Genomic DNA, 99361 nt, shown 5'->3' with positions numbered 1-99361 from the left:
TAGATAGGCCGGGCGTGTAAGCACAGCAATGTGTTTAGCGGACCGGTACTAATAGGTCGAGGGCTTGACCTGATGAAGGCGACAGGTAAGCTACCTTGCTTAAAAAAGCGCTGTGCAGTTTTGAAGGAACGATAAGTTAACAAAAAGGTGCCAGGCACCTGAAAGTTAACTTAAATATAACGTCCAATAAGTTTTCCGGTGACCATAGCGGAGAGGATACACCCGTTCCCATCCCGAACACGGAAGTTAAGCTCTCCAGCGCCGATGGTACTTGGGCTTGTCCCTGGGAGAGCAGGTCGTTGCCGGAACTATTTTTAAAAGAACCCTTGGAGTTAATCCAAGGGTTCTTTTTAAACCTTTTATTTAACCTTTAAATTTGGCTATACTAAGAAATATATGATAAGATTATTATGGTGTTTAAGGATTGGAGGGATAGATACCTTGGTAGAAAACCTGGCTAGGAAAACTGAACAGTGGTTATTAACCCAAAAGGAACAAAGAGGTGCCAGGGGTTTTGTCGTAGGGTTAAGTGGCGGGATAGATTCGGCTGTTACAGCAACTTTGTGCAGAAACGTATGTCCCGACAATACCCTGGGTATAATTATGCCTTGTTTTAGCAATAAGCTGGATGCGGAGCATGCGGAGTTGCTGGCAAAAACAATTGGCATAGAATATAAGACAGTAATCCTGGACAAAGTGTTTTCGCAAATGGTTAAATTGCTTACCGGTAATGAATATGATCCAGGCAAAAAGGATTTAACAATTGCTAATATCAAACCCAGGTTAAGAATGACAACTCTTTATTACTATGCGGCCAAAACTCAAAGCCTGGTGGTTGGAACGGGAAACCGTTGTGAATTAACTGTAGGGTACTTTACAAAATACGGTGACGGTGGTGTGGATATACTTCCTATTGCTAATTTTGTAAAAGGTGAGGTTAAGGAACTGGCAAAGTATTTGGGAGTGCCGGAACCGATTATCAGCAAGCCACCTTCCGCGGGATTGTGGATGGGACAAAACGATGAAATTGAAATGGGAATAACATATGAGGAGCTTGATGATTACATTCTAAATGGCCGGGCTGATGAAAGAGTTAAGAAAATAGTAGATGACCTGGCGCGAAAAAGTATGCATAAAAGACAGCTGCCGGCAACTCCTCCTTTATGATTTTGACTACCGGTGTGATTTTATGATTTATTGGTACGAAAGGAGATGACTAAAATGTCCGGGCACTCTAAATGGTCAACTATAAAGAGAAAAAAGTCCAAAATTGATGCGCAAAGAGGTAAGGTATTCACCAAACTGGCCAAAGAGATAATATCAGCTGCGCGTAGGGGCGGCGGTGACCCAGAAGCAAATATAGCACTTAAAAATGCTATTGCCAGGGCAAAAGAGGCGAATCTACCAAATGATAATATCCAGCGCGCTATCAAAAGAGGTTCCGGGGAACTAGGCGCGGATAGCTACGAAGAAATTATTTATGAGGGTTATGGTCCGGGCGGAACTGCTGTTATGATTGAAGCCATGACCGATAACAGAAACCGTACTGCCGGGGAAATAAGACATTTCTTTTCAAAATACGGTGGCAACCTTGGTGAAACAGGCTGTGTATCCTGGATGTTTGATGCCAGGGGGCTACTAATTATAGAAAAAAGCAATCTGGAAATGGATGCGGACGAATTTACGTTAACGGCGCTGGATGCGGGTGCGGTTGATATAAAAGAAGAAGAGGATAGTTTTGAGGTTTTGACGGAGACCTCGGATTTAAATAAAGTAAGCGAAGTGCTGGAAGTTGAAGGTATCAAGATCAGCCACGCTGAAATTGCCATGCTGCCAAAAACAACTGTTACCCTGGACGGTAAAAACGAGGAATTAATGGATAAGCTGCTCGAAATGTTAGAAGATCACGATGATGTTCAAAATGTTTATACCAATTATGAGCCCTCGGAAGAAGAATAGGTTGCTGATTAAGCAACCTATTCTTATTTTTTGGCTGCTAAGTGGCAATACTCTAATTAAAAGATTAAGGGGTATGATCATGTTAAAGTTAGCCAAAAATTTCATTGGAGCAATCCTTTTTGTTGCCGCTGTTGCCACAGGTGTATACCTGGTAATGGATTCGATTACATCTCCACAGATGAAACCCATATCGACTGTACTGGAAACAATTACAGGACAGTATGGCAGTCCGGTTGTAAGGTCCAGCACACTGCTGCTTAAATACAATGAATACTCCTGTGGTGATGTAGAACTGCTTTATCGCGGAGGTGCGCCCAGGGAATTGATAGGGCTTGATTACAATAGACTAAGGATCAAGTATCCTGAGAACCAGGGCTGGAAGATAACTTTTCGTGATAGTGAATTGGATATTACCAGGAAGGTTGAGGGGTTTTGCGGTATGCATAAGGAGTACAGGCACCTGGGGTTGTATGAAGGAAAACTGGCAGTGTTTCAGGGACCGCTTGGCTACAACGATATCGTGTTATCTGTTGTAAACATTGATTTTAATTTACTGCCTGGTGACATTAAAGATAAAATAAGCCGGGCCGATCGTTATAACGAATTACCTGCAGCGGAACAGGTGGAGCTGCAGAATACAATTGAGTTTCCCAGTGAAACGGAAATTAATTCTGCACTTGAAAACTTTGATGAGTTGGAAAGAAATTAGAGCTATAACCGAACAGATGTTGCATGCCAGGTGTTGATTATGTTACGATCTTAGGGGGAGTGACGCGGATGAGAATATTAGGGGTGGATCCCGGACTGGCTATTACAGGTTATGGTATAGTTGATTACAGGGGAAATTCTTTTTTCCCGGTAACATATGGGTGTTTACGAAGCTTTACGGGTGAGCTCCTATACCAGAGATTAAAGTCACTATATGATCAATTAACCAATCTTCTAGCAGATTATCGTCCTGATTGTATGGCCATAGAGGAGCTTTTTTTTAACCGTAATGTTCGAACTGCCATAGCAGTTGGACAGGCCAGAGGAGTATTATTATTGGCGGCTGCCCAGGCTGGAATCAAGGTTTTTGAATATACACCACTACAGGTAAAACAAGCTGTGGCAGGTTTTGGAAGAGCAGAAAAACAGCAAGTTCAGTACATGGTCAAGGTTATTATGAACCTTCCGGAAGTGCCCAGACCGGATGACGTAGCTGATGCGCTGGCTGTTTCTATATGCCATGCCAATAACCACAGCAGTTTGGGGGCGTTTTTGTGATTGCATTTCTGAAGGGCAAGGTATGCAAAGTGGAACAAGACACCGTGATAATTGACGTTAACGGAGTCGGCTACAGGGTTAATGTTACCGCAAATTGCGCTGCCAGCCTGCAAGTTAACGACAGAGAAGTGTTGATACATACCCATATGATCGTGCGGGAAGATGATATGCAGCTGTACGGTTTCCAAACTCCGGAAGAAATATCTGTTTTTATGCTGCTGCTGGGGGTTAACGGCGTTGGCCCCAGGGCTGCTTTATCTATATTATCGCATATGAAGCCGGATGGAATCGGCAGGGCTTTAGCCTTGGAGGATATGGCATCTTTTACGCGAATACCAGGCATAGGCAAAAAAACTGCCCAGCGCATAATTCTTGAACTAAAAGATAAATTCCAAAAGATAAATATTGCTGTAAATGAAACTGATGAGGTCAATGCGGGCGAAGCCGGTGCCGGTCTGTTTAGCGATACCGTAGAAGCGTTAATGATGCTAGGTTATGGGGCGGCGGAGGCAAGGGAGGCCGCCGGTAAAACATGTGTTGACAGAACACTGGTTGTTGCCGATGCAGTTAAACTCTCTTTACGTTATTTGGATAATAAAGGAAAAAATAAATAAAGGGGGTAGGCTCCGGCTATATGCGGGATTCGGAACAAAATAGGATTATCTCCGCTGTTTTAAAGGAGGAAGACCTTGATAGCGAGGTTAATCTTAGACCGCGTAAGTTAAGCGAATATATTGGCCAGAATAAAGTTAAAGAAACTATTGAAGTATTTATCCGGGCAGCGCTGCAGCGCGGGGAGCCGCTGGACCATGTGCTTTTGTTCGGGCCGCCGGGGTTGGGGAAAACTACGCTGGCCAATATTATTTCCAATGAAATGGGAGTTAATATACGGACTACCTCAGGACCGGCTATTGAGCGTCCCGGAGACCTGGCTTCCATTCTGACCGGACTGCAGCACGGTGACGTCCTCTTTATAGATGAGGTGCACAGACTCAGCAGGACAGTGGAGGAAGTGCTTTACCCGGCAATGGAGGATTTTGCGCTGGATATAATTATTGGTAAGGGTCCCGGGGCCCGCTCCATTAGAATAGAGTTGCCCCGGTTTACGCTTATCGGGGCAACCACCAGGGCAGGTCTGATGACCTCGCCGCTGCGCGACCGGTTTGGCGTAATCAGCAGGCTGGATTATTACCGGGTAGAGGATCTTTTAACTATAGTGGCCCGGGCAGCCGGCATACTGCAAGTGGAAATAGAACATGATGGAGCTGAAGAAATAGCCCGTCGTTCCCGTGGTACGCCAAGGATTGCCAATCGCCTGTTAAAGCGGGTGCGTGATTTTGCCCAAGTTAGGGCACAGGGGATTATAACCCGGGAGGTGGCAAGTAAGGCCCTGGAATTCTTGGAGGTGGACCCTTTAGGTTTAGACCAGCTGGACCGCAGGCTTTTAACCGCAATAATCAAGAATTTCGGAGGTGGGCCGGTGGGGCTGGAAACAATTGCAGCCTCCATTGGCGAAGAAGCTGGTACAATCGAAGATGTTTATGAACCCTTTTTACTTCAACTGGGCATGCTGGCCCGGACCCAGCGCGGGCGAGTGGCTACGGCTGCGGCATATCAACACCTGGGGATTAAGATGCCGGGGGAGAGACAATTAACTTTGTGGTAGACCACCATGCTGTCAGCCGACACCAGTAGAGGTTGAAATATGGTTAGTCTGTCATTGCGCGGAGCGAAGCGACGTAGCAATCTCATTTATAAGAAAGGGGACACACCTCCCCTTTAGGGTCATAGCTTTAGGGTTGGAGGTATGTCCCCAAACAATGTTTTGCCATTGAGATTGCTTCGCTGCGCTCGCAATGACAATAAGTGAACGCTCGCAATGACAGTAAGGGAAATTGCGCAGCGCGCGAAGGGAACCATCTGCGTACCAGATACAAGTAACGTGAAATTTTTTTGAGTAGTAAGGAAGGCTTGATAAATGAAAATTTTATTGCATACTTGTTGCGGGCCTTGTACCATTTATCCGTTGCATAAGCTGCGGGAAGAACGCCACCAGGTTCAGGGCTACTTTTATAATCCCAATATCCATCCGTATACGGAATGGCAGCAAAGAAAGGAAACGCTGCTGCAGTATGCCGGTGCTAATGATTTTAAAGTCATAGTTGACGATGACTATGACCTGGAAGGTTACCTCAGAGGGGTTGTACACCGGGAATCCATGCGGTGTATGTACTGTTACGGCATGCGATTAAGCAAAACCGCCCGGATTGCCAAGCATGGAAAGTTTGATGCCTTCAGCACAACTCTTTTGGTTAGTCCCTATCAGAAACATGACCTGATTAAGGATATAGGCAATGCCATCAGCATAGAGGTAGGGATTCCTTTTTATTATCAGGATTTCAGGCCGGGCTACAGTGAGGCCACTGATATATCACGCAGGTTGGGCATGTACAGGCAGCAATATTGCGGCTGCATTTACAGTGAAAAAGAAAGATATTACCGCAAAAAAAAGGAGGGGTCAAATGAATTCCCTTGATGTTATTGGTAAAATGTTGATTTTTTTCGGGCTTTTTATGGTCGTTGCCGGCGCTGTCATGGTGGCCGCAGGTAAAATCGGCGGAATTGGCCGGCTGCCCGGCGATATTTTTATTCAAAGAGGCAATTTCACCTTTTATTTTCCTGTGGTAACAATGATTATTATAAGTGTAATCCTATCTTTGGTACTTAATATATTTTTTAAAAGATGATCAAGAGTGACAAAAAAGAGAGGAAAATTTAAACTTTTGTCGAACTATCCCACGGTATTGGAAGCATAAGGGAGGTTCTTTTTTTATGCCGGTTAACAGGTGGCTGCTTAATCTTTTGTTTGCTTTAATGCTTTTGTTATGCCCGGCGGGATTCGCCGCCGGTGAAGTTAAAGTATACCCGGAAACGATTCGCGTGGGCATTTTGCAGGACATGCCCAGTATAAACTTTGATTTGTCGGGTAGGTACAGGCTGGTGGATGGTAACTCGGGAAAGGTTATTGCTGAAGATGCGGGTGACAGCAGTTGGACCGCGGAAGTTGGGCAAAATGGAATTGTTTTAATGCAAAACGGCAGCTTGTATGGCGAATATGTCGGCCCGGTAAAGGCTGAAGAAAAAAATTTTAAGGTTGGAATTGAAACCGGCGATGGTAGCGTTATTCAACAGGATAATTTACTGGGTTTTGCTGTTGCATCGGGAAGTGAGGGAAAATCAAGCTTCCTGGGAAAAGACCCGGGGACCCAATATTATGTTGACGGCAGCGGGAAAGTCAAAAGGCTTGCTACTTCAGACAGTATAAATTTGGTCAGTATTTATAAAAACAATCAGCAAAGGTCTTACCGGGGTAGTTTTGAAATCAGGAGGATTGGAAATCTAATTACAGCAATAAACGAACTACCCATAGAAGAGTACCTGTATGGAGTGGTTCCGGCTGAAATGCCTGTTATGTTTCCATCAGAGGCGCTAAAGGCGCAGGCGGTGGCAGCCCGTAGCTATGTCATCAGCCAGCTGGGTAGCTACGCAAGTTACGGGTTCGACGTGTTAGACAACCAGAGCAACCATGTTTATGGGGGTTTTAATAAGGAAAATCCTGTGGCCGCCAAGGCCGTTGATGAAACCAGAGGACTGGTGCTGGTATACCGGGGGCAACCCGTAGCTGCATTTTACCACTCATCCAGCGGGGGATTTACGGACAACAGTGAGGATGTATGGACGAACTTCCTGGGGTATATCAGGGCTAAACCAGACCCGGCAGACGCTAATGACAAGTATTATAACTGGTCGGTTACCTATTCAGCCAGCCAATTAACTCAAATGATTAACGGTCAGTTAAAAAAATATTGGCCCAAAATGAATAATTACAGTTCTGTAACAGACTTGCAGGTAATTGAACATACTGCCGGGGGAAGGGTAAAGAAGCTTTTAATACTGGGCACGGACATCAATGGCAGTCCGCAGCAGGTGGTGGTGTTTAATGCAGATAGGGTTAGAATAATACTAGGTTTGAAAAGCGCATTGTTTAATTTTTCCAAAACAAGCGATCAGGATGGAAACCTTAGTTCTGTAGCCATAACCGGCAGCGGCTGGGGACACGGGCTTGGCATGTCCCAGTGGGGTGCTGCCGGGCTGGCTGGCCAAGGTTATAGTTTCCAGGATATTTTGCAATACTATTATACAGGCGTTGACTTGGTAACATATTATGGCAAGTGATTATCTAAAGGATGTCTACATGAAAATTACCGATTTTGACTATTACCTTCCAGAAGAGCTAATTGCACAGGACCCGGCCCCCAGGAGAGACGAATCGCGGCTGATGGTGCTGCGCAAAAATGGCGGGGCGCCCGAACACAGGTCGTTTAAGGATATTGTTGATTATATCGACCCCCGCGACGTGCTGGTAATCAATAATACTAAGGTGATTCCAGCTAGATTATGGGGTAAAAAAGATGGTACGGGCACAGTAATCGAAGTACTGCTGTTAAATCAAATTAACAGTAATACCTGGGAGACGCTGGTAAGGCCAGGGCGCCGTGTTCCCCCGGGGACAAAAGTAATTTTTGGAGAAGAACTACAGGGAACAGTCGAAGCAGTCTTGGAAGGCGGCTGCCGTAAAATAAGCTTTGATTATGTGGGGCAGTTTGAGCCTATTTTGGACAAGTTGGGTTCGGTGCCTCTGCCACCATACATTAAAAAACAACCGGCGGACCCGCAGCGCTATCAAACGGTTTACGCCCGTCATCCCGGGTCGGCAGCTGCGCCGACCGCAGGGCTGCATTTTACTCCTGAACTATTAGATAAAATAAAAAGCAGGGGTACTGCTGTAGCTTCTGTAATTCTTCATGTGGGGTTAGGGACATTCCGCCCGGTAAAAGTAGAAGACATAACCGAACATAAAATGCATTCGGAATATTACGAGATTCCTGCAAACACCGAGACTATTATTAATAACAGACAGGCCGGGGGCAGGACAATTGCTGTCGGCACAACAACCACCAGGTGCCTGGAAACATCAGGAGTGCCGGGCGGCAAAGTGCGCGCGGGCACAGGCTGGACGGATATTTTTATTTACCCGGGCTATAATTTTAAAGTTGTTGATGGCTTAATTACCAATTTTCACCTGCCGCGCAGTACATTGCTGATGATGGTAAGCGCACTGGTGGGGCGGGAAAGATTGCTTAGCGCATATGATGAGGCGGTCCGTATGCGCTACCGGTTTTTTAGCTTTGGTGATGCAATGTTGATTATTTGAAATTTGGCGGAGGAGTTTATGACCATAAGTTTTGAAGTAACAGGCAATGATAACCGAAGCGGGGCTAGGCTGGGTTTACTTTCCACGCCGCACGGAACGATAAAAACGCCGGTGTTTATGCCGGTGGGCACCCAGGCCAGTGTTAAGACGATGACACCCGAGGAAGTGCGGGAAGTTGGCGGTACGATGATACTCGGCAATACCTATCACCTTTATTTGCGGCCGGGTCATGAAATAGTGGCCGAGGCCGGGGGATTGCATAACTTTATGAACTGGCACAGTCCAATACTCACGGACAGTGGTGGATTTCAAGTCTTCAGCCTGGGGCCGCTGCGGAAAATAACCGATCAGGGCGTGACTTTTCGCAGCCATATTGATGGTTCGGAACATTATTTTAGCCCGGAAAAGTCTATGGAAATACAGATGGCTCTGGGAGCCGATGTAGCTATGGCCTTTGATGAGTGCGCACCTTACCCCTGCAGCTATGAAGATGCTCGGAAAGCTATGGAGCGCACTTCCCGGTGGGCTGAACGCTGTCTAAACCGGCACGACCCCAAGGACCAGGCTCTGTTTGGCATTATTCAAGGCGGGGTTTACCGGGATTTGCGGTTAACAAGCGCAAAGGAAATAACTTCCCTGGGGTTTCCGGGGTTTGGGATCGGAGGCTTAAGTGTTGGTGAGCCGAAGCCGGTCATGTACGAGGTTTTGGATTACCTGATGCCGGAAATGCCGTGGAATAAGCCCCGTTATTTAATGGGTGTGGGTTCACCTGACTGCTTGTTGGAAGGTGTTGCCCGCGGGGTGGATATGTTTGACTGCGTTTTGCCGACACGTATCGCCCGCAACGGAACAGTGTTTACCCGGGACGGCAAGCTGGTGGTGCGCAATGCGGAATATGCCAAAGACTTCAGGCCGCTGGATCCCGACTGTGATTGTTATACCTGTAAAAATTATTCCAGGGCGTACATCAGACATTTAATAAAAGCCAATGAGGTTCTAGGGATTAGATTAACGACGCTGCACAATCTTCGTTTTGTATTAAAGCTTATGGAGGATATTCGGGCCGCCATAGCCAGTGGAGATTTCGTCGAATACAAAGAGCAATTCTTGCGGCGCTTTAAGGCTGAATAATAGCAAATATTTACATCAATTTTACATTTGCTAAATAAAAAAAGGGAAATCTCCGGCGATACAGAATTATTAATATGTTTTGATTCTACAAAGGAGGGGGGTATGTGTTTTGAAAGAATCCTGGCTGGGAATTCTATATATAGTCGGCTTATTTGCTATATTATGGTTTCTAATGATCAGACCCCAGCAGCAAAGGCAGAAAAAACACGCCGAAATGGTAAGAAATTTAAAGGTCAACAACAAAATTATCACCATTGGCGGCATATACGGAACCATAGTAAAGGTCAAGGAAGATTCACTTGTTGTCAAAGTAGCAGATAACGTAAGAATTACAATTTTAAAAAATGCTGTTTCGCAAGTTTTGCCGGATAGTGATGGGGAAAGTGACAAGGATTAATCTTGAGTAGGCACCCTGGTCTACTCTTTTTTCTGTGAATTTTATCCATAACACGGGAGGTTTGCCATTGGTTACTCTTGATGATGTTAAAAAAAACCCGGTTATTGATAGCTTTATAAGAAAAGGGAATGAATATCTCGGTGTTATGGGTTTTACGGAACACAGTTACCGGCACGTCAACCTGGTATCCAGCATAGCCAAAAACATATTGATTAAACTTGGCTATAAGCATCGTGAAGCAGAGTTAGCGGCCATTGCAGGTTATATGCACGATATCGGCAATGTGGTCAGCCGGAATGAACACGGTATTTCCGGTGCTACCATAAGCTGTCCAATATTATTGCAAATGGGCATGCACCCGGATGAAGTGGCAACTGTCATATCGGCGATAGCCAACCATGAAGAGCAGTACGGTCAGCCAGTGAACACCGTTGCGGCTGCTCTAATCATGGCTGATAAGTCCGATGTTCACCGGTCAAGGGTCCGCAACCAGGATTTTGCTACTTTTGATATTCACGACAGGGTCAATTATGCTGTGGAACATTCCTTTCTATGGGTTGATGAAAAAAAACGCACTATTACTATGGAATTGGAAACAAATATTGAAATAGTACCTGTGATGGAATACTTTGAAATATTTCTAACCAGAATGATGTTGTGCCGAAAGGCTGCGGTTTTCTTGAACTGTAAATTTGAGCTGGTAATAAATGGAGCACGATTATTGTAAATGTTGTAGGGGGGAGAACGGATGAGATGGAGTAAAATATTAACCCTGGTTATCATTGTGCTGGTTGTTATATCCGTGGGTTTAACTGCAGCGGCGCCTCTTTCCATCTTTAAAAATATTAAATGGCTGCCCTGGGGAAAGGATATTGTTCTTGGATTGGATTTGCGCGGCGGTGTGCATGTGGTGCTTGAAGCCAAGGATACGGCAACTTCCAAGGTTACCGAGGATACCATGAAGAAGGCTGTGGCCGTGCTGGAAAACAGGATTAACCAAACCGGTGTGACTGAACCCGTTATCCAGCGCCAGGGCGATCGCCGGATCATTGTGGAATTGGCGGGCATCAAGGACCCTGATAAAGCTGTAATTGATATGATCAAGCCCGCCTTCCTGGAGTTTAAGACCCAGGACGGCCAAACGATAGTAACGGGAGCCGATTTAAAGGACGCCATTGAAGGCCGAGACCCTACTTCCGGGCAGGTGGAAGTCAACCTGACCTTTACCGCCGAAGGCACCCGTAAGTTTGCCCAGGCGACGACAGCCAACGTGCACAAGCCAATAGGCATTTATTTGGACAAGCAGTTACTGCAAAACCCGGTGGTGGAGGAACCCATAACCAATGGAAAGGCAAGAATAACCGGATATACGGATCTGGAAGAAGCCCACAAAGTTGCCATTCTTTTAAGGTCCGGCGCGCTGCCGGTTCAGCTTGACGTCATGGAGAAAAGAACGGTGGGCCCGCAGCTTGGCCAGGACTCGCTGGATAGATCAATTAATGCCGGTATAGTCGGAATTATAGCCATACTGGTATTTATGCTTGTTTATTACAGAGTTCCCGGCGCTGTTGCCGACCTGGCCCTGATTATCTACGCGCTAATAGTGTTTGCCATATTTATCGGAATTCATGCCACTATGACATTGCCGGGCATAGCAGGTTTCCTGCTGTCGCTGGGTATAGCGGTGGACGCAAACGTGGTTATTTTTGAGCGGGTCAAAGAGGAGTTGCGTTTTGGCAAGAGCATTCGCTCAGCCATTGACGCAGGCTTTAAGCGTGGATTTATTGCGGTTTTCGACTCCAATGTGACTACTTTGATCGCCGCAGTTGTTCTTTATTATTTTGGGACAAGTCTGATTCGCGGCTTTGCGGTTACATTGAGCATCGGTATTTTGGCCTCAATGTTTACCGCCATCACCATGACCAGGTGGATGCTGCACTTGGTGGCGGGCACTAACCTGTTTAAATCTGCTAAAAACTACGGGGCGTAAGGGGGTTGGAGCATTTGTTTAACTTCGTAAAGCATAGGAAGATTTGGTATATTATTTCGCTGCTGGTAATTTTGCCCGGTCTCTACTCCCTTATAACGCGGGGTTTAAATTTAGGCATTGATTTTACGGGCGGTAATATGATTGAATTGAAATTGGGCCCTGATATCACAATCCAGCAAGTTAGGGAGACAGTGAATGAACTTGGTTACGGCTCTTCACGCATTCAACAGAGCGGCAATGGCACATACTTAATTAGAACCAAGGAATTGCAAGAAGATGAAAGCGCAAAGTTTATTTCAAATCTTCAAGCGAAGCTGCATGACGTTAAGTTGCTGAGAAATGAGAGGGTTGGTCCCGTTATCGGCAGGGAGCTGACTATGAATGCCATTATGGCATTGCTTATTGCGTCTGTATTGATGCTGATATACATTACATTCCGCTTTGAATTTAAGCAGGGTGTTGCGGCTATTATAGCCTTGCTGCACGATGTGTTAGTGGTAATAGGTGTTTTTTCATTGTTCCAGATAGAGATAGACAGTGCTTTTGTGGCTGCCGTTCTAACGATTATAGGTTATTCTATTAATGATACGATCATTATCTTTGACCGGATCAGAGAAAATATGAAAACCCGTAAAAAGGGGGAAATATTGGAGGATTTGGTCAATATCAGCTTGTGGCAAACCTTGGCGCGGTCCATCAATACAGTACTGACGGTGATATTTGTGCTGCTGGCCCTGTTTTTCCTTGGCGGTACCACGATCAAGACATTCGTTCTGGCAATGTTGATCGGGGTTAGCAGTGGTGCCTATTCTTCAATATTTAATGCAAGTCCCGTTTGGGTTGATTTAAAGTTAATGGAAAAGGCAAATAGATAGCATGCAAGGATAACTATTAGTATTTTATCAATATTCATGGCTGTTACTTAGCCTGATAAACGGGGATAATCCCCGTTTATTTTTTTAACCAATAAGGGGTAAATTAAAAAAAGATTTTGGAGGTTGCCGTTATGCATGACCAGGAAAATCTTTTAAAGTCCCTTGAGGATAGGATCAGGGAACTAAGCCTGAACATGGAAAAAATGAAATTAGCTGAGTATGTGAATCTGCTGCAAAACCCGCTAAGATTGATTTATGTAAATTTTATCAGTGGGATTGCGAGGGGTTTGGGAATTGCTGTTGGATTTGCTATCTTGGGAGCGATCATGGTTATTATACTGCAAAAATTGGTTTCTCTGAATCTGCCTTTGATTGGAGGCTTTATTGCCGAACTGGTAAAAATAGTTCAAATGCAGCTGGGAAAACAGTAAGTGGAGGTGTTTGCTTGCAAAAAGAACAATTAAAACACTTTGAGCAGAAAATAAAAAAAGAGCAAGACAGGTATAACAGTATGATCAGCGGTTTCGATGAGGGTCTGGATGCTTCCTTGTCTGAATCTGTGGAGGAACTTTCCACATACGACCAGCACCCTGCTGATGTGGCTACTGAAGTTTTTGAGCGAAGTAAAGATTTTGCCCTGCGTGAGGATGCGCTGCTGAAACTACAGGCAATCAATCATGCCCTGCAAAGGATAAAGGATGGAACATACGGAATATGCGAGGCGTGCGGCAAGCCAATTCCTGTTGAGCGCCTGGAAGCGGTGCCTTATACAACTCAATGCGTCGATTGCCGCGCGGAAACTGAAGAGGCAGTGCCACGTATCAATGTCCGCCCGGTGGAGGAAGACGTTCTGGAACCGCCATTTGCCCGTTATTATAACGATGCAACCGGTAAAAATGAATATGACGCCGAGGATGCCTGGCAGGACCTGGCGAAATGGCAGGAGCATGCCCCGCATGCCGGAGCCGGAGCTTATTACGGAAGCGGGGATGGTGACGAAGAGCCTATCGGTTACACTGAACTGGTGGACCACATACCCTATGTTGTTGGAGATGACGGAATTTTTTACGAAAGCACAAAAGGTATAGATGATGAATCTCCGCAGGCTGAACAGATCGATGTCGGGCTTGATAACCAGAATTCAAAACTATAGCTTTCTTCAAACATCAAATAACATTGTTTATGTTTATTGCATATGATATATTATTATTACAGTCAGGCCATAAGAGGCCGGGCCGTTTTGGCAGCGGTTAAGCCCGCGGGACTTCATCTTTAAATAGGGATGAGGGCCTTCGGGCTTTAATTTTGAGGGATTTGGGGGATTTGGGTTGGATAAAGAAGAAAAGACTAAAATAGCCAAGTTGTCCATCTTTTCCAACACAATGTTGACTGTGGGTAAACTTACGGCCGGGGTTATAATGGGCTCAATCAGCGTGATCTCTGAAGCCATTCATTCGGGATTGGATCTCATCGCAGCAGTTATAGCTTTCGCATCTGTTAGGGAGTCCAACAAACCGGCTGATGACGGGCACCGGTATGGACATGGTAAATTTGAAAATCTGGCTGCAATTACGGAAGCGATTTTGATTCTTGTGGCGGCGGGTTTGATAATCAAGGAATCCGTACCCAAATTGCTGCATGGAGCAACAGAGGTTAGATCGCTTGGCGCGGGTGCGGTGATCATGGGTATTTCCGCACTGGTTAATATGTATGTTTCCAGCCGGCTGATGCGGGTGGCGAAAAAAACGGATTCACCGGCCCTGGCGGCAGACGCCTGGCATTTGCGAACCGACGTTTTAACCTCATTTGGCGTTTTGGTGGGAATAGTTCTGATCAAGCTGACAGGTTTTTATTTAATTGACCCGTTGATTGCCATTGGGGTGACTATATTAATTCTTAAAGCTGCTTATGATTTGGTTCATGAATCTCTGGCCAGTATTTTGGATGCGCGCCTGCCTGACCATGAAGAGAATATCATTAAAGAAGTACTGCAATCTTATAACGGCAGTTACGTGGTATATAGAAGACTCCGTACCCGCAAGGCAGGATCACAAAGGCATATTGATTTTAGTTTAGTAGTTCCGCGAGGTGAGCAAATTATCTCGGCTCACTCTTTATGCGACAGCATTGAACAAGATCTCAGGCGAAAAATGCCCGGTGTGGAAGTTGTTATTCATGCTGAACCGTGTCAGCCTGGAAAAGGCGACTGTGATATTTGCAATGTTAAATTGCAATATTGCCTGACCGGTGACAGAGTTAAGTGCGAAAATTGTGACGAAAGTTGTGCCGGTGAAAATATTAAAAAGCAGACATAAGGTACCTCAATACAGGATGGCGGCATCGTATTGTATAATATAGAATCTTATGATATGGAAGGCGGTGCTTGATACAGGGGGAGTGTGATGCAGTGCTTCTGGGGGATGAATTTGAGTCCCATATCGCGGCAATAAAAGACGGCGATGAATCATCCAGGGAAATATTGATTAATGAGGCCAAACCTTTTATTGCCGGGGTGACCGGCCGCTTGTGCGGGAGAAGTTTAAGTTGGGGTTCTGATGATGAACTGAGTATCGGACTAATAGCATTTAACGAAGCTATCGACCGGTTTAAAGCCGGCCAGGGAGTGCCGTTTACAGCATTTGCACGCCTTGTTATCAGAAGCAGGGTTACAGATTACCTACGCAGAGAGTCCAGGTGGAATAAGGTAGACCTTGCCAGCCAAGAGCCTGCCGGTAATTTGGATAGAAGTGCGGAATTAACTGCTTCCTGGGATCAATATGTTTCTGAAATTGTTGATCGGGAAAGAAAAGAAGAAATAATAATTTTTAGTAACAGATTAAACCGGTTTGGCATTTCTTTTACAGATTTGGTTAACGTGTCTCCGAAGCATAAAGATACAAGAAAAACTTTAATTACTGCAGCGCAATTTATTGTTGAAAATAATCTTTACCCGGAATTACTCAGTAGCAATAGGTTGCCTTTAAAGGAAATATCAGCAGCAACCGGAATTAGCCGCAAGGTTCTCGAGCGGGGAAGAAAATATATAATGGCTGTTTCGACTCTGTTGTATTACCGGGATGAGTTTATCTATTTGAGGGCCTATATTAAAGAAGCGCAAGGGGGTGATTAAAGTGGCGCCTGGCCGTGGGTTGGTTATAGAAATTAAGGGAAAATGTTGCATTGTTTTGACTAACGACGGCAGGTTTTTAAAAGTCCCTGTGCCGCGGGAAGGGACTGTCGTTGGCCGGGAAATAACGGTTCGCAGGCCATCAATTACAAGTTTCAAACAACTAATGGCTGTGGCGTCGCTATTGGTCGCCGCCTTTGCCTGGTTTGTTTTTCAAATGATGACGCCTGTAGCTGCGGCATATGTAGCCATTGACATTAATCCGAGCATTGAACTTGGCGTGGATAAAAAGGACGTGGTTATAAGTGCCAGGGGCTTAAATAAAGACGGTGAATTATTGCTTAAAAAAATTAACCTGAATAAAAAGCCCTTGGAAGAAGACCTGGAAAGAATTATTGCCCAGGCTATCCAATCGCGGTACCTGAGCACCGAAAAAGATAATTTAATTTTGGCCACGGTAACTCAGACAAACCGGCTGTGGGGAGGCAAGGCTAATATTAATGTAAATGAAATCTATGACACCATGCGGCAGCCGCTAAATGAGTGCGGGTTGGAAGCTGAATTAATTGTTAGCGAAGCGGCGCCCAAGGTTTTAAAAGAAGCGCAAAAGATAGGCATCACCCCTGGTAGATACCTGATTCAGCAGGGAGCAGGTAAAAAAGGTATTAAAATCAATAATCAAGAGCTGCGAGAAAGAAAAATTAGTGAATTGGAAACTTCAAAGAATATTAAAGCAGCGGAATGCATTAAAAATGCCAACCCCGGTGCTATTACCGGAAAAACTAACTGGACCAATGCTAAGTTACCTGGTGTAAAGAAAAATTTCCAGCTACAGGTTAATAAAAATCCCGGTGGACTACAAAAAAACGGCGTAGATAAACCTAACAAAGCCGGGCGCATGATTAACCAAACGACCGCTCTGCCGGAAGAAAATGATGTGCAGGTTAAAAAGGCTCCGGATACAAAACAACAAGTAAGACAAGTGGTTCCTAAACCTGATAAGAATGGTTCTTTGATAGATAATATAGATAATAATCGTGGCAGATTTGAAGAAATAGGCCCGGGTAGGGCGGAAATGAAAAATTTAAATCAAGGAAAATCCCAAGACCAGCCCTGCGGTAATTATCGTAGGGGAAATAAAGGCAAAAGTAGTGATAATGACACTAAAAAAAATAATGAAATAAACGCTTCCAGCACCCGTGAAGATTAATCCACACCCGGTGGTTTTTTATCTTTGTTTTTGTGTTTTAATGGTGGAGATAGCGCGCTCTAAGAAACTAATTTGAGCGTGCTTTTTTATATACTTTAAGGTAGTCCCTCCCGAAAAAACATTTATTTGAGGGCCGGTGTTCCCCGCTGCGTTCAGAACTTTAGCGCTGGTAGCATCTGTTTTAACCGCTCGTTTTAATGAATAATATTTTGGGTGTAATGAAAAAACTAGGTAAGAAAGAGTGTGTGAAATGTATGTCTATTTATTTGGTACTAATGGAGGAATAATTATAAAATCTGCCGTATTCTATTTGTATATTTTTGTTGTGAGAGGGTGTTATCTTGAATACTAGTAAAACAAGTGAACGAGCAATTTGGCTTGAGCCAATTCATCTTCATTTTCATCATGGTGATTCAATTGAGGTCAAGCTGGCCTGGGGCCACGCAATGAAGAGCATGCGGGCAGGCGAACCCAAAAATCTAAAGGCCGTTGTTATTAATCCATCGGGGCAGGAAAGTGCCGCTAAAATTATTCGGGATAACGAAAATTTATATTTCAGGCTGGTGGCGGAAAGCGGTCCGGAAGGAATTTATACTGTACAGGCGGAGAATTATGGTCTTCATTCTAATCAGGAGCGCAACTGCCAGTGGGCGCAGATGCTGGTGCCCGTTGGCCATCATGTTCATGGCACGGGGCGGGCAGCTAACCGGGGAATGGAAATAGTTCCAGGGGAGTATCATGATTTTCATCCCGGAGATGAAATTGAACTAACCGTAATGCTGGACGGCAAACCAGTGCCGGGAGTGCAGGTACAGGCTACCTACCACTTATATGAAGGTGAAGGCTTTTTACATAACTTTAGTACCGATGAGAAAGGAAAAGCTAGGTTTACTTTTGACGCCCGGGGCCATTGGCTGTTCCAGGTATGCAAAAAAGAAAATAATACGTCTAATACTGCCACACTGGTGATTCCCGGTGTAAGGTGACTTTTTATTAAGTATAAGTAGATTTCAATTTATGTATGCCACGCTGTACAGCGTGGCTTATGATTGCTAAATTAGCAGGTAGGAGATGGTCCAATTGCTTTCTGTGTTTCAGATTATTGTGCCAACACCATATGCTGTCGGGCCGGTAAATGTTTACTTAATAAAGAGCGATCCGCTGACGCTTATAGATGCCGGTCCCAACAATGCCAAGGCAGCAAAGGTATTGGAAGGGATGCTGACATCCCTCGGCATCAATGTCAAGGATATCAAGAGGGTTGTCATTACACACGCCCACCCGGACCATAGCGGCCTGGCGTCAGATATAGCCCGGAAATCAGGGGCAACCGTCCTAATACATCCCTGGGAATTAAAAAAGATGGACAAAGCTGCCGACTTGATGATGGAAAGACTGCCGTATGCTATAGAGGCTGGCGTCCCCCAAACCGTTATTGCTGAAATGTATGGTGAAAGGGATAAACTTCCCCGCCCGAATGTAGATAATTGTAAAGTTGAAGAATTAACAGATGATGATAAGATTGAATTTGCCGGCGGCCAGCTTCAGGTATTACACCTTCCCGGTCACAGCCCCGGTCATACATGTCTGTATGATCCCGAACAAAAAACTTTTTTTTCCGGGGACTTTTTACTTCCACATATCACTCCCAACCCGGTTATTGAGCCTGACCCGGAAAACCCGGGTAAGCGCTTGCCAACTTTGAAACAATATTTAAACGGATTGAAAAAAGTTGATGATTTAAAAATTAGCATGGTATGCCCGGGGCACGGCGGGGTGTTTAATGATTACAGGGGGGCCGTTAACGTGGCGAGGTGCCACCACGATTCGCAGTTTAAGATCATTCTCAATAAGTTAAATGGGAAAGAATTAAGCTCTTATGAATTAAGCAAGGAGGTTTATCCGAACCTTCACGGGTGGGATATTTTCCTGGGATTGTCTGAAATTCAGGCTCACCTAGACTTACTGGTTGAGTGGGGATCAGTCAGTTTTTCCAAGAAAAACGGCGTAAACTATTACCATAGAGACCCCCATGCCGCTAAAGTAGCACCATCAGATCAATGAAAACGTATGGGGGAGGGATGGTTGTTCCCCGCAAGCGATGTACGAAAGCGCCGGTAACAGCACCCGGCGATGCCCCGTAAGCGAAACCGGACGAGCGGGCGTGATGCCCGCGAGAGCCCGAACTGAGCCAGGAAGGTGAATTGAGGGCGGTCCGGTTTCGCCAGGGGCGAGCCGCTGGTGCTGTCGGCACTGAAGTTTTGAGCCCGGCGGGGAACAACCGTCCCTCAAGTAAAAGTTTTTCAGGATAGCGAGGTCAACAATGATATTTAGATTTTTATTAGCGCTGTGGTTGGCTAAAATTGCCATGGTTATGAGTAAGCTGACTGGAAAAGGACGGGGATCCTCCCTTCCGGGAATGCTGGCTTTACGCATTTGTCCGGATATTTTAAAGCACTACAGCAGCCAAACCGGCCGTGGCGCAATTATGATAACCGGTACCAACGGCAAGACCACAACCAGTAATATGCTTGCCGGCGCCCTTGAACACGCAGGATATAAAGTGATAAACAACCGGGAAGGGGCAAACCTTCTGACAGGGATTGTTACATCTTTTATTAAAATCAGTTCTTTTACCGGCAAGGTCAGTTGTGATTATGCTGTCCTGGAAGTGGACGAGGCTGCATTCCCTGTGGTGATTAAATGGATTCAGCCCCGGATGGTAACTATTACAAATTTTTTTCGAGACCAGTTGGACAGGTATGGAGAGCTTGATACCACAATATCGAAGGTTGTAGGAGCACTTAAAAAGCTTTCGGCTGATACACAATTGGTACTGAACTCAGATGATCCACTGGTTGCCAAAATAGCGGCGGAGACCGGCTACCAAACCACATATTACGGGATACGGCCGGCCGCAGAAATATCCGGCAGGGCATCTTACAGCAGGGAAGCCAAGTTCTGCCCTTTTTGTAGCGAGGCTCTCACTTATGCCGTATATATTTACAGCCAACTTGGTGATTATAAGTGTCCAAATTGCGGCTTTACCCGCCCGGTGCCGGATATTGAGGCAGCTTCCGTTCGGCATCGCCAGGCAAAGACGGTGGGCGCGGTCATAAGGAGCGGAAGTTCAGAGTGGAGGCTGGAATTACCTGTTCAGGGCCTTTATAACCTCTACAACGCCCTGGCTGCTTTTACAGCTTCCATCAAGCTCGGGTTAAAGCCCGAAGTAGTAATAGCGAGTTTAAATCGATATTTACCGGTAACGGGGCGGATGGAAACCTTTAAGTATAAGAATAAAAAAGTAATTTTAGCTCTGGTTAAAAACCCCACGGGATTTAACCAGGCCCTGGACGGATTACTGGTAGGGGATGAAGAACAGGACCTGTTGATTGCAATTAACGACAACGATGCTGACGGCAGGGATGTTTCGTGGCTGTGGGATGTTGATTTTGAAATCCTCTTGGAGCGGCAGGAAAGGTTCAAGCGTTTTATTTGTACCGGTCAAAGGGCGGAAGACATGGCAGTGAGGCTAAAATATGCAGGGGTTTCTGTTGCTCAAATTAGCATTGAAAAAGACTATAATCTGGCCATTCAGGCAGCTTTAAGCGGAGAATGTCAGGTTATCAGTATGCTGGCCACGTATACGGCTGTGTGGCCGGTGGAGAAGATTTTAAGCGGAATGTCCGAGAGGGTGAAATTTAGTGAAGATCACGGTATGTCATCTGTATCCTGACCTTTTAAACCTTTACGGTGATCGGGGAAATGTGCTGGCTTTTGTGCAGCGGTGTCGCTGGCGTGGGTGGCAGGTTGAAGTTATGGAAGTAAATCTGGGCGACCCGGTTAATTTTGCAGACGTGGATTTTTTATTTATTGGCGGGGGGTCTGACCGGGAACAAAACCTGATTGCTGCAGATATGGGCAAGCGCGTGGAGAACCTTAATCGGGCAATAGAAAATAAACTGGTGGTACTGGCCATTTGCGGGGGATATCAACTGCTGGGGAAATATTACCGCACCCCCGAAGGTAAAGAGATACCAGGACTGGGCCTGTTGGATATATACACGGTTGCCGGAGATACCCGCCTCATAGGCAACGTTGCCGTTGAAGCTGAACTGGATAGTAAGAAAACGATGCTGGTTGGGTTTGAAAACCACGGGGGTAAAACCTTCATCAACGACACAATGCCGCTGGGCAAGGTGGTTAGCGGTAATGGTAACAATGGCGTTGACGGCACAGAAGGGGCGCGCTACAAAAATGTATTTTGCTCTTACCTACACGGCCCCCTGCTGCCCAAAAATCCGGCACTAACGGATTATTTAATTTCGCTGGCCCTTGAACGTAGGGGGTATGACTTGGAATTAACCGAGCTTGATGACTCCTTTGAAGAGAGTGCCAATAAGGCAATGGTAAAAAGATTGATCGGGTGAAAAAATACTTGCAGCCCAGGGTGTTTTTTGTTAAGATCTTGTAAAGACTTTGTATACAATGTACTGTACCCGGGGGTGATTATAGTGACCTATCTGGCATCATGGGTTGAAGGTAATGAGGTTATCTATAAGCTGGTTAATGAAAAAGAGTTAATTAAGCTATGGGAGCCCGAAAAGAATTTTATCGTGGTTAAGTTGCATTAAATAAACAGCAACCATTGGGACATGTTAAACGTCGCTTAAAGCGGCGTTTTTTATTTTTCCCTTGTTTTATTAAAAATTATTTTCCTTGTTTAAAACCCATTTTTCTTATTTAATCTGTCGGTTTTACGCGATAGGCGTATTTTCGTCGGGTGTTGTAGGATACTTATTTTTACATCTTTGCATATAAATATACTATTACTTCTTGGCAATCTGTTGAGGTAATAATAAAACGTCTATAGGGGAGTGTGAAAAGGTGGATTTCGTTAAGCGGTTGGAAAAATTCCGCTCTCTTGAAAAACAACAAGCATGGGAAGGTACATTTATAGATTACCTGCAAATTGTAAAAGAGAGGCCCTGGGTAACCCAATTAGCACATGCCAGGATTTATAACATGATCAAAGACGCAGGAACGGAAACCCTGGAGAGCGGAGGAAAAAGATATAAGTTTTTTAGTCATGAACTGTTTGGTCTGGATAAAACTTTGGAAACACTTGTGGAAGAATATTTCCATCCGGCTGCCCGGAGACTGGATGTGCGCAAGCGCATACTGCTGTTGATGGGACCTGTCAGCGGAGGAAAATCAACACTGGTGGCAATGCTCAAAAAGGGTTTGGAACAGTACAGCAAGACGGAGCGGGGCGCTCTTTACGGCATAAAACGCTGCCCCATGCACGAGGAACCTTTACACCTGATACCCAAAGAATTAAGAAGTGAATTTGAAGCTCAATACGGGGTGCACATAGAAGGGGAGTTATGCCCGTCTTGCAGGATGATGCTGGAACAGGAGTACGGAGGAAACATAGAAAATGTCCAGGTGGAGAGAGTTATCCTGTCCGAAGATAAAAGGGTAGGGATTGGAACTTTCACGCCTTCCGACCCTAAGTCACAGGATATTGCTGACTTAACCGGCAGTATAGATTTCAGCACAATTGCGGAGTATGGCTCTGAATCAGACCCGCGGGCTTACAGATTTGACGGTGAACTAAACATTGCCAACCGGGGAGTTATGGAATTCCAAGAAATGCTTAAATGTGATGAAAAATTCTTATGGAACCTGCTCAGCCTTTCCCAGGAAGGCAATTTTAAAGCAGGCCGTTTTGCCCTGATTTATGCAGATGAAATGATTGTAGCCCATACAAATGAAAATGAGTATAAAGCTTTTATCAGTAACAAGAAAAATGAAGCTTTGCAGTCCAGGATTATTGTAATGAAAATCCCCTACAACTTAAAAGTAAGCGAAGAAGTTAAAATATATGACAAGTTAATTAAGCAAAGCGATCTTAGAGATATCCATATAGCACCTCATGCCTTAAAGGTAGCCAGTATATTCTCAGTATTGAGCCGGCTGAAGGAAAGTAAGAAGCAGGGCATGGACATTGTTAAAAAAATGAAATTGTATGATGGCGAAGATGTGGAAGGGTTTAAACAAAAAGATCTTTCAGAGCTGCAGGCGGAGCATCTTGACGAAGGCATGAGCGGCGTTGATCCTCGTTATGTAATTAATCGTTTAAGCTCCTCATTGATCAGGACATCTACCAAGTGCATTAACCCGCTCGACGTGCTGCGGGGAATTAAAGACGGGCTCGAACAGCATCCATCAATTACCAAGGAAGAGCGGGAACGTTTACTTAACTTTATTTCAATTGCCAGGAAAGAATATGATGAGTTGGCCAAGAAAGAGGTACAGAAGGCTTTTGTTTACTCCTATGAGGAGTCTGCACGGATATTGTTTGATAACTATTTGGATAACGTTGAAGCTTACTGCAACGGCGTAAAATTAAAAGACCCAATTACTGACGAGGAAATGGATCCAGATGAGAAATTAATGCGTTCCATTGAAGAGCAAATAGGAGTGACCGAAAGCGCCAAAAAGACCTTCCGAGAGGAAATTTTAATCAGGCTTTCAACCTATGCAAGAAAGAATAAACGCTTTGATTACAGGTCCCATGAGCGGCTGCGGGAAGCGGTTGAGAAAAAACTGTTTGCAGATTTAAAAGATGTAGTCAAGATAACTACTTCAACCAAAACTCCAGATGCCGAACAACTTAAGCGGATTAATGAAGTAAGTGCAAAATTAATTGACGAATACGGTTACTGCATTATTTGTGCCAATGAGCTGCTAAAGTATGTGGGTAGCCTGCTGAATAGGTAGGAGGGTTTAAAATGTCCGGTAAATATACGGTCTCCCGGGAAGACTGGTCCTTGCACCGCAAGGGCGAGATCGACCGGGAGCGCCACCGGGAAAAAGTCAGAGAGGCGATTAAAAAAAACCTGGCCGATGTAGTCAGTGAGGAATCAATTATTTTATCGGATGGACGCAAGGTTGTAAAAGTACCTATCCGCTCACTGGAAGAATATCATTTTCGTTTTGATACGGGTAAGAATAAGCACGCAGGCCAGGGAGAAGGCGGAACAAAAGAAGGAGATTTGCTGGGAAGCGAGCAGAAAAAAGGTACCGGAAAAGGACAGGGCGCGGGTGAAGAGCCCGGTGTCGACTACTACGAGGCCGAGGTTACGATTGAAGAACTTGCCCAGCTTATCTTTGAAGACCTGGGATTACCCAATTTGCAGCAAAAGAAGAAGCCCGAACTTGCTTCGGAAGCGTTGGAGTTTAAGGATGTTAGGAAAAAGGGTCTAAGCAGTAATATTGACAGAAAAAGAACAATTTTAGAAGCAATAAAGCGCAATGCCTTAAAGGGCAAAAAGGGCTTTGAAAACATCTCACGGGATGATTTGCGGTTTAAAACCTGGGACCTAACCTTCAAATATGAAAGCAGTGCTGTAGTTTTGGCAATGATGGATACTTCGGGCTCAATGGGGCCATACGAAAAATACATTGCCAGAAGCTTTTTCTTCTGGATGGTGCGGTTTTTAAGAACCAAATATCAAAACGTAAAGATAGTTTTTTTGGCTCACCATGTTGAAGCCAAGGAAACCACAGAAGAAGAATTTTTCACCAAGGGCGCCAGTGGGGGGACCCGGTGTTCTTCAGTATATAAACTAGCGCTTGATATTATTGAACAAAGATACAATCCGCAGGATTATAATATCTATGCTTTTCATTTTTCCGACGGCGATAATTTATCATCAGACAATGATAAGTGTATAAATTATGTTAGTGAATTGCTAAAAGTATGTAACCTGGTGGGCTATGGCGAAATTGAAGGTCCGTATTACATTTCAAGTACATTAAGGAGCGCCTTTAAAAAAATTATCGATCCCAAGTTCACCTGTGTAGGCATTAAAGATAAGGCTGATGTTTACCCAGCTTTGAAAAAATTTTTTAATCCTAATCCGCAGACTGGGTTGTAACGGGGGGTGTTTCTTGTTTGCATCCAATGGAAGAGAAAAAGTTACTTGAGGAATCAATTGATCAAATAATCGCGATAGCAAAAAATTTTAATCTTGATTTTTACGATATGTATTTTGAAATTTGCCCCGCTGAAATAATTTATTCCTTTGGCGCTTACGGAATGCCCACCAGGTTTTCGCATTGGACTTTCGGCAAAGCATATCATAAAATGAAGACTCAGTACGATTATAATCTCAGTAGGATATATGAAATGGTGATAAACTCTGACCCCTGTTACGCTTTTTTATTGGAAGGTAACAGTCTGGTTCAAAACAAAATGGTCATTGCGCATGTTCTAGGTCACTGTGACTTTTTTAAAAACAATTATTATTTCAAAAAGACCTCCAGGAATATGGTTGAGACCATGTCCACGGCTGCACAAAGGATTCGGGGTTACGAATTTAAATACGGCAGGAACAAGGTAGAAGCATTTATTGATTCAGTTATATCACTGCAGGAGAATGTGGACCCTCAGCGTTACATCGCCGGCGATGTAACGCTGACGCCCGGTACTAAATACGGGTCCTCATGTGGGGGACACGGATGTGGCGGTGGAAATAGCTGCAGCGGGAACAAATGCTGTGGGGGAAGCTGCAAAGACAAGGATCACGACAGCCACAGCAAAAGCCAGCAAAATGCAACTCCTTATGACGATCTGTGGGATTTGGATAAGAAAAAAGATGAAGGGGATAAAGATCAGGAAAACAGTGTGAAAAAGTTTCCTGAAAAGCCGGAGAAGGATTTGCTGATGTTTATGATGAACCATGCCCGGGATCTTGAGGAATGGCAGCGGGATATAATATCTATCATCCGAAATGAGATGCTCTATTTTTGGCCTCAAATGCAGACAAAAATTATGAATGAAGGTTGGGCGTCTTATTGGCATATGCGTATAATCAGGGAACTGGATCTGGATGAGGAAGAAGCACTGGAATTTGCAAAAATGCATGCCGGTGTTATTCAAACTTCAAAGTACAGGATTAACCCATATCACCTTGGTTTGAAAATTTTTGAGGATATTGAAAAAAGATGGGATAACCCGACCGATGAAGAAAAGAGGAAGTATAGGCGAGTAGACGGCCAGGGGAGACAAAAGATTTTTGAAGTCAGAGAAACTGAAAACGATATATCCTTTATTCGCAATTACTTAACTGAACAACTGGTTGAAGATTTAGATTTATATTTATATAAAAAAGTGGGCTACGACTGGAAAGTTACCGATAAAGACTGGGAAAAAGTAAGAGATGGGCTGGTGAGAAGCCTTTACAACTGTGGAATACCGTATATTGTGGTTGAAGACGGCGACTTTGGCAAGCGGGGTGAACTTTACTTAAAACACCTGCACGAAGGGATCGACCTGGACATTTATTACCTGGAAAGAACTCTGCCTCATGTATATAAGATATGGGGCCGGGGAGTACATTTGGAAACAGTGGTAGACAACAAGAAAGTACTCTTTAGTTTTGCCGGGGAAAAACCGACTAAAAAGTATCTATAGAAGAATAAACAATAAATTTTCTTTGGTGTTGCTGGATCAATGAATTAGGCTGCCGGTTTTTTGCCGGCAGCCTAACCAAAAAAAGCCCCGCCCTCTTAAATTATTAAAGTTTTCCCTTTTCTTTAGCGATTCTTAAAAATTTTTCTTTGATATTTTTCGGGGGTACATGCAGTATTGAGCGTTGGGACATGTTTATCGCGCCGCTGGGACATTTGGAAGCGCAGGCGCCACAGCCGATGCAAAGGTTCTTGTTCACAGCCGGTACTTCTGTTCCATTTCCGTTATCCTGCAAGCTAATGGCGTTAATGTGACAGCTATCGGCGCAAGTACCGCATCCTACACAGGATTCAGTATCTATCGTTGGGATAAAATTACTTGGGTGCGTGCTGAATTTCCCAAATTCATTAATTCCGCGTAAAACCTGACAGCAGCAACCACAGCAGTGGCATATGTAAGTAGGTTTATTTAATACGTTATCACACTGGTGGACCAAGCCAAGTTTTTCTGTTTTCTCAAGTACCCGCAATAATTCGTCTACCGTAGCCGGCTTGCCGAGACCTCTTCGCACTATCCATTCTGCGGCGCCACCCAGGGAGGTGCAGACTTCCAGCGGCGCGCCGCATGATTTGCCCAGGTGGAGTGCCTTATGACGACAAGCGCAGATGGATATAGACCCTCCGCCGGATTGCCGGATGATTTCAGAAGCCCTTTCATAGTCCAAAACTTCAGTTTCCACAGCTACCGGTATCAGACTCTCGTATACCAGGGTCCGCATTTCCATTGTTTCCACTCCGGAAAACTCTTCTCTTACTTCACTGGATTGAAAATAAGTTTCAAACAGCTCTGCTAATTCTTTCATATCAATATCATCTCTAGCCCGCATGAAGGTATATTCAAAAAATCCCACCACTACCGGGGCAAGCATGTAATAAAAAGTGTCCTTGCGGGGAATGTCCAGAACCAATCCCTTGTCTGCCATGCCATCCAGAATTGTTTTTAATTGATCTTCTTTAGTACCTGTAATTCCGGCAATTTGCTCTAGCGTCATGGGCACCAGTGGGAATTTACTGCCCACCATAGCCTCACTTTCAGTATAAAGACGATGCAGTATGGCCATGAGGGTTTCGTTAATCGGAGCTCCTACCGGGTTTTTGTTCAGGCGTTCAGCTAAAGCGCGGTAAACTTGGTCTTTAGCATTAACTATGTGTCCCATATATATCTCCCCTGCTAATTAGTTGTTAAGCTTAATCTTATCTCAATCCTGTTTAAACTTTTTTTAAGCAGCAGTCGTCATTGATTACATTCATTTCACCTCCTTTATGTGTACATCAATTATTTATATAAAAATAATTTGCATACAAATAATTGAATTATAAATTATTTTTCTTTAATAAGTCTATCAAGCACTCTTTCAAAAATATCAAATTCTTGATCCGAAAAATCTTTTTTTATTTCCAGGTTTAGTTGTTCAGCAAGGCCTATTATTTCTTGTTGTCTAACCTTAGCTTTTTCCTTCAAGAAGATCAGTAAAGAACGGCGGTCTTCCGGGTCATCTCTTCTTTCCACATAATCCATACGTTCCAACCTGTCCAATATGCCGGTCAAAGTGGAGCCATCCATATCCAGACTTTTGGCTAAATCTTTAAACTTAACACCGTCATTTACCCATAACGCGCTTAATACATAAAACTGTACCGGGGTAATGCCAAAAGAGTTCAAGGAACTTTCATAATAGCGCTGGATCTTTCTCATTACTCTGCTTAATTTAAAGCAAATATATTTTGAAGGTCCCTCGGGTTTTTTGCTCATTTATAAACACCTGAAATATTTTTATTTGTAATAAAATTAATTGTACACAAACATTTTTTTAAATTGTAACAGTTTTTTAAAAGTTGTCAATAAATTTTTTTTGTCCTGATAAGCTAAAGCGAGTTTAATGCATTTATAATATGTACAGCCGAAGCAATTCTATTGATTAATTTACTTCCAAGATAACTATAATATCAAATAATTTATATGGTAAAATATTAATAATCTTAACTAATTATAGACTGTGCAATGCTTGGAGTGGCTTAACCTTCTTTGGACAGGTTGAGCTTACTGGAATTGGAACTTTGGTTGGAGTTGATGTTGAATGATAAGGCTATTCAGTTTTTTAAAACCCCATCGCTTTTCTGTAGTTTTGGTTTTGTTGCTTATTTTTTTGCAGTCTCTTGCGGAATTATATCTTCCAACCTTGATGTCTGACATTGTGGATATTGGGATTATTAAAGGGGATATACCTTATATTTTAAAAACCGGCGGTTTGATGCTGTTTGTTGCTGCTGGAGGCATGACTTGCGCTTTCATGGCAAGTTTCTCGTCAGCTAAAGTTTCTGCAGGTTTTGGGCAAATTCTTCGCGGCCAGGTTTTTTCCCATGTTGAAAATTTTTCGTTTCAAGAGTTTGACAAAATCGGCACAGCGTCACTTATTACCAGGACGACCAATGATATTACACAAGTTCAGCAGGTAGTTACGATGATGCTGCGCATGATGGTCCGTGCTCCCATGATGTGTATCGGCGGAATCATTATGGCAGTATCCAAGGATGCTAAACTTTCATTGGTTATTATCGTGGTTATACCTATACTTGTCGCTGCGATCTTTGCTGTTATCAGCAGGAGTTTGCCCCTTTTTAAAGTTATGCAGCTAAAGCTTGACAGATTAAATCTTGTCCTGCGCGAAAGCCTCACCGGTATACGTGTTATCAGGGCTTTTAATCGTATTGAATATGAGCAACGGCGTTTTGACACGGCTAACTTGGACCTTACCGGCACTGCCATCAAAGTAAATAAGGTTATGGCTGCTTTAATGCCGGTGATGATGTTAATCCTTAATTTTTCAATAATAGGAGTTATATGGTTTGGCAGCATCCGAATTGACACCGAGGGTATTCAAGTTGGCGATTTAATGGCTTTTATTCAATATGCCACGCAGATTTTGTTTTCTCTGATAATGTTTTCTATGTTGATTGTAATGATTCCCCGTGCTTCAGTATCCGCGGCTAGAATTAACGAGGTGCTTGATATGACACCGGAGATAAAGGATATAACACGGGTTAAGCATACTGGCACCCAAAGTGGATATGTTGAGTTTAAAAATGTAACTTTTAGTTACCCCGATGCTGAAAAGCCTGTGCTTGCCGGTATTTCATTCGAGGCAAGACCAGGTGAAATAACCGCTATAATAGGCGGCACCGGGTCGGGTAAATCTACTTTGATTAATTTGATTCCCCGGTTCTACGACATTGACAGCGGCAGTATTCTGGTTGGCGGTGTGGATGTTCGTGAATTACCCCAGGATGGCCTGAGGTTAAAAATTGGTTTGATTCCGCAAAAGGCTGTTTTATTCACGGGCACCATAGCGGATAATATTCGTTATGGTAAAGAAGATGCTTCGGATGAAGAAGTGCGTCATGCTGCTGAAATTGCCCAGGCCATTGACTTTATTTCAGGTATGCAAGATGGTTTTAATGCGGTGATTGCCCAGGGGGGCATGAACCTTTCAGGTGGTCAGAAACAGCGTCTGGCCATAGCACGTGCCCTGGTGCGCAAACCCGAAATTTATCTTTTTGACGACAGCTTTTCAGCGCTTGACTATAAGACCGATGCTAAACTGCGGGCTGCCCTGAAAAAAGAAACCATTGATGCCACGGTAATCATCGTTACCCAAAGAGTCAGTACAGCCATTTATGCAGACAAAATAATCGTACTAGATCAGGGGCGGATCGCAGGAATCGGCAATCATCGAGAATTGATGGGTTCATGTAAGGTGTATCGTGAAATTGTATCCTCGCAACTATTAGAGGAGGAAATTGCATGAATGGACAACGCGCCAGTCAGAGAATAAGCGGCAGGCAGGGCAGAGGTCAAGGGTTTGGACCTCCTATGGTTATACCGGTACAAAAAGCAAAGGATTTTAAAGGCACGATTAAACGGCTTATGGGTTATTTGAGATCTCGTAGATACCAATTGCTGGTTGTTTTTTTAACGGCGTTACTCAGTACCATTTTCAGTATTGTAAGCCCGAAAATTATGGGCATGGCTATTACCAGATTATTTGAAAACGTAATGGCAAAATACAAGGGTCTACCAGGGGCCGGGATTGATTTTAATTATATCCTGCATATATTGCTGATTTTGGGCGGGCTTTATATTTTTAGTTCATCATTCAGTTTTCTTCAACATTATATTATGGCCGGAGTGGCGCAAAAAGTCGTTTACGACCTGCGTAAAGAAGTTCATCAAAAACTTTCACGGCTGCCCCTGAAATTTTTCGATTCCCGTGCCTACGGGGAGATTTTAAGCCGTGTTATCAATGACATCGATAACATTAGCAGCACTATGCAGCATAGTTTAACGCAATTAATTACTTCTATAGTTACCCTGTTAGGCGTAATAGTTATGATGCTTTCAATTAGCCCTTTAATGACATTGATGCTTATATTGATACTGCCGCTTAGTTTTATTATTACCAGAATAATAACAGCCCGGTCACAAAATTATTTTTTGGGGCAGCAAAAGGCATTGGGGGAATTAAACGGCCATGTGGAGGAAATGTATTCGGGGCATTTGGTCATAAAAGCATTCGGGCACGAAGACAGATCAATAGCAAAATTTGACGATATCAACGAAAAGCTGTACCAGTCGGGCTGGAGGGCACTTTTTATTTCGGGGATCATAATGCCGCTGATGAATTTTATAAATAACATTGGCTATGTACTGGTCTGTGTTGTTGGCGGTGTGCTGGTTACGCGAAGGGCTATTCAAATTGGTGATGTTCAGGCATTTATAACATATGCTAGACAGTTCTCCCAACCGATTAACCAGGCAGCAAATATTGCCAATATTATTCAATCTACGATTGCATCTGCCGAGCGTGTTTTTGAACTCCTGGATGAACAAGAAGAAGTTCCGGAGGATCCTGCCGCAAAGATTATTCTTTCACCCAAAGGGGAAATTACATTTGAGAATGTAAAATTTAGTTATAATAAAGAATCAAAGTTGATTGAAAATATGAATATCGATGTCAAGCAAGGTCAGACTATTGCAATTGTAGGCCCGACAGGCGCAGGCAAAACCACACTGGTTAACCTGCTGATGCGTTTTTATGAGATAGACGGCGGGACAATAACCATTGACGGTGTTAGCATTTCAAAATTAAAGCGCGGTAACCTGCGCAGCTTGTTCGGCATGGTTCTTCAGGATACTTGGCTTTTTAGCGGCACAATAAGGGACAATATCGCTTATGGCCGGGAGGGCTCAACTGAAGAAGAAATAATTAAGGCGGCAAAAGCAGCGTACGCCGATTATTTCATTAGAACGCTTCCGAATGGTTATGACACCATATTGAATGAAGAAGCCTCTAATATCTCACAAGGGCAAAAGCAGCTGCTGACAATCGCCCGAGCCATACTGGCTGATCCGGCCATTCTTATTCTTGATGAAGCAACAAGCAGTGTTGATACAAGAACAGAGGTTTGTATTCAAAAGGCAATGAACGAGTTGCGAAAAGGAAGAACCAGTTTTGTGATTGCCCATAGACTATCCACCGTTCGGGACGCTGATTTGATACTTGTTATGAATCACGGCCAAGTGATAGAGAAGGGTAGTCATAATGAGCTGCTTGCTAAGGGTGGTTTTTACGCCGATCTTTATAACAGCCAATTTACGGCAGGAGATATCAGAACGCTGGATAAGATCTGCTGATAAGCATTGCACTGGCCATGCCGTATTTTAACTTAAAATGCTGGTATTTTACACAAATTGCCTCCAAATGGAAATTTATAAGTGCTTCATCTTTATCATTGGCTAACAAAGCTTCCATACTTTTTGTACAGTTTAGTTATGATTATTGGGCAAAATAAAAGTTAGTACGGTAAAAGTAACTTATACTGTGCAAAATAGTGGGAAGGGAGGTGTAACTGTGAAGAAAAAAATTACGCTTTTAACTGTTACACTGGCTTTTATTTTTAGTATCTTCCAAGTATCTGCAGCTTTGGGCATGGGTTGGTGTGACGGAGGACCGCGCTTGAATGGCAAATATGAGGCTTTAAATCTTACAGAACAGCAAAAGTCAAAAATGCGGGAAATAGATCAAAACACGTACTCACAAACCCGCGACCTGCGAATTAAACTTATGGATAGCATGCACGATTTAAAACAACTTCAGCTGCAGCCAAAACCGGATAATGCCAAAATAGAAGCCAAGATCAATGAAGTCAATGACTTGAGGGGTAAAATCCACAGCGTTGTCCAACAGAGCAGGCAGCAGTGCTGGTCTGTGCTAACCCCTGAACAGCAGGGCCAGATAAAACAATTCAGAGGTCAAAATGGCAGCGGTATTAAAGGCAACTGGAACAGGTAACCACTAATAATTGCAGCAGCAAAAAGAGAGGCGTCCACCTCTCTTTTTGTCCCCATACTGCTAAAAGCGGCAAAGTTTTTCTAAATAATGCGTGTATAATGGTAATGAGATTATTGGCACTACTGGTTAATTTTTTGATCAAAAGTATGTAGAAGAGGAATGATTATCTATGTTTCCAATGTATTTAATTAAACAGTCATATGATTGTCAGATGATAACCAATATAGAGGAGCACGTTCGCGGCGAATTGGAGCGGATCGGGGCGCGGGAAAAAGTATTTCCCGGTATGAATTTATGCTTGCCCTATGGCTCACGGGGATTTCCCTATGGCCTGCGGGTTATTCAAACATTGGCGGAAATATTTAAATCCTGGGGTGCAGAACCTTTTATTGTCCCGGCAATGGGAAGCCACGGTGGTGGGAACGATAAGGGCCAAGCGGAAGTTCTGGAAAAAATGGGCATCACCGAACAGGTTTTAAAAGTGCCTATTAAATCCTGCGCTCAAGGGGTTTATCTAGGTCGGACCAGTCAGGGTGTTCCTGTTTACTGTGATAAATACGCTTTGGAAGCAGATGGAGTTTTTTTGTTCAACCGTGTAAAACCGCACACGGCATTCAGGGCTCCGATAGAAAGCGGCCTGACTAAGATGCTGACGGTAGGTTTGGGTAAGCCGGAAGGTGCCCAGGCGGCACACCGCGCCGGGTTGGGAAGGCATATTGTTGAAATGGCCGAAATCGTTGAAAGAAACATTAAACTCATAGGCGGTATAGCAGCAGTTGATAATTTCCGCGGCGATGCTCTGATCTTAAAAGGGGTAAGGCCTAAAGAACGCCAAAAGGCCGACATGGAGCTGCTCCAAACGGCCTGGTGCCACTTGCCCAGATTGCCGTTTGAACACCTGCACGTTCTGGTAATAGATCAAATGGGTAAAAATATTAGCGGCACTGGTATGGACATAAATGTTATCGGCCTACACCGCCGTTTTGGAGGAAACCCGGATAAAAACTACCAAACGATTGTTGTTTTGGAATTGACCTCTGAAACGAAAGGCAACGCCCATGGAATTGGGTACGCCGATATAACGACGCGTCAACTTGTTGATCGGATAGATTGGCAGACTATGTACAAAAATGCTATTACCACAGGTATTTTAAGTTCAGTAAAAATTCCATGCACTTTACCTTCTGAGCGTGAGGCCATTGAAACGGCTTGCCGTATATATGGCCTCAACGGTTGCAGGGTGGCCCGGATAAAGGACACCAAGCATTTGGAGTATTTTTGGGTATCAGAACCATTGCTTAATGAGTTGGAAGATATCGAAATAATTAAAAAAGTGGATGATATATTTAAAACCGTCAGTTATAGTTAATGGACTAATGTTTTAAACATTATGTGCCTAAGCTTTAACCAAATTATCCAATGTTTTAAATGTATAACCCTGTGCCTTAATATCTTTTATAATTTTGTCCAGTGCTTCGGTATCATCCTTCGATATTGCGTGCAATAAAATTACTGCGCCGTTATGAAGCTTACTCATAACGCCTTGATAGGCTTGCTCCGGCCCATTTGGCATAGGTACCCAATCGACAAGGGCAATGCTCCAAAAAATATTATGATAACCAAGTTTATTGGTTAGCGCAAGGGTCCGTTCGCTGTATTCTCCTTTGGGCGGACGCAGATATGCCATGCCTTTATTGCCGGTAATAGCTTGATATTCTTTTTCCACTGTCTGCAATTCTTTTTTAATCTGATCGTCAGAAATATCCGGCATACTGGGGTGGCTATCGGTATGATTTCCCACAATATGCCCTTCATTTACCATTCTTTTAACCAGGTCCGGTTGAGTTTTTAAGTAATGTCCAGTTACAAAAAAAGCTGCATTAACGTTATTTGACTTTAAAATATCTAAAATTTTTGGTGTATAACCATTTTCATAACCCTCATCAAAAGTTAGATAAACAAACTTATCATTGGGGTTTCCTATCCAGAAGGCGTTGTATTTTTTTAACAAGCTGTTAATACTTGATGGTATTTCGGGCTGGCGGTGCTCATTGTTTATTTTTAAACCCCACCCATATTTATTGTTTGAAAGCGCAGTTGCAGAATCTTTCTGCTGATTTACCTGCTTAGTTGCCGGTTTGGTTATGGTGTCGCCAGCAACAGGTATATTGTTGGAATCGTCCTTAGAATTTTTTAAAGGTGGAGATTCCTTGGTAATTGATGCGGTTTGATCCGGAGCGGTTACCTCTTGACCAGTTGAATCAGGTTTCGTTTCTTGCATTGCCAAAAAATTACTTTTTAAAGCTAATCCGGATAATAATAGAATTAAAACAAGTAAAACAGTAATATAAAATTTTTTATTATTAGACCATTTCAATGAATATCACCTCAAAATTATGTCATAACCCTATGATTAACTAAATTTAGAATTAATAATCATAATTTAAACATCAATTGTAACTTTTTTTATTGTTTAAGGCGATTTTATCATGCCAAACGATCTAATCCAACAAAATATGCAAAAAACATTTTTCTTGATTGTCTTTTTTAAAAGGAGTATTATTTTTTTTTAAGTGTGGAACTGTTTTCCCAAACCGGTGTGAAGCGCTTTCTTTTAGGAAGAGGGAATAATAATGCAAAAAGAAAACCGTAAATACCTTGTTTTTTCAATAACATCATTATCATTATTGGTCTCATCGTCAAATTCCACTATTGTGGCCACTGCGCTGCCAACCATTCAACGCAGTTTAAAAGCGGACCTAAGTTGGACGGCGTGGATTATTACCGCTTACCAGTTAATGACTCTGATTATGCTGCCTGTGATGGGACGAATTAGTGATCAGTGGGGGAGAAAGCGCGTATTTATGGTCTGCATTACCATATTTACAGCCAGTTCACTGCTTTGTGCTTTCTCGGCCAACATTTACTGGTTGATACTTTTCCGTTTTTTGCAGGCGCTTGGGGGCAGTGGCTTCATGCCCACTTCAATGGGAATTGTTGGTGACTATTTTAAAGAAAACCGGGCCAGGGCAATCGGGCTGTTTACTACCATATTCCCGCTGGGAGGCATTATCGGGCCGGCTTTGGGCGGTTTGATTTTAGATTATGCGCCTTGGCAGGCTATTTTCTTAATCAACTTACCTTTTGGGGTAGCGGTGTTGGCCTTGTCATATCTACTTTTAGAGCCTGATGCCAAGTTGAACCATATCCGGTTGGATTTGGTTGGTATCTGTTTCCTGGCCGCAATCATGTTATGTTTGATGTTTTTTTTAACCAGAGTAAGTGAAAATCCCTTTTTAGTACATTCATGGCTAACGTGGATGGTTTTATTGTTCAGTATTATACTGCTATGGTTTTTTCTGCGCTGGGAGAGCGCTACTCCATCTCCGGTACTTGATCTGGAATTGCTAAAGAATCGTACATTTTTAATTATAAACGGTCTTAACCTGTTATATGGTGCTTGTGTATTCGGACTAATGGCTTTTATACCATACTATGGACAGGTAGCTTATGGCCTGTCTAACTTGGCTAGTGGTGGTATGCTTACTGCACGGGCTCTTGGCATGATGGGTATGTCCGCATTTACCAGCATGCTGCTAAACCGTTTGGGTTATAGAATTCCAATGGCGTTGGGGTTTTCAATTTTAGCAGTAAGTGTTATGGCATTGGCTGTGTTACCTCAGCATCTGGTTATATTAGGATTTGTAATCCCTCATTATTGGTGGCTAACACTAATGATTTTCGTTTCCGGAATGGGGGTGGGCATGGCGAGCCCTTCTTCCAACAATGCTGCTATTGAATTAATGCCAAATAAAATTGCGGAAATTTCCGGTTTGCGAGGTATGTTTCGCCAAACGGGCGGGGTAATTGGTACATCATTAATTGTACTTATCCTTTCTAGATTCCATAATCAATTAGATGGTTTTCATTTTATTTTTGGAGCCATGTCTTTGCTCCTGGTTGCGGCCATTCCCTTTATCAGGGGTGTGCCAGATGGACGTAAGACTGCTGCATAAAAACTAAAAGAGAGGCCTGCAGGCCTCTCAAAAAAAACCTATGATCATTGGGATTAAGCTTAATCTGTTATCATTTTAAATGATTGTGGGTTGCTTTTGAATGCATTTGAAATTTTTCCTTATTTAACTTAATTTTCTCCGTTACTTTAAAGTGTTGCAGCAGAGTAACAACACCAATTAATAAAAAAATGACGCCTGTTGCTCTGTTAATTATAGCGGGACCAATATGCTTTGCCAGTGTAACCCCCACTGTTACCTCTATTAGCACGCAAAGAGTAAGTGCTAAGGCGCTGGCTACAAAAATAAGCCATTTCTTATTGGGATTGTTACTTGTAAATAAAAGCACGGCGACCTGAGTCTTATCACCCAATTCAGCTAAAATAATTATTATATAAGTAGTCAACCAGGTTAATAGCTTCATACTCATAATTTTTGTCTCCTATACATCTAGTTTAATGTTGCCCATTACTCCAAAGACAAGTAGCAAACCCAATAAAAGAAAGGTTATTCCTGATAACAGTTGTATTGTAGAAGGTTTTGTGAATCGGGCAATGAGCTGGGAACCAATGATAACTTCAATAAAAGAGGTGCAAATCAGTGCCATTGCAGAACCCAGCCCTACCCAGAGAACGTAAGCGGGTTTTGCGCCTGCCAGGAGCATTGTAGTGATCTGTGTTTTGTCTCCCATTTCGGATAAAAAAACTACAACAAGAGCTGATAAAAACAATCTCAAGCAAAACATGCCAGTTATTTTACCCAGATTGTCTCACTCCTTTCATTTGATCGATTATATGTTAGTAGATTCTAACAAAAGGCCGAAATTAAAGTCCACTGTGAACCTGGTTTCACCTGCGAATTAGCTTGATTTAATATAGTCAGGTTTAACTAACATTTTCCTGAAAATTTATTTTTATAATTTTTTGTGACAGTTTATAATATTCTTCTACAATAAACGGTGTCACTTGATTTTTACTGGAAAATTATTCTTATAAAATTAAAAAGAATGCCACCTTTCGTTAAGGAATAGCATTCTTTATAACATCAGTTTGGAATTTTCGCCTTAAATCCTTAGTTACCACTTTTCAATACTTATATGTAAAGCACCATACCTTCTTTAGCTGCAATACAATCAGGATATTTTGCTTGCGCTTTGATTTCAATTTGATCTAACTCAGCATCTGTCCTGTGGGTGGCATGATGAAATAAAACCAGTTTCTTGGCCCCTGCTTCCTGCACCAGTTTTATCCCTTCCTGCCATGTGGAATGCCCCCATCCCGTTTTGGGGTCAAAACCGCTGTAACCATTATATTCTTCGTCGGTAAAGTTGGCATCATAAATTACTATATCTGAGCCTTTGATAAACTTTGACAAATGGTGATCTATTACGGAGTAATGTTCAGTGTCGGTTACATAGCAGCATGATCTACCTGCATGTTCAATTCTATAAGAAAGACATTCGCCGGGGTGATTATTGTGTGCTGTTTTGAGCAGAATTTCATCCCCCAGATTATATGTCATACAACTTTCAATTTCTCGGAATTCAATGTGGGATCCCATTTTTTCAAGGGATACCGGAAAATGGGGGAATAGCATTTGGCCGCGCATGAGCGTAGAAAAGTTGAAATTCATTTTGCCTTGACCGTATAATGTAAATTTATTGCCATTTATAAATGCAGGTGTAAAAAAAAGGAAAACCCTGGATGTGGTCCCAATGAGTATGGGTAATGAAAATATCACCAACCATTTTTTCCCTTTTTTTGACCAACTCCTGACCTAAATTGCATATACCTGTACCTGCGTCAAAAATAAAAAGTCTTTCACCAATTTCTATAGATACACAGGATGTGTTGCCCCCATATTTTAATGTATGGTATCCAGGAACAGGCCTGGACCCCCTAACTCCCCAAAAAGTTACCTTAAATTGATTATTTGTCAACTTTTCAACCTCCTAAGGCCAAAACGCTATAGATTCATAATTTAGCTTCATGTCAATTAAATCCTTCTATAATAAACTTTTTTATGTGAGATACAATTTTAACAGAATTAACCCTGTGCCAGGGGTTATTTTTTTATCCCCTCGAACAAATTAATAACATCAATTAATGTTGCAGGGGGTTAAATTGTGAGACCACTTTGGAAAGGAGCAATAACATTCGGGTTAATATTTGTTCCGGTTAAACTATTCGCTGCTACCGAAAAAAAAGATATAAAGTTTAATTACCTGCATGAAAAGTGCGGCACTCCTGTTCGTTACAAACGTTATTGCCCTTATTGCGACACCGAGGTGCAAATGGAAGATATTGTGCGAGGCTACGAATATGAAAAGGGTAAATATATAACAATGAGTGAGGAAGAACTGGATTTACCAACCGGAGACAAAAACAGAAATGTGGAAATTTTAGATTTTGTTGATTTAAATCAAATTGATCCGGTCTATTATGACCGATCCTATTATTTGGGACCAGGCGAAGGGGGGCAAAAAGTTTACGAATTACTGAGACGCTCCATGGATCAAACCAAAAGGGCGGCGATAGCCCATGTTACCTTAAGAAGCAGGGAATCGATGGCGGTAATCCGTCCGGTAGAAAAGGCATTAATTTTGGAGACAATGTTCTATGCTGATGAAATCCGGCCCTCAACCCGAATTGAAGGTATCGGCGGCGAGATAAATCTTCATGATAATGAAATCAAAATGGCTGTCAACCTTATTAATAACCTTTCTGCCGAATTTGAACCGGAAAAGTATGTGAGCGGCTACAGGGAAACGCTGCATGAGAGAATTCAAGCCAAAATTGCCGGTGAAGCGGTGGTCGAAAAACCGGTTATTCAAGAGACCGGAAACGTTGTGGATTTAATGGCAGCGCTAAAGGCCAGCATCGATCTGGCCAGAGAACAACGCGGTCAAAAACGCGCCGGTCCCAAGACCGCAAAAACCGCCAAGGCCAAGCGCGAACGCAAAGTCGCTGAGTAAAGCAGGTGTTGATATGCAGTTGCCGCTGCTAAAGCCAATGCTGGCCGTCAAGGCCAAACCATTTAACCACCCGGACTTTTTCTTTGAAGTTAAGTGGGACGGGTATCGATGTCTTGCATATCTGGAAAAAGGGGTAACACGCCTTTTGTCACGTAACCAAAAGGACCTGACCAGTGCATTTCCCGACTTGTCTGATATGCACTCAATTTTGGGTAATCTGCCCCTGGTGCTGGACGGAGAAATCGTTGTCCTAGCCGGTGGAAGACCATCCTTTGAAAAACTGCAGTCCAGAGCTGGGCTAAAGGATAAATTTCAGATTAACCAGGCTATGCAAAGGCTGCCCGCAGTATTTATGGTTTTCGATATTTTGTATTACCAAGGGCAGTCCATGGTTAATCTTCCTCTGTACCGGCGCCGGGAGGTGCTGGAAGCTGTGGTGAAATCCCACGGCAAGATTGCAGTTTCCGAAACTATTAGAGGGGACGGTGTGGATCTTTATCATGCCTGTGTGGAACAAGGCCTTGAAGGAGTCATGGCCAAAAAGATTAACAGCAGGTACCTGCCGGGTAACCGATCGCCCCTTTGGAAAAAGATCCGTCATACTTTAGAAGCAGACTTGGTTATCTGCGGTTACCGGGCAGGCAACGGAAGTCGAATCCTGGGCTCCCTGGTTCTGGGAGCATGGAACGGAAAAAATTTCATCTACCAGGGAATGGTGGGAACGGGCCTAAACAGAGCCCAGGAGAGTAATTTGCTGGAGAAACTGCAGCTTTTAAAGACGGAAACGCCGCTGTTTACAGGCACCTGTATACATACACAATCCTTGTTCTGGGTTCGGCCAGAACTTGTCTGCAAAGTAGAATACCTGGCCTTGACCAGAGAAGGGTATCTTCGCCATCCTGTATACAGAGGATTGCGTCCGGATATAGACCCCACTGAATGCGCGCCTTTAAAAAACGGATAGGAGGGTTGCCAATTGGGCAAGGAATTAAGCGAGATGGTAGAAATAGATGGCCATGTTCTAAAATTATCGAATTTGGATAAGGTTTTCTGGCCCAAAGAACAAATTACCAAGGCCCAGTTGATCAAATACTACCTGGATATGGCTCCGGTTATTTTGCCCGTAATCAAAAACCGGCCGCTGGTAATGAAAAGATATCCGGATGGTATTGGAGGGTCCTTTTTTTACCAGAAAGAATGCCCGTCTTATGCACCCAAATGGGTGGAGACATTTCCTGTAAAACACAGCCATAAGGTAATTAATTATCTCGTTTGCAATAATACTGCCACGCTAATTTGGATGGCCAATCAGGGCTGCTTGGAAATCCACGGCTGGTTAAGCAGGGTGGACAACATAGAGTCCCCGGACCTGGCAGTTATAGATCTTGACCCGGCCGAAGGCGCTTCATTTAACGATGTGCTTAAGGCAGCCTTAATTATTCGTGAAGCATTGAGAGCTTTTAATATTAAAGGTTTTCCCAAAACCTCCGGTTCTTCGGGACTGCACATTTTTATTCCACTAAGCAGTGGGTACACTTTTGAAGAAATAACCGAGGCTGTAAAATGCCTGGCCGAGATTATTGTTAACACTTACCCGCACGGGGTTACAATTGAGAGAACCAAATCAAAACGCACCGGCAAGGTTTATCTGGATTATCTTCAAAACGGAAGAGGAAAAACTATGGCTTTTCCCTACAGTTTAAGGCCGCTGCCTGGTGCGCCTGTTTCCATGCCCGTTTCCTGGGAGGAAGTTAAGCAAATGAAAATTGCAGCAGGCGGGTTTAGCTTGTTAAACGCCAGTTCTAGGGTGGTTATAAGCGAAAAGTTAACCAAAGGACTATTGGATGAAAAGCAAAACATAGATGAATTGTTAAACCTCTGCCCATTTAAGACAACAACTGGTAGTATGAAAATAAATCATTTTGATTTGCACCCAAGTTAATGAATTTAGTTGGAACAAGCAGGAAATTATTTTTTTTTATTGAACAAAACCTTATTGTTAAAATTGCCAGATTGGTGAGTTAAATGGAAGAGAGAGTATTCTGGCTTGCCTGGCATTATATTTTAGCCGGTCAGGCGCAAAGGTTTTGGGAAATAATTAATTATTTCGAAAGCCCCAAGGAAGCCTGGTTCGCTGCAGAAAAGGATTTTATGTTTTTAAAGGGGATGCACCGCCGCGACGCATCAAACCTGCTCCTGCGCCGGCAGCAAACCGATTTGTCGGAAGTGGCGTCCTGGTTGATGGATAGTAGATTTGGTGTCTTATTATTTAATGACAGCCAGTATCCTGAGCAGTTAAAGAATATATATGATCCACCGCCAGCTTTATATGTGCGTGGAGATTCAGAACTACTGGCCAAAATTTCCGTTGCGATGGTAGGTTCCAGAAGGGCTACCCATTATGGCTTGAACGTTGCCGAAAAATTAGCCCGGGAATTGGCCAAAGCGGAAATTACTGTTATAAGCGGTATGGCCAGAGGAGTGGATACAGCGGCTCACCGGGGTGCGATTAACTCGGGCGGCGCCACCATAGCGGTGCTCGGCTGTGGTGTAGATGTTGTTTACCCGCGGGAAAATGAAAAATTAATGTATAGTATAATAGATAACGGCGCCGTGGTAAGTGAATTTCCGCCGGGCTCACCCCCGGAGGCATGGCACTTTCCCGTGCGCAACCGGATAATCAGCGGTCTCAGTAAAGCCGTGGTTGTTGTGGAGGCCGCCGAAAGAAGCGGTGCCTTGATTACAGCCCACGTGGCCTTGGATCAGGGTCGCGAGGTTATGGCCGTACCAGGAAATATTACCAATAAATATAGTAAAGGCCCCAATAACTTAATTAAGCAGGGTGCAGCTCCTGTTACTGGCGCGGGCGATATTCTGGAGGGGCTGGGGGTGGGATTGCTCTTTACTCCTGATGCCGGTGGGGTTGAAAAAAGTTTGTCGTTATCTGCAAACGAAAGTAAAATTTTTAGTTTAATTGAATATGAACCCGTTTCTTTGGAGATTCTGGTTCAAAAATCAGGTTTGCCTCCGGGTGAGGTTATGACGGGTTTAATGTTTTTAGAAATTAAGGGTTGCGTCAAGCAAATGCCGGGTAAGCTTTATTATCGTACCGGTCGATGATGTTCTAAAAAAGACTATTATAGAAATAAATTAAAAGAAAACGGTAAGCTCCGAATAGCAGAGGTGAAATAGCGTGGCTAATACCCTGGTAATAGTTGAATCACCGGCTAAAGCCAAGAGTTTGGGAAAGTTTCTAGGTAGAAGATTTATTGTCAAGGCCTCGATGGGACACGTAAGAGATTTACCCAAAAGTCAGTTAGGCGTGGATATTCAGGAATCATTTAAGCCCAAATATATTACGATTCGTGGAAAGGGCGACATTATCAAGGAATTAAAAGCTGCTACTAAAAAAGCAGATAAAATACTACTGGCGTCCGACCCTGACAGAGAAGGTGAAGCAATAGCATGGCATTTGGCCAATGTGCTTGCCATTGATGAGAAATCACCATGCCGGATTGAATTTAATGAAATCACCAAGCAAGCGGTGCAAAAGGCTGTAAAGCAGCCGCGCCCCATAGACCTGCAGAGGGTTGAAGCCCAGCAGGCCAGACGTATTTTAGACAGGTTGGTAGGTTATAACTTAAGCCCGCTGTTGTGGCGAAAAGTAAAAAAAGGATTAAGCGCGGGCCGGGTACAGTCTGTGGCAATGCGCTTAATTTGTGATCGTGAGGAAGAAATCCAGTCTTTTGTTCCTGAAGAGTATTGGTCGTTGCTGGCAAAGTTGCTAAAAGGCAAGGGCAGTCACTTTGAAGCCAAGCTGCATAAGATAAACGGGGAAAAAGCTCATATCCCTGATGAAAAGACCGTTAAAAATATCATCAGTGACCTGCAGGGTGCAGATTACCGGGTTACCAGCGTTACTAAGAAAGAGAAAAAGAGACAACCTGCCCCTCCTTTTACCACAAGCAGTATGCAGCAGGAAGCATATAGAAAACTGAATTTTATTGCACGCAAGACCATGATGGTGGCGCAGCAGCTATACGAAGGTTTGGATCTGGGCAAAGAAGGGCCGGTTGGTTTGGTAACCTATATACGTACTGACTCAACGAGAATTTCGGAAACTGCTGAACAAGAAAGCAGGGAATACATAGCGGGGAAATACGGCAGGGAATACATCCCAGGGGTAGTTCGAAGGGTTGCGCCCAAAGGGCGCGCCCAGGACGCCCACGAAGCTATTCGCCCAACTGACGTTACCAGGGAACCGGACAGCATTAAAGATTTTTTGACCAGGGACCAGTATAAATTATATAAATTAATTTGGCTGAGGTTTGTTGCCAGCCAGATGAGTCCCGCCCTAATCGATACCACCAGCGTTGACATAGAGGCCGGGAATTACGTTTTCAGAGCAACAGGCTCCATCATAAAGTTCCCTGGTTTTATGCAGGTATATATTGAGGGGCAGGATGAGGGAGATGACAACCAGGACAATGACTCACCTGATGAAAATTTGTTGCCGGAGCTGAAGGAAGGAGAAAAAGTAAAGGTTGTATCTCTGGTTCCCAAACAACATTTTACACAGCCGCCGCCGCGGTATACCGATGCTACATTAATCAGAACCCTTGAAGAAAAGGGAATTGGCCGCCCAAGCACTTACGCTCCCATTGTCGACACGATTATCAAACGTGGTTATGTGATTAGAGAGAAGAAGAACTTTTATCCAACGGAATTGGGGCAGGTAGTTGTAGATTTGCTCAAACAATATTTCCCGAGCATTATTGATGTAGAATTCACCGCAGATCTTGAAAGAAAGCTTGATGATGTGGAAGAGGGAGACATAGATTGGGCCAAGGTGCTTGAAGATTTTTATTATCCATTTAAGGAAACCTTAACCATTGCTGAAAAGGAAATTGAACATATTCAAGTGGAAGACGAGGTAACAGACGAAATTTGCGAGCAATGCGGGCGCAACCTGGTTGTCAAGATGGGTAAATTTGGTAAATTCCTGGCCTGTCCCGGGTTCCCGGAATGTCGAAACACCAAGCCGCTCCTAGAGCCGACAGGAGTTTCCTGCCCGAAATGCGCCGGTGAACTGGTATTGCGCAGAAGCAAAAAAGGCAGGAAGTTTTACGGGTGCAGCAATTACCCCGACTGTGACTTTGTGGTCTGGGACCAGCCGACGAACCAAAAGTGTCCCAATTGCGGAAGCCTGATGGTACAAAAAGAAAGCAAGGGTAATATCATATATCGCTGCAGCAACAAGGAATGTAAAAATGAGATCAAAGACGTTTATCAGGAGAATACAAACCAGAACAGCAATGAAATCAGCATTAGTGCTGACTAACAGGGGTTGTGGCTATTGTCTAAACCAGTAACAATAATTGGCGCCGGGCTGGCCGGGTCGGAAGCTGCCTGGCAGGTTGCCCGAAGAGGTGTTCCGGTCAGGCTTTATGAAATGAGGCCGGAAAAGTGCACTCCAGCGCACCATACTGGATTATTTGCTGAGCTTGTATGCAGCAATTCACTGCGTGCCCGGGCGCTGGAAAATGCCGTGGGATTACTAAAAGAAGAAATGCGCCGGCTTGATTCCATCATCATGCATTGCGCAGATAAACACAGTGTTCCTGCCGGTGGCGCCCTGGCCGTGGACAGGGCGCAGTTTGCCGCTTGTGTTACACAACTTCTTGAAGAACACCCGCTGGTGGAGATTAAAAGAGAAGAATGTCTGCAGTTACAATGCGACAATGGGATTGTTATTGTGGCCTCCGGGCCCCTTACTTCGTCTGGCCTATCAGACAAAATCAAGGAATTTACCGGGTATGATTATTTTTACTTTTACGATGCGGTGGCACCCATAGTTACTTTGGAATCTATTGATATGAACAAGGCTTTTTGGTCTTCACGTTACGGCAAGGGTGGTGAAGATTATCTTAATTGCCCCATGAATGAAGAGGAATATGAAAAGTTCTGGAGGGAACTTGTAGCAGCTGAACGTGCTCCACGCAAAGAGTTTGAGAACGAAAAAAATTTTGAAGGCTGCCTTCCCATTGAAATTATAGCCAAGCGCGGGCGGGATACTATGCGTTATGGCCCGATGAAACCAGTTGGATTGGTTGATCCAGGCGCGGGAAAACGTCCGCATGCGGTGGTCCAGCTTCGAAAAGACAATGCCGCCGGATCTTTACTGAATATAGTGGGATTTCAAACCCACTTGAAATGGAGCGAACAAAAAAGAGTATTCAGGATGATACCTGGCTTGGAAAATGCTGAATTTGTACGTTACGGGGTTATGCACCGAAATACATATATTAATTCGCCAAAATTATTGTTTCCTACATATCAAACCAGGGAAAATTTAAATTTGTTTTTTTCAGGGCAGATTACCGGTGTCGAGGGCTATGTGGAATCAGCGGCTTCCGGCCTTGTGGCCGGGTTAAACGCGTACTTGACGGCAAAAGGCATGAAGACGGAGACACTGCCACCCGAAACCGCTCACGGAGCTCTGGCCCATTACATAACTTCTGCAGATCCAGGCAATTTTCAGCCCATGAATATAACATTCGGCTTGTTTCCACCCCTGAGTGTTCGAATCAAGGATAAAAAAATGCGCTATGCTGCCTATGCCGCCAGGGCTCTGGAAAAGCTTGAACAGTGGAAAGCAACTTCAAGTTGCTTTAGTTAAGAGGTTGCTATGTATAATTATATAGACGGTTTTTTGATCTATCTCCAAACTGAAAAAAATGCCTCCCGGTATACAATAAAAAGTTACCAAAACGATTTATTTGAGGGATTGTCTTTTTTTTCGGATATATTAAAAAAGGATGATTATAGCATCCAACCCGTGGACGTAAATACAATACTATTCCGCAGTTACCTGGCTTTGATGCGGCAAAAAGAAATGTCTGCCGCCACCATTGCCAGAAGAATATCAGCCTGGCGTTCTTTGTTTAAATATCTCTGCCGTGAGGGTATAATTGAAGATAACCCGCTGCAAAGAATAAGCATACCGAGGCGGGACAGAAAACTGCCCCGCTTTTTAACTGAAAACGAGGTCAAAGAATTGGTCGAATTTCCTGACGCTGAACAAGTTTTGGGGTGTCGGGATTTGGCTGTGCTGGAAACCCTGTATGGTACGGGTATCCGCGTCGGTGAGCTGGTTGGAGCTAATACCGGGGACTTAAATTTAAAAGAGGCATATTTAAAAGTTACAGGCAAAGGCAACCGGGAAAGGATAGTCCCGCTGGGCGCTTATGCTGTTGATGCTTTAAACACATACATCAAGCTGGCGCGTCCTATTCTGTTAAACAAAAGCGCGGCTGTCTCGGATGCATTGTTTTTAAACAATAAGGGTGGACGTCTTACCGACCGTGGTGTCCGCTGGCTGCTGAAACGTTATGCTTTGCAAATGAAATTTAATAAAAAAACAAACCCCCATGCTTTTAGACATTCATTTGCTACTCACATGCTGGATAACGGGGCTGATTTGCGGGCGGTCCAGGACTTGCTCGGGCATGCACGGTTATCTACTACACAGATATATACTCATTTAAGCAAAGAGCGGATTAAGCAAATTTATGAAAAGAGTCATCCACGTGCTTAATAATTATAAAAATCTTGATTTTAGGAAGGATATGGGAAAATGTTTCACGCGACAACCATAGTGGCTGTGAAAAAGCGGCAAGAGGTGGCAATGGCCGGTGACGGTCAGGTTACTTTTGGGCAAAATACAATATTAAAACATAATGCCCGTAAACTGCGGCGTCTGCACGGAGGCAAGGTGCTGGCCGGGTTTGCCGGATCGGTTGCTGATGCTATTACATTGTTTGAAAAATTTGAGAGCAAGCTTGAATCATTTCAGGGCAATCTAAAACGCGCTGCAGTGGAGTTGGCCAAGGAATGGCGCACCGATAAATTTTTACGCCGGCTTGAAGCACTGCTTGTGGTGGCGGATAAGGAGTGTCTGTTGGTAGTCAGTGGCAATGGTGAGGTAATAGAACCTGACGATGGCGTAGTGGCTATAGGGTCGGGAGGTCCTTACGCGCTGGCGGCAGCAAGGGCGCTGGTCAAGAAAACGGATTTGACCGCAGATGTCATTGTTTCGGAGGCGCTGGCCATTGCGGCGGATATTTGTGTATATACTAACGACAGAATAACCATGGAAAAATTATAGCGGGGAGGTCGCAAGATGGTTTCTTTAACTCCTAAAGAAATTGTAAGTGAGCTTGATAAATACATTGTTGGACAGCACGATGCTAAAAGGGCGGTTGCGATTGCCCTTCGCAACAGGTACCGGAGAAGCAGGTTGCCTGATGATTTGGTAGATGAAGTTTTACCCAAGAATATATTAATGATTGGGCCAACAGGTGTTGGTAAAACAGAAATAGCACGCCGCCTGGCCAAACTGGTAAATGCACCTTTTATCAAAATTGAAGCGACAAAATTTACTGAAGTTGGTTATGTGGGCAGGGACGTTGAGTCTATGGTAAGAGATTTATTAGAAACGTCAATTCGGATGGTACGCCAGGAAAAAATGGCCCAGGTAGAGGAGAAGGCCAGGAAGATGGCCGAAGAGCGGATTATTGAATTGCTGGCGCCTATGCCCAATCAGGACAAAACCATACGCAATCCCCTGGAAATGCTTTTTGGTGGTGCACGCCAGCCAGAACAGTCTGAGGATAAACAACATGATCAAATGGCCAGCAGAATTAGGTTTGAAAGGGAAACGCTGCGTGAAAAATTGTCAAAGGGAGAGCTTGAAAAAGAAACTGTTGAGATTGAAGTTGAAGATAATAAACCACCAATTATGGAGGTCTTTACTGGATCAGGTGTAGAGGAAATGGGTATTAATATTGGTGACATGATGGGAAATTTATTTCCTAAAAAGAAACACCGCAGAAGGGTAACCGTCAGTGAAGCGCGCAGGATATTAACTCAGCAGGAAGCGCAAAAACTAATTGATATGGAAGAAGTCATCAGCAGTGCAGTTTACCAGGCTGAAAATAACGGTATAATATTTTTAGATGAAATTGACAAAATTGCTGTTCGGGAGGGGGGAAGCGGACCTGATGTCTCCCGGGGAGGAGTTCAAAGGGATATTTTACCTATTGTGGAAGGATCGACGGTAATGACAAAATACGGACCCGTTAAAACTGACCACATTTTATTTATTGCCGCGGGTGCCTTTCATATGTCGAAACCTTCTGATTTAATTCCCGAACTGCAAGGCCGTTTTCCAATCAGGGTGGAACTATCGAGTTTGAACAGGGGAGATTTCTTGCAAATTTTAATTGAACCGAAAAATTCCTTAATCAGGCAATATATCGAATTATTGCGAACTGAGGACGTTGAGGTCAAATTTTCACAAAACTCGCTTGAGAAAATCGCCGAAATAGCTTATACTGTTAATGAGCAAACGGAGAATATAGGTGCCAGAAGGCTTCATACCATTATGGAGAAGCTTTTTGAAGAAATATCTTTTAATGCTCCTGACATGAAAGGTCAAGAATTTATCATAGATGAGCAATATGTCACAAACAAGCTTGATATGGTGGTAAAGGATAGGGACTTAAGCAGGTATATTTTGTAAGACATAAAAAGTGCTATGTGCTTTTTATTTTTTATTTTGGTTTTGACAGCTGGCAAAAGTCTTATTAAAATATGATGTTATAATGATGTTATAGCGCAAGAAAGAGGCGATGTAGTTGCGTGGCTTACTGGAAAAAACCCGGTCCATCAATAAAGTTTTGCAAAAATCAGCTGGATACCCTGTAGATTTTAAAGAAATTGCAGCAATTTTGAGCGAGAATATCGGGTGTAGTGTTTATATTTTAGACCGCCGCGGAAAAGTATTAGGTTTTTCTTATCTAAAAGGTTTTGTTTGTGACATAATGGAAGACATTGTTGAGTCGCCGGCAGGTTTTCCGGTTGATTACAACCAAAACTTATTAACCATTAATGAAACTCATGCCAATATCTGTCAAACTTTAAATGTCTGTGCATTTAATCATGACAAACGTTGTGAATACAACAAGGTAACAACGGTAGTACCTATTGTCGGTGCCGGTAGCAGACTTGGTACACTGGTACTGGCCAAGTATAGCGATAATTTTACCGATGAGGACCTTATCCTGGCGGAATTAGGGGCAACTGTAGTAGGAATGGAAATACTAAAAGCTCGTCAGGACCGCATGGAGGAGGAGGCACGGAAACGTGCTGCTGTTCAGATTGCGCTGGGGACTCTTTCCTATTCGGAACTGGATGCCGTGCGGCATATTTTTAAACAATTAGAAGGTGATGAAGGCCTTTTGGTGGCAAGTAAAATTGCTGACCGGGTTGGTATCACAAGGTCTGTGATCGTAAATGCGCTGCGCAAGTTTGAAAGCGCTGGTGTTATCGAATCCAAATCTTTGGGTATGAAAGGCACCTATATAAAGGTTTTAAACGACCGTTTGCTTGAAGAACTGGAAAGATTGCAGCAGCATTAATAAACATAATTAATAAAACAAAGGACAGCTTAAAGGCTGTCCTTTGTTTTATATAGGATTCTTTGATATCTTTGATTTCTCCAATCATCTTGCCTTTGCGCTGACTATGTGTTAAAATACTTGCTGGTGTTAAATACACACGTTGCCTGATTTCAGCAGGTGGTCCCCTGCTTGGGGTCCTGTGAAAAAATGACGGTGGCGGAGGAAAAACCGGTGGGGGAGGAGGTGTAGTAATGGCTGTTATATCAATGAAGCAGTTGTTGGAGGCCGGGGTACATTTTGGTCACCAGACCCGCAGATGGAATCCTAAAATGGCTCCTTACATTTTTACAGACCGTAATGGTATTTATATCATTGACTTGCAAAAGACAGTTAAAATGGTTGAGGAAGCCTATAATTTTATTAAATCGGTCGTTCAGGACGGCGGGAGCATCCTTTTTGTAGGCACCAAGAAACAAGCCCAAGAATCTGTGCGGGAAGAAGCCGAGCGGTGTGGTATGTATTACGTGAACCAGCGCTGGCTGGGAGGTATGCTTACTAACTTCCAAACCATTCGCAAACGGATAGACAGATTGCAAGAACTTGAAAAAATGGAGCAAAACGGAATCATGGAAAAGTTGCCTAAAAAAGAAGTCGCTGAGCTCCTGCATGAGAAAGAAAGATTAAACAAGTTCTTAGGCGGCATTAAAGATATGCGCAAGCTTCCCCAGGCAATTTTTATTATTGACCCGCGTAAAGAAAGAATTGCAGTAGCAGAAGGTCGTAAATTGGGTATCCCCATTATTGCGATTGTAGATACAAACTGCGATCCCGATGAAGTTGATTATGTAATTCCTGGCAATGATGATGCCATCCGGGCTGTTAAACTTTTAACCAGCAAAATGGCAGACGCAGTTCTTGAGGGAAAACAGGGAGAACAAATGGCTGAATAAAAATGGTGGGGGATTTACCTATTAAGGGTAGCCCCTGCCTTTTTTCTGTGTTTTTAACCAAATAAAATAGGTTATAATATTAAATTATCAGGTAATAGATGGATGAGGAGGAGATGTTCTGTGGCAGAAATAACTGCTGCTATGGTTAAAGACTTAAGGGAAAGAACCGGTGCCGGTATGATGGACTGCAAAAAAGCGCTGGTTGCAACTAACGGCGACATGGAAAAAGCCATTGATTTCTTGCGTGAAAAAGGCCTTGCTGCGGCCGCGAAAAAATCCGGCAGGATAACAGCCGAAGGCCTGGTTGAATCCTACATTCATGGTGGCGGCAAAATTGGCGTACTTGTTGAAGTTAACTGCGAAACCGACTTTGTGGCCAAAACCGATGAATTTAAAACACTAGTCAGGGATATTGCCATGCAAATAGCTGCTGCCCGCCCTGAGTATGTAAGTAAGGAAGAAGTCCCCGAAGCGGTTATTGCCAAGGAAAAAGATATATTAGCCGCCCAGGCAGCTAATGAAGGGAAACCGGAAAAAATTATTCAAAAAATGGTTGAAGGACGTATTGAAAAATTTTACAAGGAAATTTGCCTGTTGGAACAGCCCTTTATCAAAGATTCCGATAAGACTGTAAAACAGTTAATCACAGAAAAAATAGCCACAATCGGAGAGAACATTTCTGTTCGCAGATTCGTTCGCTATGAGCTTGGAGAAGGGTTGGAAAAAAGGAAAGACGATTTTGCTGCAGAAGTTATGGCTCAGGTTCAAAAATAAATAAAGTGGAAAAGGATTTAAAATATTCTTGTTGAATAAAGGTGGAACGGGAGGTTTTTATCCCTATGGATGTGCCCGAACAAGTTCCCAGCTATAAAAGGGTCGTATTAAAACTCAGCGGCGAAGCGTTGGCTGGTTCCAAAGGTTATGGTATTGACCCGGAAGTGGTTTACTCTATAGCCGTTCAAATTAAAGAAGTAGTTCGGCTGGGTGTTGAAGTTGCCATAGTAGTTGGCGGCGGAAACATTTGGCGGGGAGTTGCAGGCAGCACCAAAGGTATGGACAGGGCTACTGCGGATTACATGGGAATGCTGGCCACGGTAATTAATTCCCTGGCTTTACAGGATGCGTTAAGTAAACATGAAGTTGACACCAGGGTACAAACGGCCATTGAAATGCGCGAGGTAGCCGAGCCATACATCCGCAGGCGAGCAATCCGGCATTTGGAAAAGGGACGGGTGGTTATATTTGCTGCAGGTACCGGCAACCCTTATTTTTCAACCGATACCACTGCAGCCCTACGGGCGGCTGAAATAGAAGCTGAAGTAATATTAATGGCCAAGCGTGTGGATGGGGTTTATGATTCTGACCCGCTAAAGAACGTCAATGCCAAGAAATTTGGCAATCTCAGTTATATTGACGTTTTGAACAAAGGGCTTGGTGTAATGGATTCTACAGCTACCTCCCTATGTATGGACAATAAAATTCCACTCATAGTCTTCAATTTAAATGAAAATGGGAATATCAAAAAGGCTGTCTTGGGACAAAATGTCGGAACTTATGTTGGAGGTGGAATAATTGGCGAATAACGTGATTTCCGATGCAGAGAAAAATATGGTAAAAACGGTTGAAGTGTTAACTAAAGAATTCGCCACAATGCGAGCAGGACGGGCCACGCCATCTTTGCTGGAAAAGATAGTGGTTCAGTATTACGGGACCCTTACGCCAATAAGCCAGCTGGCCAATATCAGTGCCCCGGAAGCTAGGTTGTTGGTGGTGCAACCCTGGGATAAAACTGTTCTGCCGGATATAGAAAAAGCCATATTAAAATCGGATTTGGGTATAACCCCGGCCAGCGACGGAAACGTGATTAGATTGGCAATACCCCAGCTTACTCAAGAAAGAAGAGCTGAACTGGTTAAGGTAATTAAAAAGAAGGCTGAAGAAGGTCGCGTGGCTGTGCGAAATATACGCAGGGATGCTAACGATACTTTAAAAAGCCAACAAAAAAACGGGGAGATATCAGAGGACGAACAGCGCCGGCTCCAAGATGAAGTTCAAAAGCTTACGGACAAATACATAAAAGAAATCGACAACCTGCTTGCAGCTAAAGAAAAAGAAATAATGACCGTGTAGCATGAACTGTGAAGTACTTCTGGCAATGGAACTCGACCGAGCGGTGGACTTATGTCGTTCAGCCGGTATGAAAGTGAATATAGAATATACAGCCCCTCCTAAAGGTGAACCGGGTGGGCGGTATAGAGTTGTGCGTTGCAAAATGACTGCGGAAAAGGTATTCCTGATAGCAGCCAGGGAGGTTGAAATGAAAGGAGGTGTGATAAGTAGTGGCTTACAGAATTACTGATGAGTGCTTGGCCTGTGGTACCTGTAAAGAGGCTTGTCCCAGCGAAGCCATCGTTGAAGGAGATATTTATTCAATTGATCCGGATAAATGTGAAAGCTGCGGAACATGTATAGAAGAGTGCCCTACCGGAGCAATTATTGAGGAATAAGCGAATAAACCCCCTCGTTTCCGGAGGGGGTTGTTTTATAAAGGGAGGAGCGGGGTAAATTGTTTAAACGGTTGCGAGGCATCCTCCGTAAAGGAAATGTTAAAGGTGACCTGGATTGTTTAGAAGAAGATTTATTGAAACAATTAGATATCGAAAGGCTTCCTGCCCATGTGGCCATTATCATGGATGGCAATGGAAGATGGGCATTAAAAAGAGGAATGCCGCGATCGTTTGGACATAGAGCCGGTGTTAAAGCTTTGCGTAGAATTGTTGAAGCTTGTGTTGAAATAAAGCTAAAACATTTAACTGTTTATGCATTTTCAACAGAAAATTGGAAAAGACCTAGAGAAGAAATAAACGTACTTATGAATTTATTGGTCGAATACCTGCATAAGGAAATTGATTCACTTTGTGAAAACAATGTCAAAATCAACCCGATGGGGATAATTTCCGAACTGCCCCAACACGCCCGCGATGCTGTTGCTATGGCAATTGACAGAAGTAAGAATAACACCGGGCTATATTTCAACATAGCCTTAAATTATGGTGGGAGGGCGGAATTAATCAGGGCAGTTAAGTCAATTGGTCAAAAGCTTTTGAATTGTGAATTGGAACTTGAAAAAATTGACGAACAAGCGATTGCCAATCACCTGTTTACCGCAGGCCAACCAGATCCGGACTTGTTAATTAGGCCATCCGGTGATTACAGAGTAAGTAACTTTTTACTTTGGCAGTTGGCTTATACAGAGTTTTGGTTGACTGATACAATGTGGCCTGATTTTGATAAAAAAGAATTCTTTAAAGCGCTGTTGGATTTTCAGAGGCGGGAAAGACGTTACGGCGGGTTACTGCATGAATAAAAACCTGGTTGGTGATTTGGTGTTTTGGCAGAGGATTTTTAGTGCTTTTATTGGTATACCATTACTCCTGGCTGCGGTTTGGTACGGTGGATTACCCCTGTTGGTTTTAACCGCAGCATTAATGTTAATAGGGCTTTGGGAGATTAGTAGGATCTTTGCGCGCATTGATTTAAAGGTATCTCTTTCATTAGCAGTGCCAAACTGTCTTTTTTTACTGGTTTTGGCATATTATTATAACGAAGGTTACCCCGGCGCGGCGGTAGTGTTGATAATAATAGCTGTTTTGCTAGCAATGGTTATACAATACCCCCGTTTAAAACCAATTGATGCAGCTGTGACTTTGCTAAGTATTTTTTATGTTGGACTTATAATATTTTTATTTTTAATTAGTACATATGATAATGGATTTATATGGTTGATTATATTGCTGGTGTGTACGTGGGCCAGCGATACTTCTGCTTATTTAATCGGGCGTAAATTGGGCAAACATCCACTGGCTCCTGCGTTAAGTCCCGGCAAAACACTGGAGGGGTCTGTAGGCGGGATCATTGGGGGAATAACTGCAGCGCTTGCCGTAACCTTATTTACTAAGGAGTTGCCTTTTTTTCCTGTTTTATCAATGGGATTAATTATAGGGATTACCGCCCAGGCCGGCGATTTGGTGGAATCAGCAATAAAGCGTCAGGCTGGAATCAAGGACTCCGGCAGACTTATTCCGGGACATGGGGGAATACTGGACCGCTTTGACAGCATGCTTTTTACGGCCCCCTTTGTTTTTTATTATGTAGGCAAGGTGATTTTAAGCTGAGGTGAATCTGCGTGCCACGAGCGATAAAAAACACACTTTACTTGCTGGCAGCCGCGATAACGGTTTTAGCGGTATATTATGTTGTTAAGTATGTACTGCCTGAAGCATTGACCTGGCTAAAAATAATCATCTTGGTTTTGTTCCCTTTTATACTTGCAGCAATTTTCAGCATGTTCATGGAGCCTTTGGTTGAAATCGTGAGCAGGGGGGGCAGGATTCCTCGCCTGCTGGCTGTTCCAATCGCCATGCTTCTTTTTTTCGGAGGCATTGGCACCGTATTTACATTTCTTATTTTAAGGCTGGTTAAAGAGCTTAATGACCTGTCACTGGTGCTGCCGGATAAATTAGAAACCATTCAGCATTTTTCGGACTTGTGGTTTAAAAAAGGTGTGCTGTTTTACGGCACTTTGCCCAAAAGTGTAACCGGAAATATGCGCGATACTATAGAAAGATTGACCAGCTCCTTACAACAATGGGTAAGCGATCTCATTGCTGTATTATTTCATTTCGTCAGTACTGTCCCTAATGCAATCATGGTTCTGCTGATAAGCTTAATCGCTACTTATTTTTTCAGCAAAGACCGGGACAAGATTATGAAATTGTGGTTAAGGTTAATACCTCCCCCCTGGGGAAAAAGGACCCTGCAAATTAGCAGGCAGGTGGCAGGGGCCTTCCAGTCCTACGTCAGGGCACAGTTTATTCTCATTTCCATAACCACTGTTATAAGTATCGTGGGATTATATTTTATAGGTACTGAATATGCACTAACTTTAGGTTTGTTGGTAGGAATATTTGACATGATCCCGGTTTTAGGACCGGGCACCATTTATATACCGTGGGCAATTTGGGCGTTCGTAACCGGTAATGTCATTTTAGGTTTAAAACTTACTGCATTATATCTATTGGTAATGGTGGTTAGGGCGGTCTTGGAGGCCAAAGTCGTGGCGGCAAATCTGGGCTTGCATCCACTGGTGGTGCTTATGGCCATGTATATAGGATTAAAAATAATCGGAGTATTGGGGATTGTTTTAGGCCCGCTGATAATAATTGGGGTTCAGGCCACCATTACTGCATTATCGGCTGATAAATAGTAACTGCTCAGGAGCCAGGAGTCAGAAATCAGGAGTCAGAATGAGAGAATGGATTATCGTCTCGAAGTATTCTAAATTCTGACTACTGAATTCTGACTACCCGAATAGTAACAATAAATATAAAACCAACAATTGGGGAGAATTATGAAACAGATTGTCATCTTGGGTAGTACGGGTTCCATTGGCCGGCAAGCGCTGCAGGTAGTGGATCAGTTTGCCGGGGAAATTAGGCCCGTTGCGCTGGCGGCTGGTAGAAATAGAGATTTGCTGCTGCAACAGGTGTTAAAGTACAAACCCCAACTAGTTTCCCTGTCTAGTGAGGAAGACGCGCGTTGGCTCAGGGATAAAATTACGGGCATAAAGGGCATTGATATTCATTTTGGACGGGAAGGGCTTATGGCCGCAGCCTCATTGCCGGGCGCAGACACTGTATTAACTGCCATATCGGGTGCCGTGGGCTTGGAGCCAACAGTGGCTGCCATCATAAGTGGTAAAAATATAGCCCTGGCCAATAAGGAGACTCTTGTAGCCGCGGGCCGCTTGGTTACGAAGCTGGCTAGAGAGCATGGGGTAAAGATTCTGCCGGTGGATAGTGAACACTCTGCTGTTTGGCAGTGTTTAAATGGAGAAGACCCGTCCGCTCTCGCCAGGATATTGCTTACGGCTTCCGGTGGTCCGTTCCGTAATACGGATGCGGCTCTTATGGCCGGTATAACACCTGCAATGGCGTTAAACCACCCCAACTGGCAGATGGGACCGAAAATAACAGTTGATTCGGCCACTTTAATGAATAAGGGGCTTGAAGTTATAGAAGCCAGGTGGTTGTTTGATGTTCCGTATGATAATATTAATGTTGTTATACACCCGCAAAGCATTATTCATTCGATGGTAGAATTTATAGACGGCTCGGTAATGGCACAAATGGGCGTGCCGGACATGAAATTGCCCATTAAGTACGCGCTGTTTTATCCCAAGCGGCAGGCTGGAGATGTAACCAGGCTAAAGTGGCCCATATGCGACCTTACCTTTGAAGAACCTGATTTAGGCCGGTTTCCGTCACTGGCTTTGGCCTACCAGGCAGGCAGGACAGGGGGAACCATGCCTGCTGTTATGAATGCCGCAAATGAAATTGCCGTGGCTGCTTTCCTTGAAAACAAGGTTGGCTTTACTTCTATCCCCAGGATTGTGGAAGAAGTAATGAGTAAACATAACCCTGTGTCATATAATTCGATAGAAGAAGTTTTGGCGATGGATTCTTGGTCCCGCACTACGGCTATAGAATCTTTAACCCGATTTTTACTTTAGATTTTTACCGTAAAGGATGAAATTTTATGGCTACTTTTTGGGCGTCTATTTTTGTTTTTGGTATACTGATATTTTTCCACGAGCTGGGACACTTTGCCGTGGCTAAAGCTGTGGGAATAAAGGTTCACGAGTTCAGTTTGGGCTTTGGGCCCAGACTTTTGGGGATAGCCCGGGGAGAAACTAATTACAATTTGCGTCTTTTCCCTCTTGGTGGATTTGTCAGGATGGCCGGTATGGATCCTGAGGAAGTAGAAGTGGAAAGAGGCAAAGGCTTTGGGGATAAAACTGTTCTGCAACGTGTTTCGGTAATTGTAGCCGGGCCGATAATGAACTTCTTTCTGGCTATTTTACTGTTGGCTGTAATTTTTATGTTTCAGGGATACCCGTCGCCAAGCACAACAATTAAAAGCCTACTGCCAGGCGAGCCGGCTGAAATTGCAGGCATTAAAGCCGGTGATAAAATAGACATGATTAACCATAAAAAAATGAATTCATGGGAAGATATAACTAAAACCATTAACAGCCACCCCGGTGAAAAAATAGACGTATTAGTAATCAGGGAAGGGCGGCCGGTTGAAATAACGGTTGTGCCCAAGGCAGGAGAGGGTGGCCGCGGGCTTATCGGAATTATGCCTGAGCAGCAAATGAAACGGTTAAATCCCCTGGCGGCAATTGCAACTGGTTTCAGCTTTACCGTTAAAGTTACAGTGTTAATTATCAGCTTTATCGGTAAAATGATTACGGGCCAGGCCCCGGCCGACCTGGGCGGTCCGGTAAGGGTAATCTGGGAAATAGACCGGGCTGTGCAAACAGGGATTTTTTACCTGCTGCAGTTGGCCGCATTTTTAAGTATCAACCTTGGATTGTTTAATCTGCTTCCAATTCCTGCGCTGGACGGCAGCAGAATTATGTTCCTGGGGGTTGAAGGTTTGAGGGGACGTCCCGTTGATCCAGCCAAAGAAAATTTCATCCATATCGTTGGATTTGGCTTTTTGCTGCTGCTGATAGTGTTTATCACTTATAATGATATACTACAACTGTTTATTCAAAACCCGCAGGCCCCGTAAAATATTGCCCCGGCAGAATTGATGCCGGGGTGCTGTATTAGGTGTAGACCGGTTGAAAAAGTTTCCAAAACGGTGATATAATTACCTTCATAGCTAATTTACATGGTTTTTGGGGGAAATTTCAGTGATACGCAGAAAAAGCAGGCCGGTAACAATGGGCAATGTTACGATAGGCGGTGACGCGCCAATTACCGTACAATCCATGACTAATACAGATACCCGCAATGTTGCACAGACCAGGGCCCAAATTAACAATCTGGTTAAAGCGGGGTGTGAAATAATCAGGGTTGCAGTGCCCGACATGGAAGCGGCAAAGGCGCTGCCTCAAATTAAGCAGGGTCTTGGTATTCCCCTGGTTGCGGACATTCATTTTGATTACCGCCTGGCGCTGGCCTCCCTGGAGGCCGGAGTCGAAGGCCTGCGCATTAATCCAGGCAACATTGGGGGAGAAGATAAAGTAGCCGCGGTGGTTAAGGAAGCAAAGCGAAAAAAAGTTCCAATCAGAATCGGTGTTAATGCCGGTTCGCTGGAAAAGGATTTAGCAGTCGGCGGTGCGGTTACACCGGAGGCAATGGTCCAAAGCGCACTCAGGCATATTACTATGCTGGAAAAAATGGACTTTTACGATATTAAGGTGTCTTTAAAAGCATCCGACGTGCCCCTAATGTTGGAAGCTTACCGGCTGCTGGCAGGCAGGGTTGATTACCCGCTCCATATTGGGGTTACAGAAGCGGGAACATTATTCCGGGGCAGCATCAAGTCGGCAGTGGGAATTGGTATTTTGTTATGGGAAGGTATTGGTGATACCGTCAGGGTCTCCCTTACCGGCGATCCTGTCCATGAAGTCAGTGCAGCCTATGAAATCTTAAAGTCTTTGGGGCTCAGGCAACGCGGCGTTGAAATTATATCATGCCCCACCTGTGGCAGGACGCAAATAGATTTAATTACTATTGCCGGTGAGGTGGAGGAGCGCCTGGCGGCGCTGGACGAGCCTTTGAAGGTTGCTGTCATGGGGTGCGTGGTAAATGGCCCCGGCGAGGCAAAGCATGCTGATGTAGGTATAGCAGGGGGCAAAGGGGAAGGACTAATATTCCGCAAGGGCAAGGTTATACGTAAGGTTAAGGAAGAGTTACTTGTAGAAGAACTGATTAAGGAAATAGACCAGATCATCAACGGGAGGAATTTTTAGTGAGGGTGTCGCAGTTATTAATGCCGACCCTGCGGGAGGTGCCGGCTGAAGCAGAAGTAATCAGCCACCAGCTGTTACTCAGGGCCGGGTTTATTCGAAAGTCTGCTGCAGGCGTATATACTCTTTTACCGCTGGCATGGCGGGTAATCCGTAAAATTGAGCAAATAATCAGGGAAGAAATGGACCGGCAGGGTGGTCAGGAAATTATGATGCCTATTATTCAGCCTGCCGAATTATGGCGGGAATCAGGGCGCTGGGATGTTTACGGGCCGGAATTATTCAGGTTAAAAGACAGGCACGGCAGGGATTTTTGCCTTGGCCCCACCCACGAAGAAATAATTACTGCTCTGGTCAGGGGTGAGATTAATTCTTATAAACAATTGCCGCTGTTGTTGTACCAAATACAAAATAAATACAGGGATGAGCGCCGCCCCAGGTTCGGCCTGTTAAGGGGAAGAGAATTTATCATGAAGGACCTTTATTCCTTTGACCGGGATGAAGCCGGGCTGGATATCAGTTATAATAAAATGTACGAGGCCTACACCAATGTTTTTCGCCGCTGCGGCTTAAAATTTCGTCCTGTTGTGGCTGATTCAGGAGCCATTGGAGGAAGCGGGTCACATGAATTTGCAGTGCTGGCGGAATCAGGTGAGGTTACAATAGTCTACTGTTCTGATGAAAAATGCGGTTATGCCGCCAATGAAGAGAGAGCTGAATCCGTTCCGCCGGCAGCGGGTGAAAAAGAGCCGCTGATTGAGCTTAAAAAGATCCCAACGCCAGGCTGCCGAACCATTGAAGAAGTCTGCCTTTACTTAAAGTTAACGCCTCAAAAAATGATTAAAACTATTTTGTATCAGACCGAAAAAGAAACAGTCGCGGCTATGGTCAGGGGCGACAGGGAAGTTAATGAAATTAAGCTATATAACGCTCTGGGCTGCGTCCGATTGGAAATGGCGGATGAAAAAACTGTCAGGGAGGTCACCGGGGCTCAGGCTGGTTACGTGGGGCCGGTTGGCCTGAAAGGAATTAAGCTGGTAGCGGATAATGAAGTTATGCTAATGGCAAACGCCATAGCCGGCGCCAATGAAGATGACCATCACCTGGCCAATGTTAATCCTGATAGGGATTTTAAGCCGCATATTGTTAAAGATATCCGGCTGGTTAAGTCGGGAGAGCCATGCCCTAATTGTGGGGAAAGCTTGCTTGAAGCCAGGGGTATCGAAGTTGGCCAGATTTTTAAACTTCGCGATAAATACAGTAGGGTATTAGGGGCGACTTTTCTTGACGAAAACGGTAAAGCCAAGCCTTTTATCATGGGCTGTTATGGCATTGGCGTAACCAGGACAATGGCGGCCGCAGTTGAACAGAATTACGACGATAAGGGCATTATCTGGCCTGTACAGATAGCTCCTTATCATGTTATTGTGGTTCCCATCAGCATAAAAGACCAAGGGCAGGTGCAAGCGGCGGAAAAACTATACCAGGATCTCGTCGCGGCCGGAGTTGAAACGGTATTGGATGATAGGCCTGAAAGGGCCGGGGTAAAATTTAAGGATGCCGACCTTGTAGGCTATCCCTTCCGCATTACTGTAGGGTCGAAAGACTTAGCCGAAGGCAAGGTTGAATTATATTCACGCCGCAAGGGAGCAGTGGCTATGGTGCCACTGGAAGATATCGTAAAGACGGTAAAATCCGAGTTGCAGGCGGAAGGTCAAAACTGGTAGCCTGAACCAGGCCGTTCTGCCAATACCTTAATACCCTTTCATATCATGGCCTTGCCAAGTTTTTTCTAGTATGATATAATTACTTTTGTTTAGTGATCCAGTATCTATTTTGCCAGAGAGTATTTTGTAAGGAGTGGGTATTACCCACTCTTTCGTCTTATAATAAGGAAAGGGGACACACCCCGTTCGGGGAATGTCCCCGATTCTAGGGTAATTTTATTGGATTACTAAATATTTTGCGAGGAGGTTCTTAATTGAGTAAGGGCAACGTTGTAAAAATTATAGAGGAAATTGTTGCTCCGGTAATTTTTGATCTTGGCCTTGAACTTGTGGATATTCAATATGTAAAAGAAGGTGGCAAATGGTACCTTAGAATTTTTATAGATAAGCCGGATGGCGTTGGGTTGGAAGATTGTCAGATGGTATCTGAGAGAATAGACCCTTTGCTGGATGAAAAGGACCCCATACCACAATCCTATTTGCTGGAAGTATCTTCTCCGGGTCTTGATAGGCCGCTAAAAAAACTGGCTGATTTTGAACGTTTTACCGGGGAAAGGATTAAATTGACCACGTTTGTGCCTGTTGAGGGGAAGCGGAAATTTAAGGGCAAGCTTGTGCATGCAAGCAACCATTCGGTTACCCTGGAACTGGAGGGCCAAAATGTGGTCATTCCTATGGATTCTGTAGCTTCGGCACGTTTGATGGGGTCAATCTAAAAGAAATTGAGGGTAACTGCCAGTGCCGAAGGGAATCGCGATAATTATTAAGCCGTTTTTATATTAAGTTTGCGGCTTTGGAGGGAAACGTTTAGATGAGCACCGAGTTTTTAGATGCGCTCAAAGACCTGGTAAAAGAAAAGGGTATTTCAATTAAAGTTTTACTTGAAGCAATCGAAGCGGCATTGCTTTCCGCTTATAAAAGAAATTTTGGTTCTTTGCAAAACGCTAAGGTATATATTGACCGGGAGACCGGTGAGTGTAAAGTTTTTGCCCAGCGTACCGTGGTGGAAAAAGTTGAAGATCCCAGATTGGAAATATCTATTGAAGAGGCAAAAGCAATAGACCCCCGGTACGAAATTGATGACATGGTTGAAACCGAAGTTACGCCCAAAAACTTCGGCAGAATAGCGGCACAAACTGCTAAACAGGTGGTGGTTCAGCGTATTCGCGAGGCGGAGCGAAACATTATCTATGAGGAATTCGCCAACCGCGACGGAGATATTATTACTGGTATTGTGCAGCGGATTGAACAAAAAAATATTTTCATAGAACTGGGGAAGACGGAAGCAATACTAACTCCTACCGAGCAAATGCCAGGTGAAACCTATAACCAGGGTGACAGGATTAAAGCCTACATCGTTGAAGTTAGAAAAACAACCAAGGGACCCCAAATTTTTGTTTCCCGAACCCACCCCGGTCTGCTTAAAAGACTTTTTGAACTTGAAGTGCCTGAACTGCAAGAGGGTGTGGTGGAGCTAAAGTCTGTGGCCAGGGAGGCCGGGTACCGGTCAAAAATAGCTGTATATTCAAGGGATGAGAATGTTGACCCGGTGGGTGCTTGCGTTGGCCCCAAGGGTATGCGTGTGCAAACCATAGTGAACGAGCTAAACGGCGAAAAAATAGATATTATTAAGTGGGATCATGACCCTTCCAAATTTATTGCCAGCTCGTTAAGCCCAGCCAAAGTTGTTGCGGTAGAAGTTTGGGAAGACGAGAAGATTGCCAGGGTAATCGTGCCTGATTATCAACTTTCGCTGGCCATCGGCAAGGAGGGGCAAAACGCCCGTTTAGCAGCTAAATTAACAGGTTGGAAAATAGATATTAAGAGTGAAAGCCAAATGGCAGAATTGTATCCGGAATATGAAGATTTATTTGCCGAGGAATTTATGGAGTAGGGGGTGTTTGCACTTGCCCAGGATTAAAAAAATACCCCAGAGAATGTGCCTCGGGTGTCAGGAAATGAAACCCAAAAGGGAGTTGATCAGGGTTGTCCGGACGCCGGAAGAAACTATAGAAATTGACCCAACCGGTAAACGTTCAGGCAGGGGGGCTTATGTCTGCCCCAATAATGAATGTTTGGATAAGGCCATAAAAGGTAAAAGATTGGAAAAAGCATTAAAGCAGCCAATTTCAAAGGAGATTAAAGAAAGTCTCTTTGAAAGGATGAGCCGCCCATGACCTGCAAGATAGCTGATATGCTCGGCTTATGCAGGCGTGCCGGAAAGGTTATTAGCGGTGATACGGCGGTGCGCAACGGGTTGTCGAGGAATGAAGTCAAACTAATTATAATTGCCGGTGATGCAGCTGTCCGGAGTAAGGAAAATTTTTTGCTATTAGCAAAAGAGAACAGTATTCCTGCTTTCTGCTACGCTTCAAAAAACGAGCTGGGCAATTTGTTGGGGAAAGCGCCGCGGACGGTGGTAGCGATTACTGATGAACAGCTGGCCCAGGGTGTAGCCGGAGCGATAGAAAGGGGAGATAACGGAATATGTAAGCCACAATAATTCGGAGGTGATGTTATGGTTAAAAAAAGAGTCCATGAAATTGCGAAGGAGCTTAACATAGAAAGTAAAGAAGTTATTCAACAACTAAGTAAAATGGGGGTTAAAGTGAAATCACACATGAGTACCCTGGAAGATAACGAGGCAGAACAACTTTTAAACCATTTCAAGCGTCAGGAAAAAAGAGTGGATACGGTTAAGAATCAACAAAAGAATAATACTGCCAGGGAAAAGGACACCTCCAGGCTTAGCGGTAGCCAGAACAGGAGGAATAGGCCGGATAGAGGTCCTGGTTTAGTGGATCGTGTGCCTTCCAGACCCCCCGACCGCAGGTTTACAGAAAAACCGGTTCGTGCAAGTAATCCGGGAGGCGGCATTCAAAATAATATTGCCAGGCCAAAGAAGAAAGAAGATCCCCCCAGACCTGCCAATCAGGCTAATCAGTCTAATATTGCGGCTCCTCAACAGGGTCTGGCAAACCAAAGTCAACCTAAGCATGTGGGAGGCACTCCTCCTGAGCGTCAGCCCAAGCCCGTTGTTAAAAAACAGCAGGAGCAGCCAAGGCGGGAACAGCCGAGACAAGAACAGCCAAGGCAGGAACAGACAAAATCCGGACATCCGAGACAGCATAAACCTGCTGAACAAGCAAGAAGAAATGACCGAAACTTGTCGCCTCGGGATAAGGGATTTAGCGATAAACCGCAGCGGTTCCAGAAAAACTTTGGCCCACAGGGTGCACCGGCAGCCAGTCCCAAAATAAAAGATGTTGAAAAGGGAAAACCGGATAAAATTAAAGCCTTGGAGAAAACTAAGGCACAAGAGCGCATAAAACAAATTGAAAAGCAGGCTTTCAAAGAGAGAGAAGTTAAAGTCAAGTTTGATAAAGGTCACCGTTTTGACAGGTTCGAATCTAGAATACCAGGCGGCAAGGCACCTAGAAGGAAAAATATTGCCCAGCAAAAGCAGGCTCCCGCAAAGGCTCCGGTAAAAGAGAAAAAACCTATTGTTATCGGCGAGAGTATCACCGTTAAATCACTGGCCGAAAAAATATCTATCAGTGCCGGGGAAGTAATAAAAAAGCTGATGGAGTTGGGAGTTCTTGCTACTATTAACCAGGAAATTGATTCTGATACTGCAACGCTTGTAGCTAATGATTTTGGTTTTCAGGTGGATGTCAAAATTGAAGTTGACAAAGAAACAATGCTGGTTCAAGAGCAGGAAGACGACCCGGATGCACTGGTGCCAAGACCATGTGTGGTTACAATCATGGGGCACGTTGACCACGGTAAAACATCGCTATTGGATGCCATTCGCAAGAGTAATGTTATAGCCACCGAGGCGGGAGGCATTACCCAGCATATAGGCGCATATCAGGTTGAACACAAGGGTAAGAAAATTACTTTTGTTGATACGCCAGGGCATGAGGCTTTTACCGCAATGCGGGCCAGAGGAGCAAAAATTACCGATATAGCAATTCTGGTTGTGGCCGCAGATGACGGGGTTATGCCACAGACCGTTGAGGCAATTAATCACGCCCGGGCAGCTGATGTTCCCATCATTGTGGCTGTCAATAAAATTGATAAAGAAGATGCCCAACCGGAGAAAGTTAAGCGCCAGCTCACAGAGTATAATCTCGTCGCCGAAGAGTGGGGCGGGGATACTATTTTTGTTGAGGTATCTGCTAAAGAAAAACAGAATCTAAATGAACTGCTGGAAATGATTTTGCTGGTAGCAGAAATTGGTGAATATAAAGCTAATCCAAACCGCGCTGCCAGGGGAACTGTTATTGAGGCGGAACTGGATAAGGGCAGGGGGCCTGTGGCCACCGTTCTGGTTCAAAACGGAACCTTGAAGGTTGGTGATTTTATTATTGCCGGCGTTGCTTACGGTAAAGTGCGGGCTATGATGGATCATACCGGACGCAGGGTAAAGAAAGCTGGGCCTTCAATGCCTGTTGAAGTACTGGGTTTATCGGAAGTGCCACCCGCGGGGGAACTATTTTACGCGGTGGAAGACGAGAAACTTGGTAGACAGGTGATCTTGGAACGCCAAGTCAAAAAACGGGAGGAAGATCTTAAGGTAACTGCGCCTAAAGTATCCCTGGATGATTTGTTTAATCAAATCCAGGAAGGGCAGGTTAAAGAGCTTAACATTATCATCAAGGCCGATGTCCAGGGATCTGTTGAAGCAGTCAAACAGGCGCTTCAGCAAATCAGTACTGAAGAAGTGCGCGTAAACGCGATCCACGGCGGAGTTGGAGCTGTTACCGAATCGGACATCATGCTGGCTTCTGCATCTAATGCTATCATCATTGGGTTTAATGTTCGTCCGGATGTCAATGCCAGAAAGGCCCTCGAGGCTGAAAAAGTGGATATAAGGCTTTATCGAGTTATCTACGATGCTGTTGAGGACATCAAGGCGGCTATGAGCGGTCTGCTGGAACCGGATTACAAAGAAGTAGTACTGGGCCGTGCGGAAGTGCGCAAAACATTTAAAGTTTCCAAGGTTGGAACAATTGCCGGTTGTTATGTTACCGAGGGTAAAATTACCAGGGACGCCGGTGTCAGGGTTATTCGCGATGGTATAGTTATCCACGAAGGGACTCTGGAGTCACTGAAGAGGTTTAAGGATGATGCTCGCGAAGTTAACCAGGGTTACGAGTGCGGCATTACCATAGAAAAATTTAACGACATAAGAGAGGGAGACCAGCTGGAAGCCTATACAATGGAAGCTGTTAAGCGTGAACTAGCATAAACTACAAGGGGGGATAACAATGTCCCACCGGCCGGAAAGATTAGCCGAGGCAATTAAAAAAGAAGTTTCTGACCTTTTACGGGAAGAATTAAAGGATCCACGAATAGGTTTTGCCACAATAACCTGGGTGGAAGTTTCCAATGATCTTAAACACGCTAAAATATTTGTCAGTGTATATGGGAACAAAGAAGAACAAAAAGCTACTATGGCTGCCTTGAAAAAAGCTCAGGGATATATTAGAACTGAGCTTGGGCGGCGTATCAGGCTAAGGCATGTTCCGGAGGTTTCTTTTAAGCTTGATGACTCAATTGAACACGGCTCCAAGGTAATTAAGCTGCTGGACGGGGTAACCAGGGACGATGAGTAGCAAGGAAATTAAAATAAACCAAATTGCACAGGCCATTACCTTGGCGAAAACAATTGCCATTTGCGGGCATGTAATGCCTGACGGTGATAGCCTGGGGTCGGAATTGGCTATGGGAATAGCACTCCGTAAAATGGGCAAGGAAGTATTGCTATTCAGTCCCGACCCTGTACCAGAGTCATACTCTTTTTTACCAGCGGTTTCGGAAGTAAAACACCAGCATGAAGATAATAACAAAAAGTTTGACATTTTTATTTCCGTTGACTGTTCAGTTCCGGACAGGCTTGGAAGTTTTACGGAACTGATGCAACAATCAGAACAGGTGGTTATAATAGACCACCATGCCGGGTCTACGGTATTCGGTGATTTGTATCTTAATGATCCCGAAGCTGCGGCGGCAGGAGAAATAATTTTTGATATTTTAAAAGTTCTTCCTGTTGACATTGATAGCTACATTGCCCAGTGTTTATATGTGGCTATTGTTACTGATACAGGTTCGTTTCGCTATGATAATACCGGCCCTGAAACGCACCTTAAGGTTGCTGAATTACTAAGGGTCGGTATTCCTGCCGCGCGCATCAATAAGCAATTATTTGAAGAAAAGCCTCTTGTTAGTTTAAAAATATTAGAAGAGGCACTTGGTACACTAATGCTTAGCGAGTGTGGCAGAATTGCCTGGATGTGCGTAAGTAGGGAGACTCTTAAAAAATTAGATGCACTTGATGAACATGTGGATGGAATTATTAATTACCCCAGAATGATTAAGGGGGTTGAATTAGCCCTGTTTTATCGCGAAGTGGACCATGACACGTTTAAAATCAGCTTCAGGTCCAAGTATAACCTTGATGTTAATAAATTAGCGGCTTTGTTTGGGGGTGGAGGGCATTCCCGCGCGGCAGGCTGTATAATTGAGGGTGATTTTGAATCTGTTCACAAGAAAGTCCTGAAAGCTGCCATGCAGTCACTGGAGGATGCAAAAAAGTGAACGGCATTTTGAATGTTTTAAAACCGCCAGGTATGACCAGCCATGATGTGGTAAGTTTTATCAGAAGACTAACAGGGCAGAAAAAGGCAGGACATACAGGAACGCTTGATCCCGGGGCTGCCGGTGTGCTTCCGGTATGTCTAGGCAAGGCGACCAGAATTATTGAATACTTACCTGATAACAAGTCTTACAGGGCGGAGGCCACTTTAGGAATTTCGACCACAACCCAGGATGCCTTTGGGGAGGTAATTCACAGAGCTTCCTGGGATAACATAGACTTAGCTTATATCCAAGAATGTTTAAGTTCTTTTACCGGTAAAATTGAGCAAATACCACCTATGGCATCTGCTATCAAGTACCAGGGGAAAAAGCTTTACGAACTCGCCAGGGCAGGTTTGGTTATAGAAAGAAAACCCCGTATGGTTTACATAGATAAAACAAAATTGGTTCATTATTACCCCGGAAGGGCTGATTATCCACCCAGGATAATTTTTGATGTGTTATGTTCGGCAGGCACTTATATCAGGACATTATGTAATGATTTAGGAGACAGACTGGGTTGCGGTGCCTTTATGTCTTACTTGTTGCGCACCAGGGCAGGAATCTTCAACATATATGAAGCGCTAACTCTGGAAGAATTAGTTAAACTAAAGGATCAAGGCCGCCTGGAAAGCGTACTGGTTTCAATGAGCAGCGCTTTAGCGCATCTACCAAGTACTACTGTACAAAACAGCGATATTAATCTGGTTAGTAACGGAAGCCGGTTAAAATTGCCGGTTAATTATTTTAACTTTAAGCCGACGGCAGATCTGCGGGTGCGAATCGAATCCAATGCAGGGTTGTTGGCTATAGGGACCATCTCATTTCAAACGGACTCCCCGGAGCATTATTTATTACAACCTGTTAAGGTTTTGTTATAGCATATTAGTTGGAGGTTTGTAGCAGTGCAAATTTATAGCAATTGGTTGGGGGTAAAGGATAAGTATCATAAACTGGTATTAGGGCTGGGGAATTTTGACGGCTTGCATCTGGGTCACCAGAAACTGATTGGCAGCCTGGTGCAAAAGGCCCGGGCAATTGGAGGCACTCCGGCAGTATTTACCTTTGTCCCTCATCCTATGGCCGTTTTAAATCCCCAGGAAGCTCCTCCGTTGATTTTATCTCCTGAAATTAAACAGAAGATGTTTGCTGATTTAGGTGTGGAAGTGCTGATTATGATTCCATTTAACATTGAATTCTCCAAAATGAGCCCGGAAGACTTTATTACTACGGTTTTGCACCAGCACCTTGGGGTTCATTCTGTTTTTGTAGGCTATAATTATACCTTTGGATACAGGGGTATGGGCACACCTGAGCTATTAAAAGAGTATGGCAGAAAATTGGGCTTTGAAGTTGAGGTAATAAGCCCGGTGACACACAAGAACAAACCAGTTAGCAGTACATTAATAAGAGCTTTAATAGCTGAGGGAAATATAACCGGAGCAAGGGAACTGCTTGGTTATTGTCCTGTTATTGAAGGAGAGGTAGTTTATGGTGAACAGCGGGGAAATACCCTTGGTTTCCCAACTGCCAACCTGCAGCCCGGTTCAGATTATATTGTGCCTTCCAACGGTGTCTATTCCGTCAAAGTAAAAGTTGATCACGATTTATTTCTCGGGGTGGCCAATATCGGGGTCAAGCCCACATTTCATAATAATTCGATAGATCGAACTATCGAAGTTCACCTGCTTGATTACAGCGGCAACCTGTACGGTCGTAAAATTATGGTTTATTTTATCAAGCGTATGAGAGAAGAAAAGAGATTTAATTCCGCCGGGGAATTAATAGCTCAGATACAAAAAGATATAAGTGAAGCCCGGCGGGATGCCTCGGGGTAAGTATAAATTTCTCCATGATCTAATATAAATTTTATTAAGTTTACTTGTAAGGCGGATTATGCTACAATTACCTAGTACCTTATCAGTAAACGTCCCGAAAACCATTGAAGGGAGACGTTTAATTAATGGGGGTACCGAAATTCGATTCACCTGAAGAAGAAATTAAAAAGTGGCTGAATCAAATTGCCCTGATATGCTTGAGCGAGGACTTTCAAAACCTGAAAAAGGAATTAGAAAAATTATATTTGCAATCAAATATTGAAAATGTACAGTTAGCTGCTTTTCAGGATGCACTATATGCTTTTTTAGCGCAGGAAGAGGATGAATTTTCATTCAGGACCGGGACTAATTAAGCATTATGGATAGTAAAATTATAGTTACCGAACATGCACGAAAACGCCTTAAAGACTTTCGCCAGGATAAGATCATGATGGCTGATATAATGTCTGCCGCCAGCAGTATTCCAGGGCGCATACCTACGGCGACAAGGTTTAGAGGTTTTTTTGCAAAATCAGGGCGTATGTTTGATATTGTGGCCAAAGACATTCCTTCAGGCAGGTTGGTTATTACCATTATTGGTAAATAATAAAGTTGTGAACTGTTAGCTAGGGAATGCGTTTATCTCCGACGATTAACTTGGCTGGCAGCGATTATTAAAAACAAGGAGGTGAGCACCGTGGCATTGTCAATCAATGATAAACAAACCATCATTGAAAGTTTTAAGCTGCATGAAAACGATACCGGTTCGCCTGAGGTGCAAGTGGCGATTTTGACCAAACGAATCGACCACTTGACGGAACATCTTAAAATTCACAAAAAAGACCACCATTCAAGGCGCGGTCTGCTTAAAATGGTTGGACAGCGCAGAGCTATGTTAAACTATCTCAAAAACAACGACTTTAATCGTTACCGTACTTTGATCGAAAAACTAGGATTACGTAAATAAAAGCGGGGAATGCCCCGCTTTTTACATTTATTGTTATTAGAATAAAAGTCCATGTATTTTTTATCTTTTAGGAAGGATATAATACTAAATATGTAGAATGTCATAATTTTGGTATTAATTATATTTTTTTGCCTTAATTAAAGCTTGACTGTAACAGGAAAGGAGGTACACCCGTTCTTAATTCGGGCAATCCAGGGATTACCGAAATTTTGAGACCGGATGAAAAACCCATATGCAACAGCAAAAAATATTAATCAAAGAACTTGAAATTGGCGGCAGAATGATGCAATTGGAAACAGGGAGGGTGGCCAAGCAGGCAGGGGGTGCCGTATTAGTCCGGTATGGAGATACAGTTGTTCTTGTTAATGCCACTATGGCCCAAAAGGCCAGAGAAGGTTTAGACTTTTTCCCGCTCACCTGCGATTACGAGGAGCGTCTTTATGCGGTAGGCAAAATACCGGGTGGTTTTATTAAAAGGGAAGGGCGTCCTAGTGAAAAAGCCATACTAACCTCTCGTTTAATAGACCGGCCCATTCGCCCATTATTTCCCAAAGGAATGCGCAACGAAGTGCAAGTTATTGCTCTGGTTATGTCGGTTGATCAAGATAATCCGCCTGAAATGGCAGCTATGGTTGGTGCTTCGGCTGCCCTGCATATTTCCAATATTCCCTTTAACGGACCGATTGGTGCCGTTATTGTCGGGCGGGTAGATGATAAATTTGTAATTAACCCGGATGTGAAAAATGCTGAGAAAAGTGAGATGCACCTTGTAGTTGCCGGAACGCGTGATGCGGTTATGATGGTTGAGGCAGGGGCCCGTGAAATACCTGAAGAAATTATGCTTGACGCCATCATGTTTGGTCATGAACAGGTGCAAAAGATTGTTGAGTTTATTGAAGATTTTCGGCGTGAAGCACTGGAGCTGGGTTTGGCTAAAGAAAAGTATGTCCCTGCATTGGCTGAGATTGAAGAGGACTTGGAAGCAGCAATAACTACCAGGGCTATGGAAGAAATTAAAAACGCTGTCCAGGTATGTATAGCCAAGCAGCTATCTAAAAAAGACCGGGAAGCCATGCTCGACCAGGTTAAAGAAAACCTATTGCTGGAGTTTGCTGAAACCTATCCCGAACAGGAACAATCAATAATCAACATACTTGAATCTGTGGAAAAGAAAGTGGTGCGCAGGTTTATACTTTTTGACCGTGTTAGAATTGACGGCAGGGCACTAAATGAAGTAAGACCAATTTCTGTGGAAGTTGGCGTTTTACCACGCACGCACGGTTCAGGTCTGTTCACCAGGGGGCAAACCCAGGTTCTTTCCGTTGCGACCCTGGGAGCCATTTCTGAAGAACAAATACTTGACGGGCTTGGTGTTGAGGAAACCAAACGCTTCATGCATCATTATAATTTTCCGCCTTTCAGCACTGGTGAAACCAAGCCCATGAGATCACCTGGCAGAAGGGAAATCGGCCACGGGGCACTGGCTGAACGTGCACTGGAGCCGGTTATTCCGCCGGAAGAAAAGTTTCCGTACACTATCAGGCTTGTTTCCGAGGTTATGGAAAGCAACGGTTCGACTTCGATGGGCAGTGTTTGCGCCAGTTGCCTCGCGCTGATGGATTGTGGTGTTCCTATTAAAGCGCCTGTTGCGGGTGTTGCCATGGGCTTAATCAAGGAAGAAAATGAGTTTGCTATATTAACGGATATACAAGGTCTGGAAGACCACCTTGGTGATATGGACTTTAAAGTTGCCGGAACAGCCAAGGGTGTAACCGCTTTACAAATGGATATAAAGATTGCGGGCATTGACAGGGACATTCTGCAGCAGGCATTAAGACAGGCCACCGAAGGCAGAATGCATATCCTTGCCGAAATGACCAAAGTGCTTGCACAGCCGAGGGAGGAGCTTTCTCCGTATGCGCCAAGGATTATCCATACTGTAATTGACCCGGATAAAATTAGAGACGTTATTGGGCCGGGCGGAAAAATTATCAAGAAAATCATTGAAGAAACCGGCGTTGACATTGATATTGAAGATGATGGCAGGGTTTTTATTGCTGCGGTTAATCCTGATGCCGGGAAAAAAGCGCTAAGTATAATTCAAACCTTGACCAAAGAAGTGCAAAGCGGTGAAATTTACCGCGGTAAGGTGGTTAGAATTACCGATTTCGGCTGTTTTGTTGAAATAGTTCCCGGAGTTTTGGGCCTGCCTGGCAAAGACGGTTTAGTGCACATTTCTCAGCTCGCCCATGAAAGGGTGGACAAGGTTGAGGACGTTGTTAAAGAGGGAGATATTATAGAGGTTAGGGTTATCGGTTATGACAACCAGGGTAGGCTTAAACTATCAAGGAAAGATGTTATACCGGTACCCGAAGGTTTCGAAAAAGAAAAGCCGCGGGACAGGGATACCGGTCGCCGCCCCAGGAACTCCAATAACCGCAGGTCTAATAACAATAAACCAAGCTAATAGTTATGATACCCCTAATCAAGCTGGGGGTTTATTTTTTGTAATTAAGGGGGGTAATTATGTCTCTGGAGTTGTTTGGATACAAGAGTGTTAAGGAAAAAGTCGATCAGGAAAAACAGTGGGTTAAAAATAATTTTTCAGATTGCCCTATTCATTACGACCCGGAAGCTTCATGGCGGGAAAACGCTGTTATTTGCCGCCTTTCGGTTTTACTGCCATACTGCAATTATTATGGTATATATCAAATTCTGAACAAGGAGTTTAATGATGCTCTGGCAGCAGAAATTATCAGAACCGGATTAAGTCCCGTTTTAACAGTTGGTGCCGGAAGCGGTGATCTTGCCGCTGTATTAAACAAAAGAGGTATTGCTGTTAATGCAGTGGAAGATTTATCTGAGCCATTGACCCAAAGTCGTAACAAGATGGATTACCGGTCAGCCATTGATAAGCTCAATCCGGCATTGATTATCTGTTGTTGGATGCCGGAAGAATCAGATTGGATCAAGGATATAAAAGATTCCAAAACGGTGAAAGCGTGCATATTAATCGGTGAAGATAATAAAAAAACCGGTCCCGACCTTGATGGATGGCCTAGCGAGGTGCTAAAAGAGCCAAACAAGTGGTCCCTGTGCAGGTTGGATCACGGGGTTGATTTTGATAGGCCGGAGCTTTGGTGGAGACATTCAAAGGTGGTAATTTCCCGAAGAGTATAGCCCAAAGATAACCCGCTTTTTGTACGGGTTATCTTTTTTTATTGGTAGACACCCATGTTTTTTATCATCTGGGTGCTGGACAGAGAATATAGAGAATATATTTTATACAGCTGGCGGTTAGAACGTTTTTAGCAGGGGGTGGCTAAGATAATTTTTATAATCAGGAGTAAACGTATTTTATTAGGGACTTTAGTTTTGTTATTTGTGTTAACACTTGGGGCCTTAATTTTCTCGATGGAAACCAAAACTTCCACAGTTATTGCAGAGCCCATTTACCATGGAAATGAAAATTTTAAATCAATTGCGCTTACCTGTAATGTTTTCTGGGGAGAAGAATACATAGGACGGATGTTGGAAATTTTAGAGGAGAAGGATGTTAAAGCCACTTTTTATATCGGTGGAACTTGGGCAGAAAAGTTTCCTGACCTGGTTAAAAAGATAAACGAAAAAGGTCACGAAATTGGCAGTCATGGATATTCCCACCCACACCCGGATCAGTTATCGGTAGATGGAAATAAAAAGGATATCTCACGAGCTGAAGAAATTATCCGGGAGCTAACCGGTGAAAGGCCGAAGCTGTATGCCCCGCCTTATGGGGAAAGGGGGCCGGCTCTGCTGCAGGCGGCAGGTGAACTTGGTTACCAAACTGTTTTGTGGAGTATAGACACTATTGATTGGCAGCTTCCTGATCCCGGTGTTATCAAAGAAAGGGTAATCAGTAAAGCTCACAATGGAGGAATTGTGCTGATGCACCCTACCGCCCCTACCGTTAAAGCCCTTCCGGAAATAATCGATACCCTTAGGGAAAGGGGATATCAAATTGTAACAGTAGGCGAAATGTTAAAAACCCCTTAAATCAAAAAAGTTAGGAGAGATTAAATGCGTCGAAACAATATTTGCTGCATAATCATTCTAACGTTGGTGTTGGTTTTCCATTCAGGTTTCTCCCCACAAGCGGCTACTGCAAATGCTGAACCTCAAATTGGCGCAAAATCAGCGGTTTTAATAGATGTGGAATCCGGCCAAATACTTTATGAAAAAAATGCTCTTAGTAAAAGGCCGATGGCTAGTACAACCAAAGTTATGACCGCTGTTGTGGCCCTGGGCTGTTCTGATTTACACAGTAAAAGCAGGGTAAGCAAGCATGCTGATAATGTTGGTGAGTCTTCCATGTACTTGGAAGAAGGGGAAATATTAACTCTGGAACAATTATTATACGGGGCATTAGTTCCTTCCGGCAATGATGCATGTGTAGCTATAGCCGAGCACGTGGCCGGTTCGGAAGATTTTTTTGTTTTATTGATGAACGAAAAAGCTGCTCTAATTGGGGCTGCTGATTCTTGCTTTAAAAATACCAACGGCTTGCCGGAAAAAGGACATTATTCCACTGCCTTTGATTTAGCTTTAATTACGAGATATGCGCTTCATAATCCCGTTTTTTGCGATGTTGTAAAAACAAAATTTAAAGTTGTAAAAGGTCCGGGCGCTTTAGAGCATTATCTTATAAATACAAACAAATTACTTTGGAGCTATCCGTGGGCCGACGGGGTTAAGACCGGTACAACAATTGAGGCGGGAAAATGCCTTATTGCATCTGCGAGCAAAGGAGAACGCCGGCTACTGTCAGTAATGCTAAATGATAATAACAGGTTTGGTGATGCCGAAACATTGTTTAACTATGGCTTTAATGAATTTAACCTGGTCAGGAAGCAGTATCAGGGAGAAATATATACTAAAATTCCGGTGGTGGATGGAGCAAGTAATGAAGTTCCGGTAATGGTTGCCGATAATATAACAATAAATTTAAGAGATATGGATTTAGAACGTTTGGAGCAGAAGGTGCAAATTCCAAACCAGGTCAATGCGCCGGTGCAAGAGGATGAGATTCTGGGTAAAATTGAGTATTTTTTGGACGGGCATAAAGTTGGATCGGCCGAAATCGTTGCAGCTTCATCTGTAAAAGAAGCAAGTATGATTCAAAAGATCGGGAAAAAAACCTGCCTGTATTGGAATGATTTATTCTAAAAAACAAGGAATTTAAGTTAAAAAACAAGAATGTTAACCAGGAAACTATAATTTGGGAGGTAACCGTGTGATCAAAATAGCCGAGATGGCTAATGGTATAAAAATATTAACTGAGCATATTCCACATGTGCGATCAGTTGCAGTTGGAGTTTGGGTTGATGTCGGGTCAAGGGACGAGGGTGAACAGCAGGCCGGTATTTCACATTTTATTGAACATCTAATGTTTAAGGGAACTGGCCGGCGCAGCGCCAAGGACATCGCTGAAGAATTGGATGCCGTCGGGGGTCAACTTAATGCATTTACAACCAAGGAGTATACATGCTATTACGCAAGGGTTCTTGATGAACATTTTCCGCTGGCTGTTGATTTATTGAGCGATATGCTTTTAAATTCGCGCTTTGACCAGTCTGATATAGACAGAGAGAGAAATGTCATAATTGAAGAAATAAAGATGTATGAAGACACCCCGGACGAGTTGGTTCACGATATTTTTGCCAGGGCAATCTGGAGCGAACATCCCCTGGGTAGGCCTATTATCGGGAGCGAGCAAACGGTTGGAGGGCTCTCTAGAGATAATTTGCTTGCTTTTTATAATAAATATTATAGTTCAGGAAATATTGTAATAGCAGTTGCCGGAAATTTGGACCAGCAGCAGGTAGTGGAAAGTTTTACAGCTATGTTTGGCCAATTAGGCGGTGATAAAAAAAATCGACTTTATACTGTGCCTAAATCATATCACCAAGTAGTATGCCGGCCCAAAGATACCGAGCAGGTTCATATTTGCTTAGGTACACCGGGTTTGCCCATAGATCATGATAAAATTTATGTTTTTCAAATTGTTAGCACTGTTTTAGGTGGTGGGTTAAGCTCACGCTTGTTCCAGGAGATAAGGGAGCAAAGGGGGCTGGTTTATTCCGTTTATTCTTACCATAGCTCTTACCATGATTCCGGCCTTTTTTGTGTATATGCAGGATTGAGCAAGAAAAATGTAAGGGACGCCCTGGAATTAATCGTAAAAGAGATCCGTGATATAGAGAAAAACGGTGTAACTCAGGCTGAATTAGCCCGTGTTAAAGAACAGCTTAAAGGTAATTTGCTGCTTAGCCTGGAAAATGTAAATTCTCGCATGAGCAGGTTGGGTAAATCTCAATTGTATCTTGAGCAAGTGATTCCGCCTGATGAAATCGTTAAAAAGATAATGGCAGTTACAGTGGAAGACATTAAAGAATTAACCAGGGATATTTTAAAGCCCGAAAATTTTTGTATTGCCAGCATTGGACCATGGGAAGATGGGGGCAAGTTGCTGGATTTAGTAACCAAATAATTTTGTCGGGATGTTAAATATGATTATTAAATTTAAAAAAATAAACCCTGCCATTGGAGAAACAATTCCTTCACCTTCGTATGCCACATCAGGAGCCGCGGGTATTGATTTGGCTGCCTCCATCGACGGACCGTTAACAGTTGGCCCGGGAGAACGTGTGATGATCCCTACGGGATTAGCAATTGATATACCTACAACTGAAATTGTCGGGCTAATTTTCCCCAGGAGTGGATTAGCCTCCAAGCACGGTCTATCCCTTGCCAACGCAGTAGGTGTAATTGATAGTGATTACAAGGGAGAAATTATATGTCCGGTTCAAAACAACAGCAAACAGTCTTATCAGATAAAACCAGGTGATAGAATAGCTCAACTTCTTTTCATGCCTGTCCTGAGGGTACAAATAGAATATACCGAAGAATTGTCGGAATCAGAGCGGGGCAAAGGAGGCTTTGGATCGACGGGCAGGTAAAATATGCTACTGAATAATATTTAACCAATGAGCTAAGGAAAAACTGCGCACCAAGTTTTTTGGTGTGCGTTTTTTTTTGTGAGTTTTTAAATACTTTGATGAGTATACTGGCCATTAGCGGAAAGGGGACACACCTTTTCGAGGAATGTCCCCAATTTAGGCCAGAGTTAAGCCGCGCGCTAAGGGAACTGATTTAGCGCGCTTTTCTTGTAGGACAAAATATATTCTAGTAAGGAATATTTTTCAAATAAAAAAATATAAATTTGGTACGGAGGTGATTAATGATGAGTATAACCCTGTTGCTCTTTGGTTTAATGGTATTGCTACTGTTTGTTGTATCAATTAGGGAACGAATTAGATTGCGCACGATGCGGGACAAAAACTGGGATGCTATAGGGGAGGCAAAAAGTTCACCGCTGTCTCAGGCAATTGTTAATTTGGTAGGCACTGCGGGTGGCATATACCTCTCCCTTGTACTGCTGCAAACTTTTTTAGAAGTCGAAATGCCTCGTTCAATTGCTTTGGCCGGCATGGATTTGGAACCTCTGGCGACTATTTCAATTGCACTGGCCCTTATTCAGCCTTTTGCCGCTCGTTTTTGGCCCAGGAGAAGATAAGGTAAATTAAGGGAGGAAGTCTGATGAGATTGGGTGATCTGGCAGGCAAAGAAATAATTAACATCAACGACGGAGCACGTTTGGGTGTAGTTGGTGAAACTGATCTAAATGTTGATTCTGCAACCGGCGCAATTAGATCAATTATTCTGCCGCGTAAGGGCAATCTTTTGAATCTCTGGGCAGAAAGACACGAGCTTGTAATACCCTGGGAATCGGTAAAAAAAATTGGCATGGAAGTAATTTTAGTAGAGCTAGATCAGGCGACGCCAAAGTTTGGAAAATATTTGGTATAAAATCCGTCCTAGTACGGATTTTTTTATCACCATTATACATATATGCCTGGCTATATTTATGTCAAGGACCATGTTGAAGATTAGAACATTGGCACGCGTTTTTTACCAGACGTGATTTAGATAATGTTGTAGCGTATGGGCCATAATACATTTATAAAAATGTATCTATTGCAAGGAGGCAACAATGGCCCGGCCACAGAGAATTGACATAATGCAAAAGATAAGCAGGAAAAGAGGTTCCGTTGTCTTATCTTATATCACGGGCGACCGTGAAAATGTTAGCACGAGAATAGCGCCGGACGTAATCCGGGTGATTTACAGGCACCTGGAAATGATCGGGCACCGTTCGGCTATAGATTTATTTCTTTATACCAGGGGAGGCGACGTATTAACTCCCTGGAGACTGGTAAATCTTATTCGTGAATATACCGGACACTTTTCCGTTTTGATACCGTTCAGGGCATATAGTGCCGGCACCCTATTGTGCTTGGGTGCAGATGAAATTGTTATGGGTAAAATGGGTGAATTGGGACCGATAGATCCAAGCGTTGTAAACGCCTTTAATCCCCAGGACCCGTCCAACCCTTCTGTCAGGCTGCCGGTTAATATTGAAGATGTATATTCGTATATGGCACTGATAGCGCAAAATAATGATATTTGCCATGATGATACTGAATCCCGGGCATTTTTGATGCTTGTGGAAAAAATTCACCCGCTGGCGCTTGGGAACGTCCATAGAAATTGGATGTTAATTAGATCCCTGGCTAAAAAAATGCTGGGTTTGCGCCAGAAAACCCTGGGAGAGGAAAAGAAACAAAATATTGTGGACCACCTGACTGAGAAGCTTTACGCACATAATCACATGATTGCCAGGAGAGAGGCCGTTGAGGAAATCGGTTTGCCGGTTGTTTATGCGGATGATGAGCTAAACGGGCTGATGTGGGCTTTATATGAAGATATTGAGGCTGAACTTAAATTATCAGAGCCATTTAACCCGAGCGATATATTGCACGGAAACCGTACGGATTTTAAAGTTGCCAGCGGTCTTGTTGAGTCTGAGAGAAGTACCGACTATTTCGTTTTTTCGGGAACAGTCGAAAGAAAAGATTACCCTGATCCGGGGCAGATAAACGTTAATATTAATAAACAGGGCTGGTGTTCCTCAAATTGACCTTTAAATTTGATTTAGCCCAAAAGTAGAGGTGAGTAAGATGGAAAGGTTAAGTGACAGCAAGACAGACTGGAAAATTAATTTTAGTAACGTTGAGAGAAAATATTATGTATTCAGTGAAAACTCAGGCATGCCCTCTGCTGATTTTTATATTAGGTCACGTAAATTTACCGGTGGTTTAATAGTACCACAAGAAAAGAATAGTTCTGCCGATTTAAAGCCCGAAATATAATCAGTAAAGGTTTTATTCTTGACATATGTTACTGGATATAAGAAAATTAACTTTAATCATCACTATTAGGAGCTAATGGTATTAGAGAGGGGGGAAAGCCGGTTATTTGAGATGAGGAAAATTATTTCCGCAATCTAAGTACCGGTTAAGAGATTTGATTAAGGTAGCTATTAGTGGAGTTTCAGGACGAATGGGAAGAGAAGTGCTGAAAACAGTGCTGCAGACAGAAGATACCGAGCTCTGCGCTGCGGTAGATATCCAGTGTAAAGGCCAGGATGCAGGGTTGCTAATTGGCAGCGAGAAGGTTGGAATAAATATTACCTCTAATTTACAAGAAGCCCTTACTATTTCTGGTGCTGAAGTTTTAGTGGATTTTACCGGTCCCGGGTCGGTGCTTAATAATGTTAAAATCGCGTTAGAAGCTGGCGTGCGCCCCGTTGTTGGGACAACTGGTTTATCCAGGGAAGATATAGAGTTAATAACTTCCATCGCGGATCAAAGGCGAATTGGTTGCATTATTGCACCAAACTTTGCTATTGGAGCACTGTTAATGATTAAATTTGCCAGTGAGGCTGCAAAATATTTTCCTAACGTTGAAATAATTGAAAAACATCACGATCAAAAGCTGGATGCGCCTTCAGGAACAGCTATCAAGACCGCGGAAGCTATAATTGAACGCCGGGGTGATTATGAACAGGGCTTGGCCCTGGAAGAAGAGAAAATTCCGTGCTCCAGAGGAGGAAAAATGCCAGGCGGGATACGTATACACAGTGTTAGACTGCCCGGCTTTGTTGCCCAGCAGGAAGTTATTTTTGGAGGGGCGGGCCAGACGCTTACAATTAAACATGATTCTATCTCCCGGGAATCTTTTATGCCTGGTGTAGTTACTGCGATTCGTGCAGTTATGCGCATGGAAGGAGTGGTATATGGTTTAGAAAACCTTATTTTTGAATAATATTCCCACCAATTACATACAAGCACCTTAAAATCAAACTCTTCATATACTGGTGTAAGTACAAGAGGTTTGAGGAAGGGGTTGGCCGTCCTTGCAGGGTTTGAACGATTTATCTGTAGCTATTATGGGCGGGGATGCCAGGGAAATTGTGTTAGCAGAGTACTTATCCAATGCCGGTGCAATAGTCAATACCTTTGGTTTACCTGCTGAAGGTAAAAACATCGTATTACACCGGGATCCCCGAGAATGTATTCTGGGAGTAGATGCCTTGATTCTGCCAGTTCCAGGTGTAAATGATCAAATGCGATTACATGCTGTCTACCTGGAACAACAGTTGATCATCACCAGGGAATTAATGGGATTACTACCGAGCGGGACACCAGTATTTGTTGGCCTGGCCAGGCAACCATTGCGTGAATTAACCAGCGAATTGGGGCTGGAACTGGTTGAATTAATGAAACTTGATGAGGTAGCTATTCTAAATGCAATTCCATCAGCAGAAGGTGCGTTGCAAATAGCCATGGAAAAAATGCCCGTTACCATTCACGGATGTAACGCAGTGGTACTTGGTTTTGGGCGGACCGGCCAGACGCTGGCGCAATTGCTTTTGGCCATGCATGCCAAAACAACGGTAATCGCCCGAAACCCTGCACAGCAGGCCAGAGCAATAGCAATGGGAGCATTAGCCGGTGATTTTAAAGAACTGGTTAATTGCATAAAAGATGTGGATGTAATCTTTAATACCGTTCCCGTAATGGTAATCGATCAAAGCATTCTTTCAAGGCTACCGGCGAAAACCCTGATTATCGACCTTGCGTCTACTCCTGGCGGCACTGATTTTGACAAAGCCCGGGAATTGGGAATTGAGGCTATATTAGCCCCGGGTTTGCCCGGTAAAGTTGCTCCCAAAACGGCGGGTATGATTTTGGCCCGGGTGGTGCCGCGGGAATTAGTGCAAAGGGTTAAAAAGTAGTTTTTCGTTTTCCTGGGAGGTGCTTGTATTATGCGGTTAAAAGGCAAAAAAGTTGGTTTTGCCTTAACGGGCTCACATTGTACACTTGAAGAAGTTATTGTGGAGATGAAAAAGGTTGCTGATGAGGGAGCCATCCTGTATCCTATTATTAGTGGTTCCGTAAATGAAACTGATACTCGATTCGGAACAACGGATTTTTGGAAAGAACGAATTAAGGAAGTAACAGAAGAAAAAATAGTAAAGAGTATCGTAGGGGCAGAACCCATTGGTCCGGAGAAATTACTGGATATTTTGGTGGTTGCCCCCTGTACCGGCAATACTTTGGCTAAATTAGCCAACGGTATAACCGACGGGCCGGTATTAATGGCTATTAAAGCGCATTTGCGCAACCAGCGTCCGGTGGTGCTGGCGATATCCACTAACGACGGACTTAGCATGAACGCCAAAAATATTGGGTTATTACTAAATACCAAGAATATTTACATGGTTCCGTTCGGGCAGGATAGTCCAGCCGGCAAGCCAAATTCATTGAAGGCCAAGATTGAATATTTAGTGGAAACCATTGAATATGCCCTGCAGGGCAAACAAATACAGCCCATCTTGATCAGTTATTAATGATGCAGGTAGCCGGCGGGGGCTTTAATAATAATAAAATGGAGGGATAAGAAATGGCTCAGTATAAAGTAGTTGTTGTTGGCGCGTCCGGTGCAGTAGGACAGGAAATATTACAAGTGCTGGAAGAAAGAAATTTTCCTGTAGGGGATCTAAAACTCTGCGCCACTTCCCGTTCCGCCGGCAAGGAAATGCTCTTCAAGGGCAATACGTATAAGGTGGAGGAAACTACCCCGTCTTCATTTGATGGGATGGATATAGCCTTGTTTGCTGGTGGCGCAGCCAGTAAGGAATTTGGGCCGCTTGCCGCTGAAAAAGGTGTTGTGGTTATTGATAACAGCAGTCATTTTCGCCTGGACCCGGAAGTTCCACTGGTTGTGCCTGAAGTAAACCCGGAAGATGTAAAATGGCATAAAGGTATTATCGCCAATCCCAATTGTTCTACAATAATTATGGTTGTGCCATTAAAAGCCATTTATGATGCGGCAGGGATTAAGCGCGTTGTTGTCTCAACGTACCAGGCTGTTAGCGGTGCCGGAGCAGAAGGCATTTCCGAATTAACGGAGCATACAAAGGCGGTACTGGCCGGTGACGAGGTTGTACCATCCAAGTTTCAATACCAGATAGCCTTTAACCTGATACCTCATATTGATGTGTTCCAGGAAATGGATTATACCAAAGAGGAATGGAAAATGGTTAAAGAAACTCGTAAAATAATGCATGACGAGACCATTGGTATAACAGCAACCACGGTAAGGGTTCCGGTTTACAGAAGCCATTCGGAATCAATAAACGTTGAAACTAAGCGGAAGATGACGGCGGCCGAGGCAAAGGAGGTATTGGCAAAGTTTCCCGGAATTATTTTAGAAGATGACCCGGCCAATAAAAAATATCCAATGCCGCTTTTCTCTTCCAACCACGATGAGATATTCGTGGGTAGAGTCAGGGAAGACAATTCCTTGGACAATGCGTTGAATATATGGGTGGTCGCCGACCAGCTGCGCAAAGGGGCGGCTACCAACGCGGTTCAAATCGCTGAGCTTGTTATCAAATATGGTTGCCTTGGAAAGAGGTAGTTTCAATGAAATTTGTGGTGCTTAAGTTCGGCGGAACTTCACTGGTTGATGTCGATCTTAGGGAGAGAGCTGCAAATAAAGTAATCGCGGCCAAAGAAGAGGGTCATATGCCCGTTGTGGTTGTTTCGGCCATAGGACGGAAAGGCGATCCATATGCCACAGACACGTTGATAAACCTTGTCAGCCAGTCCTACCGCGAGCTTCCAAATCGTGAAATGGATTTGCTGATGTCTTGCGGTGAGATTATATCAGGTATTATCATGGTGGCTACTTTACAAAGCATGGGTCATCCGGCTGTTTTTTTGACAGGCGCCCAAGCCGGCATTATTACGGACAATAAGTTTTCCGAGGCTCGAATCTTAAAGGTTCAGCCACAAAAATTAACCAAATTTGCACAAGAAGGGTATATAGTAGTTGTAGCGGGGTTCCAGGGGGTAACCGAGGATGGCGATATCACCACACTTGGCCGCGGTGGCAGTGATACAACGGCTGCGGCCCTTGGAGTTGCCTTAAATGCTGTTTGCGTTGATATATATACCGATGTGGAAGGCATTATGACAGCTGATCCACGCATTGTCAAAGAAGCCAAGGCGCTTGATGTGATTACTTATGATGAAATTTGTCATTTGGCTCACGAGGGCGCCAAGGTGGTCCACCCACGCGCGGTTGAAATCGCTATGCAAAAAGGGATCCCGTTACGCGTTCGTTCAACGTTTACTGATTCACCCGGCACTCTTGTAACCACGTCCGGTGAAGCTTATAAAGGAACAATTGATATTACCAGGGACAGGATAATAACCGGTATAACATATATATCGGGCATTGCCCAGTTTAAAGTCAGCATCGAAACCGGAATTGAAGGTCTAAAGCAGCAGCGGCGTGTGTTCAGAGCCTTAGCGTTGGCGGGAATAAGCATTGACTTTATTAACCTGCTTTCTGAGTTTGTATTGTTTACAGTGAAGGATGACTTGGCCGATAAAACCGTAAAAGTTCTGGAGAATACAGGATATGTGCCGGAAATGATAACCGGGTGCGCCAAGGTTTCCGCGGTCGGGGCGGGAATGTCCGGGGTGCCGGGGGTTATTGCAGATATCGTAGAAGCATTAACCAAGGAAGATATACAAATACTGCAATGTAATGATTCGCACACTACGGTTTGGGTTCTTGTCAGGCGTGAGGATATGGAAAAGGCCGTTATAGCTTTGCACAGGCAATTTAAATTAGGCCAGTAGGCGGATATTGTTTGATAAAAAAGGAAGGTGAAAGTATTGGCAATTGATCTTGGGCGAGTTTTAACCGCCATGATAACCCCTTTTAAAAGCGACATGACCGTAGATTATGACCAGGTTAAAAAATTGGCCCACCATCTTGTGCAATCTGGTACCGACGGTCTGGTTGTAGCCGGCACCACTGGCGAGTCACCTACATTAAGCAAGGAAGAAAAAATTGAACTTTTTCGCGTAGTGGTTGAAGAAATTGGCGGTGACGCTGTAGTGATTGCTGGAACCGGCAGTAATAACACAGCGGACAGCATTGCGCTGACTCAAGTGGCTGAAAAACTCGGCGCAGATGGCATTATGTTGGTTTGCCCTTACTACAATAAGCCGTCGCAAGAAGGTTTATACCAGCATTTTAAAACCATTGCTGAAAGTACAAATCTACCGGTTATGCTGTATAATGTGCCGGGAAGGACAGCATCGAACCTGCTGCCCCAAACGGTGGTAAGGCTTTCCGCAATTGAGAATATTGTCGCTATAAAAGAGGCATCAGGAAGTCTTGATCAGGTTAGCGAACTGCGGCGGAATCTTCCTGATCATTTTGCCATTTATAGTGGTGACGATTCTTTAACTTTGCCGATTCTTGCGCTGGGCGGTAAAGGAGTTGTCAGCGTGGCGTCGCATATTGTCGGCCCCCAGTTACAGGAAATGATTAATGCTTTTAATTCTGGAAACGTTACAATTGCTACAAAAATTCACAGCAGTTTGTTCCCGGTTTTTAAAACTCTTTTTATCACCTCCAACCCTGTGCCGCTTAAAGCTGCGCTTAATATGCTTGGCTGGCAAGTAGGCGGCCCGAGGTTACCACTGGTTGAGGCGACTCAGGCTGAAAAAGATATGATTAAGAAAACTCTTTCCGAAGCCAAACTTATATAGCATGATTTTTTTTGAACAGGTAAATATATTTATTATGAATGGATTTATGGAGCCAAAACAGGCTCCTTTTGTTTTCCAAAAATAAAGTATTTTCCAAGCTTCTTGTTCAAAAGAATAAGATACAGTATAATGTACTAGCAAGTTTTAGAACGGATTGCTTTCAAAAATGAATATTTTCCCGCCTTCTTCTGCTTCTCACCGGTTTAGATGGTTATAATTATTTTTCAGTGAATTGAGGGAGGTGTAATATGGTAAGAGAACCCAAGCTTTACATAGTCCCCCTCGGGGGACTTGGTGAGATCGGGAAAAACATGATGGTGGTGAGATACGGGGAAAATATTCTGGTAATTGATTCTGGGCTGATGTTTCCGGAAGAGGATCTACTGGGGATAGATATGGTGATTCCTGATATCACCTATCTTTTAGAGAATAAAAATATTGTCAGGGGAATAGTGTTGACGCATGGTCACGAGGATCACATAGGAGCATTGCCTTATGTGCTGAGAGAGTTAAATGTGCCGGTTTATGGAACCAGGCTCACACTTGGCATTTTAAAGGAAAAATTACGCGAACGGCAAATGGTCGATGAAGCTAAGCTTTATTGCGTCAAACCCCGGGATATAATTTCCATAGGGCCGTTTAAAATTGAATTTATACGTGTTTCTCACAGCATACCCGACGCCGTGTCACTGGCAATAGAGACTCCTGTGGGGGTTATTGTACATACAGGAGACTTTAAACTGGATCAAACGCCAGTTGACGGAGAAGTGACGGATTTTAACCGGTTGGCTCAATTGGGTGAAAAGGGTGTACTGGTGCTGCTAAGTGACAGCACAAATGTCGAGAGACCCGGGTATACTCTATCGGAAAAGGTTGTAGGGCAAACTTTTGACGACAGCTTCAGGCAAGCAAATGAGAGAATTATCGTGGCGACATTTGCATCTAACGTCCACAGGTTGCAACAAGCTATAACTACTGCTTATCGTTATAAGAGAAAGGTAGCTGTGGTTGGGCGAAGCATGGTTAACGTGGTAAATATTGCCCGGGAACTCGGTTACCTTAAGGTGCCTGAAGATATTTTGATTGAACTGGACGAAGCGGGCAGGTTGCCCAGAAACCAGGTGGTTTATCTTACAACCGGAAGCCAGGGCGAACCAATGAGCGCGCTGACCAGAATGGCAAGCAGAGACCACCGGCAGGTAGAGATTATGCCGGGTGATACAATAATAATATCCGCCACACCCATACCGGGTAATGAAAAACTGGTAGCCCGGGTTATTGACCAGCTCTTTAAGCTGGGTGCAAATGTTATTTATGAAGCTGTTTCCGGTATTCATGTTAGCGGGCATCCCAGCCAGGAAGAACTGAAGTTGATGATTAATTTAGTAAAGCCCAAATTTTTTATCCCGGTGCACGGTGAATACCGGATGCTGATTAAACATGCCAGGTTGGCGCGGGAAATGGGCATTCCCGAAAGCAACATATTTGTGGCGGAAAACGGTCAGGTTCTGGAGCTAAGCAGGCGCAGCGGGCGTCTTGCGGGTAGAGTTACCGCGGGAAGGGTACTTGTAGACGGCCTTGGCGTAGGCGATGTCGGCAATATTGTGCTGCGTGACAGGCGTCAGTTATCTCAGGACGGGATATTGATCGTTGTGGTGACTATCAGCAAAGAAAGTGGACAGATTATATCCGGACCGGACATTGTATCACGTGGTTTTGTGTACGTTAGAGAATCTGAAGAATTGATGGAAGATGCTAAAGGAAAGGTTAAATTAGCGCTTGATAAATGTTCAGCCAAAAAAATGTCCGAGTGGGCTTCAATTAAGTCTATGGTCAGAGACGATTTAAGTAGGTTCCTTTACGAGAAAACCAGAAGAAGGCCAATGATTTTACCAATCATCATGGAAATATAATCATCAAGATTTCTTGCTAAAAATACACGGATCTATAACCGTGTATTTTTTTATTACTTCGATACAATACTAAAAGTCATTAGGCAACATAAAAGAAACGGAGAGGATAGCAATGTCTTACTACAAATCTTTTAACCAAGTTCCGGGTATATTCCCATATCAACCTCCAGCTCAACCTGGTCCGGAAACAAATCCGGAGCATCACGAACATCCCAACCAGGACCCTAATGCTGAAAGAACAAGAATAACCGGCAAATCTAAAAATACTTTGGATACAGTAAAAGAAATCGGATCTACCCAAGTGCCCGAAGTTAAAAGCAATATCCATTGCTTAACTATAGTCGGGCAAATAGAAGGCCATCTAGTACTGCCGCCCCAGAATAAAACAACCAAATATGAGCATTTAATTCCCCAGCTGGTGGCTATTGAGCAAAGTCCTGAAATTGAAGGTGTACTGATTATTTTAAATACAGTCGGCGGTGATGTTGAAGCCGGACTGGCCATTGCCGAAATGATAACAAGCTTGTCCAAGCCAACAGTTTCAGTAGTACTTGGCGGTGGCCACAGTATAGGGGTGCCTATAGCAGTGGCTACGGATTATTCATTTATTGCTGAAACTGCCAGTATGACTATCCATCCCATCAGGCTCAACGGTCTGGTTATAGGGGTGCCACAAACTTATGAGTATCTCGATAAAATGCAGGATCGTGTAGTAAGATTTGTTACTCATCATTCTAAAATTAGCCAGGACAAATTCCGAGAACTAATGTTCCGTACCGGTGAGCTGGCTAGAGATATTGGCACCGTACTTATTGGGCAGGAAGCGGTGGATTGCGGGCTAATCGATGAGACCGGAGGCATTAGCAAGGCACTGGAAAAGCTGAATTGCATGATGGATGAAAGAAAGCATAGAAATGAGGGACCACTGCAATGATTCTCTATACACCTATGCAATTAGAGCTTGTTTTGGCCGGGCTTGATCAAATGGATCATTCATCAGATAGAAAAGTAACCGTTAATGGTGTACCCGCGATAGTGCGTAAAAACAGCGCAGGAAAAGAGGAAATAGTACAGCTGTTGAGTACAAACCCTAATGACTATTTACGCGGAGATTTATTGCCGGGAACGCAAATCATCCCGGATTGTGCAAATTAAATTAATACTTTTCTGGTTTTAAAGTCTGTCCCTGTGTTATAATGATGCTGCTCATTATAATTAAAAAGGCAGGGATAATATTGGATTTTATACAAGCCATCATACTTGGTATAGTTCAGGGGCTGGGCGAGTTTTTACCTATTTCGAGTTCAGCTCACCTGGTACTTGTCCCCTGGTTGATGGGATGGAAAGATGCCGGACTGCAATTTGATGTTGCTTTGCACGTAGGTACGCTGTTTGCCGTTATTGCATATTTCTGGCGTGATTGGATCAATTTGATCAGTGACGGCCTGAGATTTAAAAGCACGATGGAAGGCAGGCTGTTCTGGTTACTGATAATCAGCACAATACCAGGCGGCATTGGCGGATACCTGCTTGAAGGGTATGCGGAAACGATTTTTCGCAACCCTCTGTTAATTGGTATCATGCTCATGATTTTAGGCGTAATACTTTATTTCGCCGATACGCGCTCTTATTCCGGCAAAAACATGAGCATGATCGGGCTGAAAGAAAGCCTTTTTATTGGCATATCCCAGGTTCTGGCCATCATTCCCGGTGTTTCACGCTCAGGTGTTACCATGACGGCGGGCAGGTTGATGGGTTTAAATCGCGAAACGTCGGCTCGTTTTTCGTTTTTATTGTCAACTCCTATTATTGCCGGGGCTGGATTAAAAACAGCCATTGATTTATCGCCCAGCGATGTTAACGTGTATTTTATCACTGGACTAGTCGTTTCAGCGATAGTAGGGTTTGCCTCAATTAAATTTCTTTTAAAATACCTGACCCGCCGCAGTTTTTCCATATTTATCTGGTACCGGCTGCTGGCCGGCCTGTTTGTAATCGGAGTTTACTTTTTGCGTTAAATCAAAGTGTTATATTTATAAATACAGCGTGGGCTAAACCCGCGCTTTTTCTTTTCGTTGGACCTCCAAGCTGCAATGCGTCACCAGCAGAAAGATGACCATATTGTTAGTTTGTCATTGCGAGGAGCGAAGCGACGAAGCAATCTCTTTTATGGGAAAGGGGATACACCTCCCTTTCGCTGCGATCGCAATGACGGTAAGGAAAATTGCGCAGCGCGCGGAGGGAACCACCGGATCGTCAGATTCAAATAACGTGAGAATTTTTGTGGTTAACGCCATTTAATGAGGCTTTTTTTTGTTACATGAGCAGGTATTATATGTAAATTATGGAATATGTATACTGAAAGGGGGTGCGCCTGTGCCTGCTTCTATTAAGTCCAAAGAGGAAGTGAAATTTGAGATAACCGGCATTGTTTTACTCGCGGCAGCGATATTAACTTTGCTAAGTGTTTTAAATCCAACTTCCGGCTTGGTCGCCTGGTATTTAAACAGCCTGTTGATGAAACTTGCCGGAGAAGGCAGATATCTAATTCCTTTTTTATTTGCGACATTTGGGCTGAGATTGTTGCTGCGCAAAGAAAAAGTTAAGGTTCATGTTGATTTGCGTGGTGTATTAATTATTGCATTAGTGATACTGACATTATTGCATGTTTCAATACCAAAAGATTATATTCTAAAAGCCGGATTAATGGGGGACGGTGGCGGGATTATCGGTGCTGCGGTTTACTTCCTGCTGTTAAAGGCGTTCGGGCTCTTCGGCATGTATATTGTACTGGTAACTCTTTTTTTGGTGGGCCTGTTGCTTCTGACAAACCAATCAATGGCGGAGCTTTTTAAAAAAGCTGTTCAAAAGATTATTGCAAATTTAAAAAAAACAGTTACTTTAATCAATAATTTTCTCTTTACTTCTGATGAAGAGGAGGAGCAGGAGACCCCAATAATTATTGACGGTAAGGATGGCGACATGCCGGACAGCCTGGGTCTTGTAATTGAAGAGATTAATGATGCCGGGCCTGTGCCTGTTGAAAAGAAGAGTAACGTAATTTATTACAGGCCGCCTTACTCCCAATCACGCCCTGGTGAGAAAGAAAGTAACCAGGACGAGTTTAAAGATGATATCGAAACTGAGGAGTACGGGATAAATAAGGCGGAAAAAGTTTTAATCAAAGATTCATATGTTCTTCCGCCATTATCTCTTTTAACCAAACCTGTTCGAGGCAAGGTCAGCAAAAACAATAAGGATATTAATGATAATGTAAAAAAACTTGAAGAAACCCTGGGGAGTTTTGGCATTCGGGCAAAGGTCACACGGGTCTCCAGGGGCCCGGCTATAACCAGGTATGAGGTGCAGCCGCCGCCGGGGGTAAAAGTCAGCCGCATTGTCGGGCTGGCCGATGACATCGCGTTAAGCATGGCCTCGCCGGATGTTCGAATTGAAGCCCCGATCCCCGGTAAAGCGGTTGTAGGGATTGAAGTTCCCAACAAGGAGATTGCCACCGTATACCTGCGTGAGTTGGTGGAAACGGAGGAGTTTCAAAAAATGCCGTCCCACCTAACAGTTGCTTTAGGTAAGGATATAGCGGGTGTGCCGGTGGTTGACGATCTGACCAGGATGCCGCACCTGCTAATTGCAGGTGCCACAGGGGCGGGTAAAAGTGTATGTTTGAACACGCTGCTGGCTGGAATTTTGTTTAAGTCCACCCCGATGCAAACAAAATTTTTAATTATCGATCCAAAGATGGTTGAGCTATCTGTATTTAACGGTATTCCGCATTTAGTCTCACCGGTTGTAACCGATCCTAAAAAGGCAGCGACGTCCTTGCGCTGGGCTGTCAAGGAAATGGAATATCGCTATGAATTATTTGCAAGTGCCGGAGTGCGTGATATTGTCAGGTATAATAAATATATACTTGAACATGGAAAAGTTCCATTGCCGTTTTTAGTTGTTGTAATAGATGAATTGGCTGATCTGATGATGGTCGCTCCGGCGGATGTGGAAGATGCTATCTGCAGACTTGCCCAGATGGCCAGGGCTGCGGGAATTCACCTGGTGGTGGCCACACAGAGGCCTTCGGTGGATATTATAACCGGCCTGATTAAAGCCAATATTCCTTCCAGAGTCAGTTTTGCAGTGTCATCTCAAATTGATTCCAGGACTATACTTGATATGGGCGGGGCGGAAAAATTATTAGGGCGTGGCGATATGTTGTTTTACCCGGTTGGGGCAACAAAACCGATAAGGGTTCAAGGGGCTTATCTTTCAGACCGGGAGGTGGAATTGCTGGTTCAACACTGGAAAAAACAGGCCGAACCGAAATATGATGAGGGACTTGACCGCCAGGTGAAGCAATTCAGCGAGCCGGCAGATGCCGAGGATGACCTGCTGGCCCAGGCTGTTAAAATCTTTTTGGAAACCGGCCATGCATCAATTTCTTTATTGCAAAGACGGCTGCATATTGGCTATGCCAGGGCAGCCAGGCTAATTGATATAATGGAGAAAAAAGGTTACGTGGGCGGTTACGAGGGTAGCCGGCCAAGAGCTCTTTTAATAACGAAGGAGGAATATGACCGGTTTAATAATCAATCTGAAACAAGAGCAGGAAATGATAATTAAAAAAAGGATAAATAAAGGGGTATGTCGAAGGGAATTTTAAATTAACCGGAGGACAGTATGTACCAGGATATAAGCATAGAGGATGCATTAAAAAAAATGGCAGAAATACCGGTTGTGGATCTGCGCTCGCCGGGTGAATTCCGAGAAGCGACAATACCCGGGGCGCTCAACATTCCACTATTGGATAATGTCGAAAGGGCAATTGTAGGCACCGTTCATAAACACGAAGGACCGGGAAAAGCAAGGGACGTGGCTATGGAGATACTGGCACCCAAATTGCCAGCCTTTGTATATTCCTTTAAAGAAATTGCCCCCGAAAAAAAAGTTGTCATATTTTGCTGGCGCGGTGGAGAACGCAGCCATTTCGCTGCCAGCATACTTGATGCGATGGGTTTTAAGATTTTTCGCGTTACCGGTGGCTTTAAGTCCTACCGGAAGCATGTATTACAATTCTTTGAAAGGGAGGTATTGCCGTACCGGGCAGTGGTTTTGCACGGCTTGACGGGGGTTGGCAAAACCGATGTGCTTTTGGAATTACAGAGTCAAGGTTTTAATGTGCTGGATCTGGAAGGATTAGCTAGGCATAGGGGGTCGGTTTTTGGTAAGATTGGACAGCTTCCGTCTCCTGGTCAAAAAATGTTTGAGGCTTTGATTGAAAGTGAACTAAGGTTGGTGAAAAACAACGGCTTTTTTTTAGTTGAGTGTGAAAGTAAAAGAATTGGCAAATTAATTATACCCTCATCACTTTTTAACACCATGAGTAAGGGAATTAACATATTATTGTACGCTTCTGTGCAAGCAAGGACCGAGCGGATTAAAAGAGATTATTCGACCGGAAAGGACGGTAATTTGGCCGCCCTTGAAGCAGCTATAAAACGTTTGGCCAAATATATCGGCAATCGTAAAGTCGTAGAACTCATAGCATTATTAGACAATGGCAAAATAAATAAAGTAATTGAATTTTTATTGCTTAACTACTATGATCCATTATATAAATATCCTGACGGACCAAACAATGATTATTTTTTATCCGTAAATACCGAAAATTTGGATATGGCAGTTAAAGAAATTGCTTGTTTTATGGAAGGATTGTCCCTATAATGCGGGGAGGTGATCCATATTGGCTATCGGTGAAATTTTAAGTGAAACCAGGGAAAAAATGGGGTTGTCCTTGGAAGATGTTGAAGAAGCGACTAAGATTCGCAGAAAATATGTAAAGGCCCTGGAGGATAATAATTTTGAGATTATTCCGGGCAAGGTTTATGTAAGAGGGTTTTTGCGCAATTACGCTCGTTTTTTAAGCTTGGACGGGGAGAAACTTGTCCACGAATACAACGAAATAATTAAGGATCAAATGGAAAATATTGATCCCCCACAAGAAACAATAATATCCAAAACAGAGAAGACAGGTAAGCGAAATGGAAAGTATTGGGCGATTGTTGCCGCAGTTATTCTGGTTGGTTTTATATACTTATTGGGATCTTCTTATGCCGGTTTGCAGAATAAATTATCGGAAAACGGAAAAAGTCCAAAATCAACTGATAATCCATCGTATGATGGGACTGCACCAGGGGATACAGGTCCTAAAAAACCAGAAAACAATCCCTCCAACGAAGTGCCTTTAACCGGTATGGATGTGGTATTGCAAGTGACGGACTCGGAGTGCTGGATGAGGATTATCGTTGACGATAAAAATGCTTTTGAGGGAATGGTTGGTCCTGGCAGCGTAAAAACTTTTAAAGGAGAGGAAAGCGTCCAGCTTAAGCTTGGTAATGCCGGAGCGGTAAAGGTTATGGTCAACGGCAAGGATTATGGTTTTCTGGGTGCCCCCGGACAGGTAATTACACGAGCATTTCAGGTTGGAAACACCGGGTGAACTTCTGCTGGCAGGTAACTACCATTGGGCTAAAATAAAATTGGGGATTAATAAATGAATAAGAAAATTGGTATGATTAGTCTCGGTTGCGCTAAAAACAGGGTTGACACAGAAATTATGCTGGGTCATTTAGAAAAGGCCGGTTATCAAATAACCGGCAAGGCTGAAGAAGCCGAAGTTATTATCATTAATACCTGTGGTTTTATTACATCAGCCAAGGAAGAATCCATTAACGCTATTTTTGACGCGGCAAGGCTCAAGGAAACAGGCAGGTGTGCCCACATCGTGGTTGCAGGATGCTTGGCCCAAAGATATGCCACTGAATTATTGGAAGAGATACCTGAAATAGACGGTATCATAGGTACCGGGTCAGTACCGGAAATAGTTTCAACCGTTAACAAAGTTCTAACAGGGCAAAGGCCGGTTTTGGTGGATAAACCAGGGTATATCCACCACGGCAAAGAATCGAGAATACTAACTACCCCCAGGCATACCGCCTATTTAAAAATTGCTGAAGGCTGTGAAAACCGCTGTTCATATTGTGCCATTCCAATGATTAGGGGGCCTTATCGCAGCAGGCCTTTGGAAGATATAATCGAAGAGGCAAAAGAACTATGTTTCGGTGGCACCAAAGAATTAATTGTGGTAGCCCAGGAAACCACCCGCTATGGAATAGACTTGTATGGCCGTTACCAGCTGGCCAATTTACTGCAAAAGTTGGAAAGAATTGAAAACTGCCGCTGGATCAGGTTGATGTACTGCTACCCAACAACGATAACCAGGGAACTGCTTGAAGTAATACAATCTTCACAAAAAATTTGCCGGTATATTGATTTACCTTTGCAGCATATTAATAATCGCATTTTAAAGATGATGAACAGGCGGGGAAGTAAAGAGCACATTACTTACCTGATTAGTAAGCTGAGGCGGATGATACCGGGTATTACCTTGAGAACTACGTTTATTGTGGGCTTTCCCGGAGAAACTGAAGAAGAATTTAATGAATTGCTCAGTTTTATCGAACAAACAAGGTTTGACAGGGCCGGCATATTCGGATATTCACTTGAAGAAGGAACTGCAGCGGAACAATTGCCGGGCCGGCTCAGTGATCAAGAAATAGCTGCCAGACTTGAAGCAGCCATGACACTTCAGCAGAATATTTCAGCTCAAAACAATAGAAAACTTGTCGGTGCGGAAAAAAACGTCCTGGTTGAAGGTTGGGACGATGACGCTAGCCTGTACTGGGGCCGGACCGAGGGTGATGCTCCTGAGATTGACGGAAAAGTTTTTTTTGCCTCGGAGGAACTGATACGGGCCGGGGAATTTGTGAAGGTTAAAATTCTTGATTCAACTGAATATGATTTGTCAGGAGTACGTACGAAATGAATCTACCAAACAGGCTAACGCTGCTTAGGATTTTAATGGTACCGGTTTTCCTGGCAGTGCTTTCCTTGCGCCTTCCACTTGGAGACTATATCGCCGCAGGTGTGTTTGTGCTAGCAGCATGTACCGACGGGTTAGACGGTTATATCGCCCGAAAAAAGAAGATGATTACGGCGCTGGGTAAACTGTTGGATCCCCTTGCGGATAAATTATTGGTTTCGTCTGCGTTGATTGCGTTAGTGGAAATGGATCGCCTGTCCGGGTGGGTTGCAGTTATTATCATTGGACGTGAGTTTGCGGTTACGGGACTGCGTTCTCTGGCCACTGCCGAGGGGGTAATTATATCAGCCAGCAAGTTGGGGAAAATTAAAACCATAACCCAAATAGTTGCCATTGTGGCTATGTTTTTGAGGGATTTTCCGTTTAACCTGATAAATGTTCCATTTGGTAACATAGCGATGTTCATAGCGGTTATTTTCACTATCTGGTCGGGTATGGATTACTTTCAACAAGCGGGGTTTTTGTTAAAATCCAAAAACTCAGGGTAGTTTTTTGTGGGTAGGCTTGTAAACAAATGCACAGTATCAAAACGCGCGCATATGGAACTGATTGATGCGCGCTTTTCATGTTGGGGACAATTCCCTGCCTAAAGTACCTGTTGAGTATGCTATAATAACTCGTTGTGAAAGGAAAATGCAAGCCCGGTTCGTCACCTTAGAGAGGATGGTAGAAATGCACATTAAGGGCATGAAAATACATGTAGTTATTATCGCGCTGGCTGCTGGGCTGGCTGCCTTCTTTGGTGCTCAATGGTTGTATAAAGGATTAAACTTTCAAAAACCGCTGATAGCCAAACTGGAAAACAACCCTGTGATAATTTCATATAAAATTGATGATTCGGCAGATACCTACAAGATAAGCATATCACTAAGTGAAAACGTAAACCTGATGAATTCATACCAACGGGTTTATAATGATGTTGAACAAGTTATGGGTAATCGCCCTTTTACGATTGAGCTGACTGACCGTCGAGATAACCAATTGGACAAAGTGTATGGCATAGGGAAATTTGCCATTTACGAGGCGCTACAAAATGGCGATTTTGTGCAAATGGCCAATTATTTAGATTCATACGCCAGTGAGGCGGGACTTGAGTCCAAGGTTGATATTGATGACCGCAATATTTACTGGCAAATGAAGGATGGCAAATATTATCTGTACAGTGTTATCCCCAGGAACAATGCTGAAAACAGCTCTGCTTCAGCTAAGACAGAAAGGAGGTAAAGCGTGATTAAGGAAATAAGCTTGGGAATCGGCCTTGCTGGTGTGATTTTTCTGGCCATTTCCGGTTATGATGTAGTTCCCATATTGTTTCTGTTGATGGCCGCGGGTATTCTAATTTATGTTGCCCGTTCACGTGGTATGCTGGTTAAGTCCTTTAGTGTGGCACCTGCTAATGCCTCCAAGGTTAATTTTGAGGATATTGGCGGACAGGCTACTGCCATTAATGAGCTAAAAGAGGCATTGGATTTTATTATTAATCAGGATAAGATCATTTATTTAGGAATTAGGCCCTTGAAGGGTATTTTGCTGACTGGACCACCAGGTACCGGGAAAACGCTAATGGCTAAAGCTGCGGCGGGCTACACGGAGTCGGTTTTTGTCGCCTGCAGCGGTTCGGAATTTATTGAAATGTACGCAGGAGTTGGAGCGCAACGGGTCAGGCAGCTTTTTCAAACTGCCAGAGATACTGCCACTAAGCTAAAAAAGGATAGCGCAATAATTTTTATTGACGAAATAGATATCCTTGGCGGGAAGAGGGGGCAGAATACCAGTCACCATGAATATGACCAGACATTAAACCAGATGCTGGTTGAAATGGATGGCCTTAAGGTTAATGATAAGGTAAAAATACTGGTTATGGCGGCGACCAACAGGGTGGATATGCTGGACCCGGCACTTTTGCGTCCGGGCCGTTTTGACCGTCAGGTAAAAGTTGACCTGGCGGATAGGTCAGGGCGACTGGAAATTTTAAAACTTCATTGCCGAAATAAACCTTTGTCGGATGACGTTAGCCTGAATGAAATAGCGAAACAGACTTTTGGTTTTAGCGGAGCCCATCTGGAAAGCCTGGCCAATGAAGCAGCTATTTTGGCCATGCGGGAGGGGTGTGCTGAAATAAAGCAACATCACTTCCTCGAAGCCATTGATAAAATTATGATGGGAGAAAAATTGGAAAAGCGGCCGCCTCGAGAAGAACTTGAGCGGGTTGCCGTGCATGAAGTGGGACACGCCCTGGTTGGCGAAAAAGTACGCCCAGGTTCAGTTTCAATGCTAACAATTGCACCCCGCGGTCAAGCACTGGGCTACATGAGGCAGACACCTGAAAACGATAGCTATTTATATACAAGGGAATACCTTGAGAACCAAATTCAGGTATTATTGGCAGGTTCCATAGCAGAAGAGATTGTTCTGGGCAATCGAAGTACAGGCGCTGGTAACGATTTTGAACAGGCAATAAAGACTGCCGGGCAAATTATTAAATCAGGCATGTCTGAACTGGGCGTTGTAGATCCGGACATTCTGCCTGCCGACCTCAGGCACAAGGTAATTAGTTCAATTATCAAGGAACAGGAAAAAAAGGTTAAGGATTTTCTCGGTTCTTTAAAAGGAGCCATCAAGCAAGTGGTAAATGTATTGCTGACCGAGGAAAAAATAACCGGCGATAACTTTAGGAAGCTGATTAATAGTTTTAGTATCGCTAGGCCACAGATTTAATGTTGCATGAGTCAATTGTTTAATTGAAATACAATAAGTATAAGTAATGCTCTGGAGTCAGAAGACAGAATGAGATCGTCTCGAAGTATTATTTTGAATTCTGACTCCTGGCTACCTGAAATAGCACATATAACCGTTAGAACACTGTTTTGGTGTACCCCTGATACTGCGTATTTTGGCGACACTAATTTCATCTTTATCG

101 protein-coding genes and 2 rRNA genes (1 of these 103 only partly in view) are annotated in these 99361 nt (G+C 43.8%); 95 read left to right on the top strand and 8 right to left on the bottom strand.

From position 1 onward, the window contains the following. The 29 genes from H569_RS0103525 to H569_RS0103365 form a co-directional block, all read left to right on the top strand. Positions 1-72: ribosomal RNA gene (locus tag H569_RS0103525) — 23S ribosomal RNA — on the top strand; the annotation flags it as partial. 122 nt (positions 73-194) lie between these two features. Continuing rightward, positions 195-308 (top strand): 5S ribosomal RNA (gene rrf / locus H569_RS0103520). 133 nt (positions 309-441) lie between these two features. Further along, the gene (nadE, locus tag H569_RS0103515; protein ID WP_027363864.1) at positions 442-1167 is read left to right on the top strand and encodes an NAD(+) synthase; all 726 of its coding nucleotides are present in this window, start codon (positions 442-444) and stop codon (positions 1165-1167) included. 54 nt (positions 1168-1221) lie between these two features. After that, positions 1222-1959: a YebC/PmpR family DNA-binding transcriptional regulator gene (locus tag H569_RS0103510; RefSeq protein WP_027363863.1), complete on the top strand. Its 738-nt coding sequence runs from the start codon at positions 1222-1224 to the stop codon at positions 1957-1959. A gap of 79 nt (positions 1960-2038) precedes the next feature. Beyond that, complete coding sequence (locus H569_RS0103505; protein WP_157833455.1) at positions 2039-2668, top strand: hypothetical protein; 630 nt, start codon at positions 2039-2041, stop codon at positions 2666-2668. A gap of 68 nt (positions 2669-2736) precedes the next feature. After that, positions 2737-3225 (top strand): crossover junction endodeoxyribonuclease RuvC, encoded by a 489-nt coding sequence (gene ruvC / locus H569_RS0103500; protein WP_027363861.1) that lies wholly within the window; start codon positions 2737-2739, stop codon positions 3223-3225. After that, positions 3222-3839 (top strand): Holliday junction branch migration protein RuvA, encoded by a 618-nt coding sequence (gene ruvA / locus H569_RS0103495; protein ID WP_027363860.1) that lies wholly within the window; start codon positions 3222-3224, stop codon positions 3837-3839. The genes ruvC and ruvA overlap by 4 nt, the downstream gene beginning before the upstream one ends. Before the next feature lie 20 nt (positions 3840-3859). Then, positions 3860-4891, top strand: coding sequence for a Holliday junction branch migration DNA helicase RuvB (ruvB, locus tag H569_RS19050; RefSeq protein ID WP_034629329.1), 1032 nt, complete (start codon positions 3860-3862; stop codon positions 4889-4891). A 312-nt stretch (positions 4892-5203) separates the two neighbouring features. Beyond that, positions 5204-5761 carry an epoxyqueuosine reductase QueH gene (locus H569_RS0103475; protein ID WP_027363857.1) on the top strand — a complete coding sequence of 186 codons (558 nt, stop codon included), beginning with the start codon at positions 5204-5206 and terminating at the stop codon, positions 5759-5761. Beyond that, positions 5748-5972, top strand: coding sequence for a DUF2905 domain-containing protein (locus H569_RS0103470; RefSeq protein WP_027363856.1), 225 nt, complete (start codon positions 5748-5750; stop codon positions 5970-5972). The genes H569_RS0103475 and H569_RS0103470 overlap by 14 nt, the downstream gene beginning before the upstream one ends. Before the next feature lie 85 nt (positions 5973-6057). Further along, positions 6058-7461 (top strand): SpoIID/LytB domain-containing protein, encoded by a 1404-nt coding sequence (locus H569_RS19045; RefSeq protein WP_051273180.1) that lies wholly within the window; start codon positions 6058-6060, stop codon positions 7459-7461. A gap of 19 nt (positions 7462-7480) precedes the next feature. After that, positions 7481-8500: a tRNA preQ1(34) S-adenosylmethionine ribosyltransferase-isomerase QueA gene (gene queA, locus H569_RS0103460; protein WP_027363855.1), complete on the top strand. Its 1020-nt coding sequence runs from the start codon at positions 7481-7483 to the stop codon at positions 8498-8500. 18 nt (positions 8501-8518) lie between these two features. After that, positions 8519-9631, top strand: coding sequence for a tRNA guanosine(34) transglycosylase Tgt (gene tgt / locus H569_RS0103455; protein ID WP_027363854.1), 1113 nt, complete (start codon positions 8519-8521; stop codon positions 9629-9631). A 109-nt stretch (positions 9632-9740) separates the two neighbouring features. Then, positions 9741-10028: a preprotein translocase subunit YajC gene (gene yajC, locus H569_RS0103450; RefSeq protein ID WP_027363853.1), complete on the top strand. Its 288-nt coding sequence runs from the start codon at positions 9741-9743 to the stop codon at positions 10026-10028. 67 nt (positions 10029-10095) lie between these two features. Continuing rightward, positions 10096-10755 (top strand): HD domain-containing protein, encoded by a 660-nt coding sequence (locus H569_RS0103445; RefSeq protein ID WP_027363852.1) that lies wholly within the window; start codon positions 10096-10098, stop codon positions 10753-10755. A 21-nt stretch (positions 10756-10776) separates the two neighbouring features. After that, positions 10777-12018, top strand: coding sequence for a protein translocase subunit SecD (gene secD / locus H569_RS0103440; RefSeq protein WP_027363851.1), 1242 nt, complete (start codon positions 10777-10779; stop codon positions 12016-12018). A 14-nt stretch (positions 12019-12032) separates the two neighbouring features. Further along, positions 12033-12893, top strand: a complete 861-nt coding sequence (gene secF, locus H569_RS0103435) for a protein translocase subunit SecF (protein WP_027363850.1) — start codon at positions 12033-12035, stop codon at positions 12891-12893. Between the two features lie 131 nt (positions 12894-13024). Next, positions 13025-13324: a DUF5665 domain-containing protein gene (locus H569_RS0103425; protein WP_027363849.1), complete on the top strand. Its 300-nt coding sequence runs from the start codon at positions 13025-13027 to the stop codon at positions 13322-13324. 14 nt (positions 13325-13338) lie between these two features. Continuing rightward, on the top strand, positions 13339-14046 hold the full coding sequence (locus tag H569_RS0103420; RefSeq protein ID WP_027363848.1) for a TraR/DksA C4-type zinc finger protein: 708 nt from the start codon (positions 13339-13341) through the stop codon (positions 14044-14046). Between the two features lie 175 nt (positions 14047-14221). Beyond that, positions 14222-15208, top strand: a complete 987-nt coding sequence (locus H569_RS0103415) for a cation diffusion facilitator family transporter (RefSeq protein ID WP_027363847.1) — start codon at positions 14222-14224, stop codon at positions 15206-15208. Positions 15209-15300: 92 nt separating this feature from the next. After that, a complete protein-coding gene (gene sigI / locus H569_RS0103410; RefSeq protein WP_027363846.1) occupies positions 15301-16023 on the top strand; it encodes an RNA polymerase sigma-I factor in 723 nt (240 codons plus the stop codon). Between the two features lies 1 nt (position 16024). Then, complete coding sequence (locus H569_RS0103405) at positions 16025-17230, top strand: anti-sigma factor domain-containing protein (RefSeq protein WP_027363845.1); 1206 nt, start codon at positions 16025-16027, stop codon at positions 17228-17230. A gap of 341 nt (positions 17231-17571) precedes the next feature. After that, a complete protein-coding gene (locus H569_RS0103400; protein WP_027363844.1) occupies positions 17572-18216 on the top strand; it encodes a DUF4198 domain-containing protein in 645 nt (214 codons plus the stop codon). Positions 18217-18319: 103 nt separating this feature from the next. Next, a complete protein-coding gene (locus tag H569_RS0103395; protein WP_238492454.1) occupies positions 18320-19294 on the top strand; it encodes an MBL fold metallo-hydrolase in 975 nt (324 codons plus the stop codon). A 259-nt stretch (positions 19295-19553) separates the two neighbouring features. Continuing rightward, positions 19554-20966, top strand: coding sequence for a Mur ligase family protein (locus tag H569_RS0103390; protein ID WP_027363842.1), 1413 nt, complete (start codon positions 19554-19556; stop codon positions 20964-20966). After that, a complete protein-coding gene (locus H569_RS0103385; RefSeq protein ID WP_027363841.1) occupies positions 20941-21660 on the top strand; it encodes a type 1 glutamine amidotransferase in 720 nt (239 codons plus the stop codon). Before H569_RS0103390 ends, H569_RS0103385 begins: the two co-directional genes overlap by 26 nt. Before the next feature lie 457 nt (positions 21661-22117). Beyond that, positions 22118-24016, top strand: a complete 1899-nt coding sequence (locus H569_RS0103375; RefSeq protein WP_027363840.1) for a PrkA family serine protein kinase — start codon at positions 22118-22120, stop codon at positions 24014-24016. An 11-nt stretch (positions 24017-24027) separates the two neighbouring features. Then, positions 24028-25176, top strand: coding sequence for a sporulation protein YhbH (gene yhbH, locus H569_RS0103370; protein WP_027363839.1), 1149 nt, complete (start codon positions 24028-24030; stop codon positions 25174-25176). Between the two features lie 26 nt (positions 25177-25202). Next, positions 25203-26714 (top strand): SpoVR family protein, encoded by a 1512-nt coding sequence (locus tag H569_RS0103365; RefSeq protein ID WP_051273201.1) that lies wholly within the window; start codon positions 25203-25205, stop codon positions 26712-26714. A 103-nt stretch (positions 26715-26817) separates the two neighbouring features. On the opposite strand, the gene H569_RS0103360 is transcribed toward H569_RS0103365, so the two are convergent. Beyond that, positions 26818-27927 carry a 4Fe-4S binding protein gene (locus H569_RS0103360; RefSeq protein WP_027363837.1) on the bottom strand — a complete coding sequence of 370 codons (1110 nt, stop codon included), beginning with the start codon at positions 27925-27927 and terminating at the stop codon, positions 26818-26820. A 164-nt stretch (positions 27928-28091) separates the two neighbouring features. Beyond that, positions 28092-28523: a MarR family winged helix-turn-helix transcriptional regulator gene (locus H569_RS0103355; RefSeq protein ID WP_027363836.1), complete on the bottom strand. Its 432-nt coding sequence runs from the start codon at positions 28521-28523 to the stop codon at positions 28092-28094. Between the two features lie 325 nt (positions 28524-28848). Between H569_RS0103355 and H569_RS0103350 the strand changes: the two genes are divergently transcribed. The 4 genes from H569_RS0103350 (at position 28849) to H569_RS0103335 (ending at position 34489) form a co-directional block, all read left to right on the top strand. Continuing rightward, entirely contained in the window at positions 28849-30576 is a 1728-nt protein-coding gene (locus H569_RS0103350) for an ABC transporter ATP-binding protein (protein ID WP_027363835.1), read from the top strand. Further along, entirely contained in the window at positions 30573-32462 is a 1890-nt protein-coding gene (locus H569_RS0103345) for an ABC transporter ATP-binding protein (RefSeq protein ID WP_027363834.1), read from the top strand. The genes H569_RS0103350 and H569_RS0103345 overlap by 4 nt, the downstream gene beginning before the upstream one ends. A 217-nt stretch (positions 32463-32679) precedes the next feature. Continuing rightward, positions 32680-33120 (top strand): Spy/CpxP family protein refolding chaperone, encoded by a 441-nt coding sequence (locus tag H569_RS0103340; protein WP_027363833.1) that lies wholly within the window; start codon positions 32680-32682, stop codon positions 33118-33120. Positions 33121-33289: 169 nt separating this feature from the next. Continuing rightward, the gene (locus H569_RS0103335; RefSeq protein ID WP_027363832.1) at positions 33290-34489 is read left to right on the top strand and encodes a nickel pincer cofactor-dependent isomerase, group 22; all 1200 of its coding nucleotides are present in this window, start codon (positions 33290-33292) and stop codon (positions 34487-34489) included. Positions 34490-34516: 27 nt separating this feature from the next. Here the strand turns inward: H569_RS0103335 and pdaA are convergent, their stop codons facing one another. After that, complete coding sequence (gene pdaA, locus H569_RS0103330) at positions 34517-35497, bottom strand: delta-lactam-biosynthetic de-N-acetylase (RefSeq protein WP_051273179.1); 981 nt, start codon at positions 35495-35497, stop codon at positions 34517-34519. 256 nt (positions 35498-35753) lie between these two features. Here pdaA and H569_RS0103325 point away from each other — a divergent pair, with 256 nt between their 5' ends. Beyond that, a complete protein-coding gene (locus H569_RS0103325; protein ID WP_027363830.1) occupies positions 35754-37136 on the top strand; it encodes an MFS transporter in 1383 nt (460 codons plus the stop codon). A 70-nt stretch (positions 37137-37206) separates the two neighbouring features. Here the strand turns inward: H569_RS0103325 and H569_RS19040 are convergent, their stop codons facing one another. The 4 genes from H569_RS19040 to H569_RS22995 form a co-directional block, all read right to left on the bottom strand. After that, entirely contained in the window at positions 37207-37563 is a 357-nt protein-coding gene (locus H569_RS19040) for a TMEM165/GDT1 family protein (protein ID WP_051273177.1), read from the bottom strand. A 12-nt stretch (positions 37564-37575) separates the two neighbouring features. Continuing rightward, positions 37576-37869 carry a TMEM165/GDT1 family protein gene (locus H569_RS0103315; protein WP_238492452.1) on the bottom strand — a complete coding sequence of 98 codons (294 nt, stop codon included), beginning with the start codon at positions 37867-37869 and terminating at the stop codon, positions 37576-37578. A 356-nt stretch (positions 37870-38225) separates the two neighbouring features. Beyond that, positions 38226-38654: an MBL fold metallo-hydrolase gene (locus tag H569_RS23000; protein ID WP_238492451.1), complete on the bottom strand. Its 429-nt coding sequence runs from the start codon at positions 38652-38654 to the stop codon at positions 38226-38228. 136 nt (positions 38655-38790) lie between these two features. Further along, positions 38791-39072: an MBL fold metallo-hydrolase gene (locus H569_RS22995; protein WP_238492450.1), complete on the bottom strand. Its 282-nt coding sequence runs from the start codon at positions 39070-39072 to the stop codon at positions 38791-38793. 186 nt (positions 39073-39258) lie between these two features. On the opposite strand from H569_RS22995, the gene ku reads away from it, so the two are divergent. The 61 genes from ku to H569_RS0103005 all read left to right on the top strand — a co-directional run bounded on the left by ku (position 39259) and on the right by H569_RS0103005 (position 99159). After that, complete coding sequence (gene ku, locus H569_RS0103305) at positions 39259-40107, top strand: non-homologous end joining protein Ku (RefSeq protein WP_027363828.1); 849 nt, start codon at positions 39259-39261, stop codon at positions 40105-40107. 13 nt (positions 40108-40120) lie between these two features. Continuing rightward, the gene (gene ligD / locus H569_RS0103300) at positions 40121-41071 is read left to right on the top strand and encodes a non-homologous end-joining DNA ligase (RefSeq protein ID WP_027363827.1); all 951 of its coding nucleotides are present in this window, start codon (positions 40121-40123) and stop codon (positions 41069-41071) included. Between the two features lie 12 nt (positions 41072-41083). Next, positions 41084-42049, top strand: coding sequence for a non-homologous end-joining DNA ligase (gene ligD / locus H569_RS19030; protein ID WP_238492449.1), 966 nt, complete (start codon positions 41084-41086; stop codon positions 42047-42049). 83 nt (positions 42050-42132) lie between these two features. Further along, the gene (gene dprA, locus H569_RS0103290) at positions 42133-43227 is read left to right on the top strand and encodes a DNA-processing protein DprA (protein ID WP_027363826.1); all 1095 of its coding nucleotides are present in this window, start codon (positions 42133-42135) and stop codon (positions 43225-43227) included. A 73-nt stretch (positions 43228-43300) separates the two neighbouring features. Next, positions 43301-45448, top strand: coding sequence for a type I DNA topoisomerase (gene topA, locus H569_RS0103285; RefSeq protein ID WP_027363825.1), 2148 nt, complete (start codon positions 43301-43303; stop codon positions 45446-45448). Between the two features lie 15 nt (positions 45449-45463). After that, positions 45464-46786, top strand: coding sequence for a methylenetetrahydrofolate--tRNA-(uracil(54)-C(5))-methyltransferase (FADH(2)-oxidizing) TrmFO (gene trmFO / locus H569_RS0103280; RefSeq protein ID WP_027363824.1), 1323 nt, complete (start codon positions 45464-45466; stop codon positions 46784-46786). A 9-nt stretch (positions 46787-46795) separates the two neighbouring features. Next, the gene (gene xerC / locus H569_RS0103275) at positions 46796-47704 is read left to right on the top strand and encodes a tyrosine recombinase XerC (RefSeq protein ID WP_027363823.1); all 909 of its coding nucleotides are present in this window, start codon (positions 46796-46798) and stop codon (positions 47702-47704) included. Between the two features lie 39 nt (positions 47705-47743). After that, a complete protein-coding gene (gene hslV / locus H569_RS0103270; protein ID WP_027363822.1) occupies positions 47744-48274 on the top strand; it encodes an ATP-dependent protease subunit HslV in 531 nt (176 codons plus the stop codon). Between the two features lie 15 nt (positions 48275-48289). Beyond that, positions 48290-49690: an ATP-dependent protease ATPase subunit HslU gene (gene hslU, locus H569_RS0103265; protein ID WP_027363821.1), complete on the top strand. Its 1401-nt coding sequence runs from the start codon at positions 48290-48292 to the stop codon at positions 49688-49690. Between the two features lie 115 nt (positions 49691-49805). Then, positions 49806-50588, top strand: coding sequence for a GTP-sensing pleiotropic transcriptional regulator CodY (gene codY / locus H569_RS0103260; protein WP_027363820.1), 783 nt, complete (start codon positions 49806-49808; stop codon positions 50586-50588). 233 nt (positions 50589-50821) lie between these two features. Next, on the top strand, positions 50822-51520 hold the full coding sequence (gene rpsB / locus H569_RS0103255) for a 30S ribosomal protein S2 (RefSeq protein ID WP_027363819.1): 699 nt from the start codon (positions 50822-50824) through the stop codon (positions 51518-51520). A gap of 120 nt (positions 51521-51640) precedes the next feature. Continuing rightward, positions 51641-52294, top strand: a complete 654-nt coding sequence (tsf, locus tag H569_RS0103250) for a translation elongation factor Ts (RefSeq protein WP_027363818.1) — start codon at positions 51641-51643, stop codon at positions 52292-52294. 65 nt (positions 52295-52359) lie between these two features. Next, positions 52360-53103: a UMP kinase gene (gene pyrH / locus H569_RS0103245; protein ID WP_034629323.1), complete on the top strand. Its 744-nt coding sequence runs from the start codon at positions 52360-52362 to the stop codon at positions 53101-53103. A gap of 25 nt (positions 53104-53128) precedes the next feature. After that, positions 53129-53650, top strand: a complete 522-nt coding sequence (frr, locus tag H569_RS0103240; protein WP_051273199.1) for a ribosome recycling factor — start codon at positions 53129-53131, stop codon at positions 53648-53650. 209 nt (positions 53651-53859) lie between these two features. Next, on the top strand, positions 53860-54027 hold the full coding sequence (locus tag H569_RS0103235; RefSeq protein WP_027363815.1) for a DUF362 domain-containing protein: 168 nt from the start codon (positions 53860-53862) through the stop codon (positions 54025-54027). Between the two features lie 59 nt (positions 54028-54086). After that, the gene (locus H569_RS0103230; RefSeq protein ID WP_027363814.1) at positions 54087-54887 is read left to right on the top strand and encodes an isoprenyl transferase; all 801 of its coding nucleotides are present in this window, start codon (positions 54087-54089) and stop codon (positions 54885-54887) included. After that, positions 54880-55695, top strand: coding sequence for a phosphatidate cytidylyltransferase (locus tag H569_RS0103225; protein WP_081410854.1), 816 nt, complete (start codon positions 54880-54882; stop codon positions 55693-55695). Before H569_RS0103230 ends, H569_RS0103225 begins: the two co-directional genes overlap by 8 nt. A gap of 11 nt (positions 55696-55706) precedes the next feature. Continuing rightward, a complete protein-coding gene (gene ytvI / locus H569_RS0103220) occupies positions 55707-56786 on the top strand; it encodes a sporulation integral membrane protein YtvI (protein WP_027363812.1) in 1080 nt (359 codons plus the stop codon). 144 nt (positions 56787-56930) lie between these two features. Beyond that, a complete protein-coding gene (locus tag H569_RS0103215; protein WP_027363811.1) occupies positions 56931-58091 on the top strand; it encodes a 1-deoxy-D-xylulose-5-phosphate reductoisomerase in 1161 nt (386 codons plus the stop codon). A 26-nt stretch (positions 58092-58117) separates the two neighbouring features. Then, the gene (gene rseP, locus H569_RS0103210; protein ID WP_027363810.1) at positions 58118-59158 is read left to right on the top strand and encodes an RIP metalloprotease RseP; all 1041 of its coding nucleotides are present in this window, start codon (positions 58118-58120) and stop codon (positions 59156-59158) included. 124 nt (positions 59159-59282) lie between these two features. Next, entirely contained in the window at positions 59283-60347 is a 1065-nt protein-coding gene (gene ispG, locus H569_RS0103205) for a flavodoxin-dependent (E)-4-hydroxy-3-methylbut-2-enyl-diphosphate synthase (RefSeq protein ID WP_027363809.1), read from the top strand. Beyond that, positions 60347-62071, top strand: coding sequence for a proline--tRNA ligase (locus H569_RS0103200; protein ID WP_027363808.1), 1725 nt, complete (start codon positions 60347-60349; stop codon positions 62069-62071). Before ispG ends, H569_RS0103200 begins: the two co-directional genes overlap by 1 nt. Positions 62072-62325: 254 nt before the next feature. Continuing rightward, positions 62326-62787 carry a ribosome maturation factor RimP gene (rimP, locus tag H569_RS0103195; protein ID WP_027363807.1) on the top strand — a complete coding sequence of 154 codons (462 nt, stop codon included), beginning with the start codon at positions 62326-62328 and terminating at the stop codon, positions 62785-62787. Positions 62788-62882: 95 nt separating this feature from the next. Beyond that, positions 62883-63965 (top strand): transcription termination factor NusA, encoded by a 1083-nt coding sequence (gene nusA, locus H569_RS0103190; RefSeq protein ID WP_027363806.1) that lies wholly within the window; start codon positions 62883-62885, stop codon positions 63963-63965. Between the two features lie 13 nt (positions 63966-63978). Next, positions 63979-64248: an RNase P modulator RnpM gene (gene rnpM, locus H569_RS0103185; RefSeq protein WP_027363805.1), complete on the top strand. Its 270-nt coding sequence runs from the start codon at positions 63979-63981 to the stop codon at positions 64246-64248. Continuing rightward, positions 64245-64574 (top strand): L7Ae/L30e/S12e/Gadd45 family ribosomal protein, encoded by a 330-nt coding sequence (locus tag H569_RS0103180; protein ID WP_027363804.1) that lies wholly within the window; start codon positions 64245-64247, stop codon positions 64572-64574. The genes rnpM and H569_RS0103180 overlap by 4 nt, the downstream gene beginning before the upstream one ends. Positions 64575-64589: 15 nt before the next feature. Then, positions 64590-67325 (top strand): translation initiation factor IF-2, encoded by a 2736-nt coding sequence (infB, locus tag H569_RS0103175; protein WP_027363803.1) that lies wholly within the window; start codon positions 64590-64592, stop codon positions 67323-67325. A 19-nt stretch (positions 67326-67344) separates the two neighbouring features. Then, positions 67345-67692, top strand: a complete 348-nt coding sequence (rbfA, locus tag H569_RS0103170) for a 30S ribosome-binding factor RbfA (protein ID WP_027363802.1) — start codon at positions 67345-67347, stop codon at positions 67690-67692. Then, entirely contained in the window at positions 67685-68674 is a 990-nt protein-coding gene (locus H569_RS0103165; protein ID WP_027363801.1) for a DHH family phosphoesterase, read from the top strand. Before rbfA ends, H569_RS0103165 begins: the two co-directional genes overlap by 8 nt. Next, positions 68671-69594 carry a tRNA pseudouridine(55) synthase TruB gene (gene truB, locus H569_RS0103160; RefSeq protein WP_027363800.1) on the top strand — a complete coding sequence of 308 codons (924 nt, stop codon included), beginning with the start codon at positions 68671-68673 and terminating at the stop codon, positions 69592-69594. The genes H569_RS0103165 and truB overlap by 4 nt, the downstream gene beginning before the upstream one ends. Positions 69595-69618: 24 nt before the next feature. Beyond that, positions 69619-70551 (top strand): bifunctional riboflavin kinase/FAD synthetase, encoded by a 933-nt coding sequence (locus tag H569_RS0103155; protein WP_027363799.1) that lies wholly within the window; start codon positions 69619-69621, stop codon positions 70549-70551. Positions 70552-70676: 125 nt separating this feature from the next. Beyond that, a complete protein-coding gene (locus tag H569_RS0103150) occupies positions 70677-70904 on the top strand; it encodes a hypothetical protein (protein ID WP_027363798.1) in 228 nt (75 codons plus the stop codon). A 5-nt stretch (positions 70905-70909) separates the two neighbouring features. Further along, positions 70910-71137, top strand: a complete 228-nt coding sequence (locus H569_RS0103145; RefSeq protein WP_034629320.1) for a hypothetical protein — start codon at positions 70910-70912, stop codon at positions 71135-71137. Between the two features lie 90 nt (positions 71138-71227). Next, positions 71228-71497: a 30S ribosomal protein S15 gene (gene rpsO, locus H569_RS0103140; RefSeq protein ID WP_027363796.1), complete on the top strand. Its 270-nt coding sequence runs from the start codon at positions 71228-71230 to the stop codon at positions 71495-71497. A 232-nt stretch (positions 71498-71729) separates the two neighbouring features. Further along, positions 71730-73964 (top strand): polyribonucleotide nucleotidyltransferase, encoded by a 2235-nt coding sequence (locus tag H569_RS0103135; RefSeq protein ID WP_027363795.1) that lies wholly within the window; start codon positions 71730-71732, stop codon positions 73962-73964. Between the two features lie 59 nt (positions 73965-74023). Then, the gene (locus tag H569_RS0103130; RefSeq protein WP_027363794.1) at positions 74024-74677 is read left to right on the top strand and encodes a hypothetical protein; all 654 of its coding nucleotides are present in this window, start codon (positions 74024-74026) and stop codon (positions 74675-74677) included. Between the two features lie 234 nt (positions 74678-74911). Then, complete coding sequence (locus H569_RS0103125; RefSeq protein ID WP_081410857.1) at positions 74912-75532, top strand: polysaccharide deacetylase family protein; 621 nt, start codon at positions 74912-74914, stop codon at positions 75530-75532. Positions 75533-75556: 24 nt separating this feature from the next. Next, entirely contained in the window at positions 75557-76702 is a 1146-nt protein-coding gene (locus tag H569_RS0103120) for a D-alanyl-D-alanine carboxypeptidase family protein (protein WP_027363792.1), read from the top strand. Between the two features lie 67 nt (positions 76703-76769). Further along, positions 76770-78026 (top strand): M16 family metallopeptidase, encoded by a 1257-nt coding sequence (locus H569_RS0103115; protein ID WP_027363791.1) that lies wholly within the window; start codon positions 76770-76772, stop codon positions 78024-78026. Positions 78027-78045: 19 nt separating this feature from the next. Beyond that, a complete protein-coding gene (gene dut, locus H569_RS0103110) occupies positions 78046-78495 on the top strand; it encodes a dUTP diphosphatase (protein WP_027363790.1) in 450 nt (149 codons plus the stop codon). A gap of 281 nt (positions 78496-78776) precedes the next feature. Beyond that, complete coding sequence (locus H569_RS0103105) at positions 78777-79112, top strand: hypothetical protein (protein WP_309294768.1); 336 nt, start codon at positions 78777-78779, stop codon at positions 79110-79112. Positions 79113-79135: 23 nt separating this feature from the next. Further along, positions 79136-79405, top strand: coding sequence for a YlmC/YmxH family sporulation protein (locus H569_RS0103100; RefSeq protein WP_027363788.1), 270 nt, complete (start codon positions 79136-79138; stop codon positions 79403-79405). A gap of 184 nt (positions 79406-79589) precedes the next feature. Continuing rightward, complete coding sequence (locus H569_RS0103095) at positions 79590-80576, top strand: SDH family Clp fold serine proteinase (protein ID WP_027363787.1); 987 nt, start codon at positions 79590-79592, stop codon at positions 80574-80576. A gap of 40 nt (positions 80577-80616) precedes the next feature. Then, positions 80617-80808 carry a hypothetical protein gene (locus H569_RS0103090; RefSeq protein ID WP_027363786.1) on the top strand — a complete coding sequence of 64 codons (192 nt, stop codon included), beginning with the start codon at positions 80617-80619 and terminating at the stop codon, positions 80806-80808. A gap of 154 nt (positions 80809-80962) precedes the next feature. Continuing rightward, positions 80963-81763, top strand: a complete 801-nt coding sequence (gene dapB, locus H569_RS0103085) for a 4-hydroxy-tetrahydrodipicolinate reductase (RefSeq protein WP_027363785.1) — start codon at positions 80963-80965, stop codon at positions 81761-81763. 91 nt (positions 81764-81854) lie between these two features. Continuing rightward, on the top strand, positions 81855-82736 hold the full coding sequence (gene dpsA, locus H569_RS0103080) for a dipicolinate synthase subunit DpsA (protein ID WP_027363784.1): 882 nt from the start codon (positions 81855-81857) through the stop codon (positions 82734-82736). A gap of 30 nt (positions 82737-82766) precedes the next feature. Next, positions 82767-83351, top strand: a complete 585-nt coding sequence (locus H569_RS0103075) for a dipicolinate synthase subunit B (protein WP_027363783.1) — start codon at positions 82767-82769, stop codon at positions 83349-83351. Positions 83352-83404: 53 nt separating this feature from the next. Then, complete coding sequence (locus tag H569_RS0103070) at positions 83405-84424, top strand: aspartate-semialdehyde dehydrogenase (RefSeq protein ID WP_027363782.1); 1020 nt, start codon at positions 83405-83407, stop codon at positions 84422-84424. A 5-nt stretch (positions 84425-84429) separates the two neighbouring features. Then, positions 84430-85656, top strand: a complete 1227-nt coding sequence (gene dapG, locus H569_RS0103065; RefSeq protein ID WP_027363781.1) for an aspartate kinase — start codon at positions 84430-84432, stop codon at positions 85654-85656. Between the two features lie 36 nt (positions 85657-85692). Further along, positions 85693-86577 (top strand): 4-hydroxy-tetrahydrodipicolinate synthase, encoded by an 885-nt coding sequence (gene dapA / locus H569_RS0103060; RefSeq protein ID WP_027363780.1) that lies wholly within the window; start codon positions 85693-85695, stop codon positions 86575-86577. A 248-nt stretch (positions 86578-86825) separates the two neighbouring features. Next, a complete protein-coding gene (locus H569_RS0103055; protein WP_027363779.1) occupies positions 86826-88490 on the top strand; it encodes a ribonuclease J in 1665 nt (554 codons plus the stop codon). A 112-nt stretch (positions 88491-88602) separates the two neighbouring features. Beyond that, positions 88603-89424: a ClpP family protease gene (locus tag H569_RS0103050; RefSeq protein ID WP_027363778.1), complete on the top strand. Its 822-nt coding sequence runs from the start codon at positions 88603-88605 to the stop codon at positions 89422-89424. Continuing rightward, positions 89421-89645 (top strand): YlzJ-like family protein, encoded by a 225-nt coding sequence (locus tag H569_RS0103045; RefSeq protein WP_027363777.1) that lies wholly within the window; start codon positions 89421-89423, stop codon positions 89643-89645. Before H569_RS0103050 ends, H569_RS0103045 begins: the two co-directional genes overlap by 4 nt. Before the next feature lie 80 nt (positions 89646-89725). Further along, positions 89726-90508 (top strand): undecaprenyl-diphosphate phosphatase, encoded by a 783-nt coding sequence (locus H569_RS0103040; protein ID WP_027363776.1) that lies wholly within the window; start codon positions 89726-89728, stop codon positions 90506-90508. A gap of 358 nt (positions 90509-90866) precedes the next feature. Continuing rightward, entirely contained in the window at positions 90867-93122 is a 2256-nt protein-coding gene (locus H569_RS0103035; protein ID WP_027363775.1) for a DNA translocase FtsK, read from the top strand. Between the two features lie 57 nt (positions 93123-93179). Further along, the gene (gene mnmH, locus H569_RS0103030) at positions 93180-94223 is read left to right on the top strand and encodes a tRNA 2-selenouridine(34) synthase MnmH (protein ID WP_027363774.1); all 1044 of its coding nucleotides are present in this window, start codon (positions 93180-93182) and stop codon (positions 94221-94223) included. Between the two features lie 19 nt (positions 94224-94242). After that, positions 94243-94998, top strand: a complete 756-nt coding sequence (locus tag H569_RS0103025; protein WP_027363773.1) for a helix-turn-helix domain-containing protein — start codon at positions 94243-94245, stop codon at positions 94996-94998. A 54-nt stretch (positions 94999-95052) separates the two neighbouring features. Beyond that, positions 95053-96384, top strand: coding sequence for a 30S ribosomal protein S12 methylthiotransferase RimO (gene rimO, locus H569_RS0103020; protein ID WP_027363772.1), 1332 nt, complete (start codon positions 95053-95055; stop codon positions 96382-96384). Beyond that, positions 96381-96929, top strand: a complete 549-nt coding sequence (pgsA, locus tag H569_RS0103015) for a CDP-diacylglycerol--glycerol-3-phosphate 3-phosphatidyltransferase (protein ID WP_027363771.1) — start codon at positions 96381-96383, stop codon at positions 96927-96929. Before rimO ends, pgsA begins: the two co-directional genes overlap by 4 nt. 184 nt (positions 96930-97113) lie before the next feature. After that, positions 97114-97665, top strand: coding sequence for a hypothetical protein (locus H569_RS0103010; RefSeq protein ID WP_027363770.1), 552 nt, complete (start codon positions 97114-97116; stop codon positions 97663-97665). Between the two features lie 3 nt (positions 97666-97668). Continuing rightward, a complete protein-coding gene (locus H569_RS0103005) occupies positions 97669-99159 on the top strand; it encodes an AAA family ATPase (protein ID WP_027363769.1) in 1491 nt (496 codons plus the stop codon). Between the two features lie 111 nt (positions 99160-99270). On the opposite strand, the gene H569_RS0103000 is transcribed toward H569_RS0103005, so the two are convergent. Continuing rightward, positions 99271-99361 carry the end of a peptidase U32 family protein gene (locus H569_RS0103000; protein ID WP_027363768.1) on the bottom strand. 908 nt of this gene lie beyond the right edge of the window, so the window shows 91 of its 999 coding nt (coding positions 909-999); its start codon lies off the right edge, out of view; it ends in the stop codon at positions 99271-99273.

Source organism: Desulfotruncus alcoholivorax DSM 16058, from assembly GCF_000430885.1.
Lineage (GTDB): Bacteria > Bacillota > Desulfotomaculia > Desulfotomaculales > Desulfallaceae > Desulfotruncus > Desulfotruncus alcoholivorax.
The sequence above is the reverse complement of the archived record's forward strand: the minus strand, read 5'-3'. Positions and strand labels throughout refer to the sequence as shown.

Coding starts and splice junctions, on each gene's coding strand:
- rpsB (WP_027363819.1), top strand. CDS start 50,822: ATGGCTGTTATATCAATGAAGCAGTTGTTGGAGGCCGGGGTACATTTT.
- yhbH (WP_027363839.1), top strand. CDS start 24,028: ATGTCCGGTAAATATACGGTCTCCCGGGAAGACTGGTCCTTGCACCGC.
- nusA (WP_027363806.1), top strand. CDS start 62,883: ATGAGCACCGAGTTTTTAGATGCGCTCAAAGACCTGGTAAAAGAAAAG.
- H569_RS0103475 (WP_027363857.1), top strand. CDS start 5,204: ATGAAAATTTTATTGCATACTTGTTGCGGGCCTTGTACCATTTATCCG.
- H569_RS0103120 (WP_027363792.1), top strand. CDS start 75,557: ATGCGTCGAAACAATATTTGCTGCATAATCATTCTAACGTTGGTGTTG.
- dapG (WP_027363781.1), top strand. CDS start 84,430: ATGAAATTTGTGGTGCTTAAGTTCGGCGGAACTTCACTGGTTGATGTC.
- H569_RS0103125 (WP_081410857.1), top strand. CDS start 74,912: ATGGAAACCAAAACTTCCACAGTTATTGCAGAGCCCATTTACCATGGA.
- H569_RS0103390 (WP_027363842.1), top strand. CDS start 19,554: ATGATATTTAGATTTTTATTAGCGCTGTGGTTGGCTAAAATTGCCATG.
- H569_RS0103145 (WP_034629320.1), top strand. CDS start 70,910: ATGGATAGTAAAATTATAGTTACCGAACATGCACGAAAACGCCTTAAA.
- infB (WP_027363803.1), top strand. CDS start 64,590: ATGGTTAAAAAAAGAGTCCATGAAATTGCGAAGGAGCTTAACATAGAA.
- H569_RS0103100 (WP_027363788.1), top strand. CDS start 79,136: ATGAGATTGGGTGATCTGGCAGGCAAAGAAATAATTAACATCAACGAC.
- H569_RS0103180 (WP_027363804.1), top strand. CDS start 64,245: ATGACCTGCAAGATAGCTGATATGCTCGGCTTATGCAGGCGTGCCGGA.
- H569_RS23000 (WP_238492451.1), bottom strand. CDS start 38,654: ATGACATATAATCTGGGGGATGAAATTCTGCTCAAAACAGCACACAAT.
- hslV (WP_027363822.1), top strand. CDS start 47,744: ATGTTTCACGCGACAACCATAGTGGCTGTGAAAAAGCGGCAAGAGGTG.
- frr (WP_051273199.1), top strand. CDS start 53,129: ATGGTAAAAACGGTTGAAGTGTTAACTAAAGAATTCGCCACAATGCGA.
- H569_RS0103325 (WP_027363830.1), top strand. CDS start 35,754: ATGCAAAAAGAAAACCGTAAATACCTTGTTTTTTCAATAACATCATTA.
- H569_RS0103075 (WP_027363783.1), top strand. CDS start 82,767: ATGCGGTTAAAAGGCAAAAAAGTTGGTTTTGCCTTAACGGGCTCACAT.
- H569_RS0103135 (WP_027363795.1), top strand. CDS start 71,730: ATGCAACAGCAAAAAATATTAATCAAAGAACTTGAAATTGGCGGCAGA.
- H569_RS19045 (WP_051273180.1), top strand. CDS start 6,058: ATGCCGGTTAACAGGTGGCTGCTTAATCTTTTGTTTGCTTTAATGCTT.
- rseP (WP_027363810.1), top strand. CDS start 58,118: ATGGCTACTTTTTGGGCGTCTATTTTTGTTTTTGGTATACTGATATTT.
- H569_RS0103045 (WP_027363777.1), top strand. CDS start 89,421: ATGATTCTCTATACACCTATGCAATTAGAGCTTGTTTTGGCCGGGCTT.
- pyrH (WP_034629323.1), top strand. CDS start 52,360: ATGGATGTGCCCGAACAAGTTCCCAGCTATAAAAGGGTCGTATTAAAA.
- H569_RS0103055 (WP_027363779.1), top strand. CDS start 86,826: ATGGTAAGAGAACCCAAGCTTTACATAGTCCCCCTCGGGGGACTTGGT.
- H569_RS0103105 (WP_309294768.1), top strand. CDS start 78,777: ATGATGAGTATAACCCTGTTGCTCTTTGGTTTAATGGTATTGCTACTG.
- hslU (WP_027363821.1), top strand. CDS start 48,290: ATGGTTTCTTTAACTCCTAAAGAAATTGTAAGTGAGCTTGATAAATAC.
- H569_RS0103350 (WP_027363835.1), top strand. CDS start 28,849: ATGATAAGGCTATTCAGTTTTTTAAAACCCCATCGCTTTTCTGTAGTT.
- H569_RS0103355 (WP_027363836.1), bottom strand. CDS start 28,523: ATGAGCAAAAAACCCGAGGGACCTTCAAAATATATTTGCTTTAAATTA.
- H569_RS0103165 (WP_027363801.1), top strand. CDS start 67,685: ATGAGTAGCAAGGAAATTAAAATAAACCAAATTGCACAGGCCATTACC.
- H569_RS0103010 (WP_027363770.1), top strand. CDS start 97,114: ATGCACATTAAGGGCATGAAAATACATGTAGTTATTATCGCGCTGGCT.
- queA (WP_027363855.1), top strand. CDS start 7,481: ATGAAAATTACCGATTTTGACTATTACCTTCCAGAAGAGCTAATTGCA.
- H569_RS0103470 (WP_027363856.1), top strand. CDS start 5,748: ATGAATTCCCTTGATGTTATTGGTAAAATGTTGATTTTTTTCGGGCTT.
- ruvB (WP_034629329.1), top strand. CDS start 3,860: ATGCGGGATTCGGAACAAAATAGGATTATCTCCGCTGTTTTAAAGGAG.
- rimO (WP_027363772.1), top strand. CDS start 95,053: ATGAATAAGAAAATTGGTATGATTAGTCTCGGTTGCGCTAAAAACAGG.
- ligD (WP_027363827.1), top strand. CDS start 40,121: ATGCAGTTGCCGCTGCTAAAGCCAATGCTGGCCGTCAAGGCCAAACCA.
- H569_RS0103425 (WP_027363849.1), top strand. CDS start 13,025: ATGCATGACCAGGAAAATCTTTTAAAGTCCCTTGAGGATAGGATCAGG.
- secD (WP_027363851.1), top strand. CDS start 10,777: ATGAGATGGAGTAAAATATTAACCCTGGTTATCATTGTGCTGGTTGTT.
- H569_RS0103050 (WP_027363778.1), top strand. CDS start 88,603: ATGTCTTACTACAAATCTTTTAACCAAGTTCCGGGTATATTCCCATAT.
- H569_RS0103130 (WP_027363794.1), top strand. CDS start 74,024: ATGTCTCTGGAGTTGTTTGGATACAAGAGTGTTAAGGAAAAAGTCGAT.
- H569_RS0103335 (WP_027363832.1), top strand. CDS start 33,290: ATGTTTCCAATGTATTTAATTAAACAGTCATATGATTGTCAGATGATA.
- H569_RS0103090 (WP_027363786.1), top strand. CDS start 80,617: ATGGAAAGGTTAAGTGACAGCAAGACAGACTGGAAAATTAATTTTAGT.
- rbfA (WP_027363802.1), top strand. CDS start 67,345: ATGTCCCACCGGCCGGAAAGATTAGCCGAGGCAATTAAAAAAGAAGTT.
- H569_RS0103360 (WP_027363837.1), bottom strand. CDS start 27,927: ATGGGACACATAGTTAATGCTAAAGACCAAGTTTACCGCGCTTTAGCT.
- pgsA (WP_027363771.1), top strand. CDS start 96,381: ATGAATCTACCAAACAGGCTAACGCTGCTTAGGATTTTAATGGTACCG.
- tgt (WP_027363854.1), top strand. CDS start 8,519: ATGACCATAAGTTTTGAAGTAACAGGCAATGATAACCGAAGCGGGGCT.
- mnmH (WP_027363774.1), top strand. CDS start 93,180: ATGTACCAGGATATAAGCATAGAGGATGCATTAAAAAAAATGGCAGAA.
- ruvC (WP_027363861.1), top strand. CDS start 2,737: ATGAGAATATTAGGGGTGGATCCCGGACTGGCTATTACAGGTTATGGT.
- H569_RS0103095 (WP_027363787.1), top strand. CDS start 79,590: ATGGCCCGGCCACAGAGAATTGACATAATGCAAAAGATAAGCAGGAAA.
- H569_RS0103510 (WP_027363863.1), top strand. CDS start 1,222: ATGTCCGGGCACTCTAAATGGTCAACTATAAAGAGAAAAAAGTCCAAA.
- H569_RS19040 (WP_051273177.1), bottom strand. CDS start 37,563: ATGAGTATGAAGCTATTAACCTGGTTGACTACTTATATAATAATTATT.
- H569_RS0103505 (WP_157833455.1), top strand. CDS start 2,039: ATGTTAAAGTTAGCCAAAAATTTCATTGGAGCAATCCTTTTTGTTGCC.
- H569_RS0103215 (WP_027363811.1), top strand. CDS start 56,931: ATGAAACAGATTGTCATCTTGGGTAGTACGGGTTCCATTGGCCGGCAA.
- H569_RS0103365 (WP_051273201.1), top strand. CDS start 25,203: ATGGAAGAGAAAAAGTTACTTGAGGAATCAATTGATCAAATAATCGCG.
- H569_RS0103070 (WP_027363782.1), top strand. CDS start 83,405: ATGGCTCAGTATAAAGTAGTTGTTGTTGGCGCGTCCGGTGCAGTAGGA.
- dprA (WP_027363826.1), top strand. CDS start 42,133: ATGGAAGAGAGAGTATTCTGGCTTGCCTGGCATTATATTTTAGCCGGT.
- dut (WP_027363790.1), top strand. CDS start 78,046: ATGATTATTAAATTTAAAAAAATAAACCCTGCCATTGGAGAAACAATT.
- H569_RS0103225 (WP_081410854.1), top strand. CDS start 54,880: ATGAATAAAAACCTGGTTGGTGATTTGGTGTTTTGGCAGAGGATTTTT.
- xerC (WP_027363823.1), top strand. CDS start 46,796: ATGTATAATTATATAGACGGTTTTTTGATCTATCTCCAAACTGAAAAA.
- H569_RS0103150 (WP_027363798.1), top strand. CDS start 70,677: ATGGGGGTACCGAAATTCGATTCACCTGAAGAAGAAATTAAAAAGTGG.
- H569_RS0103345 (WP_027363834.1), top strand. CDS start 30,573: ATGAATGGACAACGCGCCAGTCAGAGAATAAGCGGCAGGCAGGGCAGA.